This window comes from Pseudolactococcus hodotermopsidis, from assembly GCF_011170085.1.
Taxonomy (GTDB): Bacteria; Bacillota; Bacilli; order Lactobacillales; family Streptococcaceae; genus Pseudolactococcus; species Pseudolactococcus hodotermopsidis.
In genome coordinates this window covers 1-88,266 of record NZ_BLLI01000002.1, presented here as the reverse complement: position 1 = coordinate 88,266, position 88,266 = coordinate 1, and the positions used below count along the sequence as shown (strand labels likewise).

The following is an 88,266-nucleotide window of genomic DNA, read 5'->3' as shown; positions in this document are numbered from 1 at the left end:
TATCGCAGTCTAAACCAAGGGCTGTCAATGAATGATATAAAGCGTAGCCTAAGCAACCTGCTTCATAGCCGACTTTCACAAAAACGTCATCTGCCATTTCTTCAACGATGTGATTGACAAATTTTTTACGTCTTTAACTTCAGAGTTACAGCGTGTTTCTGCAAGAAGTTCGCCTGTGCGACCATCTAAGGCACAGAGATTGAAACTTTTTTTGTGGACATCCATTCCGATATAGATTATACTAGACATATACTGCTCTCCTTTGATTGTCATAGGGTAATACCCGTATGTGTGGTTAATTACATTATACGAGTTAAATCCCTGATTTGGCAAATTTTAAAAGGGGCATTTATATTATCTTTAGTGATTGAGCGACGAAAGTCGCAAAGATTTTAGGGAGGGCTATCCCCTAATAAACCGCTTAGGCGTTTGGGTGCTACCTGATTTCTTTTATCTATTCTCACACCATTATATCAAAAAAACACGAACAATAGAAATTGTTCGTGTTTTAATATTCGGATAATTATCCTTGGTTTTTCTTGATAATTTCTTCTTGAACTGATTTTGGTACGTCTTCGTAATGGTCAAATACCATCATGAATGTACCGCGACCTTGTGTTGCTGAGCGCAAAGTTGTGGCATAGCCGAACATTTCAGCAAGTGGCACGATGGCATTTACAATCAATGAATTACCAAGCGCTTCTTGTCCTTCAACACGACCACGACGTGAGCTAACATGACCGAAAATATCGCCAAGATATTCTTCTGGTACTGTAATTGTCACTTTCATCATTGGTTCAAGGATAGCTGGTGCAGCTGTCTTCGCAGCTTCTTTCAAAGCGAGTGATGCGGCAACTTTAAAGGCCGTTTCACTTGAATCGACATCGTGGTATGAGCCATCGTAAAGTTTCGCTTTGACGTCAACGAGCGGATAACCAGCAAGGACACCATTTGCCATTGTCTCAACGAGACCTTTTTCAACGGCTGGGATAAATTCACGCGGTACAACCCCACCGACGATTGCGTTTTCAAACTCAAATCCTTTGCCTTCTTCATTTGGTGTAAATTCAATCCAAACGTCACCGAATTGACCTTTACCACCTGATTGGCGTTTGAAGAAACCACGCGCTTGTGTTGAGGCACGGAAAGTTTCGCGGTAAGATACTTGAGGTGCGCCTACATTTGCCTCAACCTTATGCTCACGGCGGAGACGGTCAACGAGGACATCCAAGTGGAGTTCGCCCATACCAGAGATGACGGTTTCGCCTGTTTCAACGTTTGTTTCAACGCGGAATGACGGATCTTCTTCAGCAAGTTTTTGGAGACCGATGCCCATTTTATCTTGGTCAGCTTTTGTTTTAGGTTCAATCGCGATTTGGATAACTGGTTCTGGGAATTCGATTGATTCAAGGATAACTGGAGAATCTTCAGCTGACAAAGTATCACCTGTTGTTGTATCCTTGAAACCGATAGCCGCAGCAATATCACCAGCGTAAACAGTGTCAATTTCTGAGCGGTGAGCGGCGTGCATTTGCACAATACGACCGATACGTTCGCGTTTGCCTTTTGTTGCATTGAGAACGTAAGAGCCTGACTCAACAATACCAGAGTAAACGCGGAAGAATGTGAGTTTCCCAACAAATGGGTCTGTCATAATCTTGAAAGCAATTGCTGAAAATGGTTCTTCATCTGATGCGTGACGTTGCACTTCTTCATCAGTTTTAGGGTTGATACCATTGATAGCAGGGACATCAGTTGGTGCTGGAAGGTAGTCAAGGACGGCATCAAGCATCAATTTTACACCGATATTTTTGTAAGCTGAACCGCCCAACATTGGGAAGAAATCGGCTTGAATTGTTGCTTGACGGATAGCTGCTTTGAGTTCAGGAATTGTGATTTCTTCTCCTTCGAGATATTTCATCATCAAGTCCTCATCTGTATCGGCTGCTGCCTCTACAAGATTAGCACGCCATTCTTCAGCAAGCTCTTGCATATCTGCTGGAATATCGCCCTCAGTTGGTTCTTCTTCTGGCTTGCCGTCGTAGAAATAAGCCTTCATCTCAACAAGGTCAATGATACCTTTGAGGTCATCTTCAGCACCGATTGGGAGTTGGATTGGGTGCGCATTGGCTTGTAAACGATCTTTCAAAGTAGAAAGTGAGTACAAGAAATCAGCACCTGTTTTGTCCATTTTATTGGCAAAAACGATACGTGGTACTTTGTATTCAGTTGCTTGACGCCAAACTGTTTCAGTCTGTGGTTCAACCCCTGTTTGTGAATCAAGAACAGTTACTGCACCGTCAAGGACACGAAGTGAACGTTGCACTTCAATTGTAAAGTCCACGTGACCTGGCGTGTCAATAATATTTACACGGTTGTTTTTCCAAAAAGCTGTTGTTGCAGCTGAAGTGATTGTGATACCACGTTCTTGTTCTTGCTCCATCCAGTCCATTTGTGATGCGCCATCATGCGTTTCACCAATTTTGTGGATCTTCCCTGTGTGGTATAAGATACGCTCAGTTGTTGTTGTTTTACCAGCATCAACGTGAGCCATGATACCGATATTACGTGTTTTCTCTAGTGAATATTCACGAGCCATGAGTTTTTTGTTCTCCTTTTTAAATGTTTAAGTGACGACTATTTGAATTTTTAAAACCTCAAACAGTTGACAAGTTAGAAGTGTTTACACCTTAACATAAGCTTGTAAAAAACACTAAGTAGGCAGGTTGCCTACCTAGTGTTTTTCGATTTATTTCAAGTATGAAATAGTTATTTGTTAGTCTCTCTGTCTTTTCTTATGAAAAGGTCGCTAGGCAACGTTTGCTCACGCAAAAATTACCAGCGGAAGTGAGCGAACGCACGGTTAGCTTCTGCCATTTTGTGAGTGTCTTCACGTTTTTTGACAGCAGCACCTGTGTTATTAGCTGCATCCATGATTTCTTTGGCAAGACGATCTTGCATTGTATGTTCACCACGTTTGCGGGCGATTGTTACCAACCAACGCAAACCAAGTGTCACACGGCGTTCTGGACGAACTTCAACTGGGACTTGATAGTTTGACCCACCAACACGGCGAGCGCGAACTTCAAGGACAGGCATGATGTTTTCCATCGCTTGTTCAAATACTTCGATAGCTTCTGTTCCAGTTGCTTCTTTGATTTGTTCAAAAGCGCCGTAGACGATACTTGCTGAAGTACCACGTTTACCATCAAGCATAACGCGATTGATAAGGCGTGTAACAACTACTGAGTTATAAAGTGGATCTGGCAAAACTTCACGTTTTGGTGCACGATTTTTACGCATTTATCTTATCTCCTTTCGATTATGCTTTTGGTTTTTTAGTACCGTATTTAGAACGGCTTTGTTTACGATCTGTCACACCAGCTGTATCAAGTGCGCCACGAACGATATGGTAACGTACCCCTGGCAAGTCTTTTACACGACCACCACGCAAAAGAACCACACTATGTTCTTGCAAGTTGTGTCCAATACCTGGAATGTAAGCAGTCACTTCAATCAGATTTGACAAACGCACACGAGCGAATTTACGCAAAGCTGAGTTAGGTTTTTTCGGTGTCATTGTCCCTACACGAGTGGCAACCCCACGTTTTTGTGGTGAATTTGTCTTAGTTTGAACTTTTTTACGGCTGTTGTAGCCAACGTTCAAAGCCGGTGCAGTAGATTTAACGACTTTTGATTTACGCGGTTTGCGAACCAATTGGTTAATAGTAGGCATTTCTTACTTGCTATCAATGATCATTTTGACTAAAAGTCAATAAGCGCTAATGAAATTGATAGCATTCCTTTCGTTTTTTCGTTTAGTTGTGTCGGTATATGGTCGCTTAAACCAAGTTCCAACAAGAAGTTTGGATACTACATGTCAATTGTTCAATCGCCATGCTCCTTTTGTTTGACCAAATGAAAAAGTACCGTTTTATAGTTTATCATTATTTTTGATAAATGTCAAATTTTTATCATAATGCACCATTTTTATTTGTTTATAGATAACAAAAACGTTGAAATTTTGATATAATTTTATTATGAAAAAGAAACTATTACTATTTATAATGTCTTTTGCCATTTGTTTTGGGGCGATTGTTGCGCCAATTACAGTGATTGTTCGTGCTGAGGATGACGAATTGATACAAACGACGGATGAATCTGCTGAAACATCTGAAAGCTCTGTGACTAGCGATTCTGAACCTTTTGATGTCGCTGCAAAGGCTGCAATTGCCATTGACCCTGTTAGTGGAAAAATTTTCTATGCAAAAAATGTTGATGAGGCGATGGGGATTGCCTCCATTACCAAAACAATCACAGCTTATCTAACGCTTGAGGCTATCAAAAATGGGACACTGCACTGGGACGATAAAATCATGATGAGCGACTATGCCTATGAGTTGACGCAGAATCCTGAAGCTTCAAATATTGCTGTTATGAATAAGGATGAGACTTTTACAATTCGAGATTTATTTAATGCGGCAATGATTCAATCGGCAAATTCGGCGGCAATTACTTTAGCTGAAACGATTGGTGGGTCCGAGCCCAAATTCGTTGATATGATGAAAGCGAAGTTGACTTATTGGGGCATTAGTGATGCTAAACTTGTCAATGCTACTGGGCTTAGTAATAGTGTTCTTGGCGAAAATATCTATCCTGGTTCAGCGGAAACAGATGAAAATCAGCTATCCGCCAAGGATGTGGCGATTATTGCCCAACATCTGATTTCAGATTTCCCTGAGATTTTAGAAACGACTAAAAAAACTGAGGCTATCTTTGATGAAGGTGGTGAATCTGAGCAAGAACTTACTACTTACAATTATATGCTACCAACATTACCCGCTGCTCGCGATGGCGTTGACGGTCTTAAAACAGGAACGACTGAATTTGCTGGTGCTTGTTTTGTTGCCACAACAATTCAAAATGACTTCCGAATTATCACAGTTGTACTAAATGCTGAGAATGCAGAAAATGACGATTATGCGCGCTTTAGCGAGACAAGCGGGCTAATGAATTATGTCTATGGCAACTGGAAAACACAGGATATTGCGCTCAAAGGCGTTAAAATGGCTAATCACGGTGCACCAAATAAGCTCACTGTTTTGGATGGTAATCAAAAAAGCGTTGAAGTCTTGCCAGCTGAAAATTTTTCTGCTGTCGTGCCAATGCTCGATATGGATACTAAAACAACGATTGCTTTTAATAAAAAACAAAATGCTAATGTCACTGCTGCAATTAAAAAAGGACAAAAACTTGTTAGAGTCACATTTTCAATCAAGGATGATTTGGGCTACTTGCCAAATCATGACGGCGAAACTTTTTATTTGACGGCAACTACTTCTGTTAAACGAAGTAATGCCATCAAGGTCATGTGGAATCATTTTGTGAAATTTATTAATGATAAATTGTAAGAAAACGAGGCCGGGACAAAAGTTTCAAAAATAGAAAAACCGCATGAAATTCGTTTTTGAAAACGTTGATTTCATGTGGTTTTTCTATTTTATAGTTAGCTAAATTCTGCTAATTTTCGACTTTTGTCCCAGCCTCTTTTTATTTTCCTTTGAATCTGAACTATTTAGCAAGCAAACTAGCCGCCTCTTCATCTGCAATAATCAACAGATTTGGGTGTAGAGTCAAAATCGTTGACGGAACATCTTCTGTGACTGGCCCTTCCAAAACTCTTTTCAAAATCTCAGCTTTATGTTTACCATTGACCAAAAGTAAAATCTTGCGAGCCGCCATGACACTGCGTGGACCCATCGTGACGTAGTAGTCAGGGACGTTGCGCTCATCGCCACCCACTTCGCTAAGGAGAATATCGTGCATGTTTGGTGTGGCATCAACAGCCACGCTTGACGTCAAATCGCCAAACTTAGTCGTGTTGGGGAGATTGCCACAGAAATGTCCATCGCCACCAAGCCCTAGCATAATCAAGTCCAAACCACCATCAGCGGCAAGGCGTGCATCTTGCTCTTGATAATTATTTTCGTCCAAAACGTGAATATTTTCCGCTGAAATCTCAGCTGGCGTGAAAAAAAGTCGGTCGAGATTGCCCATGGTCACGCCATAGCCGTCTTTGGTTTTAAATGGCACTTCGTCAAAATTGTAGTAATGCGCATTTGAAAATTCGGGGCGATTTTTGACAAATGGTGTCAATTTTTCATAAACACCTGTTGGTGTACTGCCCGCTGTAATGGCAAGATTGACACGTTTGTCTTTTTGGAGGTAGCTGATAACTTCTGTTGCGCCAAGTGCGCTCATTTCATCAAAATCTTTTGCGATAATTAATTTCATTACGGTTGATTTCCTTTCGTTCATCCAGTTTTTGTTTGGTTGCGTTTTTTAAGCAAAAAGAGGCTGAATAGCCAGCCTCCTCCTTGTTATCTTATTCTTTCGTCCAAGACGTGTCTTCGCCGTTACTTGCGATGACTTGTTTATACCAGTTAAATGATTTCTTCGGTGTGCGCTTGAGCGTCCCATTGCCTTCATTATCACGGTCAACATAAATGAAACCATAGCGTTTCTTCATTTCGCCAGTGCCGGCAGATACGAGGTCAATACAGCCCCAAGACGTGTAGCCAAGCATTTCAACACCGTCAAGGTCAATGGCATCGCGCATAGCATCCACGTGTTGCGCCATGTAGTCAATGCGGTAATCATCCGCAACGTAGCCATTTTCGTCAGGTGTATCAACCGCACCTAGACCATTTTCAACCACGAAAAGTGGTTTTTGATAACGGTCGTACAGACTGTTGATTGTTGTGCGGAAACCTTGAGGGTCAATCTGCCATCCCCATTCGCTTGATTCGAGATAAGGGTTTTTGACAGAATCGAAAATATTTGATGCTGTAAATTCTACTTCATCATTATCAGGACCGATAGAAACGCGAGTCGCATAGTAACTGAACGACACAAAGTCAACAGTGTTGGCTTTCAAAAATTCAAGGTCGCCGTCAAGTATTGGCAACTTAATCCCTTTGCGTTCCAAACGTTTAAGGAAATAACGCGGATATTCGCCACGCGCTTGCACGTCAATCAGATAATACTCGTCACGCGCATCCTCATAAGCTGCCCAAACATCGCCAGGACGACATGAATAAGGATAGTAAACCGCACCCGCCATCATACAACCAACTTGATTTTCTGGATCAATCTCGTGTGCGATTTTCGTTGCAATCGCACTCGCCATCAACTCGTGATGTGCTGCTGTGTATTTTGCCAATTCTTGATCTTCGCCGTCTTCAAAAGTCAGGCCAGCACCCATAAATGGCGCATGGAGAATCATATTGATTTCGTTGAATGTCAGCCAATATTTGACCAAACCTTTATAACGTGTGAACAAAACGCGCACTAATTTTTCATAAAAATCAACGAGTTTGCGATTTTTCCAACCACCATAGGCCTCAATCAAATGAATCGGACAGTCAAAATGCGTAATCGTAACCAAGGGTTCAATGCCATATTTGTGGCATTCTTTGAACAAGTCTTCATAAAATTTCAGACCAGCCTCATTTGGCTCAGCCTCGTCGCCCATCGGGAAAATACGTGTCCAAGCAATTGACAAACGATAAGTTTTAAAGCCCATTTCGCCAAAAAGTTTGATGTCCTCTTTGAAATAGTGGTACATATCAATCGCTTCTTTAGCAGGATAAAAGTGTTCGTTGTCAAATGCCAAATGTTTCATTTCACCTGTAATGATTGGAAAGCGATCTTTGCCGAGTGGTACAACATCAACGTTTGCAAGACCACGTCCATCCTCGTTATAGCCGCCTTCACATTGGTTAGCGGCAGTTGCGCCACCCCATAAAAAGTTTTTTGGAAATCCCATGAATTTTCTCCTTTATTTGAACTTCAAGCTAATTTTCTAGGAAAATAGACAATTTGTCCGCACGAGCTATGCTCCCTTACGGCAAATCACTAATTTTCTACGAAAGTTTGCGCCTTGGGCGCACCGCTTTTAGTATCATGTTTTTATTTGAACTTCAAGCTAACTTTTTAGGAAAATAGACGATTTGTCCGCACGAGCTATGCTCCCTTACGGCAAATCACTAATTTTCTACAAAAGTTTGCGCCTTGGGCGCACCGCTTTTAGTATCATGTTTTTATTTGAACTTCAAGCTAACTTTCTAGGAAAATAGACGATTTGTCCGCACGAGCTATGCTCCTTTACGGCAAATCACTAATTTTCTACGAAAGTTTGCGCCTTGGGCGCACCGCTTTTAGTATCATGATTTAAAATAATTATTTTTTTCAAAGCTAGCCGCAATGCCATCGTGTTCAACATCTGCCGTCACTTCACTTGCTGCTGCTTTGATTTCGTCAGTTCCATTGCCCATGGCAACATTGTAGCCACAGGCACGAAACATGGCTAGGTCGTTGTTCGCATCGCCAAAAGAAATGGCATCTGCCTTGGTCAAGCCAAGTTTGTCAAGGACAATTTCAATCGCCGTCTGCTTATCATTGCCTTTAACTGCGATTTCGCCACTTTCCTTACCGAAAAATGGTACAGTCATATGGAACATTTCAAACTTGTCGCCAAATTTATCAGCGATTGTTTGATAGGGTAAATCTTTGTTGATAAATGAAATTTTGTTGACATCATTAAAGTCAATCGTACGCTCAGCATAAGAATCCACCAAATCGTAAAACCACTTGGAATCATTCGTGAGTTTATCAATTTTAGCTTGGTCATGATGGCAATAATCTGCAATCGTTTCATCGATTTTCGCCTTATAATTGTCACTACCACGTAAAGCATTGTTACATTCCAAATAGTAAGCAATATCATGTGTCTCGAAAAAGCCAAGAATCTCATGGACAGCCGTATCTGGCATGGTATGATGATGAATAATGTCATCGCCAAGTGATGCAAAACCACCACCAGCACCAATTATACCGTCAAAACCAAGGTCAAGAATGATTGCGCCAATCTCAGGAGTTGAACGTCCCGTACAGATAAACGCCAAATTGCCGTCTGCTTGAAATTTGTGAATGCTATCAATAACAGCTTGCGTAGGGATGCTTGTATTGCCGACCAATGTGCCGTCAATATCGAAAAATGCAATCTTCTTAGCCATTCGTCAAGTCACCACCATTGCTTGCGATGACTTGTTTGTACCAGTCAAAAGATTTTTTCTTAGAACGGTCGCCCGTCCCCTCGATATGATCATCAAGGTCAACGTAAATGAAACCATAGCGCTTGCTCATCTCACCAGTTGAAGCAGAAACGAGGTCAATACAGCCCCAAGGTGTATACCCCATAAGGTCAACGCCGTCACAAACAGCATCTGCCATCGCCGTGATATGTTTCTTCAGATAATCAATGCGGTAATCATCAACGATAGAACCGTCAGACTCAACCTTATCATAAGCACCTAAACCATTTTCAACCACAAAAAGTGGCACTTGATAGCGACCGTACAAGTCGTTCAAGGCAATGCGCAAACCAATCGGGTCAATCTGCCAACCCCAATCACTCGCCTCAAGAAATGGATTTTTCACGCCGCCAAGCATGTTACCTTGAACCGTTTCAACTTCCTCAGCCGTGATATTTTCAACACCCGACATGTAGTAGCTGAACCCGATATAATCAACTGTATGATTTTTCAGAAGTTCTAAATCGCCGTCAGCAATCTCAAGAGGCTTCACACCATTTCTCTCAAACAAACGTGCAGTGTAAGCGGGATATTCCCCACGTACTTGTACATCTGCGCAGAAATAGTTAAAGGCTTGGATATGTTCCATAGTGTGCGCTTGGTTAATCGGATTGGCATCAAAACTGTAAGTCGTCGCATAAATGACCATACAGCCAATCTGCAAATCAGGATTGAGTTCGTGGCCAAATTTGACCGCAAGCGAACTTGCAACAAATTGATGATGCCAGGCTTGAAAGACATTTTGCTGATCTTTGCTACCTGTTTTTGGTATCATACCTTGCGACAAAGCTGGCATTTCAAGCGAACTGTTAATTTCATTGAAAGTCATCCAATACTTAACTTTGCTATGGAAACGTTCTAGGACAACTTTGGCAAAATTTTCATAAAAGCCAACCAGCTCACGATTTTTCCAACCACCATACGTTTTCGCCAAATTCAGTGGCATTTCATAATGAGAAATTGTGATAACGGGTTCAATGTTATATTTGAGACACTCGTCAATGACCGCCTCGTAAAACTTCAACCCCGCCTCATTTGGCGCAATTTCATCGCCTTTTGGAAAAATACGTGTCCAAGCAATAGAGAAACGGTAACATTTAAAGCCCATTTCCGCAAATAACGCAATATCTTCTTTAAAACGATGATAATGATCAATGCCTTTGTGGTTAGGATAAACGTATTTTTCCTCGTCAATCGTCCAGTCAAATTCATCAGATGATAAGAGCTGCCAACGAATTTTTCCACCAGGCATCGCATCAGCGACTGACAAACCTTTGCCATCTACATCAAATGCACCTTCTAATTGATTGGCAGCCGTTGCACCACCCCATAAGAAATCTTTTTTAAATGTCATGAATAAAAATCCTCCTATTTATTGTTTGTTTTTTTATTTAAATATACTTATGGAAATAAGTATAGATGAATACAAATTTAGAGCTAGTTGTAAGCAAATTGCGGTCAGCTAAATGTTTTTCCCATTCGAGGCAATCACTTCCTTGTACCAGTCAAATGATTTTTTCTTGTAACGATTGAGACTGCCAGAGCCGTCATTGTTCATATCGACGTAAATGAAACCATAACGTTTTTTCATCTCACCCGTACCAGCAGACACGAGGTCAATCGGTCCCCACATGGTATAGCCTATCAGATTAGCACCTTTTTCAATGGCAGAATCCATAGCTTTGATATGATCACGCATATAGTCGATACGGTAATCATCTTCAATCGTCTTATCTGCTTTCAGCTCATCTGCAAAGCCTAGACCATTTTCCACAACCATAAGCGGTATATCATAGCGATCTTGCAAATCAATCAACGTATACTCTAGGCCAATCGGGTCAACTTGCCAACCCCACTCACTCGCTTTGAGATACGGGTTCGCCTTGCCACCCATGAGATTGCCGCCAGTTTCAGCCGCATCGTCATCTGTCGTCACACACACCGTCATGTAGTAAGAAAAAGTATACATATCAACCGTGCCAGCTTGCAAGATTGCCGCATCGCCCGCCTCAAATACAGGGAAAATGTCCTTATTTTTCAGATAAGTCGCCATGTATGTCGGATAGACACCGCGCACTTGCACATCGCCAACAAACTTGGTAAAGGACAAGTCAAATTCCTTACGTTTCAAAACGTCTTCAGGTTTTGGTGTCAATGGATAGCTCGTGATATGGCAAATCATACAGCCAATCATAAAGTCAGGATTAATCTCATGACCAAGTTTAACCACTTTAGCACTAGCAACCAAGGCATTGTGCAACGCTTGGAAACGCACCTTTTCATTTTCTTTTGCACCGTCTGGATAAATGGTCGTGTCATGTGGATTCATGCCCAAAACGGTCAATTCACCGTGCGCCATAGCACCAAAATTCATCTCATTGAAAGTGATCCAATACTTAACTTTTGAGCTGTAACGTGTCATGACTGTTTTGGCATAACGCACAAACAAGTCAATCACACGTCTATCTGAAAAGCCATTATACTTTTCAACAATGCCCATTGGCAACTCAAAATGCGATAAAGTAATCAGCGGTGTCATCCCATTTTTAATCAGCTCGTCAATCACATCATCATAAAATTTCAAGCCAGCCTCATTTGGCTCTAACTCATCGCCTTGTGGGAAGATACGCGACCAAGCAATACTCATACGGAAAACATTGAAATTCATCTCACCAAAAAGTTTGATGTCTTCTTTATAATGATGATAAAAATCAATCGCCTTGTGGCTCGGATAATAAACACCGTCCTCAACTGTCGCTGTGAAACGTCGTGGTGTTTTCACGCCGCCAACTGTTTTCAAGTCGGGAACAGCGAGTCCTCGCCCGTCTTCAGCATAGCCACCCTCAAATTGATTGGCAGCCGTTGCGCCGCCCCATAAAAATCCTTTTGGAAATGTCATGATTCCTCCTATTTTTTGAACTTCAAGCTGACTTTCTAGGAAAATAGATACTTTGTCCTCACGAGCTACGCTCGCTTACGGCAAATCCCTAATTTTCTATGAAAGTTTGCGACTTGTCGCAACGCTTTTTAGTATCATGTTTTTGTTCGTCTGTTCAAAGACACCTGTCTTGTAAACGCTGTCAGATTTACCACATTGTGCAAATAGTACGCCTGAGCGTACTATCCATATCAACTATTTGAGTTATTTTTTAGTCCCTTTTTCAATGTAACTCAAGTCGTTGACTGTGCCAAGTTCAAACTTACCGTCTTTATACTTGATTTCAGTCACGCTAGCGTTTTTCAAACCACCAGCTGGCAATTCGTAACCATCAAAAAGCGTATCAATCAAAGCTGAAATGCTCAAACCATGTGATACAATCAAAACCTTGTCATCGCCTGATTTGCTAGCATTTTCAGCAATTTCAGTAACGCTTTCTTTCAAGCGTTTTGTGATTGTTGCATAATCTTCAGCTGGCCAATTCACGCCTTCTTCAACACGATCCTTGTCAAGCGCTGCAACACTGTTTGCAAAATCACTTGGCGCAATACCTTCACTTTGCCATTCTTCCAAAGTTTTACCTTGGCTCTTGGCAATGTCCGTCCACATTGTTTCATTCAAATCGCCTTCGTAAGTACCAAAGTTAAACTCACGTAAACGTTTGTCAGACTCAAGTTTTAAGTCTGCTGATTTAGCATTTTCAGCTAAAATCAGATTTGCAGTTTGCATCGCACGACCACTGTCGCTACTGTAAGCCTTGTCAAATTCGACATCTTTCAACCCACGACCAGCAGCTGAAACGACTTCTTCTCCAGCAGGTGTTAAAACAGCATCTGACCAACCTTGCACACGGTCAGTTGTATTCAACATTGTTTTACCATGACGAACAACATACAAAGTAACTTCTGTATTTTTATCTGCTGGCGCAGCAGTTTCAGTATTATCATACTTTTCACATCCTGCAAATGCAAGCAAAGCACCCGCTGCTACGACTAATTTCAAAAGTTTGTTTTTCATTCGTTATTTTCTCCTAAAATGTCGGTCTTACTTTTCACAAAAAATTGTCCGCAGTTTCACCTGATCAGATTTATCTGACTGCCTGCTTATTTTATCTGTTTTAAGACCATGAGAAAAGGCGAGATAACTCCTTAAATATTTGTCAACAAAAATCTTTTGATGACAAGAAATCCAAGAAAGTCTTGCCTTTTTCCTAATTTATGCGCTTTTTAAAGCACGTCAATAAATTTGTCGCCTGCTTTGACTTGTTTAGCAGTGGTTGGTTTAACAGCTGCAAAGTCTGGTGTATTTGTCACAAGAATTGGAATTTGAGTGTTGAAACCAGCAGCTTCAATAGCTTTAATATCAAACGTTACCAATTTTTGACCTTTTTTAACTTTATCGCCTTGTTTAACAAAGGCTTCAAAGTGTTTACCATCAAGTTGAACCGTGTCAATTCCGACATGAATCAGGAGCTCTGCACCATTTTCAGAAACGAGACCAATCGCATGTTTCGTTGGGAAAAGAGTCATCACTTCACCGTCAAATGGTGCGACAACTTCACCGATGCTTGGCAAGATAACCGCACCTTGACCAAGTAAACCTTCAGAGAAAGCCGCATCGCCCGCTTGGCTAAGTGGCAAAACTTCCCCAGTAGCGGGAGCAAAAACTGTACCACCGCTCACAAATTTCGCATCAACTGTCAAATCAACTTCAACTGTTTCAGCATCATATTCTTTTGGAACAAATAGCACAACGAGAACAAATGTTACAGCCATTGCGATAAGAATGGCAATCACATCATTGACAAGTGAACCCATAGAGCCTTTAACTGTACCGTCATTACCATTTGAGATAAAGTTTGGAATACCAAAGATACCTAAACCACCCATTGAGTAAGAGGTTACTTTTGTAAGACCCGCATAAGCACCGCCAACCGCTGCACCGATACATGAAATAACAAAAGGTTTAACACGTGGTAATGTAATACCATAAATCGCTGGTTCTGTTACGCCAGCAATACCTGAGATGATAGCTGGCATAAGCAAGCCACGATCTTTTTTCTTGAAAATTTTTGTATACAAAGCAATGAGCGCTGCTGTTTGAGCAAAACTAACACAAGAAGTAACGGCAAGGATATTTGAATAGCCTTGTGACCCAAATTGCATGATTGCCATTGGAACAAGCGCCCAGTGAAGACCAAACATAACAAGAACTTGCCAAAAAGCTGCAAGTAAAAGACCAAAGAGAATACCTGAGAAATCATAAACTGATGAGAAGCCTTTGTTAAGCGCTTCTGTCAAGAGACTGATAACTGGTCCTACAATGAGAAAACCGATTGGCATCGTAACGAGCAAAGTAATCATTGGTACAAAGAAAGTTGAAATCAATTCTGGTACAACTTTTTTAGCCCAATTGTTAATTTTTGAACCAACCCAAACAACGAAGATGATTGGCACTGCAGATGACGCATAATCATTAGCAATCAATGGAATACCTGCAAATGTTGTGTAGTATTCAATACCAATTAATTTACCAAGTGGTTTTGCACCTTCAACAATGATAGCAGATTTTTGAATCGCTGGATAAAGCAAAGCAGCGGCAAGGGCAAGGGCTGTAAATTCAGGTAATTTGAATTTACGTGACGCTGCAACGGCGATGAACATTGGCAAGAAGTAAAAGACTGCATCACCAACCGCATTGAGCATGATATAGGTACCAGATGTATCTTTAATCAAATCAAAGAAAATCAGTAGGGCGTTAATCCCTTTAACCATACCAGCCGCACAAAGTGCGCCGAGGAATGGTTGGAAACAACCAGAAATAATGTCAATTAGCGCATCAAAAGGTTTTTGCTTTTCAGCAGGCGCATCTTCAGATGCTGCGCCCGAAATTCCTGCAACTGCAAGAACATCTTCATAAACGGCGGGAACGTGATTACCGATGACAACTTGATATTGCCCACCAGCTTTCATGACCGTTACAACACCGTCCATGTTTTTGAGAATGTCGTCATGCGCCACTGACTCATCTTTGAGTTTGAAACGCAGACGTGTGATACAGTGCGTAAGGCTGTTAATATTGTCCTTACCACCAACTTCGCTGACGATTTTTTTCGCCAAATCTTCATATTTTCCCATAATAGGGACCTCCTAAAATTAGTTTGGACTCATGTCCATATATTTTAGGTTTGGCCAACTTAATGTAACCATCCTCAGGTGAACTTAATTAAATCATTTCTTACAAACCCCGAATTGATAGGGTTAGCATTTTAAATGCTTTGAAAATCATAATTTATTAACATTGCCTATCAAACAACTTCAATAAATTTATCGCCAACTTCAACTTCTTTCGCATCGGTTGCCTTAACATCAGCATAATCAAGCGTATTTGTCACAATAATTGGAATTTGAGTATTGAAACCTGCACTTTCGATTGCTGCAATATCAAACGTTACCAATTTTTGACCTTTTTTAACTTTATCGCCTTGTTTGACAAAACTTTCAAAATATTTACCGTCAAGCTGAACAGTATCAATACCAACGTGAATCAGAAGCTCTGCACCATTTTCAGAAACAAGACCGATCGCATGTTTCGTTGGGAAAAGGGTCATAACAGTTCCGTCAAATGGTGCAACAACCTCACCAACTTTCGGTACGATAACCGCACCTTGACCAAGAAGCCCTTCTGCAAATGCAGCATCTCCAGCCTCTTTAAGTGGCAAAACATTACCAGTTGCAGGCGCAAAGATAGCTTCTTCGCTCACTATTTTGGCATCTACTGTCAAATCAACCTCAACTGTTTTCGCATCGTACTCTTTTGGACAAAGAATCATTGTCAGAACAAAAGCAACGACCATACCAATGACTGCTGAAATAACTGCATTGACAAGCGATGTAATTGACCCTTTAGCCAAACCATCTGCGCCATTAGAAATCATTGTCGGAAGTGCAAAAATGCCCATTCCGCCCATTGTATAAGCAGTAACATTTGCCCAACCAGCATAAGCACCAGCTACTGCTGCAGCCACACATGAAATCACAAACGGTTTAACACGTGGCAACGTAATCCCATAAATTGCTGGCTCTGTTACCCCAGCAATACCTGAAATGATAGACGGCATGATAAGTTCGCGATCTTTTTTCTTGTAAATTTTGAATAAAAGCGCCACTAAAACTGCTGTTTGCGCAAAACTTGCAGCAAATTGACCGGCAAGAATATTTGAGAACCCTTGTGTGCCAAATTGTGCCATAACCATTGGAATAACTGCCCAATGAAGACCAAAGATAACCAAAACTTGCCACAAACCACCAACAAGGATACCAAAAACAATTGGCGAAAAGCCATAAATTGAATTAAAGCCATTACTAAGTGCTTCTGTAAGTAAGCTAATAATTGGACCGATTACCAAGAAACCAACTGGCATCGTAATCAACAAGGTAAGCATTGGTACAAAGAATGTTGCAATCAATTCTGGCACAATCTTTTTAGCCCAACGATTAATTTTTGAAGCGAACCAAACAATGAAAATAATCGGAATAACTGATGACGCATAGTTATTGGCAATCAATGGGATACCCATAAATGTTGTATAGTAATCAACGCCAAGAATATTTCCAAGTGGTGTTGCGCCTTCAACTACAATAGCAGATTGTTGAATGGCTGGATAAAGAAGCGAGGCACCTAGGGCAAGCGCTGTAAACTCAGGCACTTTGAATTTTCTTGAAGCAGTAAGTGCGACAAAAAGTGGTAAAAAGGTAAACACAGCATCACCAATCGCATTGAGCGTGACATGTGTACCAGAAGCTTCTGTGTAAGCTTTGAAGAATATCAAGAGTGCATCAACACCCTTGATCATCCCAGCTGCACAAAGTGCGCCAAGGAAAGGTTGGAAACAACCAGAAATAATATCAATCAGCGTGTTGAAAACACCCTCTTTTTCAGCAGGCGTATCTTCAGATGCTGCACCTGAAATCCCTGCAACTGCAAGAACATCTTCATAAACGGCGGGAACGTGATTACCGATGACAACTTGATATTGCCCACCAGCTTTCATGACCGTTACAACACCGTCCATGTTTTTGAGAATGTCGTCATGCGCCACTGACTCATCTTTGAGTTTGAAACGCAGACGTGTGATACAGTGCGTAAGGCTGTTAATATTGTCCTTACCACCAACTTCGTTGACGATTTTTTTCGCCAAATCTTCATATTTTCCCATTAGACAGGGACCTCCTAAAATTTATTTGAGCTAATGCTCGTATTATATTTTAGGTTTGGCCAACTTAATGTAACCATCCTCAGGTGAACTTAATTAGTCTTTCTCAATAATTCGAGCTAGATGAATGGTAATATACATCTGCTCATCATGAGAAACTTTGTAATTGCGATTTTTGAGCAAAAATCCTGTGATTTTTTTAGTTGTTTCATAAGCTTCAGGGTATTTTTGAACAACCATATCAAACAATGAATCTTCATCTTTGCTACAATTTTCAGTCGTTGACGACAAGACACGTTCCGCAAAAAACTTGATATGTGTCATAAAACGTTGAAAATAAATATCATCTTCATTGAGCGAAACTTGTAAACTGTACTTGACAATCGTTACAATTTCTTCAATCAACATGGTCAACTCGCTCGCAGCCGATGAACTCTCATTTTCAAGTTCACTGTTGACAATGTGCATGGCGATAAATCCCGCCTCATCATCACTCAAGGCAAGGTTGAGCTTCTCAGAAATCTCCGCAACCGCCTTTTTGCCAAGCGCATACTCTTCAGGAAAGAAACGTTTGATGTCCCACAAAAGAAAATTTTTGATTGCAACATTTTCCTTGACACGTACAAGGACACCATTGATATGGTCAGCAAGCGTTAGAAATAGCGAGTCATTAATTTTACCTTTAATCGTTTCCTTAGCAAGTGTTGCAATGTCATCAGAAATTTCAAGAATTTCATCTGGAATTTCTGACAATAAATCAGTCACACGACTTGATTCATTTCCCGCCAATTCGTAAAGTTTCTCGATTTTCTCAGCTGATAAATTGTCGCCAATTTTTTTGCCAAAGGCAATACCACGACCCATTGCGACAACTTCAGAATTGCCTTTCTGCGTAATCACAACATTATTATTGAGAATTTTCTTAATTTCCATTACTTTCCCGTTTCCATGTTATATAAGGATAAAAATAGACCAAAAACGATAGTGTAACCTACCCATTTTTTGGTCTAGCTTAACTTAATAATAACTATCCGTTCTTACCTTTACATGTTCTATCTTAGCACCAAATGAAAGCGTTGTCAACAGATATACTCAATATTTTAATTTCTTGGAAAAATTATTTTTGAAGTAGTAGCGCCTTCAAGTCATTTTGCCGATTCAGATTGAAATCTAAAGCCTGACTCGCAAACTCTTGCACTGTGCCGAAATTATCTCGAATCTTAGTAAAAGTTTCTTTTATATACATCTCATCCACCGACATAATACGTTCAAGCGCGCGGAGTTGCTCAGCATTTTTCCCTTCCGCCTTGGCCTCAGCAACCATTTTAGCATTGTCAGCTTGACGCAAAACATTTGTCAAGAGATAATCGCGCATCATATCGTCGTAACTCACACCCAAAAGGCTGAGGACAAGCGCCGAGCCAACACCCGTGCGATCTTTTCCTGCAAAACAATGAAACAGCACCGCGCCAGTTTCCTGTGCGACAATTTTTGCCAGAAAATCAGCATAGCCCTTTTGCGCCGATTCATTCATCACAAGCTCGCCGTAAACCGTCAGCATCGCCTCGTCAACCTCATCAACCGTCCCATTTCGCATCAAATCACCAAGACTAGAATTTCCCGTTTCAACGTCTTTCATCAAGTCAATATTGTGATAATTGACTTGATTCATGCTATCAACTGGCTTTTTAGCAATCTCGCTACTTGAGCGAAAATCAATAATTTGCCGCAATTGATAGTCTTGCACTAATTTTTCCTTGTCATTCTCAGCCAAACCGACAGGTTGTCCAGAACGCAATAGTTTTGCAGGTTTAATCTTTCTGCCATCAACTGTCTGATAAGCACCTAAATCTCTAAAATTTACTAATGTTTTCATTTTTTCTCTTTCTTTTTCTATACTTCTAATAAGCGAACTCTTACCATATTATCATGATAAGAAAAATCTTCGACAATATCTGAATAGGACAGCCCCATCGGGAGTTCAATCTGATACAAATTCGTGTAAATGCGCCGATTATTGTGAATATCGACCTTAAAAGCGACGTCTTCTATCTTAATCTTTTGCGCCTCAAAATAATTGGCAATATAGGTTTTGGTTTCTTGCTTATGAACAAACCGCAACTCGATTTTTTTCAAAGTCGGAATCTTAATTAACTTTTTCAAAAAAGTCAAAACAGCAAGAATCGTCATCGTACCAATAATACTAATCAGATAAAAACCCATACCAATCGCAATACCAACGCCCGCAACCGCCCAAAGCGAGGCAGCCGTTGTCAAACCAAGAATTGACTTATCTTTCGTCACAATAATTGTCCCAGCACCCAAAAATCCGATACCGCTCACAACTTGTGCCGTCAAACGCGACGCATCTGCCTGTAAAATACCAATCAAATCAGGATGTGCCTGTGCAAAGGCAATCGTATTTAGATTTAATTGTGTCTGTGTCATCGCAATAATCGTCGCCCCCACGCAAACCAAAATGTAAGTCCGAATCCCCGCAGGTCTATTTTTGTACTCGCGATCAAAGCCAATAAAACCCGAGAGTAGTATCGCAATCACTAACCTAAAAATAACTTCTTGTGTCTCCAAGCGCACCTCCTTTCTAGTTTTGAAGCAGAAAAAAAGCCAAACGCAAAAATAGACAGTCTCCTATCATTATCGGTCTAGCTTAATTTAATAATAACTACCCACTTCTTTAACTTATGTTTCTATCTTAACACAATGTGAAAGCGCTGTCAAGTAAGGTGTTTTGAAAAAATAATATTAAATTCTCAAAAATTACCTAAATAATTTTTGAAGATTAAAATTATATATGCTATACTTTAATTAGGAGATAAGGGGGAAATCTCTAATTTTGACAAACAAAGGAATCAATAATGAAAAAACTACTTAGCTTAATCATTCTGATAGGGACTTTTTTCACTGTCAGAACAGCCGCAAATGAACTAGATTTTTCCATCAAGCCGATTTTAGCAGAGAATCAAACATTTTCAGATTCTGCCGTCTCTGTTAAATATGTAACTGAAAAGGCGCTGACTTTTGAATTAACCAACATCTCTGACAAAACACTCGAAATTCACGTTAAGTCTTCAAGTCCTAGTCTTGATACCAATGGCAATCTCGTCTTTTTTGATAAATTGACATTTTTAGAGACACCCAAAACGGTCAAATTATCAGCAAAAGAGACAAAAAAAGTTACCATCAACTTTATCGAAGATGCTTTCAAAGCCGATTTTGACGGCGAAATAACCGATCAACTTCTTTTTATTCAAAAAGATACTGAGTATTACTATGATTTTACGATTAATGTACGTAAGAATGATAATAAAGTGGCAGAAAATGTTAAGCTAATCAAGACTGAAGCAACAACTATTGATAAAAAGCGAGCAATTAAGTTGACGTTTAAAAACGATAGCAATGCTTGGTTGCTTGGCGTTCAAATCACAACACAGCTCGAAGAAATAGATAATAATAAATCAGCAAGTCATAATTATGATAAAATTGCGCCAAATAGTAAAATTGAGATTATTGTGCCTATTAAGCAAAAATTTAAGGCAGGCAATTATACAGTGAAAAATGTTATAACATCTGATGATAAATCTTGGCAACTTGACGGTCAACTCGAACTCACAAAAAAACAGGCAAATGTTTTAAATGGTTACCATTTTTTGCCCGATACAAGTAAAGATACTTGGATTATTCCTAGTTTAGTTGGGCTATTCGCCATCTTACTTGTCGGAATTGTGATACAAGTCAAACTCAGTCATAGAAAACCATCTCACAGTTAAGTTAGGTTGTTTTTTAGTGCAGAATTTGCTAGAATGTAGTGAAAAACAATTAAGCAAGGAGTAGCAAATGTACGATTTAGGTGATTTTGTTGAGATGAAAAAACCACACGCTTGTGTGGTTAAGGCAACAGGTAAAAAGGCCAATCGTTGGGAAATTGTACGTATGGGCGCTGACATCAAGATTCTTTGCACAAATTGTGAGCATTTGGTCATGATGACACGCAATGATTTTAACAAAAAAATGAAAAATAGATTAGATTAAGAAAGGAGATTTGAGGTGATATAAAATCAACTCAATATCTTAAATTATGGCTTTAACAGCAGGAATTGTCGGATTACCAAACGTAGGAAAATCAACTCTTTTCAATGCGATAACACAGGCAGGCGCAGAAGCGGCAAACTATCCATTTGCGACGATTGACCCAAATGTCGGCACAGTTGAGGTGCCAGACGAACGGTTGACAAAAATCACAGAACTCATCAAACCTAAAAAAACGGTGCCAACAACTTTTGAATTTACGGACATTGCTGGCATTGTCAAAGGCGCTTCAAAAGGCGAGGGGCTTGGCAACAAATTTCTCGCCAATATTCGTGAAGTTGATGCGATTATTCACGTTGTTCGAGCATTTGACGATGAAAATGTCATGCGTGAACAAGGTCGTGAGAGTGATTTCGTTGATCCGTTAGCAGACATTGATACGATTAACTTGGAGTTAATTTTGGCTGATTTGGAATCGGTCAATAAACGCTATACGCGGGTTGAAAAGATTGCACGAACACAAAAAGATAAAGATGCCGTCTTAGAGTTTAAGGTTTTAGAAAAAATCAAGCCTGTGCTTGAAGAAGGTAAATCGGCACGGACGATTAATTTTGAAGATGACGAGCTAAAAGTCGTCAAGTCTTTGTTTTTGCTGACAACTAAACCCGTTTTATATGTGGCAAATGTTTCAGAAGATGAAGTTGGTGCTCCTGATATGATTGACTATGTTAAACAAATCCGTGATTTTGCAGCAACGGAAAACGCTGACACGGTTGTGATTTCGGCACGGGTGGAAGAAGAAATCGCTGAACTAGAAGATGACGAGAAAGCAGAGTTTCTTGAAGCGATTGGTTTGTGTGAATCGGGCGTTGACAAGTTGACACAGACAGCGTATCATTTGCTTGGACTAGGCACTTACTTTACAGCAGGTGAAAAAGAAGTACGCGCTTGGACTTTTAAACGCGGTATCAAAGCACCAGCGGCTGCGGGCATTATTCATTCTGACTTTGAAAAAGGCTTTATCCGTGCTGTCACCATGTCTTATGATGACTTGATTCAATATGGCTCTGAAAAAGCAGTCAAAGAAGCGGGACGTTTGCGCGAGGAAGGCAAAGAATATGTCGTGCAAGATGGCGATATTATGGAATTTAGGTTCAACGTTTAATAAAATTAAAAAGCTGAAATATTTATTTCAGTCTTTTTTGACGTTTACACTATATTTACAACTCTGTAAACTTAGTGTAAATGCAGTGTAAAGGGAGTGTAAAGATGACAAAAATGATTGTAGGACTTGGTAATCCAGGGGAGAAGTATGCCCATACCAAGCATAATATTGGTTTTGAGGTATTAGATGTTATGGCAGACAAGCTTGGTATCAGTTTTTCTCGTGATAAAACTTTTATTGCTGATACAGCAAGTACTTTTATAAACGGTGAAAAAATCTTGCTTGTCAAACCTGTGACTTTTATGAATGAATCTGGTAAATCAGTCAAGCCATTGCTGGCTTATAATGGCTTAGATACGGAAAATTTGACAGTCGTTTATGATGACCTTGATATGGCAGTTGGGAAACTCAGACTGCGTGAAAAAGGGTCAGCTGGTGGGCATAATGGCATGAAATCGTTATTTTCACATCTTGGCACGCAAGACTTTAAACGCCTTAAAGTTGGGATTGGTCGACCCAAACACGGCATGTCAGTCATCAATCATGTCCTTGCGCGCTTTGACAAGGCAGACTCAGAATTGGCTGAGATTGGTATTTTACGTGCTGCCGATGCTCTGGCTTATTTTATCGAAACAGATGATTTTAACAAAACAGGAAATCAATTTAACGGATGAAATTAATAGACTTACTAGATAAAAATATTGCGCTTAACACTTGGCAACGCGACCTCAATAAACGCTCACGAACCCTTTTAACTGGCTTACAAGGGAGTATCAAAGCCTTAGTCATGGCGACTGCCTATGAAAATAATCCAGACAAATACGTGATTATCACTGACAATCAATATCATGCCAGCGAACTTTACAGTGATTTGTCAGAATTTGTGAGCGAAAACAAGGTTTTTCAGTATTTTTCTGACGATAATGTCTTTGCTGAATTTGCTATTGCGAGTAAAGAGCGATTGGCTTATCGCTTAGAGGCGCTTTCTTTTTTACAGGATGAAAATGCGGTTGGTTTTCTGATCATCCCGATTTTTGCTTTACGCAATTTTTTGCCTAATCCTGATGACTTCAAGCAATTCAATTTGAGTTTTTCGATAGGTGATGAATTTGACGTTGACACGCTTGTCAAGCAACTGTCAACAATTGGTTTTGAAAAAACACAGCGTGTCATGAGTCCTGGAGAATTTTCTAAACGTGGTGATATTTTAGATATTTATCCACTTGATGCCAAAAATCCTGTCAGAATTGAGTTTTTTGGTGACGAAATTGACGGCATTCGACACTTTGATGTTGACAGTCAACTTTCTTTACAACAGATTGACACAATTAAGATAACACCGTCTTCTGACTTTATTTTAACAGCTGATGATTTCAATCGTGGCGCACAATTTTTATCAAATCTAAGTGATTTAGATGAGAAACAAACCTCTTATTTTGCTGAAATTATTGCGGCTGCTAACAATCAGAGTTATCATGCTGATTTGCGCAAATTTAGTGAATTTTTCTATGATAAACAATGGACGTTACTAGATTATTTACCTCAAAATTGTCCGCTTTTCATTGATGATTTTCAAAAAATCAATGAGATGAATCATCGCATGACACAAGAAACGGCGGAATTTACTTTATCAGAAAAATTGCTCAATCGTTCTGTTGACGGAATGACTTATCTAGCTGATACTGGTCATGAACTCCGAAATTACAAGCCTGCTACTTTTTTCTCCAATTTCCAGAAAGGATTAGGTAATCTCAAATTTGATACTTTACATCATTTTAATCAGCATTCAATGCAAGGATTCTTTGGTCAGATGCCTTTACTTGAAACAGAATTGGTTCATCTGCTCAAAATAGAGTACACCATTGTCCTTGCTGTTTCCAAAAATAAACAAACTAAGTTGACAACTGCTTTACAAGACATTGACACGACGTTTACACACTCAACATTAGACAACATACAGGCTAATACCCTAAACATCGTTACGCTTAATCTGAACAATGGCTTTAATTTGCTTGATGAAAAGATTGCAATTATCACCGAAAATGAAATTTTTGGTAAAACGAAAAAACGGCGAACAAAACGGCTAAATATTACCAATGCGGAGCGTTTAAAAGACTATAATGAGCTAGAAGTGGGCGACTATGTTGTGCATCAAACACATGGCATCGGGAAATATCTCGGACTTGAAACGATTGAAATCGCTGGTATGCACCGAGATTATCTGACAATTCAATATCAAAATAATGATACAATTTCAATTCCTGTTGATCAAGTTAATCGCCTAACCAAATACACCGCTGGGGAAGGTAAGCCGCCAAAAGTCAATAAACTTAACGACGGGCGCTGGCGACGAACTGTTGCCAATGTTAGCAAACAAATCGAAGATATTTCCGAAGATTTAATCAAACTTTATGCCAAAAGGGAAAGTCAAAAAGGTTATGCTTTTTCACATGATGATGACAATCAACATGAATTTGATGAGGCTTTTGCCTATATGGAAACAGCCGATCAACTGCGTTCTGTCAAAGAAATCAAGAAAGATATGGAACGTGAGCGCCCAATGGATCGGCTGCTTGTCGGTGATGTTGGTTTCGGGAAAACGGAAGTGGCTATGCGTGCGGCTTTCAAGGCGATTAACGACCATAAACAAGTCGCTATTTTGGTACCAACGACTGTTTTAGCTGAGCAACATTATAACAATTTTCTTGAACGTTTCAACGATTTTGGCGTTAATATTGCCGTTATGTCACGTTTTCAGACCAAAAAAGAGCAGACTGATATTTTAGATAAACTCAAAAAAGACCGCATTGATTTGATCATTGGCACACATCGGTTGCTATCAAAAGATGTCGCCTTTTTCGACCTTGGGTTGATGATTATTGATGAAGAACAGCGATTTGGTGTCAAACACAAAGAACGTTTGAAAGAGTTGAAAACGCAAGTGGATGTCTTGACTTTGACTGCGACACCGATTCCGCGGACTTTACACATGTCAATGATGGGGATTCGTGATTTATCCGTTATTGAAACACCGCCAACTGATCGTTATCCTGTGCAAACTTATGTCATGGAAACTAATTACGGTGTCCTCCGCGATGCTGTTTTGCGTGAAATGTCACGTGGCGGTCAAGTTTTTTACGTTTACAATCGTGTTGACACGATTGAACAAAAAGTGTCGCAAATTGCCGAGATGATTCCCGAGGCACGAGTTGCTGCGATTCACGGGCAAATGAGTGAAATTTACCTTGAAAATACCTTGCTCGATTTTATTAATGGAGAGTATGATGTCCTAGTCTCGACAACAATTATTGAAACTGGTGTTGATATTCCAAACGCCAATACTTTGTTTGTCGAGAATGCCGATCGCATGGGTTTATCTCAGCTCTATCAACTTCGTGGTCGTGTTGGGCGCTCTAATCGTGTCGCTTATGCTTATTTTATGTATCAGCCTGAAAAAGCGCTATCTGATATATCAGAAAAGCGGTTGGAGGCGATTAAAGGCTTTACAGAATTAGGGTCAGGCTTTAAGATCGCCATGCGAGATTTGTCAATTCGTGGCGCTGGCAATCTCTTGGGTGCTGAACAGTCTGGTTTTATTGACTCGATTGGTTTTGATTTATATTCACAGTTATTGGAAGAGGCAGTGAATCAACGGCTTGGCAAAACTAAGAAAATCAAGCAATCAAATACAGAGATTAATTTGGGAATTGATGCTTTTCTGCCATCTGACTACATTTCTGACCAACGCCAGAAAATCGAAATTTACAAACGCATTCGTGAAATTGAAAGTCGTGTTTACTATCAAGATTTACAAGATGAATTGATTGATCGCTTTGGTGAATATCCTGACACGGTTGCTTATTTGCTAGAAATTGGCTTGCTGAAACATTTTGCTGATAATAGTTTGGTTGACAAGATTGACAAAACGCCTGTAAACATCGTTTACACGATGAGTAAAGCTGCTGTCAACGCCTTTATGCCACAGGATTATTTTGATGCTTTGTCAAAAACAAGTTTGAAGGCAAAAATAGGCGAGGAACGTGGCGTGATGATGATTCGCTTTGATTGTCGACGTGTCTCAGAGGCAACTTGTTTTTCTGAAATAATGGCTTTTACTGAACGGTTGAGTCAAATTCGAGATGAAAAGATTGAGAAAAAAGATGAAAATAAATCTGATTAAAGGGGCGGGAATTTTGACATTGGCAGGGTTTTTGTCAAAAATTCTAGCAGCACTTTATCGCTTTCCTTATCAAAATCTAGTGGGTGACCAAGGTTTCTATGCTTTTCAGCAAGTTTACCCTTTTTACTCAATTATCACAACTTTGTCACTTGTCGCTTTGCCTAATTTCTTATCAAGTTTGATTCATTCGTCTGATAAACCGCAGGAAGACATTCGACTTTTTTTTCAGACTTCTCTCATTTTAAGTATTCTGAGTTTTCTTATCCTGTCAATCTTGTGTCAACCATTGGCGAAATTAATGGGCGAAGAAAGATTAGCTCTTCCTTTACTTGCGGCAAGTTTACCTTTACTATTAGTGCCATTTTTATCCCTATATCGCGGGATTGCTCAAGCAAAAAGCGATATGACAAGGACAGCTATTTCACAGATCATAGAACAATTTACGCGTGTTCTGTTAATCATCTGTGCTGCTTTGACGTTTACAAAGTTGTCAACTAACGTTTACACAATTTCATTTTTAGCCATGTTAGGTTCTTTTATCGGTGGCATAGTAGCGTTGATTGAATTGATTTTTTCTAGTCACTTTCGTTTCAAGGGTTTATTTACAGGCTTGACAGATTGGCGAGGCAAAGTTAGTATCATTCAAAAATTTGGCTTTTCTTCAGTCGTGTTTACCTTTTTTATGGTTTACATGCTTATTTTACAGATGATTGATGTTTTTGTCGTTAAAAATGCTTTGACACACTCGGGGATTATCTCTACTCAAGCGGAAATTCTCAAAGGAATTTATGACCGCGGACAACCATTTTTACAACTTGGTTTAGTTGTCACAACGTCTATTTTGACAGATAGCTTGCCGAAAGTGACAAAAGAGGGGCAAATTTCTGACAAAATTACTGATTTCGTCACTTACTTGTCGATTGCTTTGACGGTTGGACTTGTGATTTTACTGCCTGAGATGAATGATGTGCTTTTTAAAAGTCATGCCGAATCTCTTAGTTTGCAGATTTTCGTTTTACAAATTCCTGTGATTTCGATGATTCAACTTGAACATCATGATTTATTTTTAGCTGGTAAAAATAAAACTTCTTTCGTTATTTTATTATTTGGTTTACTTGCTAAATTAGTACTTGTCTATCCTTTATCTTTAAATTTCAGACTTATTGGTGCCTCAATTTCTAATTTAATTAGCTTGATTTTAATCTTGAGTTGTTATCTGATTTATCGTAAAAAATTTCCTAAACAGTTGCTAAATTTAAGGTTTTGGTTGGCAATTTTGACAATGGCTGTTGTCGTTTTAATCGGCAATCATTTTTTGATTTTTAGCGGTCGCATCACACAACTCTTTAAGATTTTTCTTTTGACTTTGGCAGGCTGTACCACATTTTTCAGTATCTTTAAGATGAAGATAAAGGAAATTCTCGGATAGTAAAAAAGAGCCGTAGCTCTTTTTTTAAATACGCTCAATATAAACTTTGTCCGGACCGCCCAGTAAAATCAGATATTTTTCGATATTAGTCAGCTTAAATGCCATGCTTAAGCTCTCGGCGTACAAATTCATCTGCATCTGATAGCGCGTTTTTATCTGTGAAATAGCGTCTGGACTCATGAAATGATCTGTTTTGTAATCAAACAAGAGAATTTTATCATCAAGTTTGATAAAACCGTCGATAATCCCGCGAATCACGTACTGTTCTTTTGATTTTTCATCTGTTTTCAGCATTGAAAATGGTGCCTCACGTTTAATATGAGCCGCATTTTTAATCATCAATTGACCAAAATCTGTCTCAAATAAAGTTAAAACTTTAGCCAAATCAATCTTTGACTTAACTTCCTCTCTGAGCGAAAGTTTTGAAACGGTTTGCCGTAATGTTTCACGTGAAACATTTGAAAAATCTAAATTCTGCATTAGCTCATGCACCGCCGAACCAAGTTCTGTTGGCGAAACTTTTTTGTCTGTTTTCAGAAATTCAAACTGGCTATATTTTTGATGACTACTGACCACGACATCATTTTCTGACATCAAATGTTCATAGCGTTTTTTGATTTGACTTGGCGTTTGAATCGTTGGTAACTGGATACCCGCAGCATATTTTTCATTGAGAATTTCTACTTCATCCAACATCTTTTTAGCTAATTTGACTTCTTCAATCGTCTCCATAGCGCCGTCAATTTTTTGTGAGTCTGCTAACAATTCTTCAAATATTTTGTCTGTTTTCAGATTTGACGGGGTCATATCAGCCAATTCTTCATTAGAAATGAGCTTAAGGGTCATTTTCATCTCAGTTTTATCCGTCATGGCATGATAAATGCCTAAAAGCCAATTCTGATAGCCTTGACTTGACTTTCTGATTGTCTCATCAAGTCTGTCGTTTTCATTAAAAGTGGCATTTTGATACGTCTTAAATTGCCCGTCATCGTCTATTTGGGTCGCATTGACTTTACCAACCATATAAATCTTCTTGACAGCACGTGTTAGAGCAACATAAAGCATGCGCATTTCTTCAGCAAGTCCTTGATATTCCTTTTCCAGAGCGTTTGCAAGATGTGGCAAAGTTGTCATTTTGACAAGCGCGTAGGGAAATTCAGTCTCGATTTCTTGTTTGAAATCTGTTGTAAATTGAATCCCTGCACCATTTTTCCGAGATAAAATCAACTCATTGGTCAAATCTTTGGTGTTAAATTTTTTGCTAAAATTTAACATGAACACGTAAGGAAATTCGAGACCTTTGGACTTGTGAATCGTCATTACCCGCACCGCATTTGATGGCAGCGCAATATTAACAGCTACCAAATCATTTTTAGTAGACAAAAAACTGTCAATCATCTTGATAAATTGAAAAAGTCCTTTATAACCTGACGATTCGTAAGACGCCGCACGTTCTGCCAAGGCTTGCAAATTAGCTTGACGGAGCTGACCATTTTTCATGCCACCAACATAGTCATAATAATGCGTGTCACGGTAAATCTGCCAAATGAGACTGTGTAAACTATCTTGACACGCAAGTTGACACCATTTTTGAAAATAGGCATCAAAACCCTTTAATTTAGCGGTTAGAGAACTGTCAACCAAATCAGATTTTAGACCTTTTCCCTGTAAAGCACGACGATATTTGTCATAAAAAGTTTGATCTGTCGACCCTTGCAAAGCAAGAATCGCTAAATCATTTTCCGTAAAATCAAATAAAGGGGAGTTGAGCAAAGCGACAAAAGAAATATCGAAAAGCGGGTTATCAATGGCGCGCAAAACATCAAGCATGACAAGGACTTCCATAGCTTTTAGATAGTTCATCTTGCCTTCGTCAAGAACGATTGGGATGTCAAAAGACTGCAAAACGCGCTCAATTTCAGCGTTATTTGTCTTACTTCTAACAAGAATGACAATCTCTTCATAATTGACACCTCGGGCAACAAGTTGCTGGATAGCTTGCGCTGTCATGACCAATTCATCTAAAGAGAGCATCTCCTCATCTTCTGATGTAGGAGTTTTCTCATCTTTGTAAATCAAAAGTTCTGCAGTTAAGTCATTTGCCTCCTTTTCTTCAGCAAGTTTTTGATTGCCTACAACGAGTTCTTCTGGTTTACCATAGGTCATTTCACCGATATTTTCATCCATAAGATATTTGAAAACGTTATTGGTAAAGTTGATGACCTCAGGTTTGGAACGAAAATTCTCCTTTAATCTGATGAGTTTGCCATCAGCATTTTCGCATTGATAAGCCTTATATTTTGCCATGAAAAGCGACGGATCTGCCAAACGAAAACCATAAATTGACTGCTTGACATCACCCACCATGAAACGATTGTGACCATTTGACAAAAGTTTAAGCATAGCCTCTTGCAACTGGTTGGTATCTTGATATTCGTCAACCATGACCTCAAAATACTGGGTTTGATAAACCTTGCGTAAAACCTCATTTTCCTGTAAAATTTCGATTGTTAGATGCGTGACATCAGCATATTCCAAACTCGCATTTTTAAGTTTATACGCATGATAACGCCGATAAAACTCTTTGGCAACAAGCTGTAAATCTGCTGTCAACGCTTTTGCTGCTGTATGATATTTTTCAATGATTTCTTGATGCTTAATGCTATCAACAAATTCATCCAACCTGTTTTTATTGACAGAGATAAGCTCTTTTAGCGTTTCTTTTTGTGATTCGAGTACCTCGTCACGATTTTCTTTATTATTGGCATTTGGCACAAACTGAAATTTCATCTCTTTGTAAAGTTTGATAAATTTTTGAAAATTTTTAGCTGTCAAACAATCAATCAAAAACTCATAATTACCTAAAAAATTCTCGGTATTTTCTATCTTTGCTTTACCTGTAATCAAACCAGACGCAAGATTTTCTTGAAGTGCTCTGTAAACTATGTGTAAACTTTCCTGTAAACCAGCTGTAAACCTATCTGGTAAATCAGCATAGGTTTGATAATTTGAAAAGCCTTTGAGAAAGTCATTTTCTAACCAGTCAAGAGGATTTTCCAAACTAACAGCAAAAGTGTTAATTTTATCAAGAACACGATAAAAATTGTCAATTTTACGGTCTGTTGAAAAATTATTCATCACCTTAATAAAGCGTTCTTGGCTAATACTTCCTTTTTCAGACAGATAATCGTCAACCAACTGCTCGAAAATTTCTCGCTTAATCACATCCTGCTCAGTCTTATCCACCAAAAGTCGAAAAGTCGGATCTAAATTTTTAAGATAAAAATTTTCTTTGAGAAATTTCAGTGTAAAGCTATCCATAGTGCCAATATCAGCAGTTGACAAGTCTTGTAAAGCAGTTGTCAACCTCTTTTTTTGTTCAAAATCATTTGTTGTCAGACGTGTTTCACGAATTTTCTTATCCAAACGCATTTTCAACTCAGCCGCCGCTTTAGTGGTAAAAGTTGAGATAAAGAGATTTTTGACTGACACGCCATTCAAAATCAGATAGATAATGCGTTCAGTCATCACAAATGTTTTGCCCGAACCAGCAGAGGCAGAAACGAGAAGATTGATTCCTGTCCGATAAATCGCCTCAATCTGTTCTGGTGTTTTTGGCTGAGCTTTGCCAATCTCTGCGTTTTGTAAAGCTAGAATTTCTTGATTGCTTAAATCACGCATTTTCCTTACCTCCCACAATAATCGCTTTGATTTCATCCCTTGATTTCTGTTTAATTTTCCGTCCAAAGCTCATATGTAAGTCTGATTCAAACCCACAAATAGACTTGAAATGGCAGAACTGACAGCCTTTGACATGATGTTTGACAATGATTGGATTAATCTCAATTTTTCCGTCTAATAATTTTTTACCTGCTTTTTGATACAAGGCCTCATTTCTAGCAATCATAGCTGAAATTTCTGTTTCACTATAAAAATTTTGATTGTTTTGATAAGGCAAACCGTCTTTTTTGAATTGACCAAGATTGAAAATATCATCAAAGTTATCTTTCATTTCAGTTGCCAAATCAGCATTGAAAAAACCTGTGTATTTCATTGATTTTTTCAATTCTTCAGAAATATCAGCAACTGTTTTAAGCGATTTGAGGGCAATCGTTGGATTTTGAAGATGTAAATACAAAGCCCCCCAAATCGTTTGTGATTGGTCAAATTTTCCTGTATTTTTCTGTAAAATATCAAGATAAGTCAAAAATTGCAAACTCGTCCCATCATATGCCGATTGCAAATCAAATTTCTTGTCGCCAGATTTGTAATCAACAGCACCAAGTGTCCCAAAAATCTGATCAACACGATCAATTAGCCCACGAAGTTTGAGCATTTTATTGTCTTTTAAGGCAACTTGATAGGTTTCAAGTCCCGACTTATCAAATCCAAAACCTTGCTCAAATGCCAAAGAATTGATTCCCGAATTACCTAACGTTTGTTTTAAAACAGTCGCTGTCTGCTTAACAATCTCCTGTAATCTCGAATGCGTATAACGACTTGTCGCATCACGTTTGAAAAAAGGCTCGTATTTACTGTCAACTTCCTGTAAACTTTGTGTCAACTTGAAATCAAAATTATCAAGAGTTGTCTCATGATCACGCATCACTTTTTCAAAAACTTCATGAAAATAAGAACCAGAAATTCGAGAATCTAAATCAATTTTTTCAAGCTCTCTAACATGAAGGGTATGCGTTAAAAAATATTGATATTCACAATTATAAAAGTTTTCAAAACTTGACACCGAGGCATTCAAATCTGACGGATAAAGCGCTGAAATAATTGATTTATCCAAATATCTTTCTTGTAATTTATCCGTTTCAACTGCTGACAAAATACGATGATAATCGGAATTTGTCAGCATTATTCTAAACAAACTTGACCAAAATGGGCTATTTTTGTCATCAGATACTGACAATAACTGACGCTCAATTTCACCAAAATTTGACAACAAACCAGCGTAATTACCAATCTGTGAAAGTGTGTCAACTAAGTTGACACCTTGCTTGACAAGTGGTTTAACACCACAATCAATCAGAAATTGTAGATATTGTGATAAATCACTTTGCTCGTTACTGTAAAGCTGCGGTGTTGACAAAATTAATTGTTCAGTTGCTGCATTGAAAAGCTGTAAAGCTGTGAAACTATTTTTCTTATTGTTAATAAAAGCTGGCTCATCAATAAATTTGAAGTTTTCTGATTCGCGTAACTTTTCATTAATCGTTGCACGTTCTTGGTCAGATAATAGACTGAGATTGTGAGCTTTCTTAGGAAAATTTGACTGCGTTAAACCAATCGCAAAAACGTATTTTGCCGCACGTGGTTCAACCAAATCATAAGCTTTCACTTGCACAACATCAACATTTGACGGCACTAAACGGTAAGTCGCATTTTTAATACCAGACGCAATAATATCAAGAAATTCTGTTACAGATAATGTTTCTAAACCAAAAACAGCCGTAAATTCCTCTAAAACAGTCATCAAAAGTTGCCAAACTTCCAAATGTTCAGCTGATTTCTCAAAATTACCTGTTTCTTCTGCTTTACGATAAAGCCGTTCAATCGCCTCTTTAACACCACCAGTTGCCAAAAAAGTTTGGCATTTTTTTAACCAAACTGACCCTTTTTGTTTCTTAGATTCCAAAAAGACTTGTAAAGGAGACCTTTTTCCAACTAAATTTTCTCTTACTTTTTCAGCCGTTTTTTTATCAAATGGTTGATTGAATTGATGACGTCCTCTGATATTTTGCTGTAAACAATAATACTCAAAGTTGTAAACGTCCTGTAAACTTACGTTGCTAGAAGTGTAAAGCTGTGTTTTAAGTAAATTTAGCACATCATTGAGCTGATAACGATTACTTTTGATTGCAAGTAACGTTTCTATTAAAACAATCAGCGGATGATTTTTCATCGCTTTTTCTTGGGCATAGAAAAAAGGAATCTCATAAGTTTTGAAAATTTCTGGTAAGAGAATCGCGTCAGCAGTCACATCACCAAGCAAAACTAATATTTCTTTATACTGAACACCTTGATAAAGAAGTTGTCGAATTTGCTTAGCAACATGTTCAATTTCTTCCTTGTGATTAATAACTTGCCAAATTTCTAATCCTGAATGATTTAATAAGTTATCTGTATCCGAAATCGTAAAATCAGATTCCTTTTCCATTAACGTTGACACTTGTGTAAAGGTATTGTCAACCTCGTTGACACTCTTGTCAACTAGATTGACAGTATATTTTTGGGATAATTCCCAAATCAATTCAACCGATTGCTGATAAACATTTCCCTCAATAAAAGTAGCTGAAAGTGCCTTTTTAGAGGCATAAACACCAATAATAATATCTGAAACGCGACTTGATAAAGCATCAATCAAAGTCATTTCTTCAGCCGAAAAACGTGAATAGCCATCAATAATCAAAACATTGTTTTGTAAAGCAGGTGTCAACTTATCGCTTATAACTTTGTCAATGAACTGTTGCAATTTATTGTCATTTGAAAAATGACCGAGTTGATAATTAAACGCATCAAAAATGACTTTCAATTCTTGATTTTTCTGGCTCGCATTTGCCAAAAGTAAATCATCTGTCGTCAGATTTGAAGTCGTTAATTCTGTGTAAAGTGTGACCAATTGGTCAATAAAACCTTGTTTATCACGCATAAAACGATAGGTTGGTATCGCCTCATCTGACAGATTTTTCAAAGTATAGCGCATCAACATAGCAAGACCAACAGGCGATAAATTTATCAGTTGACTTTCTTGTCCCTTATCAAAATACCAAGGCAATTGTTTGAGTCGCGTAACCGTTAAATCGAACAAAGCGCCGTCATTTCCAGCATTAAAACGCGTCAAAATCTCCTTTTCTTTCTCAAAAGACAAGGATGACGGCACAATATAGAATATTTTTTTAGCGCTAGCCATTAAATCACGCGCCTCATTGACCAAAAAAGCAGTTAAATCGCCATAAATATCAGTGTGGATAATTTTCATATCAAAAATAGACCTCTCGGTCTATTATATCATGTTTTTAGTTGGTACGGACTGGAGTGATGAGTTGCACAAAATCAAGCGTATCGCTTGTTGGTACCAAGGTAAATGGTCGAACACTTGAGATAAAGCGAATCCGAACCTCTGGTTCTTTGATAACTTTGAGCGCATCAATCAAGTACTGGGGATTAAAGGAAATCATCAAGTCCTCGCCATTTTGGGCAAGCGGTGTAATTTCTTCATGAACAGACCCAACTTCTGGTGAATTAACAGTTGCAATAACTTTATCAGCTGTCACGGTTAATTTCACTGTACCGTTTGTCGTTGCATTAGAAAGCAATTTAGCGCGATCCATCGTGTGACGGAGGTTTGATACGTCAAAAGTCAAATTAAGCGTGTAATCAGCTTCTGAGGGAATCAGACGATTAGTATCAGGATAATTTCCTTCAACAAGACGTGTATAGAAAGAAATCGTCTCATTACGGAAAAGAATCTGATTGCTTGAAAAGAAAATATCAAGTTCGTTGTCATCATCTGTGAAAACTGATTTAAAGCTACTAACAGACTTGTTTGGCAACACCAAATCAAAATCTTCGCTAAGTTTATCCAGTGTCATCACGCGTTGACTCATGCGATGTGAATCAGTGGCAACAGATTTAAGTATTTTATTATCTGTTAAGGTCAAATGCAAACCTGTTAAAATGGGACGAGATTCTTGTGTAGATACCGCAAAGGCAGTTTCTGAAAAAATATCTTTAAGCACGCCAGCTTTGATTTTCAAAGGATTTTCAGTCGGCATTTCTTGGAGACGAGGGTACATTTCTACATCTAAGCCTTTAAGTGTAATTTCTGACTGACCAGATGTCAAAACAACTTGATTTTGTTCAATTTCCTTGAAATCAAAGGAAACTTCTGGCAAATTTGTCACGATACTTTCAAAAAAGCTTGCTTCAAGTAAAATGCTACCAGATTCAGTGATTAACATCCCAGCATTTTCATCGTTTTTAGAGAGAAAATTTTCGATAGAAATTTGACCATTTGAACCTGTTAAAGTAATGCCTTCGTTTGAAACGTCAATTTTGATTTTAGAAAGTGTGGGAATAGCTACTTTACTGGAAATAGCTTGTTTCGTAATTCTCAAATTATTGAGAAAAGCGGTTTTATTGATTGAAAAATTAATCATTGAGAGAACTCTTTCTTTTATTATTTAGATAAATATAGTTAGTAATAGTAATAGGGGCTGTTAGGCATGTGGAAAAGTCTTTAAAACCTTATTAGCTTTAAAAAAATGCTTGTGGATAAGATTTAATAAGCTGTGAAGAAGTGTTGAGATTTTCCACAAAAGTCATTTATCTCAAATTTGACTTAATTGTATCCATATCTTTTTGGAGCTGAGTGTCAGTTTTCATTTTTTTGGAAATTTGCGACTGTGCATACATGACTGTCGTATGATCACGCCCACCAAACTCCTTACCAATAGCGGGTAAGCTCTTATTTGTCAGTTCACGTATTAGATACATCGCAATTTGTCGCGGATAAGCAATTTCTTTTGGTCGCTTTTTACTAATCATATCAGCGACTGAAATTTTGTAGAAATTTGCGACTTCTTCTTGGATTTTCTCGGATGAAATATCCTTATCTTGCGTGAGTAGGGTTGATTCTAACGTACTGAGCGCTTTAGCAGCAGTGTCTATATCAATGCTGTCAATACGATTTGTATCGGCATAAAATTTTAAATTTTTCAGCGCTCCCTCTAAATCTCTGACATTTGAATCAATGCGTCCAGCAATATAAGCCAAGGTTTCTGAAGGGACTTTGAGTGACATTTCGTCTACTTTATTGAGCAAAATCGCCATCCGATCTTCGTAGTTTGGCGCTGTGATATCAGTTGTTAAGCCCCAAGAAAAACGAGATTTTAAACGCTCTTCAAATTCATTGAGCTCGCTTGGTGGCCGATCGCTTGAAATGACGATTTGCGCACCTTTGTCATACAAAGTATTGAAAGTTTGGAAAAATTCGTTAATCGTTCCCTCTTTGTCAGCGAAAAATTGCACATCATCAAGGAGTAATAAATCTAAAGTGCGATATTCATCTGTAAATTCTTGCATTTTACCTTTACGACTACTTTGAACATAATCACTTACAAAATTTTCTGATGAGACATATTTGACCCGAGCTTGTGGTGTCGTTTTTAGAATTTCATTACCAATCGCATTCATCAAATGGGTTTTGCCAAGTCCTGGACCACCGTAGATAAAAAGTGGATTATACATACCACCAGGGTCATTAGCAACGGCAATCGCAGCACCTAAAGTCATGCGATTGCCCTCACCTTGAACAAAATTTTCAAAGGTATATTTAGGATTAAGATGACTTTCGAGTTTTGAAGTGATAAAGGTTGCGGTTTCTTGAATTTTTGAAGAAGTAGCTGTTTCATAATCATTGAGATTGATGTCATCAGCTGTGTAAAGAGAAAAGCGAATGGCAACCCTTAGAATTTCAAAACCAGCAGTTTCGATTAAATCACCTTGCTTTTCCCAAAATTGTCGGTGCATGTTATTTTGAATACAAATTTCAGCAGTATTATCTTTGATTTGTAGCAACCTTGCAGGTTCGATAAAAAAATCATAAGTTGCTTGCCCTAAGTTATCTAATGCCAATTCTTTGACACGCGTCCAGAATTTTTTATCTCTGTCACTTAAAATCATTTTGCTCCTTTCTCAAATTTTTCTCTTGTTAATAAATTGTGGCTAAAGAAATTATATCATGTTGGCGGAAAGTTTTCCACATTTTTTGGTAAAAGAAAAAAATAAGTCACATTGCGCATAAGAATTATACACAGGTTTGTGGAAAATGTGGATAAAAATGTTTGATTTTGAAGTTAATCACAAATTTTTTTGTTAAAAAATAGTTAAAGATAAAGGAAAAGTAAAAAGTTAATCACAGATGTGGAAAACTTATACACATCTTGTGTAAATCAGTCAATCTGTGAATAACTCCTGTTGAAATATAAAAATCCACAAACGCATTGTGGATTACTTGTGAGTTAATATGAGGATAAGTCTATTAAGTTCGTCAAGATTGTCATAAGAAATTTCGATTTTTTTGGCTTTAATCGTGACAGGATTTCCGAAAATTTTTGCTAAATTTTCCTCACTTTCTTTAATAAAGATATTTTTGGGCTTACTAACAGTTTTAGCAGGCAGATTAGATAAGATTTTTTCAAGCGTTCGGACAGAAAGTTGTTCGTCAATAATTCGTTTGGCAAGCAGTAATTGATAGTTTGAATTTTCGACACTGACAAGCAATCTTGCATGTGCTTGCGAGAGTTTTTTATCGTCAATCATCTGTAAAATGGTTTCTGGCAAATTCAAAAGTCTTATCAGATTAGTTACGTAAGGTCGTGATTTACCAAGTTTTTTAGCAATTTGGGCATGTGTCAAGGCTTGTTTTGTCGCAAGATTTTGCAAACTTCGTGCCTCATCCAAAACAGTTAAATCATCGCGTTGCAAATTTTCCAAGATTGACAAAGTCATCATTTCATCGTCTGTCAAAATACGGATAATCGCAGGAATTTCACTCAAATCAGCTAATTGTGAAGCGCGAAAACGGCGTTCGCCAGCTAAAATTTCATAACCAATAATACTTGATTTTCTGACAATAATTGGCTGTAAAACACCATTTTCTTTGATAGAATCGCTGAGTTCTTGCAATTTTTTTTCATCAAATGTCACGCGCGGTTGATAAGGATTTTTAACGATGTCCGAAAGTTTTATCAGTTGAATAGTTTCCATATTGCTATTTTATACGCAACTCATTATAAAATCAAGACAAGAATCTTAGTTAATTTTGATGGAGATAAAAAAACAGCCGAAACTGTTTTACAAACGCTTTTGTTTACGTGCCTCATAAAAAGCAACCATCGCCATATTGGAAAAAGGAATGAGCCAAAAATTGACAAAACCATGAGATAAATAATCAAGGAAGTACCAACCGATAAAGGTAAGTTGGAAAAGAAAATATTTAAATTTGTAACCTTTCATGAGTTGATAAGAAGTTGTCAGCACATCCCAAATTCCTTTATAGTCATCATCTTCAAGTTTGTCGTGCAAAACCATAATGGCTTGTGACCAACCAAATGATAAAAGAATGCTCGGAATCCATCCGATGACAATCATCCAGTTTAAAAGATATAAAATAACTTGAGTGGTGATTGTTAAAAGCGCAATTTTACCGAAATAACCGTCATTGAAACAGCGCAAAGTATCTGAAAGAAGCGTGATTTCTTTTTTTTGACCGCGGAAAATGTCAATATAGTTAAAAATTGCCGTGGCAGTGAGAATTGCAATGAGAGTAGAGATAACAAAATTAAGCATTTCATTGATCACAATTGATTGCCAAACAGCTGTGATCTCTTTGAGCATGTCTGATAAAATGTCAGTTTCATAAAATTCTTTCCAGATTCTTTCATTATCAATATCAATGAAGTCGGAAAAAGCCTTCGTTGTAAAAGTTGTTATAATCGTTAGGACAATCGGCACAATAAATAATAGCATTTTTTGAAAAAAATTCTCTTTGAGTGCACGGCGTGCGACAGTTTTGAGTTCAGCACTGGTCATAAAGTTAGTTCTCCTTTTATTTGAACTTTAAGCTAACTTTCCTAGAAAGTTTGTGCCTTTGGCGCATCGCTTTCAGTATCATGTCTTTTAGTTAAGTTTAAAAGACTATAATAGCATTTTTCTCACAAATAATCAAAGTCGTTTTTCTTGCACTACGCTTGAATAAAGACTAAAATAAGCAGTGGGAAAGTAAATTTGGCGAGAAAATTGGCTTAATGCTTTAAAACTAAAAAGTGCTAGGGGTGGTGCTTTTTTTATTTTGGTAAATCTGCTATAATGAATTATACGAAAATAAAAGAGGTAGAGAAATGGGATTAAACTTTGTCATTATAATTGTTCTTTTGGGCGGAACGATGTGGTATATGCAACGTGGTCAGAAAAAAGCTGCGGCACAACGTCAAGAACAACTTGATAACATGAAAATAGGCTCTGAAATTATCACAATCGGTGGTTTGCATGGGATTTTGTCAAGTGTTGATAAGGAAAAAGGAACGATTGAGCTTGATGCTGAAGGCGTGATTTTGACTTTTGATCGTGCAGCTATCAAAACAATCAAACCAGTCGATCATGCAGACGGGCTTGATGCAGTAATTGCAGAGGCGAAAACAGAGACAGTCACTTCTGATGAAACAGTTGCAGTGACAGAAACGCATGATTCACCATTTGAATAAGTATTTGACTAAAATAAAGCCGACTTGACGGCTTATTTTTTTTAGAAAATATGGTAAAATTAAAGGAATAGCATATATTGTAAATAATGACTAAAAATTTTAGAGGTAATCTGCAAAATGACAGATAGTAATGAAGAAAATCAAGTCCCTAAACATATTGCCGTTATCATGGATGGTAATGGGCGTTGGGCGCAAAATCAAGGTAAAAAGCGGCTGTTTGGTCACAAGGCAGGCATGGATAATCTGAAAACAGTTGCGATTCACGCGCAACGTCGTGGTGTTAAAATCTTGACGGTTTATGCTTTTTCGACGGAAAATTGGCAGAGACCTGCTGCTGAAGTCAAATTTATCATGAGTTTACCGATTGATTTTTATGAAAAATTTGTGCCGACTTTGAAAAAAGAAAATATTCAGATTCGGATGATTGGTAAACGTGATGGTGTACCCAAAGCAACGCTAAAAGCAATTGATAAAGCCATGTCTGAGACAATTGAAAATACGGGTTTGATTTTGAATATTGCTCTGAATTATGGTGGGCAAGCCGAGATTTTGGAAGCAACAAGATTAATTGGAAAAGATATTATTAGTGGTCTAATTGGCGCTGATGAAATTACGCCTGAAGTGTTTGAAAGTAAGCTTGCGACAGCTATCTTTCCCAAAGATTATCGCAATCCTGATTTTGTGATTAGAACTTCTGGCGAGCATCGTTTGAGTAATTTTCTACTTTGGCAAACAGCTTATAGTGAACTTTATTTTACAGAGACATTGTGGCCTGATTTTAATGAAACAGCGCTAGATTTGGCGCTTGACGCATTTGCGCAACGAGAACGCAGATATGGAGGAATCAAGAAATGAAACAAAGAATCATCACGGGCGTTGTTGCGGGCGCAGTATTTTTGGGATTAGCTATCCTTGGTGGAACGGCTTTTCACGTTTTAGTGGCGCTTTTGGTCATGATTGCCATGACCGAATTATTCAAGATGCGCAAACTCGAAATTTTGTCATTTGAAGGTATTTTGGCAACAATTGCAGCACTTTCACTCTCAATGCCAACGACACTTTATCTGCCAAAACTTGGTACAGATAGTAATTTGACGTTATTTACCTTGTTTTTATTCATTATGATGGGCATAATGGTCTTTACCAATGGCAAATATTCTTTTGAGGATCTCGGTTTCCCTTTTTTATCTGCTTTTTATATCGGGATTGGTTTTCAAAATTTGCTTGCGGCGCGTGAAAACAGTTTATTTATCTTTTTCTTGGCCTTGTTTATTGTTTGGGCGACAGATTCAGGCGCTTATTTTGTTGGGCGCAAAATTGGTAAAACGAAGTTGATTCCAAGCGTTTCGCCGAATAAAACGGTTGAAGGCTCACTTGGTGGCGTGATAAGTGCGATTGTTGTGGCGGCGATTATGGTTTTTCTTTATCCTAATCAGGCGCCTGAAATTGGTATTTTCAGATTGATTATCTTGGTTGCCATTTTTTCTATCGTTGGTCAACTTGGCGATTTAGTTGAATCTAGTCTCAAACGGTATTTTGGTGTCAAGGATTCTGGTAAAATTTTGCCTGGACATGGTGGCATTCTTGATCGTTTTGACAGTATGATTTTTGTTTTTCCAATTATGCATCTTTTAGGATTGTTTTAAAAAATTAAAAAAAGGAGAAAGCTATGACAAAAAAAATTATGTTAATGGGTGCAACGGGTAGTATCGGCACTCAGACTTTAGAAGTAATTGCAGCACATGCAAATTTATTTGAGTTGGTCGGCTTTTCCTATGGTCAAAATATTGACAAGGCGCGTGAGATTATCAAAGCATTTTCACCGAAAATTGTTGTCTCAGCTCAAGAATCAGATCAGCAACAGTTAGCAGCAGAATTTCCAGACATGACGAATTTATTTGGCGAGGATGGCTTGATTGAACTTGTCAGAACTGAGGATTATGACATTTTATTCAATGCGATTGTCGGATCAGTCGGCTTGTTGCCAACGGTTGAAGCGATTAATCTTGGGCATGACGTGGCGCTTGCTAATAAGGAAGCAATGGTTGTCGCGGGCTATAATATCATGACTGATGCCGCGCGGACTGGTAGTAAAATATTGCCAGTTGATAGCGAGCATTCGGCAATTTTTCAGGTACTTCAAGGTGTGGCATGCCAAGATGATGTGCGAAGTCTAACAATTACTGCATCTGGTGGGTCATTTCGAGATAAGAAACGTGAAGAATTGGTCGATGTGACTTTGGCAGAGGCACTGGCACATCCGAACTGGTCAATGGGTGCAAAAATTACCTTGGACTCAGCAACTATGGTCAATAAAGGATTGGAAGTTATTGAAGCACATCATTTGTTTGGTGTGCCTTATGAAAATATTCATGTTGTTTTACATCGTGAATCAATCGTTCATTCGATGATTACACTCAATGACGGTGTGGTTTTGGCGCAACTTGGCGCTTCGGATATGCGTGAGCCGATTCAGTATGCGCTGTCTTATCCGAAACATCTTAAAATGCACAATGAAAAACCTTTTGATTTGACAGAAATTGGTGCTTTGCATTTTGAAAAAATAGACTTGGTGCGTTTTCCGATGTTAGATTTAGCTTACCGTGTTGGTAAACTTGGTGGTGGTTATCCCGCAGTTTACAATGCAGCAAATGAAGTTGCTAATCAAGCCTTTCTTGATGGTAAAATCAGCTTTTTAGAAATTGAACAATTGATTACACGTGCTGTTTTTGAGCATATGGAATTTGATGGTCAAACACTCAATCAAATTTTGGCAACTGACAAAGAAACGCGTCAAAAAGTTAGGCAATGGATAGCAGATTTAACGAGTGATAAAGAAGAGGAAAATAACTTATGATTCAAAGTTTAGTAACATTCATCATTGTTTTTGGTGTGATTGTTTGCGTGCATGAATATGGTCATCTGTTTTTTGCTAAAAAAGCGGGTATTTTGGTGCGTGAATTTGCTATTGGGATGGGACCGAAAATTTTCGCTCACAAGGCTAAGGATGGGACGCTTTATACGATTAGGATACTTCCTTTAGGTGGTTATGTCCGTATGGCGGGTTGGGGCGAGGATACAACGGAAATCAAGACAGGTCAGCCTGCAAGTTTGACCCTTAATCTTGAAAACAACGTTGTGACACGTGTTAATCTGAGTGATAAGGCGCAGTTTGCACAAGCACTTCCGATGTTGGTAACTAAGTACGACTTTGAAAATGCTTTGACCATTACTGGCGAAGTAAATGGCGAAATCAAGACTTATGCGGTTGACCACGATGCAACGATTGTTGAGGAGGACGCAACGGAGGTACGAATTGCCCCGCTTGACGTGCAGTATCAAAGCGCGAGCTTACTTGGGCGTATGATGACTAACTTTGCTGGACCGATGAACAACTTTATTTTGGGTGCAATTGCCTTTGTTTTGATTGCCTTTATGCAAGGTGGTGTGCAAGATTTTAATAGTAATCAAGTCACGATTTCTAATAAAAATTTGCCAGCTTATCAAGCTGGCTTGCGCACGGGTGACGCGGTTGAGGCGGTAAATGGTGCAAAGATTACGGATTGGTATGATTTGTCTGAGGCGATTAGTAAGACTAACGGTAAGGCGCTTGAGCTTAAGACGAGTGATAAGACTTTCACGATTACACCTAAAAAAACAGAAGGTACTTATCTTATCGGTGTGTCGCCATTGTTAAAAACGAGTGTTTCTGATAAGTTGACAGGTGGCTTGAAAATGGCGGTCGACTCTGCTTTTACGATAGTCAATGCTTTGAAAGATTTGGTTTTACGTCCGAGTTTGAATAAATTGGGTGGTCCTGTTGCTATGTATCAGATGTCTGAACAGGTGACGCGTGAGGGATTGGCACCGATTATTCAATTTTTGGCAATGTTGTCAATCAATCTGGGCATTTTTAATCTGATTCCAATTCCTGCGCTTGACGGCGGTAAGATTTTCATGAATATTATTGAGGCAATTCGCCGTAAACCGATGAAACAAGAAAGCGAAAGTCTGATTACATTGATTGGCGTTGGGATTATGTTGGTATTGATGATTGCTGTGACTTGGAATGATATTATGCGGTTGTTTAGATGAGTTGTTACTTGTTATTGATGCCATGTTTTTAAAAATATAGAAAAGAGAAAAATGAGAAATAAAAAATTAGCTTTATTTGGGATTGTTTTGTAACGTTATCAATTTTAATTGATACTTTTAACCTTGTACAACAAGATATAATTTCAGATAGCGTAACTAATGCTTTGGCTATCGGGATGATATTTGGTGTGGTTTTACGTCTTGTTCTGCTGGTTCTAACTTGGCTTGCATATTTTAATATTAGTAAAAAATCTGAAAAAGGTTGGCAAATTTTCTTACTTGTTATCGGCATTATTTGGCTACTTGGTTCTCTCTTGAGTCTATCTGCTTTTCTAGTAATAACTTTAAAACCTCTTGTTTTAATTCAATCTTTATTTCAATTAGTCGGTAGTATTTGTTTTATCCTGACTTTTGCTTTGAAGAGTAAAGAAAGCTAAAATTATCTTGACATTTAAAGTGCTGAAAATCAGCGCTTTTTTTGGTATAATAAAATTACTACATGAAAGGAAAGGGCAATCTCCAAGCGTGGTGCTTGATAGGGTTGCTCAACTATCACTATGAAACAATCTAAATTGCTTATTCCAACTTTGCGTGAGATGCCGTCTGATGCGCAAGTTATCAGCCATGCACTTCTTGTGCGTGCAGGTTATGTACGCCAAATATCAGCGGGAATTTATGCTTATCTGCCGCTTGCTAATCGTGTACTTGAAAAATTCAAGACGATTATGCGTGAGGAGTTTGAGGCGATTGGTGCTGTGGAATTGCTTGCGCCTGCGCTTTTGACTGCTGATTTGTGGCGGGAAAGTGGGCGCTATGACACCTATGGTGCTGACCTTTACAAACTCAAAAATCGCGATTCGTCTGATTTTATCCTTGGTCCGACTCATGAGGAGACCATGACTGCACTCGTTCGCAATGAAATCACGTCTTATAAAAAGTTGCCTTTGAACATTTACCAAATTCAACCCAAGTATCGTGATGAAAAGCGACCGCGCTATGGCTTGCTCCGTGGACGCGAGTTCATCATGAAGGACGGTTACAGTTTTCATGCGACGAACGATTCGCTTGATGAGACTTATCTGGATTATAAACACGCTTATGAGGCGATTTTCACGCGCTCAGGGCTTGATTTCAAGGGAATTATCGGTGACGGTGGTGCTATGGGTGGTTCGGATTCTCAAGAGTTTATGGCGATTACACCCGATCGGACGGATTTGGCAAAATGGTTGATTTTAGATAAATCAATCGCTGATATTTCGGAAATTCCAGAAACGGTTATCTCAGACATCAAAAAAGAGCTTGCAAGCTGGTTGATTGCGGGAGAGGATACGATTGCCTACTCTGATAGTTCGGACTATGCGGCAAACTTGGAAATGGCAGCAACAGAATTTGTCAAACCGACAGTTTATACAGAAAAAATTGATTTGGTAAAAGTTGCGACACCAGATGCGAAAACGATAGATGAGGTGTCAGCATTTCTAAATGTGCCAGCTGAACAGACGCTTAAAACCTTAGTCTATAACGCTGACGGCGAAATTATCGTTGTACTCTTGCGTGGCGATGATGAATTGAACGAAGTCAAATTGACCAATCATCTGAGTGCTGACTTTTTAGAACCTGCAACAGAAGAAGAAACGGTTCAGATTTTCGGGGCAACGTTTGGGTCGCTTGGACCAGTCGGCTTGCCTGAGACTGTCAAAATTATCGCTGATCGTTTAGTTGAAACGGTTGCAAATGCTACCGTTGGTGCAAATGAAGACGGTTATCATTTGCAAAATGCCAACATTGACCGTGATTTCAAAGTGACAGAATTTGTTGATTTGCGCACTGCCAAGGAGGGCGAGACTGCGCCAGACGGTGCAGGCAAGTTGAAGTTTGCACGCGGAATTGAGGTTGGGCACATTTTCAAGCTCGGCACGCGGTATTCTGAGAGTATGGGTGCTAACGTTCTTGATGAAAATGGTAAGGCGAAACCGATTATCATGGGGTCTTACGGTATTGGTGTGAGTCGCATGCTGTCTGCGATTTTGGAGCAGTTTGCACGGATAAATGTTGAGAAAACTTTTAAAGGCGATTATAAATTTTCATGGTCGATGAACTTTCCAAAAGGGCTTGCACCGTTTGATGTGCATGTGATTCCTGTCAATGTGAAAGACGAGGTAGCGGTTGCGCTGTCTGCGGAAATCGTTGAAACACTGAGCCAAAAAGGCTTGCAGGTGCTAGAAGACGATCGTGCTGAGCGGGCTGGTGTTAAGTTTTCAGATAGCGACTTGATTGGTTTGCCTGTGCGCGTGACAGTCGGCAAGAAAGCTGCAGATAGGATTGTCGAGGTCAAAATTCGGGCAACTGGCGATACGCTTGAGGTCAATGTTGCTGATTTGGCTGAGACGTTGGCGATTTTGAATCAATAGATTTTATAAAAGTGGGAATCTTTGGATTTCTGCTTTTTATTTGTGTGAGATATTGATTTAAATATAGAAAACGTTTACAAAAAATATTTGCAAAAAAATAAAATTCATGATAAGATAGTATTATAAAGAAAGCACTGGAATGTGCGAACTTGCTCACATTTTTGACCGACTAAATCGTATTACCTCGGGAGTCTTTGAGACATCCTACGGTATGCAAGCCACTTTAGGTGGAAGCAGCTTAGTAGGAGCGCGACGCCCACCTGTTTATATTAACAGCGGGTTCAATACAGGAGTGAGTATCCGGCATTCAATCAGTGTTTTTTGTTTTTTACGATTTTTTTGCGTGATTTCTTCGTTAGTTTTCGACTCACAACCCAAAGGTTGCATCGTCTCAGCTGTCTCGAACTCACGCAAAAAAATCGTAAAAAAATTTCTTTGTGTGAGTTGATGTTCCGCTTAGTTTGAACTTGTACCTAAAAAAGATTTTCTTGTTTATTACTTTTTCCTTGCATTTTCACGAATATTTGATATAATTATAAAGGTAGTAAATCGCTTTCAACTTGAAAACGTTTTGCCTTCTTAGCTCAGTTGGTAGAGCAGTGGACTCTTAATCCATGGGTCGTAGGTTCAAGTCCTACAGGGGGCATAAAAATATCTAGGAATCAAGTTTCGGCTTGGTTCTTTTTACATATTTTAGATAAGGAAATGAGAATTGGATGACTAAAAATCGCTTTAAATTAACTTGTATGTGGCTGATTTTTCTGGGGGTGCTTGCGGGGTGTTCGGCAAGGGGAAATGATAAGCAAATTTCTAAATCGTCAGTCCAAGTTCAAAAGAAAGTTGATTCTCCTAGTCAAGCGCAAGCTTTGATTGAAACTGAGGCGCTTTATTATCAAGGGTTGACTGATGATGATAAGCAGGTTTATCGGGAACTTCAAAATGCGATTCAAAATTTTCAAGCGCAAATTGACACACAGGCACAGCATTTAACGCAAGAGAAATTTTCTAAAGTGGCTGAGGCGGTGCTTTTGGATCATCCAGAGTATTTTTGGTATTCGGGGAAGATTGAGACTTGGGTGCAGAGTGCGGATTCGGCGGCGATTGCGCAGTATGAGATTAGTTTTGATTTTACAGCAGCGGAAGTTGCTGATCTGAATCAGCAGATTGAGCTTAAAATCAGTGATTTTGTGGCGAAAAATGCTGGTAAAACGGAATATGACAAGGCTTTGGCTGCGTATCAGTACGTCATTGAGCAAAATGATTACAATCATGCGGCGGCAACGGCTGGCAAGGCTGATGCGACGGACGATCGCAGTTACTCAATGTTGGGGGCGTTGCTTGACGGGACGGCGGTTTGCGAGGGATATGCTGATGCGCTGCAGTATTTACTTGCAAGGTTGGCTATGACGGCGCATGTCGTGGTTGGGGTGGCAAATGACCAGAATCATGCGTGGAATTTGGTTAAGATTGATGGTGAGAACTACTATTTGGATGCGACTTGGGGTGATGCCTCTTTCACTAAGGAGGATAAGCGTGCGAATATTGACTATACATATTTTGGAATGACGACTGCTGAGCTTGAAATGGATCATAAAATAGCAAATGATTTTATAAATTTGCCGATTTATAAGGCAACTGCGGCAAATTATTTTGTGCATAATAACTTGCGTTTTGATAGTTATGATTCGGAGGAAATTTCAAAAGTAACGCAGCATTTTTTAAGAGATAATCAATCAAATATCTGTTTCCAATTTTCAACGCTCAAGGCTTATCATAAGGCGAAAAAAGCCTTGTTTGATGCGCAAGGAATGATGACGATTTTTGCCGATTTGGCAGATGAATTTCCAAAATTGTCAGGAAAGAAAGTCATCACAAGTCTTGATGAGGTACATTTGGTAATGACCTTTATTTTGGAGTGAGGTATTTAATCAAAATAAATTGAGCGCTTTTAGACAAAAAGTGATAGAATATAATAAAAAAGGAAAAATACAAATGGATGTTTCAACGCTTTTCAATCCTAATCTGGATAAAATTCAAATTTCGGCGATTCGGCGGTTTGACCAAGAAGTCTCGCAGATTTCTGGTATGCTTAAATTGACGCTTGGCGAGCCTGATTTTAATACGCCTGAACATGTCGAAAATGCTGCTGTCGCTGCTGTTCAAGCGCATGAGAGTCACTATACGGGCATGGCTGGTCTGCTTGAATTACGGCAAGCAGCGAGTTCATTTTTTGCGGATAAATATGGTATTCACTTTGATGCGGAGTCTGAAATTTTGGTCACGGTTGGCGCGACTGAGGCGATTTCAGCTAGTCTTATGTCGATTCTTGTTGCGGGCGACAAAGTTCTGACCCCTGCACCATTGTACCCAGGTTATGAGCCTTTGATTCAGCTTGCGGGCGCGGAAATGGTGGAAATTGACACGACGACGAATGATTTTGTCTTGACAGCAGAAATGCTTGAGGCAGCGTTAATTGCCAATCCCGAGACGAAAGCAGTGATTCTCAATTATCCGTCTAATCCGACTGGCGTGACTTATAATCGTGCGCAGGTCAAGGCGATTGCGGATGTTATCAAAAAATATTCAGTTTTTGTTATTTCGGACGAAATTTATTCTGAGCTGAATTATACAGATGAAAAACACGTTTCTATTGCCGAATTTGCGCGTGAGCAGACGATTGTCTTGAATGGTTTGTCGAAATCGCATGCTATGACTGGTTATCGCATTGGCTTTATCTTGGCGGATGAATCTTTGACAGGTCAACTTATTAAAACGCACCAGTATTTTGTGACGGCGGCGACGACCGTTTCGCAGTTTGCGGCGATTGAGGCTTTGACAAATGGTCGTGATGATGCGGCTGTCATGAAAAAAGAGTATATCGTTAGGCGAGATTATATCATATCGCAGATGACACCTTTGGGCTTTAAAATCATCAAACCAGATGGTGCTTTCTACATTTTCGCCAAAATTCCTGAAGATTTGGTGCAAAATTCTTTCGACTTTTTGATTGATTTTGCGAAAGAAAAACAGGTAGCATTTATCCCTGGATCGGCATTTGGCAAATATGGCGAGGGATATGTCCGTTTAAGTTATGCGGCAAGTATGGATGTGATTATAGAAGCTATGAAACGTTTGACTGAGTATGTGAATGAAAAACGCTGATTTCCCTTGATGGGAATTTTTTTGTCAAGAGGGTTTTGATAGCGAGAAATTATGAATCAATTTTTTCTAATAAAAACGACATTATCATAATGAAGAATAATATGTTATAATAGGAAAGTGGGCGTATGCAGAACGTTGAGACAGGTGGTTTAGTGCTGTTTAGCCGAAATTATCGCGAGCAAGATAAGTTGGTTAAGATTTTTACAGAGAGTTTTGGCAAGCGGATGTTTTTTGTCAAAAATGCTAATAAATCGAAGTTTTCGAGCAGTTTGCAGAATTTTACGCAACTTGAATTAGTGGCTGCAATTAATGATGAGGGGTTGAGTTTTATCTCAGATATTTCTGATGCGACGAGTTATCAATTCATCAACTCAGATATTTTCGCGCAATCTTACGCTAGTTATATTATTAGTTTGGCGGACGTGGCGATTCCTGATAACCATTATGATGCAGCGCTTTACGGTTTCTTGATGAAGTCGTTGGAGCTGATTGATAACAAGATTGATATGGAAATTGTGACTAATATTTTTGAATTACAAATCATGTCGCGATTTGGTGCGCAGTTAGATTTTGATCAATGTGTGTGTTGTCACAGACAAGATTTGCCTATGGATTTTTCAAAAAAATACAATGGTTGTCTGTGTCGCAATCATTTTGATGAGGATATGAAACGCGAGCATATTGATCCAAATGTTATTTTTCTGTGCCATTCTTTTATGGCGATGAATTTGGAAACTTTACCAACAATTAACATTTCTGATGAGCTGAAAGCTAAGATTCGTTGTTTTATTGACCTACTTTACGACCATTATATTGGCGTTCATCTTAAGGCGAAAAAATTTATTGACGGACTTAGCGATTGGGCGGACATTATGAAATAAATTAAATAAAAGGAAAAACTTTATGACTAAAAAAAATTTGTTTACATTTAAAATATCACCTGCTTTATTTATCTTGATTCCTTTAGGTGTTGTGATTAATTATTTGGGTGGTATGCTCAAGATTCCACTATGGTTGGAGTCTATCGGTACGGTTTTGAGTGCGCTTTTGGCGGGACCGATTGTTGGTGCTTTTGTCGGTATGCTCAATAACATGATTTATGGGCTGACACAGAACCCGATTTCTTTTGTTTATGCGCTGACACAGATTGGTGTTGGGATAACGGCTGGCATTTTTGCTCGGCTCGGCTATTTTAAGAAACTATCAACGACGATTTTTAGCGGCATGGCAATTGGTCTTGTTAGCGTGCTGATTTCAACACCCTTAGACATTATTTTTTGGGGTGGAGAGACTGGCAATGTTTGGGGCGATAAAGTTTTTGATGCCTTGCTTTCGAGCAATCAACCGCTCTGGTTGGCATCATTTTTGGATGAGCTAGTCATTGGTTTCCCTGATAAGGTACTTGTTGCTGTGATTGCTTTCTTGATTTATAAATGCTTACCTGAGAAAATTATTGTACTTTATGAAGAAAATTAAGCTATTTAGCTTATTTTTATGTTATAATGAAATGGTTGTGGAAATTTTCAACAAAAATTTTTTTAGGAGAAGAAATGAAAACTAGAACAAGGGATTTTTCAAAGAAATTAGGTTTGGTGTTTATTGCTTTATTTGCTGCGCTGACACTTGTTGCTTGTGGTTTTAGCGAATCGGATGCGACAGATTATGTTAAGTCAAGCTTGGATGCTTTTACAAAAGGCGATTTGAAAGAATATGCCAAAATTACCAATCAAACTGAAAAAGCAGCTCAAACTGAATATGACGAGGGTATTAATAGCATTTTAACGACATTTGATACTACGGGTGGTCTATCTGATTCGCGTAAAGAGGAATTTCGTAGTATTATCATTGATGTTGTTAAACTTTCAAAATATGACGTTATGTCAGCTGAAAAAACAGATAAAGGTTTTTCGGTAAAAGTAAAGATTAAACCTTTTACTGGTCTTGAGACACTTGAAGATGAGATGATGAAAAAACTTACACCAGAGGCGATTGCGGAATCTGGTGTGAATGTTGAAGATAATGCGGCAATGCTTGATTGGGTAACTGGTATAATAGTAGATCTCATAAAAGAATCTATTGCTAATCCTGAATATGGTAATGCAAAAGAGATGACGGTTGAAGTTATTAAAAAAGATAAACAATATAATCTATCAAATTCTGATATGGAAAAATTGATAGCTGCTATGTTGGTCAATAAATAATCGAAAAAATAAGCTTGTTCAGCTTATTTTTTTTGATTATAAAGCGACTTGATGTGAACAGCTTGTTCTGGATAATCCGTCATAAATCCCGACAAATGATAATCAAAAGCGAGATGTATATCAGCATCGTTATTGAGCGTCCAAGGGCGCAAAGGCTTTCCAAGATGTTTTAATTTGTCTGTGTTTTTTTGAAGCCAGTCAAGTCGTGGATGTAAATGTGTGATATATTTTGTGTTTAAACCTTGCTGAATTTTGGGCTCAGAAGTTGACATGAGTAAGCACAAATCAGCGTGCGGTTCGAGTTTTGAAAGCAATTTGAGCGACTTGAGATTAAAAGAGGAGTAAACATGTGAAAAGGGGAAATGTTGCGATAAAAGTAAGCTTGATGTTATTTTTTCGATATTGGGATATTGAAATTTATCTGTTTTGATTTCGATATTGAGAACACCTTTGAATTTCAACTTGACCAGTAACGCTAAGACTTCTGACAATAAAGGCACTTTTTCATGGGTGTATTTGGCATCAAACCAAGCACCCGCCGAATAGTGACGAATTTGCTCAAAATTCAGCTCTCTTACAAGTCCAGCACCATTTGTCGTGCGCTCTAAACTCTCGTCATGAATGACAATGAGCTGTTGGTCGCGTGTCAAGTGCACGTCTAACTCAATGCCATCACTTCCCACTCGAATCGCCTCAGTAAAAGCCGACAAGGTATTTTCTGGGCGATTACACTTGCTACCTCGGTGGGCAAAAATCTGGGTTGTAACGGCATCATGATGTAAAAAATGATGCATTTGTGCTTGAAATTCATCTCGCTGCCATTTGCGTGCCTCCCAAGTTCTGCGGTACCATTTTCTAATACCTGTTATCATTTGAAATAATTGATACCCATAGCAGACTTGACCTCATCCAAAGTTTGAGCTGCGACTGCTTGCGCTTTTTCAGAACCGACTTTTAGCATATCATAGACCTGGCCCATGTCTTTGGCAAACTCTAAACGGCGTGCACGGATTGGCGCAAACTCGCGATCCAAAACTTCCAATAAATAACGTTTTGTCTTGACATCGCCGAGACCGCCCGCTTGATACTGCGCTTTCATCTCAGCAATAGTAGCGCTGTCCTCAGTTGTGCCGAACACATCAAGGTAGTGGAAAACCATGTTGCCCTCGATTTTGCCGGGATCCTCGACCCGAATATGCTCGGGATCAGTGTACATGCTCATAACTTTTTTGCGCACGGTGTCGGCATCGTCGCTGATAAAAATACCGTTGTTGAGTGATTTGGACATTTTAGCATTACCATCAAGTCCAGAAAGGCGACCAGCACCTTCATTTTCGGGATAAAGTCCCTCGGGTTCAATCAAAACGTCAGTCTTGTAGGCATTGTTGAAACTGCGGACAATTTCGCGTGTTTGCTCAATCATCGGTTTTTGGTCATTGCCAACAGGTACGAGATTTGCCTTGAAAGCCGTGATGTCGGCGGCTTGAGACACAGGATAAACGAGGAAACCAGCGGGAATCGACTCATCAAAACCCTTTTGAGCAATCTCAGATTTGACTGTCGGATTGCGCTCCAAACGCGCGATCGACACGAGGTTCATGTAGTACATGGTAAGCTCAGCAAGTTCGGGAATTTGCGACTGGATGAAAATCGTTGACTTCATCGGGTCAAGACCGACTGCCAGATAATCAAGCGCCACTTCGCCGACAGATTGGATGATTTTTTCGGGTTCTTTGGCATGATCGGTCAAGGCTTGCTGGTCAGCGAGGAAGATGAAAAGGTTGTATTTATCCTCATTTTGTAGCAAAACACGATTTTTTAGCGAGCCAACATAATGCCCGATATGCAGTTTACCAGTTGGGCGATCGCCCGTTAGAATGGTTGGTTTCATATAGATTTCTCCTTATTAATTTTCTACGAAAGTTTGTGTCTGTGGTTACTCGGCGCATGGTAATGCTTTGCGCCTATGACGCATCGCTTTTAGTATCATGTTTTTTATAAAACTTAGTTTGATAAAATAAAAAAAATCCTCGACAAAATTTCACTGTTTTGTCGAGGACGTTTAACACGCGGTGCCACCTCAATTACGGAAAAATTTTCCGTCTCTTAATCCCTCATAAAAGGGTGCGTGCGGTATCGGGCACTCACGTGATTTTTATTTTTTCAAATCAAGGTTAAATTGCAGCCCATTCACTTGGGAGAATTCTTGTCTTGCAACGACCGACAAGTTTCTTAAAAATTCTCAAATCAAGTTACTTTCTCTGCTGATAATTTCATTTTACGATTATTTTGAGGGGTTGTCAAGGTAAAAATGAGTCTGACAGTGTACTATTTTTGTTAAAAACGTTTTTATTTACGGGTTGTCCACACACGCTTAAATAAGTAGACTTGTTCCTAAACCGTACAAAAAATGTTAAACTAATGTTATGGTAGATATTTACGCAAAAACTAGCTCACTTAATGACAGTTTATTCAAACAACTTATTGGTGTGAAGCGCTCGACATTTACTCACATGCTTGAAATTTTGAACAAAGCTTATCAAGTAGAACATCTGACTGGTGGACGACCACGTTGCCTAAGTTTAGAAAATCAGCTTTTGCTCACTTTACGGTATTGGCGGCATTATCCCACTCAACGTCTCATTGCTTTTGATTTTGATGTGCCGCTTTCTTGCGTCTCAAGAACCATCACTTGGGTAGAAAATATTCTTCATGAAGAGGGGAGCTTTGATATTGAGGGAGTCAAAGACAAGGATCATTGGTTTGCGATTGATGTGACAGAAAGTCCAATTCAACGTCCAAAAAAAACCAACGTGACCACTATTCAGGAAAAAAACACCGACATACCGTGAAAACACAAGTTTTGCTTGATTTGACCACTCATCGTGTCGTGAGTCTTGCCTTCGCTGAGGGGCATTGTCATGATTTTAAGCTTTTCAAGGAAAGCATAGGTGGCACTCTGCCAGAAGACCTTCTTCTTGTTGTTGATTTAGGTTATCTAGGCATTCTTAATTTTCATGAAAATACTTTTATTCCTGCAAAGCGTTCTAAAAATCATGAGTTGAATGAAGAGGAGAAGGCGCTTTGATTATCGGGCTGAATTAATTTGTGGCATTATCAATTTTGAAAGAGAACAGGTTTTGTGGTCTTGTTAGCCAATTTGCCTTAGTAAAATTTAGCTTGAATTTTGGTGGCTATTTATATATCGCTATCATTTGTTCTACGATTTCTTTAAAATATGACAATATTTAAATTAGCTCATATTTAGCATATTTTCGAACAATTTTAATTTTAACAATACAAAGTTAGAAAATTCTGTTATAATTAAAAAGTAAACGTTTACGAAAAAATTTCAATTTAGGAGAGAAACAACATGACTAGAGAACTTAAAAAAGTGCTATCACTCTTACTCATTGTGCTTGGTGTTGTTGGCATCATTTTTACTGTCGTCAATGCACAAGTGACTTTTGACAATATGCCCGCCGTTTTAGCGGGAGAGGTGATTAAGCCACTTATTCCAAAAGCAGTGATGTGGGGAATAGATATTATTCAGATCGTTTTGATTATCTATCTTGTTTTTGCGGCAAAACTTAAAAAGACAAACCTTTTTTGGCTTATTCTTTTGTATGTTGGGTCAATTGTCATTGGTATTCGTCAATTATTAAGACTTAACAAGGAAGAGACTGTGTGATATGATGAAAAAATTCTATAAAAAACATCCCTTAATCGTTTTATTAAGTAGTATTGGTGCTGCTATTGTCGTTGGTATTATAGCTTTATCTCTCTTTTTGCTCCCTTCAAAAGGAACTGCTAAAAAGTCAACGACCCCTGACTTATATACCGTAAAAAAACAGGCTGACAGCATTTTCAGGGGAAATGTTAGTGCTAAATCTTCGACAGATTACTTTGAGGATCCAACGCTTGGCGAGGTGTCGCAAGTCAATGTGACGGATGGTCAAGAGGTCAAAACAGGCGATGTTTTATTGACTTACACCAAGCAATTAAACGATTTGTCAGCGCAAGAATTTGCGGTCAAAAATGCTGAAAATAGTCTCGCCAATGCGCAAGCTGATATGGCGGAGGCTGAAAGAAAAGGTGCGACCTTGAGTGCCAAGTTTGATAAGGCAAAAGAAGAGTTGGAGCGCCAAGAAATCAATGCGCAAATCGAGGCAAATAATGAGGCGTGGAAAGCAGCACAGCGTGCCGTAGCTAGCGCAAACCTTGCTTGTGAGGAAGCGCGTACCAGTTTTGAAAGCCAAAAAAATAACCAAACGACGACGGTTAAGTCAAAAACTGACGGTATTGTCATCATGGGAACAAAATCTGAAACATCGCCAAAACTAAGCGTGGTCAGTCGTGAGACGCTTGTTAATGGCAAGGTGACGGAATATGACTATGATAAGCTCCAAAATGATGCGGTTGTTAGTGTCGAAACGGTTGATTTATCTAAAAAAGTGACGGGAAAGATTACCTATATCTCGCCTGTTCCTGAAAAAAGTGCGACAGAGTCATCTTCTAGTAACTATTCTTTCAGGGTTGCGCTAGATGAACCTTTGCAAAACGGCTATACGGTGCAGATTCATCTGCCAGATTCGGCGATTTATATTCCTAAATCGGCTGTTAAAAATGGTCAGGTTTACGTTAAAAACGGTAAAAACTTTGATAAAGTTGCAGTCGAAACGCAAAAAGCTGGCGGGCGTCTGCAAGTGCTGTCTGGCTTAAAAGTTGGCGATAAAATTGTCAAGGAGGCGGCAGATTATGCTGATAAACCTTGAAAATATTACCAAAAGTTATGAACTCGCTAGCCAAGAATTTACCGTTTTAAAAGATGTTTCTTTAGAAATTGAAACGGGTGATTTTGTTGGTATCATGGGGCGCAGTGGCTCAGGTAAATCAACTTTGGTCAATTTGATTGGCTTTTTGGATAAGAAATTCAAAGGGAATTACTACTTTGAAGACAAATTAGTTGAGCAATATACAGATGACGAGCTATCCAAAATCAGAAATGAAAATGTTGGCTTTGTTTTTCAAAATTTCGGCTTGATTGAAAAGATGACGGTTGGGCAAAATATTGAATTGCCTTTGGTTTATGCGGGTTTGTCCCCTAAAAAACGTAAAGAACTTATTTTGGAAAGTTTGGAAAAAGTTGGCTTGGCAGATTTTGTGAACCAATCTGTTAAACTCTTGTCTGGTGGTCAAAGACAACGTGTCGCTATTGCGCGTGCGATTGTTAATACACCAAAATTTATCATTGCTGATGAGCCGACTGGCGCACTTGATAGCAAAACATCAGATGAAATTATGCAATTGTTCTCAGATTTGAATCAAAAAAGCGGTGTGACGATTATTTTGGTTACGCATGATGCGGGTTTGATGCGTTTTTGTAATCGGGAAATCAGAGTTTCAGACGGCGAGGTGATGCTATGAATTTTGTGGCGATTATTCAGAATGCTTATCAAGCACTTCGTCAGAACACTCGGCGTAGTATTTTGACGATGATTGGCATTATTATCGGTATTTCTAGTGTGATTACAATCTTGTCATTGGGGCGTGGTTTTGAAAGCTATACAGTGAAAAATTTAACTGTTTCTGATGAAAATAATGTAACAGTTGATGTTAGTTTTTACCCGACTGACTATGAGCAGTTTGATTCTGGGAAAATGCGTTATTTTTCTGATGAAGATTTGACTTTTGCGGCACAAGTTGCAGGTGTTGAGGCTGTTAAATATGTTAATGAAGATGACAATTATGAGAGTATTACTTTTCAAGTCAGAGATACAAAATACAACAAAAGTTTGGGGTTTGTTTCATTTGATGATGAAAAAGTTAGCTTAGGGCGCAAGATTAGCCGTGAGGAAAATGATTCACATCAAAAAGTGGCGCTGATTAGCCGTGATACGGCGGAAGATTTGAATCCGACTGTTGAGAAAGTTTTGGGCACGGGAATTGAGATTGAGGGCGAATTTTATCAGATTGTTGGCATTTTTGAGAATGATTCGGCGAATTTGTTTAGCATGGTACCCGATATTAAGATCCCTAAGAAAAGCTATCGTTATTATACGAACGACGGTGACAATCCGATGCAGATACGTTTATCCGTAGCGGGTGATTTTAAGCCAAGTGCTGTGGCAAATAAAGTCATTAAAAAGTTGACGAAAGTTGGTTCTAGCCGTAATTTTGGTGAGTATATGACTTTTGACATGAGTGAATTGACCGACGGTATCGGGAAAGTTTTGAAGACGTTGACGTACTTTATTTCAGGAGTTGCGGGTATTTCACTGTTTATCGCAGGTGTTGGGGTCATGAATATGATGTACACATCTGTTTCTGAGCGCACGCAAGAGATTGGCGTTCGGCGCAGTGTTGGCGCTAAGCGCAGTGATATTCGGAATCAATTTTTGGCTGAAGGACTGATGTTGACGATTTCGTCGGGGGTGATTGGCTATATCATAGGTTATCTAATTGCGCTTGTGATTTCAACCACCTTGCCGTTTAAAGTAGCGCCTGATTTGTTTACGATTTCCTTGACCTTGGTCATTACAATTGTGATTGGACTTGTCTTTTCGATTACGCCAGCTAATATGGCAGCTCGTAAAGATTTGGTTGAAATTTTGAGGTAGGAAAATAAAAAATATACTTTTTGTCAGATGACTTGAGGTGTATTTTTTTTGAATGACTTTATTCAATTTCTCAGAGTTATCACGTTTAGAAAATTATCACGGGCGTTTCATAAGTTTAATCTAAAACATAATTTTCTGAATCTTTTACGAAGAGTTGTTTTTTAACGGAAAATCCATGAAAAAGTCACTTGCTTTTTCAAAAATATTTCAAAATATAATCAATAACTTTGGTATTTCAAAATATTTCTACGAAAATAACTTTTAAAATAGATTAACTAAAAATTAAATCGATAACTTACATGTATATTCCAGAAAAATTAAACTTATGAAACGCCCGTGGAAAATTATTGAGAATCTCTATCAATTTCCCGCCAAACGTGCTAAAATAGAGGTACTACGTAAATTTTGAAATGGAGAAACATGCTACAAGTAAGCGATATTAGTTTGCAGTTTTCGGATCGTAAGCTGTTTGATGATGTGAATATTAAGTTTTTGCCAGGTAACTGCTATGGCTTGATTGGTGCCAATGGTGCTGGGAAATCGACTTTTCTGAAAATTTTGGCGGGGGATATTGAGGCGACTACTGGTCATACGTCTATGGGACCAGATGAGCGGATGAGTATTTTGCGCCAAAATCACTTTGACTATGAAGAAGTGCCTGTTTTGGACGTTGTGCTTATGGGGCATAAAAAACTTTACGATGTCAAAGTTGAAAAAGATGCCATTTATCTCAAGGAAGATTTTACAGATGAAGACGGTATGCGTTCGGCTGAGCTTGAGGGCGAATTTGCTGAGCTTGGCGGTTGGGAGGCTGAGTCTGATGCGGCGCAGTTGTTGCAAAATCTCGGTATTTCCGACGAGTTGCATAATCAAAATATGTCGGAGCTGACAAATGGCGAGAAAGTCAAGGTTCTCTTAGCTCAGGCGCTTTTTGGTAAGCCTGACGTTTTGCTCCTTGACGAGCCGACAAATGGTCTTGATATTCAGTCGATTAACTGGCTTGAGGAGTTTTTGATTAACTTTGAAAACACCGTCATTGTCGTGTCCCATGACCGTCATTTTTTAAATAAAGTCTGTACTCATATGGCAGATTTAGATTTTGGCAAGATTAAACTTTTTGTCGGTAACTATGATTTTTGGAAAGAATCTTCTGAGCTTGCTCTCAAATTACAAGGCGATTCCAATCGTAAAGCCGAAGAAAAAATCAAAGAATTGCAAGATTTCATTGCACGTTTCTCAGCAAATGCGTCTAAATCTAAGCAAGCAACATCACGTAAGAAAATGCTGGATAAAATTGAGTTGGACGAAATTGTACCGTCATCTCGCAAATATCCATTTATTAATTTCAAACCAGACCGCGAGATTGGCAATGACCTCTTGAGAGTTGAAAATCTTTCGGTCAAAATTGATGGTGAGACGATTATAGATAACATTAGTTTTATCCTCAATCCTGATGATAAAACAGCATTTATCGGGCAAAATGACATTCAAACAACAGCGTTGATTCGTGCGCTCATGGGCGATATTGACTATACAGGCGAGGTCAAATGGGGTGTGACGACAAGTCAGGCTTATTTGCCAAAAGATAACTCACGTGATTTTGAAAGTGGCGAGACGATTCTTGACTGGTTGCGCCAATTTGCCAGCAAAGAGGAGGACGACAACACTTTCTTGCGCGGTTTCCTTGGGCGCATGCTTTTCAGTGGCGAGGAGGTCAACAAGTCTGTCAATGTCTTGTCTGGTGGCGAAAAAGTTCGCGTTATGCTCAGCAAGCTCATGCTTTTGAAGTCAAATGTTCTCGTTTTGGACGACCCGACCAACCATTTGGATTTGGAGTCGATTTCTTCGCTCAATGACGGCTTGACCAAGTACAAAGGCAGTATCCTATTTGCCAGTCATGACCACGAGTTCATCCAAACCGTCGCCAATCATATCGTCGTTTTGTCAAAAAATGGCGTGATTGATCGAATTGGCGAAACTTATGATGAATTTCTTGAAAATGCTGAAGTGCAAGCGAAAGTTAAAGCACTTTGGGCTGATTGATAAAAATAGAAATCGGTGTTTTATCTTGGTAAATTCTATGAATAAAAATAATAATTACTCTTTTTAAGCGCATTATTTCCTTCTATGGCAGAAGCACCTATCGTGGCATTATTTGAGTGTCGAAAAATCGCATGAAAGTTGTTTTTGAAAACAACTTTCATGCGATTTTTCTAGTATTGAATTGGATAGTTTTGGCATAAAAAAAGATTGGACGCATCCAATCTTTTGAGCATAAGACCGAAGTAATATGCCCTAATTTATTATCTAATTTTAGCATGTTTTACAATGTATGTCAACAATTTTCTAAAAAATTTTAAAAAAGTCAAGGTACTTTTTTGCATTTGTTTATATAATCATTTAAAGTACTTATTTTTATTTCAGAATCATTGCCTAAAATCAGGCGAAAGTTACTAAAAGAAACATGACTATGCAGTTTATCTGTTGCTTTTTCATACAATTTGACATATTTTTTTAAGTCAGATTTATTTTTATTTTGTTTAGAAATTAGATAGACTAATAAGATTAGATAATCAACGATATAGTTAAAATCAATCTCTTTAATACCTGTTACCGATTTTAAGTATTCTTTTATTTGATTTGAATCATCAGAATTTGTAAAACGACAATCATAAATCATTGAATTGTGCATAACAGCATTTCTGAGTGGTGTGAAAGAGAAGATGATTTTTTCTAAAATTCGACCATTACCGTTGAAGCCAGTATGATGTATTTTCAGGTTTTGCGATAATTTTATCCGACAATCTTTTTTTAGACAAGAAATGAAATGTCCAAATGTTCCTAGAGTGATAAATTCAAAAATTGCCCAGAGTGGTATTGGTTTGTTATTGTGAAAGAAATGTCGAATAATATTACTTTTGCTTTTAGAAAAGTTGTAAGCTGTTGTTTTATCCAAACTTTCTCTGAGTGCTAATCTTTTGTTTAAATACTGTCTATATTTGGCTGTATCAGGTGCGTGACTTTTGTAATCAATTAACATATTTTCATAAATAAAGTCTAGTGAAGGATTGCTATCCGCAACTAAGTAATTGATAGCTTGATTTTTTAAGTGAGTTTCTACTTGAATTAATAACTCATAAAAAATACTTTTTAATTCTAAGTCAAACTCATATATCGCTCTAATTTCAGAAAAATTTGCTATTTCCAATTGATTATCAACTTTTTTGATGAACTTACTAGCTTTATAACCATGGTAATACCCCATATCTAGCAAGGATTGTTTATCACTTGAACCCTTTATATTTGTACGATGTTTGTCCCGAATATGTTTCATTAAACTATTGGTGGACTTTCCTTCGGTGGACTTTCCTTTTTTAGCCATTGATTATTATCCTTAATCTATTTAGAACTATTCTAACATAAAAGGACAGAAATTACATGTTAGCTGTGAATTTTAGGCGCTTGATACTACGTTTCACGTGAAACCCAAACATTCATCACAAAATCCTTAAAACGTTTTAGTTTTCTTGCTACCATTTGACAAAATCTGTGATATGATAGAATTAGAAAGGTTTTCGAGCATGAAAAAGATTACGATAAAGGATGTAGCGGCGCGTGCTGGCGTGTCGGTGAGCGCGGTGTCGCATGTGTTGAACGGTTACAGCGATATGAGTGCGACGACGGTCGAAAAGGTGCAAACGGCGGCGAAAGATTTGGGTTATGTGGCGAACTCGGCGGCGCGCCAGTTGTCGAGCAAAAAGTCAAAGACGATTGCGCTGATTTTGAATGAAATCAATGTTGCGCGTGGGGTTGCCATGCCCCTTGAAATCATTTCTGGCGTGATTGATTATCTGGATAAGACCGATTATGAGTTCGTATTTTATGCGACAAATACCGAGAAACAGGCGCATAAAACCTTGCGCCAATTTTGTGACGAGCATAACATTTCCGGTGTGATTATTCAAGGTTTGCGCGTGACCGACCCCTATTATCATGAGCTTGAGCATTTCACTTTGCCGACGGTTGCGATTGACATGAACATTCGCAACAAGCGGATTGGCACGGTTAGCATTGACAACGAAACGGCTGCTTTCGAGGTCACGGAGCGCTTGCAGGCGAGTGGCTATCATCAGATTCTTTTTGTCAATGGTGGCAGAAAGGCAGCAGTGTCACACGAACGTGAATCGGGTTACCGCAAGTCTGTGACCAAACCATCAGTTATTTTTGCTGATTTTCGGGAGCAAGTCGCATTTGACCTAATTTTTGCCTTGTTTTCAGCTGAGAAAAAGCCGATATACGACGCTATTTTTGCAGCAAGTGATTTAATGGCAATAGGCTGTTTGAAAGCCTTGAAAAAATTAGACTTAGCCTCCCAAATTGCCGTGGTTGGCTTTGATGATATTACGCTGACAAGTTATTTTACCCCAACGATTACAACGGTTCATCAAGATGTTAAAACGATAGCCGAATCAGCAGCCAAGGACGTGATTGAGCATATCGAAAAAGGCATTATCAAACACACGATTGTTGGTTATGAGATTGTCGTGCGAGAGAGTGCAGCAATCTAAAAAGTTGTTATAGTTAAACAGTTATAGAAAAATTGTATAAAAATTCCAAAAAAGTGTTGACAACGTTTTCAAGTAGTGGTATCGTAGTGGTATCATTAAGGCAAGAAGCAAGAGCGGAGAGACGTTCTACTTAGTGCCTTGTTTTGAGTAGACGGTTGACTGCTCTTGCTTCTATTTTTTATACGCTAAATTCAATCAAATCGCGAATGATTGATAGGTGCTGTAAAGAATCTGTCGCTGGAAAAGAAAAACAAAAAATGTGAGATGTTCTATTTATTCTCACAACTAGCTAGTTTTTGTTTGATTCTTTTCTTAAATTCTTTTGGTAATATAGCTAAACATTGCTAAAAATTACCTAAAACACGAGGAGAAATTTTCATGAAAATGAAGAAAAAAACAGTCGCAGTACTTGCTACTATCTTGCTTTCGGGTGGTGGTCTTGTGACTGCTAGCGCGCTAAGTATTAACGTTGGTGGTGGCACTTTTACTTATGGTCCACAGTATAATTGGTGCTATACTGAGGTACGTCAACATTCAACGTATTCAAATGACTCAGTAAAGCATGCTACCACTTCAATGATTAACGATAAATACACTACAAAAAACTGGGTTTCTGCAAAATCAACAGCTTCAGCAACGACTGGTTATTACAAACCAGAAAGTGTTAGGGCACGTAACTCTTACTACGATCACGAATAAAATATGAAAAAATTACGTAATTTTTTAGCAATAGTAGTACTTGTACTATTGCTATTTTTATTAATTTTTAATCAAAAATCAGATGAAGAGGCTCATCAATTAGAAAAAATACTTCGTACAGATACTCATCTTATTTATTTTGACAAAATTTCTGAAAATGACCAGAAAGAAGTTTTTGAATTAGTAAAATCAGTCGCCAAAAAAGAAAAAATTAATATTTATCGTAGAATGACAATAAGTTTTGATAAAGAAGTAGTATACTTAGAGTTGAATGATAGGAAAGATAGGATATTAAGCGAATTCAATCGGAGTTTTGTTGACGAAGCAAATCATTATGAAATTAAACCCATAGATAGAGTGCTTACGGATGTCGGTTATATCACGATGTTGGAAGTTCAAGGTTCAGACCAATCTATTCAGCGATTACAAGATGCGTTAGCCGATTTTTATCCTGATAAAATAGAAGATATTAGACCTGTTTCATCTAATGAAATTGTTAAATTGTTACGAATTGCCATGGTTTTTGTGTTATTACTTTTATTAATCTGTTTGTTGCTCATTGAGTATTATCGCAGTTATCAAGATACGAATATCTTACTTTTAATCGGCTATGATAAAAAGCAGCTGATTTGGCGACTTTTTAAAACAAACTATTTCATCTCTTTATTTACTTTAGCAGGTGGGTTTACTCTAATTTTTTTATCCGCCAATCATCTAGCGCCGGTACTCATTGAGACTTTTATAGCAGTTATCGTTGCTTTTGTTATTAGTTTTGTCATTTCTACTTTTTTCTTGAGAAAATATAAAATTTCTAAAGAAGTATTAAACGGCAAGACACCATTAGAAAAAGCAAGTCAAATGACGACAATTTTAAGTATGATTTCAGCAACGTTTTTATTAGTTGTGGTTTTGGCGTTTGGGAACTTAGTTACTGAAGATATACGACAAATTTCTTCTTTACCTTCAATCAATCGAATTATTGAAGATTATACAGTATCAGATCGTATTCACATAGATATGAGTAAATCAGAAAAATCATCTGAAGACTACGTGACAGAGCTTGAAAATGATGCTAAGTGGTTTCAAGAGAGCCTGTCAAATGGTGCGTTATTAGCTGATAAACACACTTCAACAGATCAATCTAAGTATATGTCACATGAAGTGTTTATTTCCTCAACTTATCTTGATATTTTTAAGATAGCTGATGAAAATGGTAAACCAATTAAAATTGATGATACCGAGACTGATATGATTGAGCTAATACCAGTTAATCTAAAAAATAAAACAAGTGAAATATTAGATGAAGTACAGGCTGATCATGATTTTCAAAATTATGAATTGTATGAAGACTTTGCGGAAACAAAGGTAAATATTAAAAATCAAGTTAAGGTCATCTATATCAAGCCACAAACGCCAACATTTGATATAAATGTTGGTAACAAAAAACAAGTTATTTATCGTGTTTTTACTTCACATAATATTACGTCATATTCTGGTTATGGTGGTAAATTTTTGGGTGTAGCTACTGCTTTTTTTAAGAAGAATCCAATTAACGAAAAAAATGGTGTTTGGAACAATGACCCAAACAACTTAGTAAATACCTTATCAAAAGGAATTGATGCCAAGTTGGCATATGATAACCGTATTATTGGTAATGTTAAAATGGATATTTCGACAATATGCGTGTTCATGATGATGATTTTAATCTATTTCTACGCTTATTTACTCGGTTTATCGCAATTTAGAAGTCTTAATCATGATAGTATTCGCACTAAAGCCTTGGTTGGTTTTGATAGGAAAATGTTATATTTGCCATATTTTGGTTGGCATTTCATTTTTTCTGTGATGGGATTCGTTGCAAGTATTGTGATTGCAAACGTTTATATGCAAGACTTTTTTGTCATGTTATTTCTGATAAATGTTTTATTACTTTGGAGAAATGGCAGAAATCAAGGAGATTTACAAGATGATTAAACTAGAAAATGTAACAAAAATTTATGATAGACCTATTTTCCAGAATTTTAATTTAGTGATTCCTGAGGGGGAATTTTTAGGAATTAAAGGAGAAAGTGGACGTGGCAAAACAACCTTGCTAAATATCATTGGTGCGATTGAGACGATTGACACAGGGCGTGTCATGTTTGATAAACTAGACTATTCAAAGATTACAGCGGAAAAGCAAAAAAAGTTGTATCGAGATGCGATTTCCTTTATTTTTCAAAACTACGGTTTACTGGAAAATGAAACGATTTTTGAAAATTTAGCTTTGATTTTAAAATTGCGCAAAATTTCAAAGAATAAGATGACATCCATGATTTCTAGCGTTTTGGAAAAAGTTAATTTGGGTTATTTAAATATTAAGCATTCTCCTCACTCACTTTCTGGAGGAGAACAGCAGCGTGTCGCTATTGCGCGTGCAATTTTAGCCGATAATCCTGTTATTTTAGCTGATGAGCCAACTGGTTCGCTTGATGAAGAAAATGGCGATCTGATTATGAATTTGCTTGCGGAACTCAATCAACAAGGTAAGACGATTGTTATCGTGACACATTCCGAACGTTATGACGGCTATTTTACGAAAATTTTACAGATTTGACTGTCAGATTTGGAGCAGAAATTATTTCTGCTTTTTTTGACAAAAAAATATCAATTTCCTCTTGACAAATGAAAACGATTACAGTAGAATGTGTTTATAGAGCTAAAACGTTTTAGGAGGTGGAGATGAAAAAGTTACTATTCATTCAAAGAATTTTAGCTGCTTTGATTGACTTGATTAGCGTTTATGTGCCATTTCTTATCTTGGTCAACGTCATGTTTGCCGATTCATCAGCTTTGACCAACCTCTTACCAGCTGTGATTTTTGTGGTTTATAACAGTGTCGCAGTCAATTCCTTTGGCGGTCAAACTCTGGGTAAGCATTTTGCTAAGCTCACGGTTAAGAAATCATCGCTGAATTTAATGACGGAGAGCGTTCGTGAGGCGGTAAAAATTCTCTACTTTTTGCCTTTTGTTGGTGGTGTTTTTATACTCGTCAGCTGTTTCATTTATGTGCGAAAAGGGCAATTTTTGCATGACGTGATTGGGTGCAGTGAGGTGGTGGTGCATGGCTGAAATTCCAACAGGTCCACTTCTAGCCATGTTTGTTCTGACAATTATTGTGAGTTATGCTATTGCCTACCATTATCGGCAAGATTATGATCCGAAAAAGATGATAATCGCTTATTTGATCTATCTTGCGCCATTTGCGCTTGTTGCGTTTTTGTTCAAATTAAAACTGATTTTGATTATTGGCTTATACGTGTTTGGGGCGGTAGTATTGGTTTTTCGTAACAGTAAGTATTTTAATGAATAAAATTTTTTACAAAAATTCTAAAACGTTTTAGAAAAATAATAGGAGAGAACATAAAAATGTTTAAAGCAGTACTATTTGACCTCGACGGTGTGATTACGGACACGGCTGAGTATCATTTTTTAGCTTGGGAAAAGTTAGCAAAGTCAATCGGCATTACCATTGACCGCGAATTTAACGAAAATCTCAAAGGTGTTTCACGTGAGGAATCTTTACGCAGAATTTTGGCGCATGGCGGTCGTGAAACTGATTTTTCAGCAACAGAATTTGCTGATATGGCGAAACGTAAAAATGACAATTATGTTGACATGATTCAGCAAGTGTCGCCGAGTGACGTTTATCCTGGCATTTTGCAACTTTTGCAAGATTTGCGTGAAAATGACGTGAAAATTGCGCTTGCCTCAGCCTCAAAAAATGGTCCATTTTTACTGAAACAGATGAACTTGACCGATTATTTTGATGCGATTGCCGACCCCGCAAAAGTTGCCGAAAATAAACCAGCACCAGATATTTTCATCGCTGCTGCCGAGGGTGTCGGTGTTGATGTGACACAAACTATCGGAATCGAAGATGCTTATTCGGGGATTGCAGCGATTAAATCAGCGTACGCCGTGCCAATCGGTGTCGGCAGTCACGAGGTTCTGGGCGACGATATTGCCTTGGTCAATGAGACGAGCCAGTTGACGTTTGCTTATTTGCAAGAAGTTTGGGAAGATTATAAGAAAAATAGGAGATTATTGTGACAAAAATGAACTACGCCAAGGAAAATCTTTGGCAGATTGAAGAAGTAGGGTTTGACAGTCGTTATCTGGGGAAAACTGAGAGTATTATGGCGCTTGGGAATGGCTATATTGGCTCTCGGAGCGCGACTGAGGAGGCTTATGTTGGCGAGCGCCGTGACACGTTTGTTGCTGGGACGTTCAACAAATTTGATGAAAATGAAGTGTCTGAGTTGCCAAATATTCCAGATATTTGGTGGTTGGATGTTATTGTCAATGGCGAGCATTTTACGCTTGAAAAGGGAGCTGTTACAGGGTTTAGTAAGCGTTTGAATCTGAAAAATGGTGAGCTGACTCGTGATTTTGTCTGGGAATTTAAGACGATTAAGCTAAAATTTAAATTCCGTCGATTCATTTCCATGGCACGTCGGCATTACCTGTCAAATCTGGTAGAGATTGAGAATTTGTCAGCTGAAAAAGTCAGTGTGCAAGTTCGTTCAGGTGTCAATGGGCAAGTGACCAATTCGGGTAGTCAGCATTTCAATGAGGGCGAAAAAGGCTTGGTTGATGGCAAATTCTTACAAATGATGCCACAAACGATTGAAAGTAAGATTGATTTTGTCTTTACTTTGGCACATAAGGTGACAGCTGAAAATCTTACCGCTCGGATCGAAATGGGGCGTCGTCAGATTTTCATGAATTATTTCTTCGAGATTGCGCCAAATGAAAGCGCTGTTATCGAAAAACGCATGAGCGTTCGCACTTCCATTGATAATGATACTGATAATCATGATGTGGCGAGTTTGCGTGAGCTTTCGATTGCTGAAATGAAAGGCATCGACGCGCTGTCATTTGACGAATTGTTAGCAGAATCAGCTGAGAAATGGGCGGAAATTTGGGCGAAACATCCGATTGTGATTGAATCACAAGATTTTCATGACCAGTTGGCGATTCGATTTGCCAAGTATCATCTGCATGTGATGACACCTGCGCATGACCCGCATATGAATATCGGTGCGAAAGGTATGAGTGGCGAGGGTTACAAGGGGCATACTTTTTGGGATACGGAAGTGTTCATGTTGCCATATTTCAATTTTACGCATCCCGAAATTGCCAAAAGTTTAGTTACTTATCGTTATCTTGGGCTTGACGGTGCGCATAAAAAGGCAGCTGAAAATGGTTATCTTGGCGCGCAATATCCGTGGGAGGCTGCCAATCCTACCGATGGCGAAGTCACACCTGTTTGGGGTGCTGCCGACATTGTGACCGGGCAATCAACGAAAATCTGGTCGGGCTTTATTGAGCAGCATATCACAAGTGACGTTGTTTTTGGGGTCAAGCAGTACATTGATGTGACGGGCGACCTTGAGTTTACGCAGGAAAAGGCTTACGAGATTTTGTTTGATACTGCGAAATTCTGGGGCAGTCGCTTGGAATATAACGCTGACAAGGACTGCTATGAAATCAATGATGTTATCGGTGCTGATGAGTACAAGGAACATGTCAACAACAACGCTTATACCAACTACACGGCGCATTGGAATGTCAAATACGCGCTTGAATTGGCGGCGGAATTACGTGAAAATGAACCAGAAATTTTTGCACGATTAGATGACAAATTAGATTTGACAACAGTTTTGCCAGATTTGGCTGACAAATTAGACAAGATTTTCTTGCCGCAGCCAACTGCAGACGGTATTATCCCGCAAGACGACACTTATCTGAGCAAAAAAATCATAGATTTGACCAAATACAAGGCGAAAGACGGCGTTGACGGCTTGTTCCATGATTATAATCTGGAACAAGTTAATGAGATGCAGATTACCAAACAGGCTGATGTTTTATTGCTGATGTTCTTGTTTGAGGGGTTGTTTGACCGCGAGTTGAAACTCAAAAATTTTGAGTATTATGAGCCGAAAACGACCCATGATAGCTCGCTGAGCCTGTCAACGCATGCGATTTTGTCGGCTGATTTGGGCAAGGTTGCGGAATCTTACGAATTTTTCAAAAAAGCGCGTCATATCGACATGGGCGGTTTTATGAAGTCGTCTGATGACGGGATTCATGCGGCGAGCCTTGGTGGCATTTGGCAGATGACGGTCTTTGGTTATGGCGGTGTGCGGATGATTGACGGTAAACTGCGGATTGAGCCACATTTGCCAGAGGCTTGGACGCGTTTGACTTATGGGTTTGATTATCAAGGTCAGGCGATTACGGTCACGGTCACGCACGACAGTTTTGTCTTGTCGAAGGCTGATAATGGGTGTGATGTTTCGTTTATATCAAATAATGGTAACTATGTTTTACAAAATAAATTGACACTTTCTCTAGGAGGAAAATCATGAAAAATTGGAAAAAAGTTTTAACTTTTGGTGCTGTTGCGGTGGCGGGTCTTTCGCTTGTCGCATGTGGTGGTAAGAAAGATGATGCAGCTGGTTCAGATGACACAGATTTCAAGGGTAAAACGCTGAAACTTGGCGTTTGGGGCGGCAATGAGTCTGAGGAAAAATCGCTCAAAGAAGTTATTGCTGGCTTTGAAAAGGAAACAGGGGCGAAAGTTGACCTTAAAACGTACACGGATTACAATACGCAGATTCAGACGGATTTGATTGGTAAAACGGCGCCAGATGCCTTTTATGTGGATTCGTCTTACTATCCGTTTTTGGCAAGCAAAGGTGCGCTTGCGGAGCTTGACAAGGGGGAGTTTGATGCCAGTGCTTATTATGACAATCTGACGAAAGCATTTTCAGACGGCGATAAATTGTATGCGATTCCAAAAGATTTTTCAACTTTGGCTTTGTATAAAAACACTGGTATTTTTGAAGAGGTCGGTGTTGACCCCGAATCTGTGCCAACTTCTTATGAAGAATTAGTGGCTTGGTTGCCAGATTTCCAAGCTAAATTGGATGCCAAATATGGCAAAGATAAGGTTAAGGCGATGAGCTACACGGCCGAACTTTCTCGTTCTTATCACTTGGCAGCGCGTGATGGTGCTGAGCCAATCAAGGACGATGGGACACCAAATCTTGCCAATAAAAAAGTTGTTGACAATTTGTCAATTCTTAAAAAATTGGTCGACACTAAAGCCGTTGTTACGCCACAAGAAATCGGTGCTGGCTGGAATGGTGAGGCTTTTGGTACTGGCAAAATTGCCATGATGGACGAGGGGAACTGGGTTTATCAAACGCTGAAAACTGAATTTTCAGACATCAACTTTTCTGTTTCGCCAATGGAGACTTACAAGGGCGAAGAGGGCGGCATGATGTTCTCAGTTGGTTGGGGCAAGTACGCTGGCACGAAAAATTCGGCGCTCGCTGATGCTTGGATTAAGTATGCGACAGGCGTTGCGGGCATGACTCAGTGGGTCAATGGAACTGGCACACTGCCAACGCGTGAAGATGTGGCAAGTACGGCTGACATTAACAAAAACGAAGACCTTAAGATTCACTTAGCAGCTGTTGATTACTCAACTGTTTGGCAAAAAGGCGTGAGCTTGACAACGATTAACAACGCTTATATGAACTACTGGCCAGAAGTTGTGGACGGGAAATCATCACTTGAAGATGCAATGAAGAAAGCTGATAAACAAGCGCAAGATGATATTGATAAGGCGGAATAAAGGTAAAATTGGCTTTAATGAGTTTAAATGCTCGCGTTGAGCTTTAACGACTTGATGTAATGCTCGCTATGAGCATTTGTCTGACAAGCAGATAAGGGTTCGACTCCCTTATCTGTTCTAACAAAAATTTGGGCGGTCCCAATCCATTCTCAAGGAGGAGTATATGGCTACAAAAGTCAAAAAATCAAAACGCGAGTTAAATGAGATGTTGCAAGGTTACGCTTTTATTGCGCCAGCAATATTGGTTTTACTCGTATTCTCAGTTATTTCAGTTTTATTTGCCATTTATCTGTCATTTAATAAAGTTGATTTATTCACAGGCAAATATACTTGGAATAATTTTAGCAATTATCTTAATATTTTCAAGGATCCACGCAGTTTGATTGCGCTGAAAAATACGGCTTTGTTTGCCTTGTTTGTTGTGCCACTTCAGACGATTATCTCGCTTGTTATGGCATACGTCCTTGCTAGCCGTGATGTCAAGGGGAAAAAGGCTTTTCGTCTGATTTATTTCTTGCCGACCTTGACTAGCTCAAGCGCCTTGACGATTATTTTCATGTTTTTGTTCAATATCAATGGCCCGATTAACGATTTTCTGATTGGTTTGGGGCTGTATCAGTCGCCGATTAACTTTCTGCAAGAACCACAATATGCTCTGAAAGTCATCATGGCGATGAATATCTGGTCAACTGTGCCTTATTTTATGACAATTTATCTGGCGTCATTAGTTGATTTGCCGCATTCGCTTTATGAGGCAGCGGAGATCGACGGCGCTAACGCTTTTGAGAAATTGCGTTTTATTACGATTCCTTATCTGCGACCGATTACGACTTATGTGATTTTGACGGGAATTATCGGGACTTTTCAGATGTTTGACCAAGCCTACATTTTCAGTAATGGTAGCGGTGGGCCGAACAATTCAACCTTGACTTTGAGCTTGCTGATTTATCAAAACGCTTTTGGACAAATGCCGACAATGGGCTTTGCTGCAGCGCTTGCGGTTGTCCTTGCGATTATCATCTTCATTGTCAGTCGAATTGCTGAAAAATTAAATGGAGGAAAATAGGATGAAAAAAACGAAAACACAACTTGCGCTCAAAGTGTTGCTTTATGTGATTTTGATTGGCTATGCGATGATTACATTTTATCCTTTCATTTGGGCGGTGGCGGCGAGTTTTAAGCCTTTGAAAGAAATCGTGTCGGGTGGCATGAATATCTTTGGCGGGAAATTTACGCTAGCAAATTATGCCTATATTTTAGGGCGCAGTGACAATTTCACACATTGGTTTGTCAATTCGGTGATTGTGTCAATTGTTGGTACAGCGATTAATCTGTTTTTGAATACTATGGCGGGTTATTCACTGGCTCGGATTAATTATCCTGGGCGCAATCGGATTTACTGGGCGATGTTGGCGTTGATGATGGTGCCTGGACAAGTTCTGCTGATTCCTAATTACCTGATTATTTCAAGCCTTGGCATGAAAGATACTTTTACCGCACTTATCTTGCCTGCTGCCATTAACCTTGGCAATATCTTTATGATGCGCCAGTTTTTCCTTAGTTTTCCTAAAGATGTTGAGGAGGCGGCGACGATTGATGGTTTGTCTAAGACAGCGACTTTTTTCAGGATTGTTATGCCATTGGCTAAGCCGAGCATTTCCACGCAAGCTGTCTTTGTCTTTATGGGCTTTTGGAATGAGTTCTTGAAACCGATGCTTTACATGACAACGCCGTCAAAATATACGCTGACCCTTGGTTTGCAGACCTTTAAGTCGCAAAATGCGGGGCAACGTTGGGATCAGATTATGCCAGCGAGTATTATTTCGATTGTACCGATTATCATCTTGTATATCTTGTTTAATAAATATTTCTTACAAGGTGTTCGGATGGATGGTGAAAAGTAAGGAAATGAGGTTGGGACAAAAGTTTCAAAAATAGAAGAACTGCATAAAATTCGTTTTTTGAAAACGTTGATTTTATGCGGTTTATCTATTTTATAGTTAGCTAAATTCTGCTAATTTTCGACTTTTGTTCCAGCCTTTTTTTCTGGTTATGGGCATCTCTAAAAACTGCTTTTTCCAAATTTTAGATAGATTTTTTAACCGCAAGAAAATTCGACGACGGCTTGCTGGTGCAAGGCTAGGAGGATTGACGCAAAATTTGGGAAATCTGAGTTTTTAGAGATGCCCTTATATATTATGATACTGAAAAGCGGTGCGCCATAGTCGCAAACTTTCCTAGAAAGTTAGCTTGAAGTTCAGATAAGGAGATTTTAGATGACCGATTTTACATTAACTTTAGCTGATTTGGGCAATACGTCAGCGCAAAATATTGAGACTTTGTTTGCACAGGCAAATGGTATTTTAGGTGTGCGGGCGAGTTTGCCGATACCGTCTACTGAGAGTAGTCCTGGTAGTTTTATCAATGGTTTTTATGAAAGTCACGAGATTGTTTATGGCGAAAATGCTTATGGTTATGCCAAAAATCATCAGACCATGGTCAAGTTGTTTGACTTGCGGACGATTGAAATTGCGATTGACGGTGAAAGTGAGTTTAGCTTGCTTGAGCAAGACTTGCGTTTAGAGATGGCAACTGGTATTTTATCAGAATCTTATCGTTATGCGACAAAGTCGGGCAAGAAAATTCAGATTGATTTGGAGAGTTTGGCAAGTCATGCCAATCGTGCGGTTTATGCGCAGAAAATTTCAGTAACAGCGCTGAATTTTTCGGGTGCTGTCAAAATTGGCAAGAAAGCGAGGCATATCAAGCCTGAGGGCATTAGTGAATTTGATCCACGCTTGAAGGAATCTAGTGCAGATTTGCAGATTTCTGGCAATCGTTATCGGACGAAAAATAGTCAGCTTGACCTTTTTGTTAAATTTGATGATTTTGATGAGACGTTATCGTTGGCGGAAAGTCAGACTTTCACGTTCACGCAACTTTATCACTTATCACGGCTAAATGATTTTTCCGATGTGACATATGACACCTTAAAAATGCAACAAACCGCCATTTTCAAAGACTTTTGGGCGAGTTCTGATATTGAAATCGTAGGCGATGATAAGCTCCAAAAAGGGATTCGGTTCAATCTCTATCACTTGTTTAACTCGGCTGGGCGTGATGGTCACACGAATTTTGCGGCGAAAGGTTTGACTGGCGAGGGTTACGAGGGGCATTATTTTTGGGATACGGAGATGTATCTGTTGCCGTTTTTTATCTACACGCAGCCTGAGATTGCTAAGTCTTTGCTGACTTTTCGCGCTAACATTTTGCCCCAAGCGCAGAAACGGGCGGCTGAACTTGAGTTTGCGGGCGCGCTCTTTGCTTGGCGCACGATTAACGGAGAGGAAACGTCTGCCTACTATCCCGCTGGCACGGCGCAACTGCATATTAACGCTGACATTGCCTATGCTTTTGAGCTTTATGATAATGTGACTGGGGACGCTGATTTCATTGCTAAAAATCGCAAGGTTATCTATGAAATCGCGAGATTTTGGATGAGCTATGGCTTTATGAGTGCGCGTGGCTTTGAGATTCACGAAGTGACAGGGCCAGATGAATACACAGCGCTTGTCAATAATAATTTTTATACCAATAAAATGGTGCAAAATACCTTTTATTATGCTGCCAAACTTGCTGTCAGATTTGATGAGAATTTGGATGAGGCGTTAAAATGGTCAACCGCAGCAAACAAGATGTATTTTGGCTATGATGAAAAACGCCAACTTACCCAACAAGACGATAGTTTTCTTGATAAAGAACCGTGGGAATTTGACAAAACACCGACTGAAAACTATCCGCTTTTGTTGCATTATCATCCGATGAAAATCTATAAACATCAAGTTTTAAAACAGGCGGATACAATTTTAGCTCACATGTTATTTTCAGAATCGAAAGAACAAATTGCGCGTGATTACGATTTCTATGAACCATTGACAACGCATGATAGCTCGCTTTCCCGTGCAGTTTATGGTGTCGTTGCAAGTAAGATTGATCGCAATGAACAGGCTTATGACTTTTTCAAAGCTGCTGCGACGATGGATTTGGATGATCGGCAAGGCAATGCCAGTCACGGTATTCATGCCGCTAATATGGGTGGCTCATGGCTTGGCTTGATTTATGGTTTTGCTGGTCTGCAACTTGAAAACGGACAAATCAAAACAAGCAATCATTTGCCGAAAGCCATCAAATCGCTGAGATTTAACTTACTGATTCGAGGGAAGATGACGGAAATTTTTATCAAAAATGATTGAAATAATTAGTTATTTTAGTGTCATTCTCTTGTGAAAAAGATTACAAACCGTCATACTTGTCATATAATTGAAAAAAACTGCAAAATATGGTATATTATTAGAATGAAAAGAATGAAAAAGAGATTAGCAATTGATGCTATGGGTGGCGATTTTGCGCCACAGTCTGTTGTCGAAGCTGTCAAAATGGGGCTAGAACAGTTTCCGGATATTCAATTTACCTTATTCGGTGATGAGACGAAAATTCGCCCTTATTTTCCAGAAGAAAACCACAACCTTATTATTGTTCACACGACTGAAAAGATTGATTCTGGTGAGACTGACCCTGTCAGAGCGATACGTCAAAAGAAAACGTCAAGCATGGTTATGGCGGCGAATGCTGTCAAAGATGGTACGGTTGATGCGATGATTTCTGCTGGTAACACTGGCGCGCTACTGGCTAGCGGGATTTTTGTTGTTGGTCGGATTAAGCAAATTGAGCGCCCTGGGCTCATGTCAACGCTACCGACTTTGGATGGTAAGGGATTTGATATGTTGGATCTTGGCGCAAATGCTGAGAACACTGCTCGTCATCTGCATAATTACGCTGTTATAGGTAGTTTTTATGCTGAAGAGGTCAGAGGTATCAAAAAGCCACGTGTTGGACTTTTGAACAATGGTTCTGAGGTTGGCAAAGGTGCGCCATTACAAAAAGAGGCTTATGAGTTGATCGCTGCGGACAAAAATTTGAACTTTATCGGTAATGTCGAGGCGCGTGATTTGCTGAGTGGTGTCGCAGATGTCGTTGTGGCTGACGGTTTCACTGGTAATGCCGTACTCAAATCAATCGAAGGCACTGCCGAAAATTTGATGAAACAACTGAAAATGTCAATCAACACTGGTGGTATCAGGTCGAAAATCGGTGCTGTTTTGATGAAAAAATCTTTGTATCATTTAAAAGATGCCTTAGACTATGAAAAAGCTGGCGGTGCGGTTCTTTTTGGTCTTAAAGCGCCAGTCGTCAAAAGTCATGGTTCGTCAAATGCTGATGCGATTTTAGCAACAATCAAACAAACCCGTAAAATGCTGGAAACTGAGGTTGTTACTAGTTTGAAGACACATTATCGGGAGGAAAATCAATGACTATCACCAAAGACGAACTTTTCATCAAAATCAAAAATAATTTAGTCGAAACGATGACACTTGAGGCTGATAATGTAACACTTGCTACCAATATCGTTTCCGATTTGGGCGCAGATTCTATCAGTTTGATGGAATTTACCTTGGCACTTGAGGACGAATTTGGCATTGAAATTTCAGATGAAGATGCTGAAACTATCTTGACTTTGGGTCAGGCGGTAGATTACGTTTTTGGAAAGTTACATTAAAAACTTGCATGAAGTCAGCCATTGATTTCATGCAAGTTTTCTATTTTTTGACTTAAAATGTTTCAGCTCGTGTGACAATTACCTCAAAATTTTCAGGATAATAAGCACCATTGTCATAAACAAGACGCATAAGATCATCACTTTCGCCATCATCACTTGCTTGCGAGCAAATCGTTTTAATTTTGCCGTTATGCGTGACAACTTTCAGTAAGCCCGCCTTACTTGCTTTACTGCTGTCCGTTTTAGGATTTTTTTGCATGCTGTAAGTTGTGCCATCAGCTCTTTCAGCGTAGGATGCCTTGATTGCAAAACGCTGTGTATCGCGGTTAAAACTTTCCTGAAGTAGCCCGCCGCCAGAACCAACGATGATATTATCCGCTGACCAACCAGCCTCAGTTACACGGCTATAAAGTGCTGCAATTGTCTCACGTTTCATGCCGTCGCCTTGAATCACGCCGATGTTATCGTTTAAAACCTTGTAGCCTTTGGTGTTCAATGTATGCCCGAAAACGTTGTCAAGATGTTCAATCACAGCCATCGGCATCTCAATCGCATCGCCAGAATCAGGACGAAAGACAATCCGTCCAGCTCGTGCCTGAATTTTTGCCTTAATCTCAGGCGAAGCAATAACGGTGTCAATGAAATTGTAAGTGTCATAAGAATCAATGACAATCGAAATCGTCGTGTTTTCATCAGAGCGCTCAAGCTGTGCATTGAGATAATCATACTCGCCTTGACCCGCACCATAACTTGTTGCAACCGAATGTTCCGTCGCCCAAACTGACATGCCACGACCCGCCAAACCATAAATTTCAGCAATCGCATGTGTTGCTGCCATATTATCTGAACCGCGGAAATGTAGCAGATGAGCTGCGCCACTGCGTTCGCCCGCTTGTAGACTTGTTACACCACGTAAGCCGAAATCATTGACCGCCCAAGGGAGGTTCTCAATATGCCCTGTTTGCTCATAAAATGGTTGCAAATCCCGCTTGATGTACAGACTATTTGTCGCAATCGTTGTCGGATACCAGACTTGCATGAGAAGCGTTTCAAGGGAATTAAGTGTGGTTGCAAACCAAGGTTCGGTACTTTCAATTGTGAATAACGCATTGCCAACGGGAACTTCCATGCCTTCAGGAAGTGCTTTGATTTTAATTGGCCAATAGCCCAAATCACGCACTTTCTCCCAAACTTGACGATTGAAATAATCGGTCGTGCCAAAAGTTAATTCAGCTGTTTTTTCAGCTTCATCAATCATCTCAGTTGTAATCGGCATGAGAAAATGGTCATGAATGAGCATTTGCAAGCCAAAAAAACTGACAGTCTCAAAACGTCCGCCTTTGCGCGGTTCAGCATAAGAATAAAGCTTGCTCAAACCGTCGGGATAAGCCAAATGGTGGGTCATTTTGTAAGCATCGGTGTTGAGAATTGGGTTTTGTTTTGTCATGATATGTCCTTCTTTTCTATATAAGCTCAATTTGAGCATTTTAAAATGATAATAGTAACGCCATTTCAGGCGTTCTATATGTTACAAATGTCGTGATGTTAGTTTAAATAATCGCTGTGGTTTCCCACGTTCCCCTTGGACAACTGCATCGGTTTGTTCCAAATATTCAGCATGATTGCGCTTGAGATTGTAATGTTTGAGACTAATTTCTGTGCTACCTTTGAATTGTTCGTAAAGGTTGCGAACTTGTTTGAGTGTGAAAAATTCAGGTAATACGTTCAGAAATTCAGGTTTGTAATCAAATCTGCCTTGAATCCGCTTGACTGCTGTATTTAAAATCTCTAGGTGATCAAAAGCGATTTGGCTATCAGGTATATCTGAGATATGAATTTGATTCGTTTGTGAATCAACGCTGAAATCAAACCATTTAGCATTTGCCGCATCATCACCAGCGGTAGCTTGTGGCAGCGTCGGCAGGTAAACGAGATGAGCGACAGTAACAATCCAACTGCGCGGGTCGCGGTTGGGTGTTGCAACAGTGCAAAGCTGATCAACAAACTGGTGGTCAACCTTGACCTGTGTTTCCTCAAAAACCTCGCGAATAGCAGCTTGCGTTGTGTCCTCGTTTTTATTGAGAAAACCGCCAGGTAGCGCCCAATGATGCAGATAAGGGTGCGCCTTGCGCTGAATCAGGAGCAGATTGACGCGGTTGGTGTCAGGATTGTAGGCAAAGATGACGTTATCAACCGTGACACTCGGTGTTTCGTAGGTTTTTAGCTCTTGGTTGGCGTACCAAGCAAGAAATTCTTTTTCTGTCGCATGGTGTTCGTAGTGATGTCTCTCTTCTTTTTTGCTTGAAAATGTTGGCATGTTTAGGTTTCCTTAAAAGCTCGTTTTGAGCATATGTTTTTGATAAATTAATTATAACGAAATAAAATGCTCATGTCAAGCATTTTTTCAAAAAATAAAAAAAGAGTCAAAACTCTTTTTATGTAATTAACGACGTGGCAAGCCACCTTGGAAATCAGTGTCAATATCTTGCACATATGCCTTGTAATAGTTGACCAAATTGCGTTTGAAATCTTGGTAATCGTCTTCTGTATAGTCACGATTTTCGTCAATCTGTGCTTTGAAATGTGGCAAATTTAAATCTTGACGAATCCGTTTTTCTAATTCATCTCTTGTCATAAAAACTCTTTTCTATTTCTTAGTGACTTGCGCTGAACCCCCAAGAAATGTGACCAATCACATTAGGTGTTGTGCGTAACTCAGGTTTTTTATCTGTTTTTGTTGCCGTCTTGCTAGTTTCGAGATTACCAAGACTTTCGGCTGTATCATCAAAAGTGACTTGAAGTTCTGTCAACTTGCTTGTTTCAGGAATAGCTTGTGTTTCAGCTATTTGAACATTCTCAGGAATCTTAACTTCTCTCTCAATTTCAGCAACAGCGACAGCTTGCGCAAATTGCATTGGAACTATTGCTTGATCTGCTACATGTTCAACAGCTTGTTCAGCTGAAATTTTCGGTTTGCCAAGAAGTGATAGCAAGGAAGAAAGTTTTGCGTTAGTGTTTTCCAAGTTGACGTTTTCGTCATATGTCTCAAAAACGTCAGTCTGATTATCGGCATGACGTTCAGCTAAAAGTTGATTGTAGGCTTTTTTCGCATAGTCATACTCACGTTTTGTTTGGTCATAGTAAGTCTGTGCTTTGGTCGTTTCATTGAAAATCGTGTGTCCTGTTTTTTGCGCTGTCTCAAAAGCTTGCTTGGCTGATTGATAATGTTGTTTTGCCATGTCAAGCTCATGTTGTGCAGCAGTTGAAACATGAGTAGGTGTATTTTTTTGCATTGTTAAGTGATTGTAAATTTGAATCGCTTGGGAATAACGCAAAGTTTCCGTTTCAAAATATAAACGGCAGATTTCCTGATTTTTTTTTGATTCATCAAAACGTCTCATGGCGCTTTCAAGCATTTGTGTCGCAGTAGAAAACGTTGTTTCAGTGGCGATATAGCGTTTTTTAGCAATTAAAAGATTACTCATCATTTGCCCCCCTTCTTTTTGTTGATTTCATCCAAACGCATTTGTAGTGCGCGCTCATATTTGCCCAAACCGTCGGAGTGGAAATATTGAACATTTTTGAGTTTGTCTGGTAAATATTGCTGATTAACCCAGTGATCTGGAAAATCATGTGGATATTGATAATTGATTGCGCGTCCTAGTGCTTTAGCGCCTATATAATGTCCGTCTTGTAAATGAGCAGGCATTTCCAAAGCGCCATGCTGATGCAAGTCAGCTATCGCCATATCAAGTGCCGAATGTGCGGCATTGGACTTAGGAGATAGTGCCAACTCGACAACAACATTTGCCAAAGGAATACGTGCCTCAGGAAAACCGAGACGTTCGGCTGCTGTTACGGCGGTTACGGTCCGAACTGCTGCATCGGGATTAGCAAGACCGATGTCCTCGTAAGCAATTACTGTCAGTCGTCGCGCCAAACTTTGCAAGTCGCCACCCTCAATTAGGCGACCCGCATAATGTAAACTAGCATTGACATCCGACCCTCGAATTGATTTTTGGAGCGCCGATAATAAGTCATAATGCGCATCGCCATCTTTGTCAAAAGTCGCTGCCGATTTTTGCAAGGAATTTGCCATATCAGATAGGGTCACGTGGTGTTCAAAGCTAGATAAAACAGCTAATTCTAAAGAGTTTAGCGCCGAGCGCACATCACCATTTGTCGAATGAATCAGAAATTCTTTGGCATCCTCGTCAAGTTTGACTTCAAAATCAAAGCCACGTCCCGAATCAGAAATAGCGCGTTCGATTGCAATCGCAATATCATCAGGTGTCAAAGGTTTAAGCTCAAAAATCTGAACCCGACTTCTAATGGCAGGTACGACGCTAAAATAAGGATTTTCAGTTGTTGCGCCGATTAAAATAATCTCACCGTTTTCTAATAACGGTAAAAGAAAATCTTGCTTGGGTTTGTCCAAACGATGAATTTCATCTAAAAGCAGGACAAGCTGACCAGAAAACTTGGCTTCTTCGGCAATTTCTTGCAACTTCGTTTTTTTGTCGGCAGTTGCATTGAAAGTCCGAAAAGCCATATCGGCAGTGCCAGCAATCGCAGAAGCAATTGATGTTTTCCCGATACCTGGTGGACCATAAAGAATCATTGAGCTGAGTAGTTTTGTCTCAACCATGCGCCGAATAATCTTGCCCTCGCTGACCAAATGGCGCTGGCCGATAATCTCATCAATTGTCCGCGGTCGCAAACGCCGCGCCAAATTTGCTCTCATATTAAGATATGCTCCTAAAGTGTGCTATAATGTTATTATAGCACTTTATTTAGGAAAGGACAAAAGATGTCAAGATATGGCTTTTTAGATAGGTTAGACGAGGAATTGTTAGAAAATTTCACTTATGACTATGAGATTAACTGGGACAAGAAAAATCACGCGATTGAGATTTTTTATCTGCTTGATGCCGAAAACCCAGGTGTGGCTGTGACTGATACGGAAAATGATGCTGAAGCCTCAAGCGACAATATTTCATTTGAAGATGCGGTTGTTTTTTATAATCCACTCAAATCAAAAATCGTAGCAGATGATTATTTGGCGAGTTTGCCATATGAGCCGAAAAAAGGCTTATCGAAAGAATTTATCAGTTATTTTGTCAGCTTTTTACAGGAAACGGCTGATAATGAATTGGATGCTTTGATTGATTTTCTAAATTCTGATGATGTTGAATTTTCAGGAACATTTGATATGGAAAGTTTTGAAAAGGGGTTGGTAACAGTGCAGGAAACGGAATTTTTCGCATATCCACGTTATTAGAATGAAAAAGAGGAAAAAATGAAAAAAGTAATCGGCATCTTATCAGTTGTCTTGGTTGCAATTATGGCAATCACAGCTTGTGGCAACAAAAAATCGGAGACAAAACCGTCAGTATCATCTAAAAGCAAAGTAACAAAATCAGTTTCAAAGTCATCATCACAAGTCGTTTCGTCGAAAGAATCAGCGAGTAGCTCAGAAAATTCAGAATCAGAACCAGCTGATGAACATGGGGCAGCTGAAGAAAGTAAATGGTTAGAACAATCAAGCGTAGCAGCAGAAATCATGACTGTTGAGGAGGCACGCCAAGCCTTGCGCGACATCAATATTAACGATGGCAATTTCTCAAATGCCGATATTAACAACTATATTTTAGAGGCACAAAATGCGGGGCAAGATTTCCAAACTTATATGGCAGAAAAAGGTTTCCCGCCATTGAACTAAGTGTTTAGGCGATTTATTGCGATGAAAAATTTTCTGAAAAGCGAGCCATCGCTTTTTTGGATATAATGTTAATAGCGAACAAACAGAAATGAGAAATAGATGAATAACTGGAATGAATTAGCGATCAAGGTTTCACGTGAAACACAAGAAGCGGTCAGCAATATCTTGATTGAGGCAGGTGCGCAAGGTGTGGCGATTGAGGATACGCAAGATTATTTGGATAATATTGACAAATTTGGCGAGATTTTGCCTGAAATTGCGCAGCTTGACACAGTTGTCGTTAAGGCTTATTATCCTGAAAATCTAGCGATTGTTGAGATTGCTGAAAGTGTTAAGGCACAGATTTTGACTTTGGCAGATTTTGGCTTGAACATTGCCGATTTCACGGTGTCGACACAAAGTTTGGCGGAGAATGATTGGTCGGATAATTGGAAGCAGTATTTTCTACCGACTCGAATTTCGCACGATTTGACTATTGTACCGTCTTGGACAGACTATGTGCCTGTGTCGCGTGACGAGAAGATTATCCGACTTGACCCAGGGATGGCTTTTGGAACTGGTACACATCCGACGACTAAGTTGTCACTTTTTGCTTTGGCGCAGACTTTGCGTGGTGGCGAAACTTTGCTAGATGTCGGGACAGGTTCAGGCGTTCTCTCAATTGCTGCCAATCTTCTCGGCGCTTGCGAGATTCACGCCTTTGACCTTGATGATGTAGCGGTCAAAGTTGCTTGTGAAAATATTCAGCTCAATCCAAATATGACAAATATTACCGTAAAAGCTGGCGATTTGCTAAAAAATGTTGCGATAAAGTCAGATGTTATTGTGGCAAATATTCTTGCTGATATTCTTATGAATGTGATTGATGATGCTTATACTTTGCTAAATGACGGTGGTTTTCTCATTATGAGCGGTATTATTGACAGCAAGAGCGCGATGATTTTGGAAAAATGCGCAAGAACTGGCTTTGCACTCACGACACAAATGCAGCAAGGCGAGTGGCATTGCGTGATTTTGCAAAAAGCGGCGACTGACACAAGCCTTGTCGGAGGATAAAATGCAACAATATTTTTTAAATCAGGTAGCGCCAGAAATCGGTATGGTTATCACGCTTGAAAAGGATGACACACACCACTTGTTCACGGTTATGCGTGCTAAACTTGACGAAAAAGTTCAGATCGTTTTTAGTGACCAAACGCTTGTTTTGGCTACTGTCAATGTAGACCTTGCCACTTTAACAGTGTTAGAATTTGTCGAAAAGTCAGTAGAATTGCCCCTAGACGTGACGATAGCAGTCGGTCTGCCAAAGTCGGATAAGTTGGAATTTATCACACAAAAAGCCACAGAATTGGGCGTGTATGCCATCTTAGCTTTTCCTGCGAAATGGTCGGTCACAAAATTTGATGCTAAGAAAATTATCAAGAAAACGGCGCGCTTAGAGAAAATTGCCAAAGGTGCTGCGGAGCAGTCCAAACGTCTCTTGATACCAACTGTTAAGATTTTGGCAAATTTACAAGAACTAACTGACCAATTTGCTAGATATGACCAAATTCTAGTTGCTTATGAAGCAGCAGCTAAAAGTGGCGAAACAGCAGCATTTGCTAAAAAATTATCAGAATTAGAAAAAGGACAGAAAATTCTCGTGATTTTCGGTCCAGAAGGTGGGATTTCTCCCCAAGAAATTGAGCAGTTGACAGCACTTGGTGCTACGAAAATCGGTTTAGGACCACGTATCATGCGTGCGGAAACAGCACCTTTGTATGTTTTATCAGCTATTTCTTTTTATACAGAATTGTTGCATTAAAAATCTCTATGAAATATTGATTTCATAGAGATTTTAACTATTTTTTAGTCATTTTTAATTTTCTAAGAATGACGCATGTCATTGTTATACCTAATAATAGGCTGATTTGACTGATGATTTCACCTGTATTTGGTAGTATTTTATTTGGTTTATCTTTGGGAGTCTCTTTAGGTTTATCTTTAGAATTATCTGATGGTGTCACATTTGGTATGTCTTTTTTGGGTTCTTCTGTTGGTTCAGTATCAGATGTGCCAACTGGAGAAAAACTTGGCATATCTCCTGCAATATCAGCGTGTTCAGCTAAATATTTTTCAGGTTCTAAGACAGCGTAGTAAGCCTCTTTGGCAGTAAAACTATTATCAAAGAGAAGTGGCATACCGCTTGCACGCCATGACTGGTCATCCCCTTTTCCCCAAATGGTAACACGGCCGATAAATTTGGCGTATTTTTTGTAAAGGGCAAAGAGTTTTGCGTAGTTGACGGCTTGTTGTGTTTCTTCTTCTTTTGTTAGTTTTTTGCCATTGTGCTGATTATTCCAAGCACCTACTGGCATATCAACTTCGGAAATGCTGACTTTAGCACCTGTTGCAACAAAAGTCGCAAGCGCTTCATCAACTAGAAACGCATCAAAGGAATCTCCCCAGTAATGAGATTGCATGCCAATCCCCTCAATCAAAAGGCGACCGTCATAATTATCATCAGTGAGCCAACGTTGATTGAGCGCCATGACCATGAGGGCAATCGCATCACGTTTGGCTGGAATTTCTTCATTATAATCATTGTAATAAAGAATGGCGTTAGGGTCAGTTTTTCGAGCAAGCACATAGGCATCGTAGATATAGTCGGACGGATCTTCTGTTAGTGTCTTGCTAGATTTGGTATTATTGTTGGCATAAGCGATATACCACGGTGAATCTTTACGCAAGGCAGTCCGCCAGTCACTACCATCAAAGCCCTCGCCTGCATTGGCAAAAGCCTCATTGACAACGTCCCAAGTTGTTGCACGACCTTTATAATGTCCTGCAACAGTTTCGATATAATTTTTCATGTTTTCGCTAGCAGTTGCACGGTTGGCAGCCTCGCCGGTGTTTAGCCAAGCAGCTGATTGGGAATGCCAAACCAAGGTATGCGCATGTAGGGCAATGCCGTTATTTAGCGCCCAATCAACTAATTTGTCCGCAGCTGTAAAGTCGTACTGATCCTTGGCTTTGGAAATTTGATCAGGTTTCATGGCATTTTCAGGTGTCATGACGTTGAAATGGTGCTTGAACATCTCAGCAGTGTTATAATCATCTTCCAAATCACGAACTTCCATGATATTACCAATCGGGAAGTAATTTTGATAAGCCTCTTTGAGTGATTTGAGGGATAGATCCCATTCTTTTTCTGGCCACTCTTCGATTTCGATTGCACCAATTTGCTCGATTTCAACATTGTCAATGTACCATTCATCTGGATGAGTTGGCGCACCGTTTGTGTAGAAACCAAAGTTAATCGCCTCAACTGGTGAATTAAACCCTTCTTGTGTGACACCCTCCAAAGTTACCCATTCACCGACAGGCATGAGGTAAGTTTCAGCACCAGCGACACCCTCAGTTGGGATTTTGCCTGGCGAAACACTTGAGTTATTATTGACAAGAACAGCTGCCCCTTTCAAGACACTTTCTTTGCCAATCGCACCTTGTGCGGGAACGAAGAAATCAGCTTTGACACGATATTGTCCAGCAGGCAATGGTGTTTCTGGTACGAAACGGATAGAGCTGCTAACACGATTGTAATCGGCTTGTTTGTGAACGGCCTTCAAAGCATAGCTATCGCCATTACCAAAATCATCTGCCCAGCTTAGCGTACTAGCACCACCAGTTGTCCATTGACTTTCAAAATTTGTTTTATCAGTTTCGTCAAATGTGAACGAGTAAGTAATTGCTTGTGTGACTGAAACGGTCAATTCATCAATATAAAAATCAATTTCAGGATTATTTTCTCCTTGAATACGGAAACTATAAGCCAGATTTTCCAATTGTTGCGCTGACAAATCAAGGTCGTAGTTAAGCGCAAATTCAGGCGATTCTTGACTAACATTAACCCAATCAAAAGTCGTCCAAGGTGCAGCATTCATGGCTAATTTGATTTTGGCATCGGTTGGAAAGGCTTGCTTTGTGTCAGCGTGACCAGTCACTTTGATTTGATAGTTGCCGTCAACAAATTTGCCATCAACTTTGAATTGCTCTTTGTTAATGTCAAGTCCAGACCAATCTTGTTTACGATCTGTGACCAAAAGCGAATTTTTGTCATTGTAACTTGCGACTTTGATTGTTACAGGATTAGAAGTTGCTAAAATTGCTGGAAGTGTGTAGGTGTCGTTTGCTGTTGCATTTTGTAAAGTAGCATCTGTTGCTAAGTCATAGAGAACTGTCGTGCCAGCTGAAAGACCAGTTTCAGGCGCTTGTGGCAATGTTGCGCCGACCTTTTTCTCAGTTATGATAAATGAAGTTATCGTGAAATCAACATTAGTTTCTGCTTGAATGCGTAGATTAGTATTAGTGTCCACTAAGTTTTTAAGCTCAGTGTTGGTAAATGTTTTTTCTAAAGTAAAGTTTTGGCTGGTATCAGAATTTGTCCGTACAAACTCCGAATAGCTGCCGCCAGCCTCGCCAATTTTGACTAATTTGTCAGCTTCTGACGTGGTACCATGAATTGTGACAAGATATTCAGCACTATAATCAAAGTCAAAAGAGTTGACTTTTAAATCAAGAGCATACCAATCATTTTCTCTATCAGAAAGTGTTAGCGCTTTGTCAGCTTTTTCGCCAGCGATTGTTAAGGTCGGCGAGCCTGCTTTTTGTAAATGAACTGTACCGTCACCAAAATCTGTCAAATCAGCTAGTTCAGTCTGCAAATCAAAGAAAACGCTTTCGTTTTCTTTCGCAAAAACCGAACTTGTCGTGATTACCGAGACAAGTGGCAACAAACTCGCCAACAGTAATAAAACTGTGAGGCTAGAGGTTAGCATTTTTCTTTTCATTTAATTCTCCTTTGAGATATTGAGGCGCTTTCATGTCTATCTGAAAGCGTTTGCAACGGATAGTTTGTATTATAAACCAATTAACTGAAAATGTCAATCGTTTTTTTAAAATTTGTTGATTTTTTATCATTCGAAAGTGATAATGTCCTAAGTAGGTCGAAACATAAAATGTCCCAAATGTTAAACTAATACTTATGAAAAGGATATTACTCACTGTGAATGAATTGGAAAAGTATCGTGTTATCAAGTTA

General features: G+C 39.1%; 72 protein-coding genes, 1 tRNA gene, 1 other RNA gene and 1 pseudogene. 45 read left to right on the top strand and 30 right to left on the bottom strand.

Features of this window, described 5'->3' with window-relative positions; translation table 11 throughout:
• Positions 1-75: 75 nt before the first annotated feature.
• The 4 genes from Hs30E_RS00835 to rpsL form a co-directional block, all read right to left on the bottom strand.
• Positions 76-249 (bottom strand): hypothetical protein, encoded by a 174-nt coding sequence (locus Hs30E_RS00835; protein WP_172207258.1) that lies wholly within the window; start codon positions 247-249, stop codon positions 76-78.
• A gap of 274 nt (positions 250-523) precedes the next feature.
• Positions 524-2,599, bottom strand: coding sequence for an elongation factor G (gene fusA / locus Hs30E_RS00830; protein ID WP_172207256.1), 2,076 nt, complete (start codon positions 2,597-2,599; stop codon positions 524-526).
• Positions 2,600-2,835: 236 nt separating this feature from the next.
• On the bottom strand, positions 2,836-3,303 hold the full coding sequence (rpsG, locus tag Hs30E_RS00825) for a 30S ribosomal protein S7 (protein ID WP_172207254.1): 468 nt from the start codon (positions 3,301-3,303) through the stop codon (positions 2,836-2,838).
• 19 nt (positions 3,304-3,322) lie between these two features.
• A complete protein-coding gene (gene rpsL, locus Hs30E_RS00820; protein WP_172207252.1) occupies positions 3,323-3,736 on the bottom strand; it encodes a 30S ribosomal protein S12 in 414 nt (137 codons plus the stop codon).
• A 304-nt stretch (positions 3,737-4,040) separates the two neighbouring features.
• On the opposite strand from rpsL, the gene Hs30E_RS00815 reads away from it, so the two are divergent.
• Positions 4,041-5,411, top strand: coding sequence for a serine hydrolase (locus Hs30E_RS00815; protein ID WP_228461957.1), 1,371 nt, complete (start codon positions 4,041-4,043; stop codon positions 5,409-5,411).
• Between the two features lie 160 nt (positions 5,412-5,571).
• Here Hs30E_RS00815 and Hs30E_RS00810 read toward each other — a convergent pair whose 3' ends face one another.
• The 11 genes from Hs30E_RS00810 to Hs30E_RS00760 form a co-directional block, all read right to left on the bottom strand.
• Positions 5,572-6,294, bottom strand: coding sequence for a glucosamine-6-phosphate deaminase (locus Hs30E_RS00810; RefSeq protein WP_172207250.1), 723 nt, complete (start codon positions 6,292-6,294; stop codon positions 5,572-5,574).
• Between the two features lie 91 nt (positions 6,295-6,385).
• Positions 6,386-7,828, bottom strand: coding sequence for a 6-phospho-beta-glucosidase (locus tag Hs30E_RS00805; protein ID WP_172207248.1), 1,443 nt, complete (start codon positions 7,826-7,828; stop codon positions 6,386-6,388).
• A 397-nt stretch (positions 7,829-8,225) separates the two neighbouring features.
• The gene (locus tag Hs30E_RS00800) at positions 8,226-9,077 is read right to left on the bottom strand and encodes a Cof-type HAD-IIB family hydrolase (RefSeq protein WP_172207246.1); all 852 of its coding nucleotides are present in this window, start codon (positions 9,075-9,077) and stop codon (positions 8,226-8,228) included.
• Entirely contained in the window at positions 9,070-10,509 is a 1,440-nt protein-coding gene (locus Hs30E_RS00795) for a glycoside hydrolase family 1 protein (protein ID WP_172207244.1), read from the bottom strand. The genes Hs30E_RS00800 and Hs30E_RS00795 overlap by 8 nt, the downstream gene beginning before the upstream one ends.
• A gap of 108 nt (positions 10,510-10,617) precedes the next feature.
• Positions 10,618-12,054 carry a glycoside hydrolase family 1 protein gene (locus Hs30E_RS00790; RefSeq protein WP_172207242.1) on the bottom strand — a complete coding sequence of 479 codons (1,437 nt, stop codon included), beginning with the start codon at positions 12,052-12,054 and terminating at the stop codon, positions 10,618-10,620.
• 243 nt (positions 12,055-12,297) lie between these two features.
• Positions 12,298-13,110, bottom strand: coding sequence for a histidine phosphatase family protein (locus Hs30E_RS00785; protein WP_172207240.1), 813 nt, complete (start codon positions 13,108-13,110; stop codon positions 12,298-12,300).
• A gap of 209 nt (positions 13,111-13,319) precedes the next feature.
• Positions 13,320-15,230 carry a beta-glucoside-specific PTS transporter subunit IIABC gene (locus tag Hs30E_RS00780; protein ID WP_172207238.1) on the bottom strand — a complete coding sequence of 637 codons (1,911 nt, stop codon included), beginning with the start codon at positions 15,228-15,230 and terminating at the stop codon, positions 13,320-13,322.
• 170 nt (positions 15,231-15,400) lie between these two features.
• On the bottom strand, positions 15,401-17,311 hold the full coding sequence (locus Hs30E_RS00775; protein ID WP_172207236.1) for a beta-glucoside-specific PTS transporter subunit IIABC: 1,911 nt from the start codon (positions 17,309-17,311) through the stop codon (positions 15,401-15,403).
• Positions 17,312-17,404: 93 nt separating this feature from the next.
• Entirely contained in the window at positions 17,405-18,241 is an 837-nt protein-coding gene (gene licT, locus Hs30E_RS00770; RefSeq protein ID WP_172207234.1) for a BglG family transcription antiterminator LicT, read from the bottom strand.
• A 184-nt stretch (positions 18,242-18,425) separates the two neighbouring features.
• Positions 18,426-19,184: a tyrosine-protein phosphatase gene (locus Hs30E_RS00765; protein WP_172207232.1), complete on the bottom strand. Its 759-nt coding sequence runs from the start codon at positions 19,182-19,184 to the stop codon at positions 18,426-18,428.
• A 17-nt stretch (positions 19,185-19,201) separates the two neighbouring features.
• Entirely contained in the window at positions 19,202-19,903 is a 702-nt protein-coding gene (locus Hs30E_RS00760) for an MgtC/SapB family protein (protein ID WP_228461956.1), read from the bottom strand.
• A 281-nt stretch (positions 19,904-20,184) separates the two neighbouring features.
• Between Hs30E_RS00760 and Hs30E_RS00755 the strand changes: the two genes are divergently transcribed.
• The 6 genes from Hs30E_RS00755 (at position 20,185) to Hs30E_RS00730 (ending at position 28,129) form a co-directional block, all read left to right on the top strand.
• Positions 20,185-21,096 carry a WxL protein host-binding domain-containing protein gene (locus tag Hs30E_RS00755; protein ID WP_172207227.1) on the top strand — a complete coding sequence of 304 codons (912 nt, stop codon included), beginning with the start codon at positions 20,185-20,187 and terminating at the stop codon, positions 21,094-21,096.
• 67 nt (positions 21,097-21,163) lie between these two features.
• A complete protein-coding gene (locus tag Hs30E_RS00750; RefSeq protein WP_172207225.1) occupies positions 21,164-21,358 on the top strand; it encodes a DUF951 domain-containing protein in 195 nt (64 codons plus the stop codon).
• A 46-nt stretch (positions 21,359-21,404) separates the two neighbouring features.
• On the top strand, positions 21,405-22,520 hold the full coding sequence (gene ychF / locus Hs30E_RS00745) for a redox-regulated ATPase YchF (RefSeq protein WP_172207223.1): 1,116 nt from the start codon (positions 21,405-21,407) through the stop codon (positions 22,518-22,520).
• Positions 22,521-22,624: 104 nt separating this feature from the next.
• Positions 22,625-23,194, top strand: coding sequence for an aminoacyl-tRNA hydrolase (gene pth, locus Hs30E_RS00740; protein ID WP_172207221.1), 570 nt, complete (start codon positions 22,625-22,627; stop codon positions 23,192-23,194).
• A complete protein-coding gene (gene mfd / locus Hs30E_RS00735; protein WP_172207219.1) occupies positions 23,191-26,700 on the top strand; it encodes a transcription-repair coupling factor in 3,510 nt (1,169 codons plus the stop codon). The genes pth and mfd overlap by 4 nt, the downstream gene beginning before the upstream one ends.
• Positions 26,681-28,129 (top strand): oligosaccharide flippase family protein, encoded by a 1,449-nt coding sequence (locus Hs30E_RS00730; RefSeq protein ID WP_172207216.1) that lies wholly within the window; start codon positions 26,681-26,683, stop codon positions 28,127-28,129. Before mfd ends, Hs30E_RS00730 begins: the two co-directional genes overlap by 20 nt.
• 24 nt (positions 28,130-28,153) lie before the next feature.
• Here Hs30E_RS00730 and addA read toward each other — a convergent pair whose 3' ends face one another.
• The 6 genes from addA to Hs30E_RS00700 all read right to left on the bottom strand — a co-directional run bounded on the left by addA (position 28,154) and on the right by Hs30E_RS00700 (position 39,733).
• Positions 28,154-31,810 carry a helicase-exonuclease AddAB subunit AddA gene (gene addA, locus Hs30E_RS00725; protein ID WP_172207214.1) on the bottom strand — a complete coding sequence of 1,219 codons (3,657 nt, stop codon included), beginning with the start codon at positions 31,808-31,810 and terminating at the stop codon, positions 28,154-28,156.
• The gene (gene rexB, locus Hs30E_RS00720) at positions 31,803-35,117 is read right to left on the bottom strand and encodes an ATP-dependent nuclease subunit B (RefSeq protein WP_172207211.1); all 3,315 of its coding nucleotides are present in this window, start codon (positions 35,115-35,117) and stop codon (positions 31,803-31,805) included. Before rexB ends, addA begins: the two co-directional genes overlap by 8 nt.
• Positions 35,118-35,154: 37 nt before the next feature.
• A complete protein-coding gene (dnaN, locus tag Hs30E_RS00715; protein ID WP_172207209.1) occupies positions 35,155-36,297 on the bottom strand; it encodes a DNA polymerase III subunit beta in 1,143 nt (380 codons plus the stop codon).
• A 166-nt stretch (positions 36,298-36,463) separates the two neighbouring features.
• The gene (dnaA, locus tag Hs30E_RS00710; RefSeq protein WP_172207207.1) at positions 36,464-37,822 is read right to left on the bottom strand and encodes a chromosomal replication initiator protein DnaA; all 1,359 of its coding nucleotides are present in this window, start codon (positions 37,820-37,822) and stop codon (positions 36,464-36,466) included.
• A 327-nt stretch (positions 37,823-38,149) separates the two neighbouring features.
• A complete protein-coding gene (locus tag Hs30E_RS00705) occupies positions 38,150-38,908 on the bottom strand; it encodes a ParB/RepB/Spo0J family partition protein (RefSeq protein ID WP_172207204.1) in 759 nt (252 codons plus the stop codon).
• Positions 38,909-38,995: 87 nt separating this feature from the next.
• The gene (locus Hs30E_RS00700; RefSeq protein ID WP_172207202.1) at positions 38,996-39,733 is read right to left on the bottom strand and encodes a DUF975 family protein; all 738 of its coding nucleotides are present in this window, start codon (positions 39,731-39,733) and stop codon (positions 38,996-38,998) included.
• Positions 39,734-40,041: 308 nt separating this feature from the next.
• On the opposite strand from Hs30E_RS00700, the gene Hs30E_RS00695 reads away from it, so the two are divergent.
• The 14 genes from Hs30E_RS00695 to Hs30E_RS00630 all read left to right on the top strand — a co-directional run bounded on the left by Hs30E_RS00695 (position 40,042) and on the right by Hs30E_RS00630 (position 52,273).
• Complete coding sequence (locus tag Hs30E_RS00695) at positions 40,042-40,404, top strand: preprotein translocase subunit YajC (RefSeq protein ID WP_172207200.1); 363 nt, start codon at positions 40,042-40,044, stop codon at positions 40,402-40,404.
• A gap of 117 nt (positions 40,405-40,521) precedes the next feature.
• Positions 40,522-41,259, top strand: a complete 738-nt coding sequence (uppS, locus tag Hs30E_RS00690) for an undecaprenyl pyrophosphate synthase (protein WP_172207198.1) — start codon at positions 40,522-40,524, stop codon at positions 41,257-41,259.
• The gene (locus Hs30E_RS00685) at positions 41,256-42,050 is read left to right on the top strand and encodes a phosphatidate cytidylyltransferase (RefSeq protein ID WP_172207196.1); all 795 of its coding nucleotides are present in this window, start codon (positions 41,256-41,258) and stop codon (positions 42,048-42,050) included. Before uppS ends, Hs30E_RS00685 begins: the two co-directional genes overlap by 4 nt.
• A gap of 23 nt (positions 42,051-42,073) precedes the next feature.
• Positions 42,074-43,261, top strand: coding sequence for a 1-deoxy-D-xylulose-5-phosphate reductoisomerase (dxr, locus tag Hs30E_RS00680; RefSeq protein ID WP_172207194.1), 1,188 nt, complete (start codon positions 42,074-42,076; stop codon positions 43,259-43,261).
• On the top strand, positions 43,258-44,499 hold the full coding sequence (gene rseP / locus Hs30E_RS00675; RefSeq protein WP_371864123.1) for an RIP metalloprotease RseP: 1,242 nt from the start codon (positions 43,258-43,260) through the stop codon (positions 44,497-44,499). Before dxr ends, rseP begins: the two co-directional genes overlap by 4 nt.
• 176 nt (positions 44,500-44,675) lie before the next feature.
• A complete protein-coding gene (locus tag Hs30E_RS00670) occupies positions 44,676-44,936 on the top strand; it encodes a hypothetical protein (RefSeq protein WP_228461955.1) in 261 nt (86 codons plus the stop codon).
• 120 nt (positions 44,937-45,056) lie between these two features.
• A complete protein-coding gene (locus tag Hs30E_RS00665) occupies positions 45,057-46,910 on the top strand; it encodes a proline--tRNA ligase (RefSeq protein ID WP_172207190.1) in 1,854 nt (617 codons plus the stop codon).
• Between the two features lie 128 nt (positions 46,911-47,038).
• Positions 47,039-47,232: non-coding RNA, 6S RNA (gene ssrS, locus Hs30E_RS00660), on the top strand.
• Between the two features lie 251 nt (positions 47,233-47,483).
• Positions 47,484-47,556: transfer RNA gene (locus tag Hs30E_RS00655), tRNA-Lys, on the top strand.
• 70 nt (positions 47,557-47,626) lie between these two features.
• Positions 47,627-48,829 (top strand): transglutaminase domain-containing protein, encoded by a 1,203-nt coding sequence (locus Hs30E_RS00650; RefSeq protein WP_172207188.1) that lies wholly within the window; start codon positions 47,627-47,629, stop codon positions 48,827-48,829.
• A gap of 73 nt (positions 48,830-48,902) precedes the next feature.
• Positions 48,903-50,072 (top strand): pyridoxal phosphate-dependent aminotransferase, encoded by a 1,170-nt coding sequence (locus Hs30E_RS00645; RefSeq protein ID WP_172207186.1) that lies wholly within the window; start codon positions 48,903-48,905, stop codon positions 50,070-50,072.
• Positions 50,073-50,197: 125 nt separating this feature from the next.
• Positions 50,198-50,953 (top strand): DNA repair protein RecO, encoded by a 756-nt coding sequence (recO, locus tag Hs30E_RS00640; protein ID WP_172207183.1) that lies wholly within the window; start codon positions 50,198-50,200, stop codon positions 50,951-50,953.
• Positions 50,954-50,975: 22 nt separating this feature from the next.
• Positions 50,976-51,548: an ECF transporter S component gene (locus Hs30E_RS00635; protein ID WP_172207181.1), complete on the top strand. Its 573-nt coding sequence runs from the start codon at positions 50,976-50,978 to the stop codon at positions 51,546-51,548.
• A gap of 74 nt (positions 51,549-51,622) precedes the next feature.
• A complete protein-coding gene (locus tag Hs30E_RS00630) occupies positions 51,623-52,273 on the top strand; it encodes a hypothetical protein (RefSeq protein WP_172207179.1) in 651 nt (216 codons plus the stop codon).
• Positions 52,274-52,296: 23 nt separating this feature from the next.
• Here Hs30E_RS00630 and Hs30E_RS00625 read toward each other — a convergent pair whose 3' ends face one another.
• Together Hs30E_RS00625 and trpS are read right to left on the bottom strand one after the other, a co-directional pair.
• Positions 52,297-53,145 carry a glycerophosphodiester phosphodiesterase family protein gene (locus tag Hs30E_RS00625; protein WP_172207177.1) on the bottom strand — a complete coding sequence of 283 codons (849 nt, stop codon included), beginning with the start codon at positions 53,143-53,145 and terminating at the stop codon, positions 52,297-52,299.
• Positions 53,142-54,164, bottom strand: coding sequence for a tryptophan--tRNA ligase (gene trpS / locus Hs30E_RS00620; protein ID WP_172207175.1), 1,023 nt, complete (start codon positions 54,162-54,164; stop codon positions 53,142-53,144). Before trpS ends, Hs30E_RS00625 begins: the two co-directional genes overlap by 4 nt.
• 535 nt (positions 54,165-54,699) lie before the next feature.
• Here trpS and Hs30E_RS00615 point away from each other — a divergent pair.
• The 6 genes and pseudogenes from Hs30E_RS00615 to Hs30E_RS00590 form a co-directional block, all read left to right on the top strand.
• Positions 54,700-55,358: pseudogene (locus tag Hs30E_RS00615) on the top strand (transposase family protein); the annotation flags it as partial.
• A gap of 288 nt (positions 55,359-55,646) precedes the next feature.
• Positions 55,647-55,964 (top strand): hypothetical protein, encoded by a 318-nt coding sequence (locus Hs30E_RS00610; RefSeq protein WP_172207173.1) that lies wholly within the window; start codon positions 55,647-55,649, stop codon positions 55,962-55,964.
• A gap of 1 nt (position 55,965) precedes the next feature.
• Complete coding sequence (locus tag Hs30E_RS00605) at positions 55,966-57,048, top strand: efflux RND transporter periplasmic adaptor subunit (protein WP_172207171.1); 1,083 nt, start codon at positions 55,966-55,968, stop codon at positions 57,046-57,048.
• Positions 57,035-57,700 (top strand): ABC transporter ATP-binding protein, encoded by a 666-nt coding sequence (locus tag Hs30E_RS00600; protein WP_371864124.1) that lies wholly within the window; start codon positions 57,035-57,037, stop codon positions 57,698-57,700. Before Hs30E_RS00605 ends, Hs30E_RS00600 begins: the two co-directional genes overlap by 14 nt.
• A gap of 5 nt (positions 57,701-57,705) precedes the next feature.
• The gene (locus Hs30E_RS00595; RefSeq protein WP_228461954.1) at positions 57,706-58,893 is read left to right on the top strand and encodes an ABC transporter permease; all 1,188 of its coding nucleotides are present in this window, start codon (positions 57,706-57,708) and stop codon (positions 58,891-58,893) included.
• 420 nt (positions 58,894-59,313) lie between these two features.
• Positions 59,314-60,936, top strand: coding sequence for an ABC-F family ATP-binding cassette domain-containing protein (locus Hs30E_RS00590; RefSeq protein ID WP_172207165.1), 1,623 nt, complete (start codon positions 59,314-59,316; stop codon positions 60,934-60,936).
• Positions 60,937-61,258: 322 nt separating this feature from the next.
• Here the strand turns inward: Hs30E_RS00590 and Hs30E_RS00585 are convergent, their stop codons facing one another.
• The gene (locus Hs30E_RS00585) at positions 61,259-62,275 is read right to left on the bottom strand and encodes an Abi family protein (protein WP_172207162.1); all 1,017 of its coding nucleotides are present in this window, start codon (positions 62,273-62,275) and stop codon (positions 61,259-61,261) included.
• 172 nt (positions 62,276-62,447) lie between these two features.
• Here Hs30E_RS00585 and Hs30E_RS00580 point away from each other — a divergent pair, with 172 nt between their 5' ends.
• The 14 genes from Hs30E_RS00580 (at position 62,448) to Hs30E_RS00515 (ending at position 77,464) form a co-directional block, all read left to right on the top strand.
• Positions 62,448-63,461, top strand: coding sequence for a LacI family DNA-binding transcriptional regulator (locus Hs30E_RS00580; protein ID WP_228461953.1), 1,014 nt, complete (start codon positions 62,448-62,450; stop codon positions 63,459-63,461).
• Between the two features lie 378 nt (positions 63,462-63,839).
• Positions 63,840-64,160, top strand: coding sequence for a hypothetical protein (locus tag Hs30E_RS00575; RefSeq protein ID WP_172207160.1), 321 nt, complete (start codon positions 63,840-63,842; stop codon positions 64,158-64,160).
• 3 nt (positions 64,161-64,163) lie between these two features.
• A complete protein-coding gene (locus Hs30E_RS00570) occupies positions 64,164-66,134 on the top strand; it encodes a hypothetical protein (protein ID WP_172207158.1) in 1,971 nt (656 codons plus the stop codon).
• Positions 66,100-66,756, top strand: a complete 657-nt coding sequence (locus Hs30E_RS00565; protein ID WP_228461952.1) for an ABC transporter ATP-binding protein — start codon at positions 66,100-66,102, stop codon at positions 66,754-66,756. The genes Hs30E_RS00570 and Hs30E_RS00565 overlap by 35 nt, the downstream gene beginning before the upstream one ends.
• A gap of 125 nt (positions 66,757-66,881) precedes the next feature.
• A complete protein-coding gene (locus tag Hs30E_RS00560) occupies positions 66,882-67,271 on the top strand; it encodes an RDD family protein (RefSeq protein ID WP_172207156.1) in 390 nt (129 codons plus the stop codon).
• The gene (locus tag Hs30E_RS00555) at positions 67,264-67,512 is read left to right on the top strand and encodes a hypothetical protein (protein ID WP_172207154.1); all 249 of its coding nucleotides are present in this window, start codon (positions 67,264-67,266) and stop codon (positions 67,510-67,512) included. The genes Hs30E_RS00560 and Hs30E_RS00555 overlap by 8 nt, the downstream gene beginning before the upstream one ends.
• A 56-nt stretch (positions 67,513-67,568) precedes the next feature.
• The gene (pgmB, locus tag Hs30E_RS00550) at positions 67,569-68,252 is read left to right on the top strand and encodes a beta-phosphoglucomutase (protein WP_172207152.1); all 684 of its coding nucleotides are present in this window, start codon (positions 67,569-67,571) and stop codon (positions 68,250-68,252) included.
• Between the two features lie 5 nt (positions 68,253-68,257).
• The gene (locus Hs30E_RS00545; protein WP_172207264.1) at positions 68,258-70,573 is read left to right on the top strand and encodes a glycoside hydrolase family 65 protein; all 2,316 of its coding nucleotides are present in this window, start codon (positions 68,258-68,260) and stop codon (positions 70,571-70,573) included.
• A complete protein-coding gene (locus Hs30E_RS00540; protein WP_172207150.1) occupies positions 70,570-71,847 on the top strand; it encodes an extracellular solute-binding protein in 1,278 nt (425 codons plus the stop codon). The genes Hs30E_RS00545 and Hs30E_RS00540 overlap by 4 nt, the downstream gene beginning before the upstream one ends.
• Before the next feature lie 163 nt (positions 71,848-72,010).
• Positions 72,011-72,913: a carbohydrate ABC transporter permease gene (locus Hs30E_RS00535; protein WP_228461951.1), complete on the top strand. Its 903-nt coding sequence runs from the start codon at positions 72,011-72,013 to the stop codon at positions 72,911-72,913.
• A 1-nt stretch (position 72,914) separates the two neighbouring features.
• Positions 72,915-73,751 (top strand): carbohydrate ABC transporter permease, encoded by an 837-nt coding sequence (locus tag Hs30E_RS00530; protein ID WP_172207148.1) that lies wholly within the window; start codon positions 72,915-72,917, stop codon positions 73,749-73,751.
• A gap of 372 nt (positions 73,752-74,123) precedes the next feature.
• Positions 74,124-76,100: a glycoside hydrolase family 65 protein gene (locus tag Hs30E_RS00525; RefSeq protein WP_172207146.1), complete on the top strand. Its 1,977-nt coding sequence runs from the start codon at positions 74,124-74,126 to the stop codon at positions 76,098-76,100.
• A 111-nt stretch (positions 76,101-76,211) separates the two neighbouring features.
• Positions 76,212-77,219, top strand: a complete 1,008-nt coding sequence (gene plsX, locus Hs30E_RS00520; RefSeq protein WP_172207260.1) for a phosphate acyltransferase PlsX — start codon at positions 76,212-76,214, stop codon at positions 77,217-77,219.
• 2 nt (positions 77,220-77,221) lie between these two features.
• A complete protein-coding gene (locus tag Hs30E_RS00515) occupies positions 77,222-77,464 on the top strand; it encodes an acyl carrier protein (protein ID WP_228461958.1) in 243 nt (80 codons plus the stop codon).
• A gap of 52 nt (positions 77,465-77,516) precedes the next feature.
• On the opposite strand, the gene Hs30E_RS00510 is transcribed toward Hs30E_RS00515, so the two are convergent.
• The 5 genes from Hs30E_RS00510 to Hs30E_RS00490 form a co-directional block, all read right to left on the bottom strand.
• Positions 77,517-78,911 (bottom strand): nicotinate phosphoribosyltransferase, encoded by a 1,395-nt coding sequence (locus tag Hs30E_RS00510; RefSeq protein ID WP_172207142.1) that lies wholly within the window; start codon positions 78,909-78,911, stop codon positions 77,517-77,519.
• Between the two features lie 81 nt (positions 78,912-78,992).
• The gene (locus tag Hs30E_RS00505; RefSeq protein WP_172207140.1) at positions 78,993-79,781 is read right to left on the bottom strand and encodes an NUDIX domain-containing protein; all 789 of its coding nucleotides are present in this window, start codon (positions 79,779-79,781) and stop codon (positions 78,993-78,995) included.
• A 126-nt stretch (positions 79,782-79,907) separates the two neighbouring features.
• The gene (locus tag Hs30E_RS00500) at positions 79,908-80,099 is read right to left on the bottom strand and encodes a hypothetical protein (RefSeq protein ID WP_172207138.1); all 192 of its coding nucleotides are present in this window, start codon (positions 80,097-80,099) and stop codon (positions 79,908-79,910) included.
• 19 nt (positions 80,100-80,118) lie between these two features.
• Complete coding sequence (locus tag Hs30E_RS00495; RefSeq protein WP_172207136.1) at positions 80,119-80,949, bottom strand: hypothetical protein; 831 nt, start codon at positions 80,947-80,949, stop codon at positions 80,119-80,121.
• Positions 80,949-82,208, bottom strand: a complete 1,260-nt coding sequence (locus Hs30E_RS00490) for a replication-associated recombination protein A (protein ID WP_172207134.1) — start codon at positions 82,206-82,208, stop codon at positions 80,949-80,951. Before Hs30E_RS00490 ends, Hs30E_RS00495 begins: the two co-directional genes overlap by 1 nt.
• A 66-nt stretch (positions 82,209-82,274) precedes the next feature.
• Between Hs30E_RS00490 and Hs30E_RS00485 the strand changes: the two genes are divergently transcribed.
• From Hs30E_RS00485 to Hs30E_RS00470, 4 genes are all read left to right on the top strand, one after another.
• The gene (locus tag Hs30E_RS00485; RefSeq protein WP_172207132.1) at positions 82,275-82,745 is read left to right on the top strand and encodes a DUF3013 family protein; all 471 of its coding nucleotides are present in this window, start codon (positions 82,275-82,277) and stop codon (positions 82,743-82,745) included.
• Positions 82,746-82,763: 18 nt separating this feature from the next.
• Positions 82,764-83,186 carry a hypothetical protein gene (locus tag Hs30E_RS00480; RefSeq protein WP_172207130.1) on the top strand — a complete coding sequence of 141 codons (423 nt, stop codon included), beginning with the start codon at positions 82,764-82,766 and terminating at the stop codon, positions 83,184-83,186.
• Positions 83,187-83,285: 99 nt separating this feature from the next.
• Positions 83,286-84,242: a 50S ribosomal protein L11 methyltransferase gene (gene prmA, locus Hs30E_RS00475; RefSeq protein ID WP_172207128.1), complete on the top strand. Its 957-nt coding sequence runs from the start codon at positions 83,286-83,288 to the stop codon at positions 84,240-84,242.
• Between the two features lies 1 nt (position 84,243).
• Positions 84,244-84,990, top strand: a complete 747-nt coding sequence (locus Hs30E_RS00470; RefSeq protein ID WP_172207126.1) for a 16S rRNA (uracil(1498)-N(3))-methyltransferase — start codon at positions 84,244-84,246, stop codon at positions 84,988-84,990.
• Positions 84,991-85,027: 37 nt separating this feature from the next.
• On the opposite strand, the gene Hs30E_RS00465 is transcribed toward Hs30E_RS00470, so the two are convergent.
• On the bottom strand, positions 85,028-88,015 hold the full coding sequence (locus Hs30E_RS00465) for an endo-1,4-beta-xylanase (RefSeq protein WP_172207124.1): 2,988 nt from the start codon (positions 88,013-88,015) through the stop codon (positions 85,028-85,030).
• Between the last annotated feature and the right edge of the window lie 251 nt (positions 88,016-88,266).

Coding starts and splice junctions, on each gene's coding strand:
- Hs30E_RS00835 (WP_172207258.1), bottom strand. CDS start 249: ATGTCTAGTATAATCTATATCGGAATGGATGTCCACAAAAAAAGTTTC.
- fusA (WP_172207256.1), bottom strand. CDS start 2,599: ATGGCTCGTGAATATTCACTAGAGAAAACACGTAATATCGGTATCATG.
- rpsG (WP_172207254.1), bottom strand. CDS start 3,303: ATGCGTAAAAATCGTGCACCAAAACGTGAAGTTTTGCCAGATCCACTT.
- rpsL (WP_172207252.1), bottom strand. CDS start 3,736: ATGCCTACTATTAACCAATTGGTTCGCAAACCGCGTAAATCAAAAGTC.
- Hs30E_RS00815 (WP_228461957.1), top strand. CDS start 4,041: ATGAAAAAGAAACTATTACTATTTATAATGTCTTTTGCCATTTGTTTT.
- Hs30E_RS00810 (WP_172207250.1), bottom strand. CDS start 6,294: ATGAAATTAATTATCGCAAAAGATTTTGATGAAATGAGCGCACTTGGC.
- Hs30E_RS00805 (WP_172207248.1), bottom strand. CDS start 7,828: ATGGGATTTCCAAAAAACTTTTTATGGGGTGGCGCAACTGCCGCTAAC.
- Hs30E_RS00800 (WP_172207246.1), bottom strand. CDS start 9,077: ATGGCTAAGAAGATTGCATTTTTCGATATTGACGGCACATTGGTCGGC.
- Hs30E_RS00795 (WP_172207244.1), bottom strand. CDS start 10,509: ATGACATTTAAAAAAGATTTCTTATGGGGTGGTGCAACGGCTGCCAAT.
- Hs30E_RS00790 (WP_172207242.1), bottom strand. CDS start 12,054: ATGACATTTCCAAAAGGATTTTTATGGGGCGGCGCAACGGCTGCCAAT.
- Hs30E_RS00785 (WP_172207240.1), bottom strand. CDS start 13,110: ATGAAAAACAAACTTTTGAAATTAGTCGTAGCAGCGGGTGCTTTGCTT.
- Hs30E_RS00780 (WP_172207238.1), bottom strand. CDS start 15,230: ATGGGAAAATATGAAGATTTGGCGAAAAAAATCGTCAGCGAAGTTGGT.
- Hs30E_RS00775 (WP_172207236.1), bottom strand. CDS start 17,311: ATGGGAAAATATGAAGATTTGGCGAAAAAAATCGTCAACGAAGTTGGT.
- licT (WP_172207234.1), bottom strand. CDS start 18,241: ATGGAAATTAAGAAAATTCTCAATAATAATGTTGTGATTACGCAGAAA.
- Hs30E_RS00765 (WP_172207232.1), bottom strand. CDS start 19,184: ATGAAAACATTAGTAAATTTTAGAGATTTAGGTGCTTATCAGACAGTT.
- Hs30E_RS00755 (WP_172207227.1), top strand. CDS start 20,185: ATGAAAAAACTACTTAGCTTAATCATTCTGATAGGGACTTTTTTCACT.
- Hs30E_RS00750 (WP_172207225.1), top strand. CDS start 21,164: ATGTACGATTTAGGTGATTTTGTTGAGATGAAAAAACCACACGCTTGT.
- ychF (WP_172207223.1), top strand. CDS start 21,405: ATGGCTTTAACAGCAGGAATTGTCGGATTACCAAACGTAGGAAAATCA.
- pth (WP_172207221.1), top strand. CDS start 22,625: ATGACAAAAATGATTGTAGGACTTGGTAATCCAGGGGAGAAGTATGCC.
- mfd (WP_172207219.1), top strand. CDS start 23,191: ATGAAATTAATAGACTTACTAGATAAAAATATTGCGCTTAACACTTGG.
- Hs30E_RS00730 (WP_172207216.1), top strand. CDS start 26,681: ATGAAAATAAATCTGATTAAAGGGGCGGGAATTTTGACATTGGCAGGG.
- addA (WP_172207214.1), bottom strand. CDS start 31,810: ATGCGTGATTTAAGCAATCAAGAAATTCTAGCTTTACAAAACGCAGAG.
- rexB (WP_172207211.1), bottom strand. CDS start 35,117: ATGAAAATTATCCACACTGATATTTATGGCGATTTAACTGCTTTTTTG.
- dnaN (WP_172207209.1), bottom strand. CDS start 36,297: ATGATTAATTTTTCAATCAATAAAACCGCTTTTCTCAATAATTTGAGA.
- dnaA (WP_172207207.1), bottom strand. CDS start 37,822: ATGATTTTAAGTGACAGAGATAAAAAATTCTGGACGCGTGTCAAAGAA.
- Hs30E_RS00705 (WP_172207204.1), bottom strand. CDS start 38,908: ATGGAAACTATTCAACTGATAAAACTTTCGGACATCGTTAAAAATCCT.
- Hs30E_RS00700 (WP_172207202.1), bottom strand. CDS start 39,733: ATGACCAGTGCTGAACTCAAAACTGTCGCACGCCGTGCACTCAAAGAG.
- Hs30E_RS00695 (WP_172207200.1), top strand. CDS start 40,042: ATGGGATTAAACTTTGTCATTATAATTGTTCTTTTGGGCGGAACGATG.
- uppS (WP_172207198.1), top strand. CDS start 40,522: ATGACAGATAGTAATGAAGAAAATCAAGTCCCTAAACATATTGCCGTT.
- Hs30E_RS00685 (WP_172207196.1), top strand. CDS start 41,256: ATGAAACAAAGAATCATCACGGGCGTTGTTGCGGGCGCAGTATTTTTG.
- dxr (WP_172207194.1), top strand. CDS start 42,074: ATGACAAAAAAAATTATGTTAATGGGTGCAACGGGTAGTATCGGCACT.
- rseP (WP_371864123.1), top strand. CDS start 43,258: ATGATTCAAAGTTTAGTAACATTCATCATTGTTTTTGGTGTGATTGTT.
- Hs30E_RS00670 (WP_228461955.1), top strand. CDS start 44,676: ATGATATTTGGTGTGGTTTTACGTCTTGTTCTGCTGGTTCTAACTTGG.
- Hs30E_RS00665 (WP_172207190.1), top strand. CDS start 45,057: ATGAAACAATCTAAATTGCTTATTCCAACTTTGCGTGAGATGCCGTCT.
- Hs30E_RS00650 (WP_172207188.1), top strand. CDS start 47,627: ATGACTAAAAATCGCTTTAAATTAACTTGTATGTGGCTGATTTTTCTG.
- Hs30E_RS00645 (WP_172207186.1), top strand. CDS start 48,903: ATGGATGTTTCAACGCTTTTCAATCCTAATCTGGATAAAATTCAAATT.
- recO (WP_172207183.1), top strand. CDS start 50,198: ATGCAGAACGTTGAGACAGGTGGTTTAGTGCTGTTTAGCCGAAATTAT.
- Hs30E_RS00635 (WP_172207181.1), top strand. CDS start 50,976: ATGACTAAAAAAAATTTGTTTACATTTAAAATATCACCTGCTTTATTT.
- Hs30E_RS00630 (WP_172207179.1), top strand. CDS start 51,623: ATGAAAACTAGAACAAGGGATTTTTCAAAGAAATTAGGTTTGGTGTTT.
- Hs30E_RS00625 (WP_172207177.1), bottom strand. CDS start 53,145: ATGATAACAGGTATTAGAAAATGGTACCGCAGAACTTGGGAGGCACGC.
- trpS (WP_172207175.1), bottom strand. CDS start 54,164: ATGAAACCAACCATTCTAACGGGCGATCGCCCAACTGGTAAACTGCAT.
- Hs30E_RS00610 (WP_172207173.1), top strand. CDS start 55,647: ATGACTAGAGAACTTAAAAAAGTGCTATCACTCTTACTCATTGTGCTT.
- Hs30E_RS00605 (WP_172207171.1), top strand. CDS start 55,966: ATGATGAAAAAATTCTATAAAAAACATCCCTTAATCGTTTTATTAAGT.
- Hs30E_RS00590 (WP_172207165.1), top strand. CDS start 59,314: ATGCTACAAGTAAGCGATATTAGTTTGCAGTTTTCGGATCGTAAGCTG.
- Hs30E_RS00585 (WP_172207162.1), bottom strand. CDS start 62,275: ATGGCTAAAAAAGGAAAGTCCACCGAAGGAAAGTCCACCAATAGTTTA.
- Hs30E_RS00580 (WP_228461953.1), top strand. CDS start 62,448: ATGATAGAATTAGAAAGGTTTTCGAGCATGAAAAAGATTACGATAAAG.
- Hs30E_RS00575 (WP_172207160.1), top strand. CDS start 63,840: ATGAAAATGAAGAAAAAAACAGTCGCAGTACTTGCTACTATCTTGCTT.
- Hs30E_RS00570 (WP_172207158.1), top strand. CDS start 64,164: ATGAAAAAATTACGTAATTTTTTAGCAATAGTAGTACTTGTACTATTG.
- Hs30E_RS00565 (WP_228461952.1), top strand. CDS start 66,100: ATGGCAGAAATCAAGGAGATTTACAAGATGATTAAACTAGAAAATGTA.
- Hs30E_RS00560 (WP_172207156.1), top strand. CDS start 66,882: ATGAAAAAGTTACTATTCATTCAAAGAATTTTAGCTGCTTTGATTGAC.
- Hs30E_RS00555 (WP_172207154.1), top strand. CDS start 67,264: ATGGCTGAAATTCCAACAGGTCCACTTCTAGCCATGTTTGTTCTGACA.
- pgmB (WP_172207152.1), top strand. CDS start 67,569: ATGTTTAAAGCAGTACTATTTGACCTCGACGGTGTGATTACGGACACG.
- Hs30E_RS00545 (WP_172207264.1), top strand. CDS start 68,258: ATGAACTACGCCAAGGAAAATCTTTGGCAGATTGAAGAAGTAGGGTTT.
- Hs30E_RS00540 (WP_172207150.1), top strand. CDS start 70,570: ATGAAAAATTGGAAAAAAGTTTTAACTTTTGGTGCTGTTGCGGTGGCG.
- Hs30E_RS00535 (WP_228461951.1), top strand. CDS start 72,011: ATGGCTACAAAAGTCAAAAAATCAAAACGCGAGTTAAATGAGATGTTG.
- Hs30E_RS00530 (WP_172207148.1), top strand. CDS start 72,915: ATGAAAAAAACGAAAACACAACTTGCGCTCAAAGTGTTGCTTTATGTG.
- Hs30E_RS00525 (WP_172207146.1), top strand. CDS start 74,124: ATGACCGATTTTACATTAACTTTAGCTGATTTGGGCAATACGTCAGCG.
- plsX (WP_172207260.1), top strand. CDS start 76,212: ATGAAAAAGAGATTAGCAATTGATGCTATGGGTGGCGATTTTGCGCCA.
- Hs30E_RS00510 (WP_172207142.1), bottom strand. CDS start 78,911: ATGACAAAACAAAACCCAATTCTCAACACCGATGCTTACAAAATGACC.
- Hs30E_RS00505 (WP_172207140.1), bottom strand. CDS start 79,781: ATGCCAACATTTTCAAGCAAAAAAGAAGAGAGACATCACTACGAACAC.
- Hs30E_RS00500 (WP_172207138.1), bottom strand. CDS start 80,099: ATGACAAGAGATGAATTAGAAAAACGGATTCGTCAAGATTTAAATTTG.
- Hs30E_RS00495 (WP_172207136.1), bottom strand. CDS start 80,949: ATGAGTAATCTTTTAATTGCTAAAAAACGCTATATCGCCACTGAAACA.
- Hs30E_RS00490 (WP_172207134.1), bottom strand. CDS start 82,208: ATGAGAGCAAATTTGGCGCGGCGTTTGCGACCGCGGACAATTGATGAG.
- Hs30E_RS00485 (WP_172207132.1), top strand. CDS start 82,275: ATGTCAAGATATGGCTTTTTAGATAGGTTAGACGAGGAATTGTTAGAA.
- Hs30E_RS00480 (WP_172207130.1), top strand. CDS start 82,764: ATGAAAAAAGTAATCGGCATCTTATCAGTTGTCTTGGTTGCAATTATG.
- prmA (WP_172207128.1), top strand. CDS start 83,286: ATGAATAACTGGAATGAATTAGCGATCAAGGTTTCACGTGAAACACAA.
- Hs30E_RS00470 (WP_172207126.1), top strand. CDS start 84,244: ATGCAACAATATTTTTTAAATCAGGTAGCGCCAGAAATCGGTATGGTT.
- Hs30E_RS00465 (WP_172207124.1), bottom strand. CDS start 88,015: ATGAAAAGAAAAATGCTAACCTCTAGCCTCACAGTTTTATTACTGTTG.